This window comes from Nonomuraea sp. NPDC049709 (assembly GCF_040674815.1).
Classification (GTDB): domain Bacteria; phylum Actinomycetota; class Actinomycetes; order Streptosporangiales; family Streptosporangiaceae; genus Nonomuraea.
The window spans coordinates 1-113,161 of sequence record NZ_JBFANM010000022.1; the positions used below are offsets into that span (position 1 = coordinate 1).

Below are 113,161 nucleotides of genomic sequence, written 5' to 3' on the forward strand. Positions count from 1 at the left end.
GGGCCAACTTCGACCTGCTCCGCAAACGCGTCCTCCTCGCACCATAACCGCTGATCACTCACAGCAACCGGACCACAGAAAGTGCGCCAGAACCCAGTAGGGAGCTCCATCTTTACCCCCAAGCCCCGGCCTGCTTCCCAGCGGGTGGGCGACGACAGACGGGAAGGCTACAAAGGGGGAGGCATGTGGCCGGGGAAACCCCCAGCTCACCACCCCGAAACCTTGGCCCGTGTATGGCCCGCGAACAGTCAGCGACAGTGAGCACCGGTGAGACTCTACGAGACACCCGGATTCCCCCTCTCGCGCCTTTCCGCAGGTCAGACCCCACGACAACCCCCTGACCAGGGCCCCAACGATCTCTTTCCTCTATCCACAGCCGCCCTTTGTTCTTCTGTGGACGACGCTCCCGGTGGAAGACGCGCCTGTGGAAAACCTGGCGATGCATGCGGCAATCAATGGGCCGCCCGGTCCGGGGCGCGGGATACGGCGGCGGCCCGGGGGTCATTTCCCGAAGTCGTGCGCACGGCTGTCCTGGGGGTTCGGAATCTGCGCATGGGTCGGTGAACATCCGGGTGCGTACCGTGCGTTTTGTTCCGTACGCGTGTGCGCGAGGGTGAGGTCCCGGTCCGGACAGCGGGCGAGCGCGGATCATCGAGCGGGTGTGCTGACCGCCCGGATGAGACGTGGAATGTGGCGGTACAGCGGGCCGAGGCGATCGGCCGACCGGGCTGCCCAGCCACGGGCGGGATTGGCCGCCGCGGATGCGGCGGCGGCCGAGCCGGGGATCTCGTGGCGCCAGGTATACGTGCCGCTGGGCCGGTGGCGCGCGGGCGAGGGTGTCGTGTCTGGCCTGCTTCCCCGGCACTCCAGCGGCGGCCGGAGCGAGCCCGGTTGCCGACGGCGGTCGAGGCGGTACTGCGCGAAGTCATCGGCTCGCATTATCTGAACCAGGGCCGGCGTCGGTGGGCGCCGGGAGAGACGGTGGACGCCGGAAGACCGTGGACGCCCGGAAACGGTGGACGCCTGGAGACGGTGGGCGTCGGTGGTGGGTGGTTTGGGGGTCGTTGTGGGGAGGGGTGGTCAGTGGGGTGTGGGGCGGGTGATCACCATGGACTGGGCGGGCAGGTGCAAGCCCTCCTCATCCGCCGCCACCGGCTCGTCCGAAGCCAGCAGCACCGTCCCCGGCGGCAGCGGCAGCGTCACCGACTCCAGTGAGAAGTTCACCGCGACCGCCAACTCCCCTCGCCACACCAGCAGCCACTTCCCCAGCGGATCCACCTCCGCCCGCACCCGGTCCAGGCGCGGGTCCGACAGCTCGGGCAGGGCCTTGCGCAGGGCGATCAGGTCGCGGTACCAGCACAGCAGCGACCAGTGCGCCTCCTCCTTCACCTCGCTCCAGTCCAGCTTCGAACGCAGGAACGTCTCCTCGTCCGAAGGGTTCGGCGCCTCCCACACGTACCCGAACCCGTCGAACTCCCGCTCCCTCCGCGTCCCCTCGCTCTCCCGCAGCGCCGGCTCCACGTGGTCGGAGAAGAACAGGAACGGCGAGCGCGCCCCCCATTCCTCCCCCATGAACAACATCGGCGTGAACGGCGAGGTCAGGAGCAGGCCGGCGCCGAGCTTGAGCGCGGGGATCGGCAGCCGGTCGCCGGCGGGACGGTTGCCGATCTGGTCGTGGTTCTGCAGGCAGGCCACCAGCCGGTGTCCCGGCACCCCCGCGAAGGGACGGCCGTGCGCGCGGGCCCGGAAGGTCGAGTACGTCCCGTCGTGCAGCACCCCGCTCGTCAGCACCTTGGCCAGGGCCGGGAGCTGGGCGAAGTCCTGGTAGTAGCCGTGGCTCTCGCCGCTGACCGCGCAGTGCAGGGCATGGTGTACGTCGTCGTCCCACTGCGCGGTCATGCCCAGGCCACCGGCGTCGAGCGGGCGCACCATGCTCGGGTCGTTGAGGTCGGACTCGGCGATCAGGGACAGCGGCCGGCCGACGGAGCAGGCCAGCGCGTCCACCTCCTCCGAGAGCTCGGCCAGCAGGTGCTTTGCCCGCTTGTCGTGCAGCGCGTGCACGGCGTCCAGCCGCAGCCCGTCGATGTGGAAGTCGCGCAACCACTGCAGCGCGTTGCCGATGAAGTAGCGCCGCACCTCGTCGGACTCCGGCCCATCCAGGTTGACCGCTTCGCCCCAATAACTGCCGTCAAAACCAGAGAAATACGGGCCGAACGGCCGCAGGAAGTTCCCCGACGGCCCCAGATGGTTGTAGACCACGTCCAGGATGACCCCGATCCCGGCCCGATGGCAGGCGTCCACGAACGACTTGAGCCCGTCCGGCCCCCCGTACGTCTCGTTCACGGCATAGAGGTCGACCCCGTCATACCCCCAGTTACGCCCGCCCGGCACCGGCGCCACCGGCATGACCTCCACGAAGTCCACGCAGAGCTCCACCAGGTGCGGCAGCCGCTCGATGGCCGCCGCGAACGTCCCCTCCCCCGTGAACGTGCCGACGTGCAGCTCGTAGATCACCGCCCCGCGCAGGTCGCGGCCCTTCCAGTCGTGGTCGGACCAGGTGAAGCGGGCGTGGTCGTACACGGCGCTCGGCCCGAAGATCCCCTCCGGCTGCCGCCGCGTGCGCGGATCGGGGTACGGCCCGTCGCCGTCCACCATGAAGGAGTAGCGGGTGCCGTGCCCCGCCTCCGCCACCTCGGCCGACCACCAGCCCCCCGCCCCGGGCGACATCGCCCGCCGCCCGCCCAGGACGACTACCTCGACCGACGTGGCCTTCGGTGCCCAGACCTCAAAGATCATGTCTCTCCAGGAGTGAGACCGGATACTGACCGAGCAGGTGCGCCAGCGGGATCCGCCCGGTGAACAGCGCGCCGGTGAGCAGGTCCCGCCAGGTGCCCGTGGGGAGCGTCAGCGCCGTGGCGCCCCATCCCGTCGCGGCCAGGCGCACGGGGAGCCGGGTGGCGACGGCGACCGCCTGCGGCCGCTCGCCGCGGGCGAAGGCGATCACGTGCTCCGCCCGCTCGCCCTCCGCCTCCATCGGCAGGTACGGGGCCGCGCCCCCGAGCCTGCGCCGCAGCCGCAACGCCTGGGTCGTGACCAGCAGCTTGGCGGAGTCCCAGGACGTCTCGGGCTTGCGCGGGTACGTCACGGGCCGCCGGTTGTCCGGATCGACCAGCGAGAAGTCGGTCGTCTCGTTGCCCTGGTACACGTCCGGCACCCCGGGCATCATGAGCTGCACGAGCTTGGCCCCCAGCGAGTTGGACATCGCGAAGGGGTCGATGCGCTCGATGAACCCGCCGATCGGCAGGCGTACCGCGGCCTCGGCGAAGGAGCGCAGCCGCCGCTCATAGGAGGGATCCGGATTTATCCAGGAAATGGCGGTCTTGGCCTCCCGCGCGGCCTTGAGCAGGTAGTCCGTGAACCGCTCGGCCGAGATCGGCCAGGCGGCCATCAGGTTCTGCCAGGCCAGGTAGTCGAGGTGGGGGTCGAAGCTCACCTGCGCCGACCACTCCGCCACCGCCGCCGCCCACTCCCCGGGCATCTCCGACAACACCGACAGCCGCGCCCGCACGTCCTCCGACCGCTTGGTGTCGTGCGTGGACAGGGTGGTCATCGTGTACGGGGACATCTCCGCGCAGAAGTCATGGAAGTCCTCAACCGACTCCCCGAACGCGTCCGGCTCCCCGCCGACCTCGTTCAGGCAGGCCAGCGGGAACCACCGGTAGAGCGCCGTGTCCTCCACACCCTTGGCCATGACCGGCCCGCACGACTGCTGGAACCGCACGATCGACTCGGCGGAGCCGTACAGGACCTCGCGGACCAGCGGTTGCACGGCGGGCGAGCAGGACTCGGCGGCCAGCTCGACGATCTCGGCCGACTCGGGCGGCGGCGGCTCCCCCGGCACCACGTACGCCCGGTAGACCGGCATCGCGGCGAGCAGCTCGCGCACGGCGGCCGGGTCGCACGAGGCCACCCTGGCCAGCCGGTCCACCTCGGCCCCGAAGAACAGGTCGAGCACCTCCCGCTTGGCCTGCGCCATCACGGGCCGGTACTCGGCGGGCTGCCCCGTCATGTCCGCGAAAATCTTGATCAGCGGCGCCTTGCCGGCCGGATCGACGAAGAGGCCGTTGACCCGGTTGAGCACCTCGTAACCGGTGGTGCCGTCGCACGCCCAGTCGTCCGGCAGCCGCTCGGGACCGATCAGGATCTTCTCCACCACCGTCCACGCGCCGCCCACCCGGTCGCGCAGCCGATCGAGGTAGCCGCGCGGATCGGCCAGCCCGTCGGGGTGATCGACGCGCAGCCCGTCCACCAGCCCCTCGTCGAGCAGCCAGAAGATCACCTCGTGCGTGGCGAACAGCACGGACGGGTCCTCCACCCGCAGCCCGATCAGCGACGACACGTCGAAGAAGCGCCGGTAGCCGGGCCCCTCGCGCCAGTCGACCAGCCGGTAGTGCCCGGGGTGGGGATAGGCGTGCTCGTGGTAGCGCAGCACGTCGCCGTCCACGACCGGCTCGGTGTCGTCGCCCAGCACGGGCAGCGCGACCTTCCCGTCCACCCAGTCGATGTCGAACCAGTGCGCGTACGGCGAATCGGGCCCGTCCTTCAGCACCGACCAGAACTGGGCGTTCACCGTGTTCATGTGGTTCGGCACGATGTCCACCACGATGCCCAGGTCGTGGGCGGCGAGCTGCTGCGCCATCTCCCTGAAGCCGGTGGCGCCGCCGAACTCCTCGCGGATCCTGGAGTGGTCGGTGACGTCGTAGCCGTGCCGCGACTCGGGCGTGGACTGCAGGATCGGCGACAGGTAGACGTGGCTCACGCCGAGGTCGCGCAGGTAGCCGGCGATCTCCGCCACCTGGGCGAAGCCGAAGTCGGGGGTCAGCTGCACCCGGTAGGTGGAGATGGGCCTAGACACGACGCAGCACCCGTACGCTGCGGCCCGGGACCGCGATCCCCTCTCCCGCCTTGACCATCCGGGCGTCGAGCCTGATCGGCATGGCCGTGTCGATCTCCGTGTGCCACATCTCGCCGTAGTCCTTGGGGATCGTGAACTTGATCGTGTCGTAGTGGGCGTTGAAGAGCAGCAGGAACGAGTCGTCCCGGATCGGCCGGCCGCGCCGGTCGGGCTCGGTGATGGCGTCGCCGTTGAGGAAGACGGCCAGCGACTTCGCGTATCCCACGTGCCAGTCGCCGTCGGTCATCTCCTCCCCTGAGGGGGTGAGCCACGCGATGTCGCTCAACCCACGCACCGGCTTGCCATAGAAGAACCTCCTTCGCCGGAAGACGGGATGCTTCTTCCTGAGCTCGGCCAGGCTCTGCGTGAACTCCAGCAGCAGCCAGTTCTCCCTGACGTCCGACCAGTCCACCCAGGTCAGGTCGTTGTCCTGGCAGTAGCCGTTGTTGTTGCCCCGCTGCGTACGGCCCAGCTCGTCGCCGTGCGAGAGCATCGGCACGCCCTGCGACAGGAAGAGCGTGGTGAGGAAGTTGCGCTTCTGCTGCTCGCGCAGCGACTCGATGGCGATGCCCGCCGGGCCCTCCTCGCCGCAGTTCCAGGACCGGTTGTCGTCGGTGCCGTCGCGGTTGCCCTCCTTGTTGGCCTCGTTGTGCTTGTTGTTGTACGAGACCAGGTCCTGCAGGGTGAACCCGTCGTGGCAGGTCACGAAGTTGATCGAGGCGGCGGGGCGGCGGCTGTCGTCCTGGTAGAGGTCGCTCGACCCGGTGAACCGGGAGCCGAACTCGGGCAGCGTGGCCGCCTGCCCCCGCCACAGGTCGCGGATCGTGTCGCGGTAGCGGCCGTTCCACTCGGTCCACCGGGACGGGAAGTTCCCGACCTGGTAGCCGCCTGGGCCCACGTCCCACGGCTCGGCGATCAGCTTGACCTGCGACAGCACCGGGTCCTGCTGCACCAGGTCGAAGAACGAGCTCAGCCGGTCGACCTCGTGCAGCTCCCGCGCCAGCGTCGAGGCCAGGTCGAACCGGAACCCGTCCACGTGCATTTCGATGACCCAGTAACGCAGCGAGTCCATGATCATCTGCAGGACGTGCGGCGAGCGCATGAGCAGGCTGTTGCCGGTGCCGGTGGTGTCGACGTAGTAGCGCTTGTCGTTCTGGACCAGCCGGTAGTAGTCGGGATTGTCGATCCCCCTGAACCCCAGCGTCGGCCCGAGATGGTTGCCCTCGGCGGTGTGGTTGTAGACGACGTCGAGGATGACCTCGATGCCCGCCTCGTGCAGCCCCCTGACCATGGCCTTGAACTCCAGCACCTGGCCCCCGCGCTGCCCCTGGCTGGAGTAACGGTTGTGCGGCGCGAAGAACCCGATCGAGTTGTAGCCCCAGTAGTTGGACAGCCCGCGCTGCTCCAGGATGTGGTCGGTGACGAACTGGTGCACCGGCATCAGCTCCAGCGCCGTCACGCCGAGCTTGGTGAGGTGGTCGAGGATCTCGGGGTGGTGCAGGGCCGCGTACGTGCCGCGCAGGTGCCGGGGGATCTTGGGATGGCTGATCGTCAGCCCCCGCACGTGGGCCTCGTAGATCACGGTGTCGTGGTACGGCGTCGCGGGCGGCCGGTCGTGGCCCCACCCGAAGAACGGGTTGATCACGATCGAGCGCGGCACATAGGGGGCGGAGTCGAGGTCGTTCCTGGTGTCCGGCTGGCCGAAGCGGTAGCCGTACACCGCCTCGTGCCACCGCACGCCGCCCTCGATGGCCATGGCGTACGGGTCGAGCAGCAGCTTGGCCGGGTTGCAGCGCAGCCCGCGCGACGGGTCGTAGGGCCCGTGGACGCGATAGCCGTACCGCTGGCCGGGGCCGATGCCCGGCAGGTAGCCGTGCCAGATGAACCCGTCCACCTCGGTGAGCGGCACCCGCGACTCGACGTTGTCCTCGTCGAACAGGCACAGCTCCACCTTGTCCGCGACCTCGGTGTAGAGCGAGAAGTTCGTCCCCGCACCGTCGTAGGTAGCCCCGAGTGGATAGGGGTCTCCCGGCCAGATCTCGATCATCGAGGCTCCCTTGCGGTCTCTCCCCATGTTCCGTTCCCCCGCTCCACCCGACAACCCCGGGCCCCACTGATCACCATGTTCCTTCCCACGCTGCACCGATGATCACTCAGATCGAGATCAAAGCCCGAGGTCAAAAGGGGTGGACCGCCCCCGACGGCGCGGTATCGGAGGCGGCCCACCCGTCCAGCATCGTTTGCGAGCGCCGCTCTGGGCTACATGCGAATGTCATGGGCGGTTTCAAACAGTTCTTACTTCGCGGCAACATCGTCGAGCTCGCCGTGGCGGTGATCGTCGGCGCCACGTTCAGCGGCCTCGTGCAGGCGCTGGTCAGCGACCTGATCACCCCCTTGATCGGCGCGATCACCGGGGGCCGACAGCCGAACTTCGCCGACTACTCCTTCACGGTCAACGGCAGTGTGTTCAGGTACGGCGACTTCCTCAACCACCTGATCACCTTCCTGATCATCGCGGCCGTCGTCTACTGGCTGGTCGTGGCCCCGATGACCCGGCTCATCAGCCTGTTCAACCGGGACCAGGCGGCCACGACCAAGCAGTGCCCCGAATGCCTGTCCGACATTCCCGCCGAGGCCCGCCGGTGCGCGAGCTGCACGGTGGAGCTGGTGCCGGATTCGGAAAAACCCAGGCAGTGACACGCGACCGGCGGCACCGGTTCGGCAAGATGGACCGATGAGCGTTGAGTTGATGGTCTGGGACGAGCCGGTGCCGATCAGCAGGGACCAGGCGCGTGCGACGTACCTGGCGGTCAAGCGGACCGAGCCGGGGGGCGGTGACGTGCCCGACGTCGCCAAGGAGCTGCCCGGGGAGATCACGCTCTATCCGGGACACGCGCTGGTGACCATGGACCTGGACACGATGGACGAGATGTCCGCCCAGGTCTTCACGATCGCCCGCGCCCACGGCCTGGTCTGCTACGACCCCCAGCGCGACCTGGTGCACAACGTGGCGCCGCTGGGGGTCTACGAGGGCATGCAGCTGCACACGGGCGACGGCATGATCGTCAACGACCCGGACCTCGGGCTCGTCCACGACGTGCTGGGCACCCTGTCGCCGCAGAACCCGTTCGTGGCGCTGGTGAACTTCGGGCAGCACTTCCTGCAGGTCTCGCCGGGATACGAGCTGGAGTACAAAGAGGGCACGCTCGTCCGCGCGATGGTGCCGGAGCTGGCGGAGGTGCGGCAGGCGTTCCACGAGTACGCGACGGGCGACCGCTCGTTCCTCGCTCGCTACGAATTCGGAAAGTAAGGCAGGATCAGGGCCTATGAGAACCCTGTACCCGCCCATCGACCCGTACGACTCCGGCCTGCTCGACGTCGGCGACGGCAACCAGATCTACTACGAGGTCTGCGGCAACCCCCACGGCAAACCGGCCGTCATGCTGCACGGCGGCCCCGGAGGCGGGTGCAGCGCCAAGCACCGCCGCCAGTGGAACCCCGAGCTCTACCGGATCGTCCTGTTCGACCAGCGCAACTGCGGCCGGAGCCTGCCGCACGCCTCCGACCCGGCCACCGACCTGAGCGCCAACACGACCTGGAACCTGGTGGCCGACATGGAGCGGCTGCGCGAGCACCTCGGCATCGACAGGTGGCAGGTGTTCGGGGGGTCGTGGGGCAGCGCGCTCGCGCTGGCGTACGCGCAGACGCACCCCGAGCGGACGACCGAGCTGGTGCTGCGCGGGATCTTCACCCTGCGGCCCCAGGAGCTGCGCTGGTTCTACCAGGAGGGCACCTCCGAGCTGTTCCCCGACCTGTGGGAGCGCTTCGTCGCCCCCATCCCGGAGGAGGAGCGGGGCGACCTGATCGCGGCCTTCAGGAAGAGGCTGGAGGGGCCGGACGCGGACGCCAGGCTGGCGGCGGCCAAGGCCTGGGCCCAGTGGGAGGGCGGCACGGTCACGCTGCTGCCCGACCCCGCGCTGGTCGAGGAGTTCGGCGAGGACAAGATGGCCGTCGCCTTCGCCAGGATCGAGAACCACTACTTCACCCACAGCGGCTGGTTCGAGCCCGGCCAGCTCATCAGGGACGTCGGCAAGATCCGGCACATCCCGGCGGTGATCGTGCAGGGCCGCTACGACGTGTGCACGCCCATGGCCACGGCCTGGGACCTGCACAGGGCGTGGCCCGAGGCCGAGCTGCACGTGGTCGACGCCGCCGGGCACGCCTACTCCGAGCCCGGCGTCCTCGACCGGCTCATCGCGGCGACAGACGGGTTCGCATGAGGCGTACCGCGGGGGTGACGGCCCCGACCAGCAGCAGCGCGAACAGCGGTGCGAGCGCCAGCCCCAGCAGGAACCCCGCGGCCACGTCGTGCGGATAGTGCACGCCGACGAACACCCGCGAGAACGCCATGACCGCGGCCAGCGGGAACACCGCCCACGCCAGGGCCCGCCAGGCCAGCACGAGCGTGGCCGCCGCGCCCGCCGCGATCACGGAGTGGTTGCTGGGGAAGGACCAGTCGTCCGAGGGCGGGCACACGGCGATCGTCGTGATCCCGCCCCGGCACGGCCGGTCCTCCCGGACGAGGAGCTTGACGACCTCGCTCACCACGTACGCGGCCACGATCCCGGCCGGTCCCGCGACCACGAGCGCCAGGTCACGCGCCGGCCCCCGCCACGCCCGCAGCGCCGCCACCACGAAGAGGGCCGCGAACACGAATAACCCCGCGTCCGTGCCGACCTCGGCGAGCGTGTGGAGCCATGCGGGCGTGGTGAGAGAGAAGTCGACGATGTCCTGGTACAACACGTGTCCAATCCGTGAATAGGCAATGGACACGACCTTACGAACTCAACCCGTCAAACGCCTCCACCAAAAGGTGGAAAGATCCTCAGGACAGGAGCCGGCGGGCCAGGGCGGCGTGCTTCGTCTCCAGCTCGCCGCGGGTGATCAGCCCCCGGTCGAACGCCTCGGTGGTGGCGTCGCGCTCGGCGACGTAGTAAGCCGCCATGATCTCGCTGCGGAGCGGCGTGAACCCGCGCTCCACGCAGTCGGAGAAGACGGTGGCCTTCTTCTCCACGGTGTCGAGGGCCACCGTGCAGGCCAGGTCACGCTCTTTGAGCTGCTGAACCGCTTCACGGAGCGTGACGGGGCCGAGGGACCCGTTGAACCGGGTGTCAAGGGTGATCTTCACGTTCTTTGCGCCTCCGTATGTTGACAACGCTCCCCATAAAGCCGCGTATTCCCTGTTCAGAGCGGGTAAGAGGGGTGTCGTGATCGGAGCGCACGTGATCGTCGGCTACACGAATGACGCGGGCGGGAGCGACGCTCTCGCCCTCGGCTCCGCGATCACGCGCGTGACCGGCGGCGAGCTCACCGTCGCCACGATCTACCCGCCGGGCAGCCCCGGCCTGGCGGTCGAGGCGCAGGCCAACCTGGCGCACGCGGCCGAGGAGCTCGGGCCGGTCACCGCCGAATACATCACGTACGAGAGCAGGGGCTCCGGGCGCGGGCTGTCGGTGGTGGCCAGCCGGATCAGGGCGGACCTGATCGTGGTCGGCTCCGCCTCCGGCGGGGCACCCGGCCGCATCGCGATCGGCGCCACCTCCGACCACCTGCTGCACCTGTCGTCGGAGGCGGTCATGCTGGCGCCCGCCGGTTACCTCCCGCCCACCGAGCCCGCCCGTCTCACGCTGGCCTACGTGCACCGGCCGCAGTGCGACGCGGCCGTCGGGCAGGTGGCCCAGGCGGCGCTGCGGCTCGGCGTGCCGCTCCGGCTGATCACGCTCGACCTGCGCACGGAGGACCAGGGCAAGCTCCGCGACGACCTCGCGCTGGCCGTGCGGCTGGCGTGGGAGAAGACCGGGATCGAGGCGGAGTCGGAGGTGGCCGAGGGGCACGACGTGGCGGCCGCGCTGCGGGACGTCGAGTGGCTGGAGGGCGAGCTGCTGGTCTGCGCGGCCAGCGAGGACGCGCAGCCGCACCGGGTGTTCCTCGGCGAGCTGGCCATGAAGGTGCTGCGCGCGTCCGCCTGCCCCGTCACCGTCCTGCCCCGGGGGTTCTCCTAGGCTTGCGGGTGTGTTACTGGCCCGTGTGATCGTCGTGGCGGTGCTGGCCGCCCTGTCCAGCGTTTACGTCCTGGCTGGCGCCGCCGGGGCGGTCCTCGTCTTCGCGGTGCAGTGCCTCTACACGCTCTGGGCCAGGAAGTGGTGGTTGCTGGCCGCGCAGGCCGCGCTCGTCTCCTGGGTGACGCTGGGGACCGGGGCGTCCGTGGTGGTGCTGGGCTACCTGGCCGGCTCGCTGCTGGTGACCCGGTTGTGGGCGCTGGCGCCCGGGGTGGTGTTCGGCGCGGTCGTCATCGCGTACGCGCGGGGCGGCGACGTGATCACGACCCTCGACCTGGCGATCACCACGATCCTCATGACGCTGATCGTCCCCGGCCTCATCCGGCTGGTGGAGCGGGTGGACGAGCTGCACGCCACCCGCCTGGCGCTGGCCGCCGCGGCGGTGGGCGAGGAGCGGCTGCGCATCGCGGCCGAGCTCAGCGACGGGCTGGGGCGCGGCCTGGACACCATCATCGGCGGGGTGCGCCGGGCCCTGGCCGGAGCGGGGACCGCCGAGCTGGGCGAGGTGGTGGCCACGGCACGGCAGTCGCTGGCCGACGCCCGCGCGGCGGCGGCCGGCTTCCGCGCGATGTCGCTGGCCCCCGAGCTGACCACGGCCAAGGCCATGCTGGCGGCGGCGGGGGTGGCCGTGGAGGTGCGCTCCGGGCACACCGAGCCGCTGGGACCGGCGGGGGCGCTGCTCGCGGCCGTGCTCCGGGAGGCCGTCACCGACGTCGTACGCCACGGCGCCGCCCGTACCTGCGTGATCGAGACCTCCGAGGAGGCCGGCACGGTGGGCCTGCGCGTCACCGACGACGGCCGCCGCACCGCCGAGGACGACGCCCTGGCCGACCTCGCCCGCCAGGTACGGGCCGCGGGCGGCCGGCTCGCGAGCGGCCTGTCCGACCAGGGCCGCCACACCGTCGAGGCCACCGTGCCCGCGCCCCAGCGCCGCCCGGAGAAGCGCGAGCCCGCCGACATGTCCGTGCTGCTGCTGGCCGCCGTGCTGGTCGGGTTCGGCGTCAAGGCGCTGCTCCGGATGCCGCCGCCCCTGCTGGTGCCCGGCGCCGCGATGCTGGCCGTGATCGTGGTCATGCAGCTCAGGTCCGTCACCGGCCGCCACATGACGGCGCTGGCCGTCATGGCCGTGCTCACCTACGCGCCGGTCCCGGTGTTCGGGCCGATCTGGCTGGGCGCGAGCGGCTTCCTGGCCGGGCCGGTGCTGCTGGCCTTCCGCCCCCGGATCGCCTGGCCGCTCGTGGCCGCCGTCGTGGCCTCGACCGCCGCCATCGCCGCCCTGTTCGGCCTGCCCCTCCCCCAAGGCGCGAACGTCACCCTGAGCACCCTGGTCACCGGCCTGGTCGTCTACAGCCTGCTGCGCCTGGCCCGGATCGCCAAGGAGCTCCAGGCGGCCAGGGAGGACCTGGCCCGCTCGGCCGTGGTCGAGGAGCGCCTGCGGGCCGCCCGCGACCTGCACGACCTGCTCGGACACAGCCTGGCCGCCATCCTGCTCAAGTGCGAGCTGGCCCGCCGCCTCCCGCCGGAGCGGGCTCGGGCGGAACTGGCGGAGGTGCTGGAGATGGCCGAGCGCGCCGGACACGACCTGCGCTCGGTCTCCGGCGAGCAGCGCGACCTGTCGCTGGCCGCCGAGGCGGAGTCGGCCGCGTCCATCCTGCGCGCGGCCCGCGTGGAGGTCACCGCCGACCTGGCCCACCCGCCCCTGCCTGCCGAGGTCGAGACCGTGCTCAGCGCCGTGCTGCGGGAGGCGGTGACGAACGTCCTGCGCCACAGCACCGCCCGCCGCTGCTCGATCTCGACGGCGGCCGACGGCGGCCTGGTGCGGCTGACCGTGCGCAACGACGGCGCCCGCCCGGGCGAGGCCCGCCGCGGCTCGTCGGGCCTGGGCAACCTGACCACCCGCCTGGCCGCCCTGGACGGCCGGCTCACCACGGGCGTCGAGGACGGCTGGTTCCGGCTCGACGCCCGGGCGCCCTACCTAGATCCAGCCGGACTCGGTGGCGATGCGGACGGCGTCGGTACGGTTGCGTGCGTTTAGCTTGGCCACGACGGCCGTCAGGTAGTTGCGCACGGTCCCCGGCGTCAGGTGCAGCTGCGCGGCGATGTCCGGGGCGTCGGCGCCCCCCGCCACCAGCCGCAGCACGTCGGCCTCGCGCGGCGTGAGCGGGTTGTCGGCCAGGTCCCAGGCCGTGACGGCCAGCGCCCGGTCGAGCACTCGCTTGCCGCCGGCCACCTCCCGGATCGCGCCGATCAGCTCCTCCGGCGGCGCGGTCTTCAGCATGAACCCGCCCACCTGCGCCGCCAGCGCCCGCTTGAGGTGCGCCGGCTTGCCGTGCCCGGTGAGCATGAGCGTGCGGCAGGCGGGCACGCGGGCGTGGATGCGGGCGGCGGCCTCCAGGCCGTCGAACTCGCCCGGCATGTCGATGTCCAGGACGGCGACGTCGGGCAGTTCCACCGCGGCCGAGGCGACGGCGGCCGCGCCCGACTCGACGGTGGCGACGACCTCCAGGTCCGGTTCCAGGTCGAGCAGGGCCGCCAGCGCGCCCCTGATGACGGCCTGGTCCTCGGCTACGAGTACGCGAATCACGCACACATTGTCCACCAGTGTCCAGATCATGATGACGTCATGGGTCACCGGTGACGGCGTCTCTGGGGCGCGTACCCGCTGGTCGGCACGCTTGGAGACATGACAGACGCAGTCCGGTTGGACGCCGTGAGCAAGGTGTACGGGAAGGGTCAGGGCGCGGTGGCGGCCCTGCGCGAGGTGTCGGTGGGCATCCCCCGCGGCTCCTTCACCGCCGTGATGGGCCCGTCGGGCTCGGGCAAGAGCACGTTCCTGCACTGCGCGGCGGGGCTGGACGTGCCGTCGTCCGGCTCGGTGCGCCTCGGCGGGACCGAGCTGTCCGGGATGGGCGAGACCGAGCTCACCGAGCTGCGCAGGCAGCGCGTCGGCTTCGTCTTCCAGGCGTTCAACCTGATCTCCGCGCTCGACGTGGTCGAGAACGTCACCCTGCCCCTCCGCCTGTCCGGCGTCCGCGTGGAGCCGGGCCGGCTGGCGGAGATCCTGCGCCGGGTGGGCCTGGACGGCCGCGCCGGGCACCGGCCCGCGCAGCTGTCCGGCGGCCAGCAGCAGCGGGTGGCCATCGCCAGGGCGCTGATCACCGCCCCCGAGGTGGTCTTCGGCGACGAGCCGACCGGCGCGCTGGACACCATGACCGCCAGGGACGTGCTGCGGCTGCTGCGCGAGGTGGTGGACGGGCTCGGCCAGACCGTGGTGATGGTGACACACGACCCGGTGGCGGCCTCGTACGCCGACACCGTGCTGTTCCTGGCCGACGGCCGGATCGTGGACGCCATGACCGGCCCGACCGCGGAGAAGGTGGCCGGGCGGATGACCGGGCTGGGAGCGTGGAAGTGATGATGGCGTTCGCGTTGAAGACGCTGAGGAACCGCAAGGGCGCGTTCGCCGGGGCCTTCGTGGCGCTGCTGTGCGCCGCCGCGCTCATGTGCGCGTGCCTGATGCTGCTGGAGACGGGGCTGCGCGGCACGGTCGCCCCCGAGCGGTACGCGGGCGCCCCCGCGATCGTGGCCGCCGACCAGTACGTCCGCGAGACCGTCGACAAGGGCGACGGCGAGACCAAGACCAAGGCCAAGCCGCTGTCGGAGCGCGCCTGGCTGCCCGGGACCGTCGTCGAGACCCTCCGGCGCACGCCCGGCGTGTCGAAGGTGGTCACCGAGGTGACCTTCCCGTTCGGGGAGTACACCGGGCACGGCTGGGAGTCGGCCGCGCTCACCCCGTTCACGATCGAGCGGGGACGCGAGCCGCGGGTCGCCGGCGAGGTGGTGGTGGACGCCCGCGCCGGGCTGGAGGTCGGGTCTCGGCTGCGCGGCTACCGGGTCGTGGGCGTCACCGCGCAGGCCCTGCCCAGCCAGGACACCGTGTTCTTCAGCACCGCCCAGGCCCGCCGCCTGGCCGGGCACCCCGGCCGGGTCAGCGCCGCCGGAGTCTTCCCCGGCCTGTCCCGCGCGCCCCAAGGAGCCGTGCTGTACACCGGCGAGGCGCGCGGCACGCTGGAGTTCCTGGACGCGGAGCAGGCGCGGGTCCAGCTGATCAGCATGGGAGGCGCGCTGGCCGGCACCTCGCTGCTGGTGGCGATCCTCGTCGTGGTGGGCACGTTCGCCCTGTCGATCCAGCAGCGCCACCGCGAGCTGGCGATGCTGCGCGCCGTGGCCGCCACGCCGGGGCAGGTGCGCAAGCTGGTCGGCGGCGAGGCGCTGCTGGTCGGCGTGCTGGCCGGGGTGCCCGGCGCGGCGGCCGGCCTCGGGCTCGGCCTGTGGCTGCACGCCACGTTCGTGGCGCTGGGCGCGACCCCGGCGAACCTGGGCCTGGTCGTGAGCCCGTTCCCGCCGCTGCTGGCGCTGGTCGCCGCGGTGGGCGCGGCCTGGATCGCGGCCCGCGTCTCGGCCCGCCGCCTGACCCGGATCCGGCCGGTCGAGGCGCTCGGCGAGGCCGCGCTCGACGGCGGGCGGCTGCCGTGGTGGCGGCTGGTGGCCGGGCCGGTGCTGGTCGCCGGCGGCGTGGTGCTCACGCTGGTCCTGTCCGGGCTGGACACCGAGGCCGCGGCCACGCCGGTGACCATGCTGACCGCGCTGGTCTGGACGGTCGCCATGACCGTGCTCGGCCCGCTGGTCGCCAGGGCGGCGCGGCTGATCCCGCTGCGGGCCGCCGGCGCCAGCGGCTTCCTGGCCGCCCGGAACCTGCGCGCCACGCCCAAGTCGCTGGCCTCCCTGCTGTCGCCGCTCACCCTGATGGTCGCGATGACGTGCACGATCCTGTTCACCCAGACCACGATGGGCCACGCCGCGCAGGAGCAGGCCGACGCCGGCACCCGCGCCGGCTACGTGCTGCCGGGTGCCTCCGCCGAGCAGGTCCGCCGCATCCCCGGCGTCGAGGCCGTCACGCAGGTGCTGCGCACGTCGATCCGGGTCGGCCTGGACAAGTACGGCGCGCAGGCCGTCACCTACGACCCCCGCACGATGGACCTGGGGATCGTCGGCGGCTCGATGGACGGGTTCGGCGCGGGCTCGGTCGCGCTCAGCGGCACCGCCGCCGGCCACCTCGGCCTCGCACCCGGTGACCGGGTGAGCCTCACGCTGGGCGACGGGACCCCCGCCACGCTGAAGGTGGCCGCCGTCTACTCCCGCGGCCTGGGCTTCGGCGACGTGACGCTGCCGTACGAGCTCGTCGCCGACCACGTGGACGACCCCGCGGGCACCCTGCTGGTGTCGGCGCCCACGCTCACGAAGGCCGACCTGGGCGCGGTCGCGCCGGTCCTGGACCGCGCCGAGGCCGCCGAGGTGGCCGCCGCCAACCCGCAGGTCACGTTCGTGGCGCTCGGCCTGATCATCGCCTTCACCGCGATCGCCGTGGTCAACACGCTGGCCATGGCCACGTCGGGCCGGACCAGGGAGCTGGCCGTGCTCCGGCTGGCGGGCACCACCCGGCGGCAGGTCCTGCGCATGCTGCGCCTGGAGACGCTCTGCGCGGTCCTGACCGCCGCGGTGGCGGGCACGGCGATCGCCCTGGTGACGCTGGCGGCGTTCGGGGCGGGGATGACGGGCTCGGCCACGCCGTACGTGCCGCCGGTGGCGTACGGTCTGGTGATCGCGGCGGCGGCGGGACTGGCCCTGCTGTCCACGTCCCTGCCCGCCCGCCTGGCCCTCAGGGCCCGCCCAGCGGACGCCGTCTCAGCCGCCTGACCCCCGGATGACCTGCTCGTACAGATCCAGGTACCGGTCGGCCATCACCGACGGCGAGAAGCGGCGGCGGGCCTCACGGCGGCACTCCTCCGGGTCCAGCTCGTGCACCCGCAGCACCCACTCGGCCAGCTCCTCCTCGGTGTCGGCGAGGAAGCCCGTGCGGCCGTGGTCGATGATCTCCGGGAGGCAGCCGCGGCGCAGGCCCACCGGGGGCACCCCGAGCGCCAGCGCCTCCACGACGGCCGTGCCGCCCGGCTCGTCCCACTGGATGGGGAAGAGCGCCGCGCGGGCCGAGGCGTACAGGTGGTCCCTGGCGTCGCCGCCCACCGCCCCCACCCACCGGACCAGCTCCCCGTCGAGATAGCGGGCCACCTGGTCGAGGTGGTAGCGCACGTCGGGGTGGCTGTGCAGCGGGTGGTACGGGTCCTGGGCGACGACGTCCAGCTCGGCGGGGGTGTTGCGGCCGCTCACCGGGCCGGCCAGGACCAGCGGCAGGCCGAGCTTCTGGCAGATCCGGGCCGCCACGTGCTGGCCCTTGAGCCCGCAGATGCGGCCCATGACCACCAGATGGTCGCCCTGGTCCGTGCGCAGGTCGCGGTCCGCCAGCGGGCTGGCCAGGTGGACGGCCCCGAGCGCGGCCGCCCGCAGGGCCTCGGGGGCGCGGACGAGCTGCGACTCCGAGACGCCGTTGACCGCGATGGAGGACGGGAACGCGCCGTAGAAGGCCGGGTGCTTGTGCAGGTCCCAGTGCAGGGTGTGCAGGACGGGCGGCCCGCCGTACGCCGACAGCACCGCCGGGCCGACCACTTCCACGTGGTCGTGGACCAGGTCGATGTCGTCGCGCCGGCGCAGCTCGGCCACCACCCGGGCCAGGTGCGCGTGCGCGATGCCCATCACCTGGTTGTACGGCTTCTGCAGCTCCGCGAACTGCTCGGCGGCGTACGCGCTGATCAGCTCGTCCACCTCGAGCGTGCTGGAGCCGACGGTGGCCAGCACCACGCTCACGCCGCGCTCGCGCAGCGCGGGCACCAGCGTGGCCACCACGTTCTCGATCCCGCCGTAGCCGGAGGGCGGGACCGCGAGCCAGGGCCCCGCGTTCACCAGGACTTTCATGCCACGTCCTCCTCAAGTACGAGGGACGCGAGCGGAGGTCGCTCCGCCACGGCCACGTCCACCAGGTCGGCCTGCCCTTCGAGCCCGTACTGCAGCAGCGTGTGGGACGGGGGTTCCGACGCCAGCACGCGGCCCTGGCGCTCCAGGCGGGACCAGGCGGTGAGCATGATCTGCCCGGCCATCCGGCCGAGCGCGGCCATCGACTGATGAGTGTGCGTGCGGTGTCCCAGGTCCACCTGGGCCATCGCGTCCAGCCCGATGAGCTGGAGGAGGTCGACGAGGAGCCCGAACTCCACGCCGTACTCGGTGACGAAGGGCACCTGTTCGAGCACCTCGCGCCGGGCGGCGTACTCGCCGCCGAGCGGTTGGGCGAAGCCGGCGAGTTCCGGCCAGAACATATTGAGCAACGGCCTGGCCACCAGCTCGGTCACGCGCCCGCCGCCACCGCGCTGGATGACGCCGTCCGCCCCGGTGTAGGGCCGTTCGTAGGTTGCCTTGACGAAATGTGTGTCGCCGTTCACCAGCAGTGGTCCCACCAGGCCCGACACGTAGTGCGCGCCGAAGCTGCGCAGGTCCGCGTCGACGAAGGCGACGATGTCACCCTTGGAAGCGGCCAGCCCCTTCCACAACGCCTCGCCCTTGCCCGTGAGTGGCGGCAGGCCCGAGAGCACCTCGTCCTGCGCCACCACGCGCGCGCCCGCCTCCCGGGCCCGATCCGCGGTGGCGTCGGTGGAGTTGGAGTCGACCACGAGGATCTCGTCGACGAGTCTGCTGCGCTCGACGAGGTCCCGGCGGATCACGGTGACGATGTCGCCTACGGTGCGCTCTTCGTCACGAGCGGGCAGGACAACGCTTACCGTGGTGTTTCCCTTGGCCATCATTAAGGCGTCCACCGGCCACTCGGCTGCCGTGCTCGAGTGCGGGCCGTACCACTCCTGGACCCTGGCCAAGGCTCGCAAATCTGTCTCCATGCATCAGCCCCGATCTCATGAGGTCCCAGCTTCTGCCCGATCTATAGGCTCCTGAACATGTTTGTTTGATTCAGCCCAGAAGTGGCATATGCCGGGTTGTGTCCCCAATGACCCGTGTCGGCATCGTGGGTGCCGGAAATGTCGCCGCTCGCCATGCCGACGTCCTGTCCAGTTTCCCCGATGTCACGATCGCTGGAATCGCCGACACCGATCCCCACAGGGCCGAGGCGCTGGCCTCGAAGCATGGCACCCCCGCCTACGGCGGCCATGCCGACCTGCTCAGTGCCGGCGGTCTCGATGCTGTCTACGTCTGTGTGCCTCCTTTCGCGCACGGTAACGCGGAACATGATGTTCTGTCGTGCAATCTCCCGATTTTCGTGGAAAAACCCCTTTCTCTTGACCTCCAAACCGCAGAAAGGATCGCGTCCGAAATCGAGCGGAGATCCCTGCCCTCCGCCGTCGGACACCATTGGCGTTATCTCGACATCGCCAAACATGCCCGCGACCTGCTGGCCGGCCGCCCGGTACGCCTCGCACTCGGCCACTGGCTGGACAAGGTGCCCCCGGTCGGCTGGTGGCTGGACGCGAGCCGGTCCGGCGGCCAGATCGTGGAGCAGGCGGTCCACGTGCTGGACCTGGCGCGGCTCCTGGTGGGCGAGGTGTCCATGGTGCACGCGGTACCCGCCGACAACAGCGTGGACGGTGAGGTGGACCGGGCCACGGCCGCGGTGCTGCGCTTCGCCGGCGGCGCGGCCGGGCTGCTGGCCACCTCCTGCCTGCTCGCCCACAAGCACCGGGTGGGGCTGGAGGTGTGCGCCGACGGGATCGCGCTGGAGCTCAGCGAGACGCGGCTGGTCGTGGACGGCGAGCGGGTGGTCGAGGACGACGGTCAGGCGAAGACGCGGGTGGACCGGGAGTTCATCAACGCGGTGCAGGGCAAGCCGGCCGACGTCCGCGTACCGTACAGGGAGGCGCTGCGCACCCACCGCCTGGCGCTGGCGCTCGCACGCTCTGCCGCCGAACGGAGGCCGGTGACGCTGGATGACTGAGATCCTGAGCATCGAGGGGCCGGGTGAAGTGTGCCTGGTCGAGGAGAAGCTGCCCGACGTGCCCGACGGCGGGTTCATGGTGGCGACCACGCACAGCGGCGTCTCGGCCGGCACCGAGCTGACCTACGTCAAGGGCACCAACCCCTACCTCGGCGCGACCTGGGACCCGGCGCTCGGCCTGTTCATGGAGGGCGAGCCGTCGGTGTCCTATCCGGTGCGCGGCATCGGCTACATGCAGGTCGGCCTGGTGGTCGAGACGCGGACCCGGGCCGTACGGGAGGGCGCGCTGGTCGCGATGTGCTACGGCCACCGCACGGCGTACGTGGCCGACCCGATGGCGGACAGGTTCGTGGAGCTGCCGGACGACCTCGACCCCATGCTCGGCATCTACGTCGCCCACATGGGCCCGATCTGCGCCAACGGCCTCCTGCACGCGGCCCACGACCTGCACGGCCCGGCCGTGGGGCAGCTGGGCGACGGCGTGCGCGGGCGACGGGTGGCGGTCGTGGGCGCGGGCGTGGTCGGGCTGCTGACGGCCTGCTTCGCCCTGTCCAGCGGCGCCGCCGAGGTCGTCGTCGTGGACGAGACCCCGGCCAGGCTCGCGATCGCCGAGGCGCTCGGCGCGAACGTGCTGGCCGCCGACGACGACCCGGCCGTCACCCTCAAGCGCCGCTGGCGCCACGGTCCCGGCGACCGCGGCGCCGACGTGGTCTTCCAGTGCCGCGGCCAGGCCCGGGCGCTGGCGCTCGGGCTGCGGCTGCTGCGCCCCCAGGGCACGCTGGTGGACCTGGCCTTCTACACGCAGGGCGCCCAGGAGGTGCGGCTCGGCGAGGAGTTCCACCACAACGGCCTGACGGTGCGGTGTGCCCAGATCGGCCGGGTGCCGCGCGGCCTGGCGCACGCCTGGGACAGGGAGCGGCTCTCGCACGAGACGATCAACCTGCTCAGGGAGCGCGGCGGGCCGCTACGCGAGCACGTGATCACCGACGTCATCGGTTTTGCAGAGGCTCCACGTTTCCTGACCGGCCTCGCGACCGGACGGCTTCAGACCGTTCAGGCTGTGCTCTGCGACCAGGTCGAGGATGAGGGCGGCTGACCAGCTGAAGTCCCGGCAGCCGTGACCGCGCAGCGTGAGCGGGTTGAAGTATTCCCGGAAGCCCGACAGGCACACCGCGCGCATCATCGCGTCGGCGAGCGGTCTGGCCAGGTCGGGGCGGCGGTCCTGGAGCCCGTGCCAGACCAGCCAGCTCAGGTTGATCCAGCTCGGGCCCCGCCAGTAGCGGGCCGGGTCGAACTCGGCCGCGTCCGGGGCGTAGCTGGGCAGCACCATGTCCTTGAGCCCGAACCGGTCGAGCGCGGTCGTGATCAGCGCGTCGGCCACCTCGGCCGGCAGGCCGGGCAGCACGAGCGGCGTCAGCCCGGCCGCGCTGCTGGAGCGGATCAGCGCACCCGTGTGCACGTCGCGGGCCTGGAAGAGGCGGCCGTCGAAGAGGTGCTCGACCATGGCGAGGGTGATCGCGGCGGCCTCGCGCTCGTGCGGCTCGGGGTCCAGCCCGCACACCTCGGCGATCTTGGCCAGCGTCACTTCCGCGAGCCCGTACGCGGCGTTGAACAGCGGGTCCTCGACCTGGAACGCGCCAGGCTCCTGGTAGCCGGAGTCGCGATATGCCTGGGCGAGCTCGATGTAGAGCTCGTAGTCGCGATCGGTGGGCCGCTCGTCGGCGCTGACCGTCTCGAGGTCCCTGCGGACGAAACCGGCCGCCCCCGTCTTCACCTCCCGCAGCGGCGCGTCCCAGGCCGGGCTGTTGTCCATGCCCGACTCCCAGGGGTGCACGATCGAGATCAGCCCCTCGGGGGAGCGCCGGGCCGCGCGCAGGAACTCCTGCTGCGCCACCAGCCGGGGGTAGATCCGGCGCAGGAAAGCGGGATCGGGCTCGGCCAGGTGCGTCCGCCACGCGGCCAGCGCGTGCACCGGGGGCTGGACGATGCCGGAGGTCTGGACCCCGGACGGCGCCCGCGTCCGCCAGAACTCGGGCCCGGGGAAGTAGGCGCCCTCCGGCACCGCCGGGTTGAACACGATGTGCGGCACCCTGCCGTCACCCCACTGGGCACCGAACAGTGTGAGCAGCTCCGACCTGGCCCTACGCGGCGACCAGCGGGCGTTGCCGATCGCGATGAAGGCGGAGTCCCAGCTCCACTGGTGGGGGTACAGGCGACGGGAGGGAACCGTGTAAGCGCCATCCCAGTTGCTCACTAGGACGCGCACGGCGTCGCGAAGGATCATAGATATTTCCTGATGAAGGCCGCTGTTTGGGGAAGGACGATCTCGGGCTCGCCACGCAGGCGGCATTCGAGGGCGAGGTAGCCCTCGTACCCGACGGCGTCCAGGGTGGCCAGCTGCGCGCCCCAGTCGAGGTGACCGGTGCCCGGCTGGTTCCTGTTGGACTCGCTGATCTGCATGTGCGCGATGTAGGGGGCCGCGTCCACCAGGGAGCGGCAGGGGTCGTCCTCCTCGATGTTCATGTGGTAGGTGTCGCCGACGACCCTGATCGAGTCCATGGCGCAGTAGGAGACCGCCTCGGCGAGCGAGTTGACCATGTGGTTCTCGTAGCGGTTGAGCGGCTCCAGCATGATCAGCACGCCGTTGCGGTGCGCGTGCTCGCCGAGGATGCCCAGCGCCTCGGTCAGCACCTCGCGGTCCTCCTCGGGGCTGCGCGGGGGCTCGAACGGCGGGAGCCGGCGCGAGAACTGGCCCCAGGAGGCCGGGGTCATGACGCCGATGCCGCCGAGCTCGGCGATCACCGTGAGCTGCGACCTGAGCTGCTGGATGGCGTCCTTGCGCTTGGCCGGGTCGAAGTCGCCGATGAAGTGGGGCATGTCCACGCACACCGTCGGCATCACCACGCCGTCGGCCAGCGCGCGCTTGAGCTCGGTCAGCCGGCCGGCGAAGTGGAAATCACCCTTCCCGCGCAGCTCGATGGCGTCGAACCCGGCGTCGAGCGCGAACGAGAACTTTTCCTGCAGGCTGCGGCCAGGCAGAAGCTGCTCCTGTACGGCGAGCTTCACAGTCACTCCTCAAATTCGAAGACGAGCTGGAGCACCTCGGACTGGTGCTTGTCGAGCAGGTCGAAGGCGTCGGCGGCCCGGTCCACGGGCATGACGTGGGTGATGAGCTCACCCGCGTCGATCTCTCCGCGGTGCACGAGCTCCATGAAGGTGCGCTGCAGGCGCTCGACGTCCCACCGGTGCGCCAGCCAGGAGGCGACGCCGCCGATCTGGGAGGAGACGAGCTGGACCTGGTTGTGGTGGAACTCCTCACCGAGCCGCAGCCCGATGCCGTCGCCCTGGTAGAACCCGGCCGCCACGACCCGGCCGCCCTTGCGGACGGTCCTGATCGCCTCGTGCAGGCCGAGGTGGCTGCCGCTGAGCTCGATGGCGGTGTCGGCGCCCTCGACGCGCTTGCGCATGAACTCGGCCACCGAGCCGGAGGCCACGTCGAACGTCTCGGCCGCGCCGAACCTCCTGGCCAGCTCCAGCCGGTCGGGGATGGAGTCGGCGGCGACCACCCGGGCGCCGCTGAGCACGGCCAGGCGGGTGGCGAGCAGCCCGATGACGCCCTGGCCGAAGATCGCGACCTGGTCGCCCAGGTGCACGTCCGCGGCGTGGACCGCGTTGAGCGCGATGGCGCCCACGCGGGCGAAGACCCCGGTCAGGGGGTCGGCGCCGGGGGGCAGGACGTGGCCGACGAGCTTGTCCGCCGGGACGACGGCCTCGGCGCGGTGGCCCCAGATGCCCCACACCAGGCTGCCGACCGGCGGATCGGCCACATCGGGCGCGGCCTCCACCACCTCGCCGACCTCTTGGTAGCCCCAGCCCGCGAGCGGGTACGCATGGGTCTGGCCCTCGACGAAGAGCCGACGCTCGGTGTCCCATTTGCGATTGAGGTATGGATTGGTCCCGCGATAGGCGGTGAGTTCGGTGCCCGCTGAGACTCCTGAATAGAGAGTGCGAACCCGCACTGTGCCCGGGCCGAGATCGGCGGGCGACTCCAGGCTGACGCGGACATGGCCTGGCTCTTCGAAGGTGATGACGCGCATTCCCCACACTTACGCTTTTTGATCAAACAAAAGTCAAAGATTTAGTACTTGTTTGCACACGATAGTTGCGCTGGTAACACTCGTAAGTCTACGACTTCCGTCGGAGGTGACTGATGAAATTGGGGTTTCTGACAGCGTGTCTTCCGGAAAGCGACCTTACCGACATAGCGCATTGGGCGGCGAACCAGGGCTTCGAGGCCCTGGAAGTCGCGGGTTGGCCGTCTTCGGATGACCGAAATCACATCAGAGTAGATCGTTTCGACGACGCCGAATGTGATCGAGTCGGGCGAATCTTCGCGGAGACCGGACTGACGCTTTCCTCGATCGCGTACTACGAGAACAATCTTCACCCTCACGAAGGGCCGCAGGTGAACGCGCACGTGAGGGCCTGTGTGGACGCGGCTGCCGCGCTCGGCTGCCCCACGGTCGGCACGTTCGTGGGCCGCGACCCGGGCCTGCCGGTGCGCGAGAACCTGAAGCGGGCCACGGATGTCCTCGGTCCGCTCGTCGAGTACGCCACGGAACGGGGGGTCAAGATCGTCATTGAGAACTGCGTGATGAAAAGCTGGCATCCCGATGGCTATCCGGGCAACCTGGCCTACTCCCCCGAGCTGTGGGAGTGGATGTTCACGCTGGGGCTCAAGCTCAACTACGACCCCTCACACCTGGTGGCGCTCGGGATCGATCCGGTCGCGGCGCTGACCCCGTACATCCCGAACATCGCGCACGTCCAGGCCAAGGACACCCAGTTCCTGCCGGGCAAGATCGACCGGTACGGCTTCTACGGCCCCGTCAGCGGCGAGAAGGGCTGGTACCGCTTCCGCGTGCCCGGCCTCGGCCAGGTGGACTGGACCGCGGTGATCGACGCGCTCTACGAGGGCGGATACGACGGAGTGGTCTCGGTGGAGCATGAGGATCCCGTGTGGAGCGGCAGCACGGAGAGAGTACAGACCGGTCTCGGTATCGCCTACCGCACGTTGCGCCATCTGATCCAGGGGTAAGGGCGGCATATCCCCAATCAGAGGAGCGTGCCATGCCGACGAAGGTAACCGCCGTCCTCTCCGTCGCACTGCTGGCCGCCGCCTCCCTGGCGGCCTGCGGTGACGGCGGTGGCGAACAGTCGTCCACGAGCAACGAGATCACGGTCTGGACCGAAGAGAACCTCGAGGACCGGATGGCCGTGCAGAACACGATCGTCGCCGAGTTCACCCAGAAGACCGGGATCAAGGTGAAGCTGGTCGGCGTGGCCGAGGACCAGTTCAGCCAGACCATCACGGCTGCCGCCGCGGCGGACGACCTGCCCGACGTGATCGGCGCGCTGCCGCTGGCGTCCATCCGGGAGCTGGAGGCCAACGACCTGCTCGACACCGAGACGCCGGGCAAGATCGTGGATCAGCTCGGCCGGGACTCGTTCTCGGCGCGGGCGCTGGAGCTCAACACCGCCGACGGGAAGCTGCTGGCCGTGCCCAGCGACGGGTGGGCGCAGCTCCTGCTGTACCGCAAGGACCTGTTCGACAAGGCCGGGCTGCGCCCGCCGGACACGTACGAGGCGCTGGAGGCGGCGGCCGCCAAGCTCAACACGGGCGGGGTGGCCGGCATCACGCTCGCGATCGCGCCGAAGGACTCGTTCACCGCGCAGAGCTTCGAGCACGTGGCGCAGGCGAATGGGTGCCAGCTGGTCGACAATTCCGGAAATGTCGCCCTTGACTCACCACAGTGCGCGAGAGCCTTCGAGTTCTACGCGAAGCTGGCGAAGGACTACTCCGTCAAGGGCAAACAGGACGTCGACTCCACCAGGGCCACCTACTTCTCGGGGAAGGCGGCCATGATGATCTGGTCGTCGTTCATCCTCGACGAGATGGCGGGGCTGCGTAAGGACGCGCTGCCGAGCTGCCAGGAGTGCCGCGCGGACCCCGAGTGGCTGGCCAAGAACACCGGCGTGGTCACGGCGCTGAAGGGCCCCGACGGGAGCGCCCCCGCGCAGTACGGCGAGATCGTCTCCTGGGCGATCACCCGTGACGCCGCCGCCGACCCGGCGACCAAGTTCGTCTCCTACATGATGAACGAGGGCTACGAGCGATGGATCGGGATGGCACCGGAGGGCAAGTTCCCGACCCGCAAGGGCTTCGAGGACAAGTGGAACAAGCTGCCCGCCGGGGTCGACTCCAAGAAGCCGCTGGCCGACGTCTACCCGGCCGACGTGCTCGAGGCCCTGCGCAAGAGCCCCGACACCTTCGCCAGGTGGGGCATCCCGCAGGGGCAGGGCAAGCTGGTCGGCGCCACGATGGGCGAGCTGCCCGTGCCCAAGGCGCTGAGCATGGTCGTCGACGGGTCGCTGACCCCGCAGGCCGCCGCCGCGCAGGCCAAGACGGACGTGGAGTCCATCAAACGCGGGATCCGGCAGTGACCGCCACCCGCACCCGGCCCCCGGCGCCACCGCCGCGGCACCGTGAGAAGAAGCGCGGCCGGACGCTGCGGGAGCAGGAGGGGCGGGCCGGGCTGGCGCTCATCTCGCCGACGCTGATCATCACGCTGGTCGTGGTGGTGCTGCCGCTCCTGTGGGCGATCATGCTGGCGTTCCAGGACGCGCGGCTGATCAACATCCGGCGGGTGGGAGTCTTCGGGCACTACACGCTGGAGAACTTCACGTACGTGATGTCCGAGCCGGGCTTCTGGACGTCGCTGGTCAACACGCTCGTCTACACCGTCGCGGGGACGGCGCTGTCGATCGTGATCGGGCTGGTGACGGCGCTGGCGCTGCGCGACAGGTTCAAGGGGCGGACGCTGGTCAGGGCCTCGATCCTGATCCCGTACGTGGCTCCCGTGGTGGCCGTGGCGTTCCTGTGGGAGACGATGCTCAACCCGCAGTACGGCATCGTCAACACCTGGCTGCGCGAGCCGGTCGCGTTCCTCACCCAGGCCAGGGGCGAGTTCCTGGGCATGCAGGTGCCGGTTGCACTGCTCACGGTGATCGCGTTCGAGGCGTGGCGGTATTTCCCGTTCGCGTTCCTGTTCATCCTGGCCCGGCTGCAGGCGCTGCCCGCGGAGCTGGACGAGGCCGCGGTGGTGGACGGCGCCACGCCCACCCAGCGGTTCAGGTACGTGATCATGCCGCAGCTCTGGCGGATCATCGCCCTGCTGTCGGTGCTGCGCTTCGTGTTCACCTTCACCAAGTTCGACGACGTCTACCTGCTGACCGGCGGCGGGGCCGGCACCGAGGTGGTCAGCGTGCGCGTCTACAACTTCCTGACCTCGCGCGACGACATCGGCGCGGCGGCGGCGCAGGCGATCGTCCTGGCGATCTTCCTGGTCGTCTTCCTGGCCGTCTACCTCAGGTTCTTCGCCGGAGGTGAGCATGAGCAGAGATAGGTTCGAGCGCGGACTGCTCAAGGTGCTCAAGCCGCTGGTGATCGCGTTCCTCTTCCTGATCACCGCGTTCCCGTTCTTCTACATGGTGATGTTGTCGGTACGCGACATCCAGGAGCTCATCCTCGAACCCGGCTCGCTCTGGCCGCGCAGCTTCACCCTGGACACCTACGTGAACGTGCTGACCAGGCAGGGCTTCCTGACCTTCCTCAAGAACAGCGCGATCATCGCGGTCGCCTCGGTGGCGTTCACGCTGCTGATCTCGATCCCGGGCGCGTACGCGGTCGCGCGGCTGCGCTTCTTCGGCCGGCGTCAGGTGCATTTCCTGTTCCTGGCGGTCTACCTGTTCCCGGCGATCGTGCTGGCCATCCCGCTCTTCGTGCTCTTCACGATGATCGGGCTGCGGGGGTCCCTAATCGGATTGATCCTCGTGTATATCGCGCAAACGGTGCCTGTCACGGTATACATGCTCCGCAACTACTTCGAGACCGTGCCGCAAAGCGTGGAGGAAGCGGCCGCGATCGACGGGTGCACGAGGTTGTCGACCATCTGGCGCGTGGTGCTGCCGCTGTCCAAGCCGGCGCTGATGGCCACCGGCCTCTACGCGTTCATGATCGCGTGGAACGAGTTCCTGTTCGCCCTGCTCTTCCTGGTGGAGAGGCGGGAGAACTGGACGGTGTCCCTGGGGCTCTCTCAGCTGGCGGGGAGCATCGAGATCCCGACGACGGTCCTGATGGCAGGTTCGGTGGTGCTCACGCTGCCCATCGTGATCGTGTTCTTCGCCAGCGAGCGCCTGCTGACGGAGGGCCTCACCGCGGGAGCGGAGAAGGGATAGACCATGCTGACGGCGGGGCAGATCCTCCAGCTCATCCGCAATGGCTCCTGCCGTACGCGCAAAGAACTGATCGAGTACACCGGCCTGTCCCGGTCCACCATCACCGACCGGGTCGACCGGCTCATCGACGCCGGTTACATCCACGAGTCCGGCGTGGGCGCGTCCGGGGGCGGGCGACCGCCCTCGGTGCTCGACGTGGACGCCGGCAGGCGCCTGATGCTGGTGGCCGACCTGGGCGCCACCCACGCGCGGGTGGCGCTCACCGACCTGGCCGCACGGCCGATGGCCGAGGAGAGCACCGAGATGCGGATCGAGCTCGGGCCCGAGGCGGTGCTGTCGTGGGTGCGGCAGGCGTTCCAGCGGATGCTGGACCGGGCGGGGCGGCCGGCCGACGAGGTGTGCGGGATCGGCCTGGACCTGCCCGGCTCGGTGGACCACACCACCGGGCGGGTGATCAGGTCGTTCCTGATGCCGGGGTGGGACGACCATCCGGTGGGCGAGGCGATCGCGGAGACGTACGACGTGCCCATCCTGGTGGAGAACGACGCCAACGCGATGGCGCTGGGCGAGTGGTGGTCGTTCTGGCGGGACACCGACTCGCTGGTCCTCATCAAGGTGTCCACCGGGATCGGGACCGGCATCGTCCTCGATGGGCAGATTTATCGTGGCGTCGAGGAGGCCGCCGGAAATATCGGGCATGTGCGGCTGCGGGAGACCGACGACCGGGTCTGCACGTGCGGCTCGCGCGGCTGCGTGGCCTCGCTGGCCAGCGGCCACGCCCTGGCCGGCGACCTGGGCCAGGCGTCCAGCCGCGACGTGGTCCGCCTGGTGCAGGCGGGCGACCCGGAGGCCATCGCCCGCGTCCAGGAGGCCGGGCGCACGCTGGGCGTCGTGCTGGCCACGGCGGTCAGCCTGCTCAACCCCGGCGTGCTGGTGCTGGCCGGGGACATGGCGGCGACCAGGGAGCACTACCTGACGGGCATCAGGGAGATCGTCTACCGGCGCAGCCTGCCGTACACGACCCGGAACCTGGAGATCGTCACCAGCTCGCTGGGCGACCGGGCGGGGATCGTCGGGATGGCGGTGATCGTGATGGAGCACGTGCTCTCCCCCACCGCCGTGGACGCCGCCCTGGCGGCCAAGACCGACGCGGTGAGCTGACGCCGGTCAGCCCAGGGCCCGGCGCAGGAGGGCGGGCGCGTCCACGAGCGAGGGGCCGTACCACGTGAGCAGGCGACCGCTGACCAGGGCGCAGGTGAGGCCGGGGAACGACTCCGGGCCGTCCGTCGCGCTGAAGGCATAGGGCTCGTCGGGCAAAACCACGAGGTCGGGCTCCCGCCCGGCCAGCTCGGCGAGCGGGATCTTGGGGTAGCGCTCCGCGTGGCCGGCGTACAGGTTGTCCACGCCGAGGCGCCTGAGCACGTCGCCGGTGAACGTGTCGCGGCCCACCACCATCCACGGGCGGCGCCAGATCGGGATGATCGCCGTCCTGCGCGGGCCCTCGTAGGGCGCGCGCCACGCCTGCCGCGCCTCGGCCAGCCAGGCGGGCGGATCGGTGCGGCAGGCCAGGGCGAACATGCGCTCCAGCGACGTGAACGACTCCGCCACCGTCTCGATCTTCGTGACCCACACCGGCACGCCCGACCTGCGCAGCTCCTCGATGTCGGGCGCGCGGTTCTCCTCGGCGTTGGCCAGCACGACGTCGGGCCTCAGCCGCCTGATCGCGTCGAGGTCGGGGTTCTTGGTGCCCCTGACCCTGACGACGTCGAGGTCCGCCGGATGCGAGCACCAGACGGTCGCCCCGACCAGCGCCTCCGGCACGGTCGCCGCCACCGACTCCGTCAGCGACGGCACCAGGGACACGATCCGCCGCACGGTCCCGGGAATCTTCACGGCCACGCCGGTGTCATCCACAACAGCAGCCTAGATCCACGGGCCCGGTGGCCGAATGTCGGTGCGGGTCCGTAGACTCCAGGCAAAGATCGTTTGACTCGTGATCGGGGGATGACGGTTGAAGCGTGAGTCACCAGGCTTCGATCCGCGGGTGCCGAGCGTCGCCAGGCTCTACGACTACTACCTCGGCGGCAAGGACAACTTCCCGGCCGATCGCGAGGCCGCCGAGAAGATCCTGAAGGTGGCCCCCGAGTTACGCGCGGCGGCCCGGGCGAACCGGGCGTTCCTCGGCCGGGCGGTGCGCCACCTGGCGGAGGCCGGCATCACGCAGTTCCTCGACATCGGCACCGGCCTGCCCACCCAGGGCAACGTGCACGAGGTGGCCGGGAAGGTCGTTCCCGACGCCAGGGTGGTCTATGTCGACCGCGACCCCGTGGTGCTGGTGCACGCCAGGGCGCTGCTGGCGGGCCAGGGCGGCACGACCGTGGTCGAGGGCGACCTCCGCAGGCCCGGCGAGATCCTCAAGCACCCCGACGTGCAGGAGTCCCTCGACTTCAGCCGGCCGGTCGGCGTGCTGCTGGTGGCGATCATGCACTTCATCGCCGAGTCCGACGCGCCCGGCGAGATCATCGCAACCCTGCGCGACGCCCTGGCCCCCGGCAGCTACCTGGTCATGTCCCACGGCACGAGCGACGCCCGCGCCGCCGCCGTGAACCGGGGCACCGAGGTCTACCGGAGTGCCAGTGCTCCCCTCACGCTGCGCGGGCGTGACAGGATCATGGAGTTGTTCGAGGGGTTCGAGCTGGTGGACCCCGGCCTGGTGTGGCTGCCCGAGTGGCGGCCCGAGCAGGCCGACGTGATCGACTTCGTCGACGCCCCTGAGTCGTCGCTGATCCTGTGCGGCGTGGGCAGGAAGGGCTGAGCATGGAGATCGGGCTGGCCGTGCCGCAATACGGCAGGTTCGCCGCGCTGGCCAGCGTGTTGCGGGTGGCGCGCGAGGCCGAGGCGATGGGCTTCCACAGCCTGTGGGCGGGCGACCGGCTGCTGACCCCGCTGCGGCCCAGCGACCCCTATCCGGGCGGTGACGGCCGCATCCCCGAGGCGCACCGGGTGTTCCTCGACCCGTTCGCGGTGCTGTCGGTGGCCGCCTCGGTGACCTCCTCCGTACGCCTGGGCACCAGCGCGCTCAACGCCTGCTGGTATCCCCCGGCGGTCCTGGCCCGCTCGCTCACCACGATCGACCACCTCAGCGGCGGGCGGCTCGACGCCGGCCTCGGGCTCGGCTGGTCCTCCGACGAATACGCCGCCGCCGGCGTGCCGTGGAAGGACCGGGCGCGGCGCTACGACGCCACGCTCGACGCGCTGGAGGCCATCTGGACGACCGATCCGGTCGCGTTCGAGCACGAGCTGTGGACGATCGCCCCCAGCCACATCGAGCCCAAGCCGGCCCGTCGGCCGCCGCTCTATCTGGCCGGGTTCTCGCCGGCCGCGCTGCGCCGCGTCGGCCGCCGGGCCGACGGCTGGCTGACGGCGACGCTGCCGGTCCCCGCACTCACCTCGATGTGGCAGACCGTGTGCCGCACGGCGGAGGAGGCCGGCCGCGACCCGGCCGCCCTGCGCATGATCCTGCGCTCCAACCCGATCGTCACCGACCGCGGCACCCCGCCGAGGAGCGGCACGGTCGCCGAGATCGCCGCCTACCTGGCCGGCGCGGCGGAGGCCGGGGTCCACGAGATCATCCTGGACCTCCAGCACACCGCCACGAGCGATCAGCACCTGCTGGAGCTGGCGGGAGAGTTCGCCGGCTACTTGAGCGCGGCCAGCGCGCCCTCGTAGTCGGGCTCCTGCGTGATCTCCGGCACCAGCTCGGAGTAGACCACGTTGTTGTCGCCGTCGATCACGACGACCGCGCGCGCGGCCAGCCCCGCCAGCGGCCCCGACTCCTGCGCCACGCCGTAGTCGGCGAGGAACTCGCGGCCCCGCATGAGCGAGAGCATGGTCACGTTGTCGAGCCCCTCGGCGCCGCAGAACCGCTTCTGGGCGAAGGGCAGGTCGGCCGACACGCAGAGCACGGCCACGTCGGGGTGCTCACCGGCCACCTGGTTGAAGCGGCGCACCGAGGCCGCGCAGACGCCGGTGTCGACGCTCGGGAAGATGTTGAGCACCTTGGTCTTCTGGCCGAAGTCGTCGAGCGAGCGCTCGGCGAGGTCGCCGCCCACCAGCCGGAACGCGGGCGCGGCGTCGCCCGGCTTCGGGAAGGTGCCGGCCACGGTGATCGGATTACCCTTGAAGGTGACGTCGGACATGAAAGCCTCCTGATAACGATCTCGTCCCCAGAACCGTGATCCTATCGGCGCCACCCTCCGGCGCCGATCACGGCACAGGCGCCGGGCTGGGCGCCGGCATCGCGCGAGCCCGCGTCGCGAGCGTCACGTGGGCCCCGGTGTCAGACGTTGCGGCGGTACTGGCCGCCCGCCTCGAACAGCGCGTCGGTGATCTGGCCGAGCGAGCAGACGCGGGCCGCCTCCATCAGCACCGCGAACGCGTTCCCCTCCGACATCGCCACGTCACGCAGCCGGGCGAGCTGGGCGGGAGCCTCGGAGCGGTTGCGCTCGTGGAAGGCGCGCAGGCGGTCGAGCTGCGAGCGCTTCTCCTCCTCCGTGCCCCTGGCCAGCTCCAGCTTGTGCGGGTCGGCCTCGTTTTCGCCGCGCGGGTTGCGGAACGTGTTCACGCCGACGATGGGCAGCGAGCCGTCGTGCTTGCGCATCTCGTACAGCATGGACTCGTCCTGGATCTTGCCGCGCTGGTAGCCGGTCTCCATCGCGCCCAGGACGCCGCCCCGGTCCGACAGCCGCTCGAACTCGCTCAGCACCGCCTCCTCCACCAGGTCCGTGAGCTCCTCCACGATGAACGAGCCCTGCAGCGGGTTCTCGTTCCTGGCCAGGCCCCATTCGCGGTTGATGATCAGCTGGATGGCCATGGCCCGGCGCACCGAGTCGGCCGAGGGCGTCGTCACGGCCTCGTCGAAGGCGTTGGTGTGCAGGCTGTTGCAGTTGTCGTAGATCGCGATCAGGGCCTGCAGGGTGGTGCGGATGTCGTTGAAGTTCATCTCCTGGGCGTGCAGGGACCGGCCCGAGGTCTGGATGTGGTATTTCAGCTTCTGCGAGCGCTCGCCGGCGCCGTAGCGCTCGCGCATCGCCACCGCCCAGATGCGCCGGGCCACCCGGCCGAGCACGCTGTACTCGGGGTCCATGCCGTTGGAGAAGAAGAACGACAGGTTCGGCGCGAAGTCGTCGATCTTCATGCCCCTGGCCAGGTACGCCTCCACGTACGTGAAGCCGTTGGCCAGCGTGAAGGCGAGCTGGCTGATCGGGTTGGCCCCGGCCTCGGCGATGTGATAGCCGGAGATCGACACCGAGTAGAAGTTCCTGACCCCGTTCTGGATGAACCACTCCTGGATGTCGGCCATCATCCTCAAGGAGAACTCGGTGGAGAAGATGCACGTGTTCTGGCCCTGGTCCTCCTTGAGGATGTCGGCCTGCACCGTGCCCCTCACCGTGGCGAGCGTGCGGGCCCGCAGCTCGCGGTCCTCGCCCTCGTCGGGGTCGCGGCCGTGCTCGCCGCGGAAACGATCCCTGGCCTGGTCGATGGCGGCGTTGAGGTAGAAGGCGAGGATCGTGGGGGCCGGGCCGTTGATCGTCATCGACACCGACGTGTTGGGCGCCGCCAGGTCGAACCCGTCGTAGAGCACCTTCATGTCGTCGAGCGTGGCGATCGAGACCCCCGAGGTGCCGACCTTCCCGTAGATGTCGGGCCGCAGGTCGGGGTCGTTGCCGTACAGCGTCACCGAGTCGAACGCGGTCGACAGCCTGGTCGCGGGCTGACCCTCGGACAGCAGCTTGAAGCGCCTGTTGGTGCGGAACGGGTCGCCCTCGCCGGCGAACATCCGGGTCGGGTCCTCGTCGTCGCGCTTGAAGGGGAACACGCCGGCGGTGAACGGGAACATGCCGGGCAGGTTCTCGCCGCGCAGGAAGCGCAGCAGGTCGCCGTGGTCGGTGTAGCGGGGCAGCGCCACCCTGGGGATGCGGTTGCCGGAGAGCGTCTCGCGCCAGAGCGGGGTGTGGATCTCGCGGTCGCGTACCTTCACGACCAGCTCGTCGGCGGTGTAGCGCTCCTTGACGGCGGGCCAGCCGTCCAGCAGCGCGCGGCTCTCGTCGGACAGCTCGCCCTCGACCCGCTCGGTCTCCCGCGCGCCCTCCTCGCTCAGCAGGTCGCGTACGGCGGCGAGCTGCTGGCGGCGGCGGGCCACCTCGGCCTGGGCGAGCGTCTCGGCGTGGTACGCCCGCACGGTCTCGGCGATGTCGGCCAGGTAGCGCACCCGCGCGGGCGGGACGATGGCCTCCGACGCCTTCGAGGTGCGGCCCTCGACCCGGGGCAGCAGCCCGGGACCGTCGCCGATCCGGAGCAGGGGCTTGAGGTGCTGGTAGAGGGCGGTGACGCCGGCGTCGTTGTAGCGGGCGGCGATGGTGCCGAAGACCGGCATGTCGTCGGGTGCGGCGCCGAAGGCCTCGCGGTTGCGTACGAGCTGGCGGCGCACGTCGCGCAGGGCGTCCTCCGCGCCGCGACGCTCGTACTTGTTGATCACCACGGCCTCGGCGAAGTCCAGCATGTCGATCTTCTCGAGCTGGGAGGCCGCCCCGAACTCGGGCGTCATCACGTAGATGGGCACGTCCACGTGGGGCACGATGCCCGCGTCGCCCTGGCCGATGCCGGGCGTCTCCACGATCACCAGGTCGTATCCGGCGGCCCGGCAGACGGTGATCACGTCGTCGAGGCAGGCGGGCACCTCGTTGGCCGCGCCCCTGGTGGCCAGGGAGCGGAAGTAGGTCTGGGGGCCCAGGCTGTTCATCCTGATGCGGTCGCCGAGCAGCGCGCCGCCACCGCGCCTGCGGGTGGGGTCGATGGCGATGATCGCGATGCGCAGCTTGTCGTCGTTGTCCACGCGGAACCTGCGGACCAGCTCGTCGGTGAGCGAGGACTTGCCGGAGCCGCCCGTACCGGTGATGCCGAGCACCGGAGCACGCCGCTCCGTAGCCCCCGTCAGCCCCGCCACCAGCTCCTCGGGGGCGCGGCCCGACTCGATGAGCGTGATCGCGCGGGCCAGCGCGGTCTGGTCGCCGGACACCACGGCCTCCACCGACGGAGGGTCGCCCAGCTCGACGTCACACTCCTCGATGAGCTTGTTGATCATGCCGGGCAGGCCGAACCGCTGGCCGTCCTCGGGCGAGAAGATGCGCGTGACGCCACGCGAGTGCAGCAGCTCGATCTCCTCGGGGACGATCACGCCCCCGCCGCCGCCGTACACCTTGACGTGGCCCGCGCCGCGCTCCCGCAGCAGGTCGACCAGGTAGGAGAAGAACTCGACATGCCCGCCCTGGTAGGAGCTGATCGCCACCCCCTGGACGTCCTCCTGGATGGCGGCGGTGACGATCTCGTCCACCGAACGGTTGTGCCCGAGGTGGATGACCTCGGCCCCCTGGGACTGGAGGATTCGCCGCATGATGTTGATCGCCGCGTCATGCCCGTCGAACAGGGCCGCGGCGGTCACGAAGCGGACTGGGTGAACCGGGACGTGCACGCCTGATCACTCCTTCGTGGAGGCTACATCTATGAAGATACTAGGACGTCCTACTATTTCCCAACGACGTCCGGGGTAGAGGCACTCCCAGGGGGTGACGCCGATGCGCGCGCTGACGTTCGTGCCGGGCAGGAAGGGCTCGCTCGACGTGGAGGAAGTGCCCGACCCGCGACCGGGCCAGGGCGAGCTGCTCGTCCAGGGGCTGGCCGTGGGCATCTGCGGGACCGACCGCGAGCTGGACCGGGCCGAGTACGGCTGGCCGCCGCCCGGCAGGGAACGCATGGTCATCGGGCACGAGTCGCTCGGCCGGGTGCTGGAGGCGCCGGAGGGCTCCGCGTTCTCGCCCGGGAACCTGGTCGTCGGCGTCGTACGCCGGCCGGACCCCGAGCCGTGCGGGGCGTGCGCGCGGGGCGAGTTCGACATGTGCCGCAACGGCCGCTACACCGAGCGCGGCATCAAGGAGATCGACGGGTACGCCAGCGAGCGCTGGACCGTCGAAGCCGGCTACGCCGTACGGCTGGACCCCTCGCTGGAGAGTGTCGGCATGCTGGTCGAGCCCACGTCGGTGGTGGCCAAGGCGTGGGAGCAGATCGAGCGGATCGGCTCGCGGGCCTGGTTCGAGCCGCGCAGGCTGCTGATCACCGGCGCCGGGCCGATCGGGCTGCTGGCGGCGCTGCTCGGGCGGCAGCGCGGGCTGGAGGTGCACGTCCTCGACCGGTCCCCGGCTCCGGGGCTCAAGTCGCGGCTGGTGGAGGAGCTGGGCGGGACCTACCACTCGTCCTCGACGCTGGAGGCGTTCCACGACGCCAAGCCGGACATCATCATCGAGTGCACGGGGGCGGGGCAACTCGTCATCGACGCCATGACCACCACGTCCCCCGCGGGGATCCTCTGCCTGTGCGGGCTCTCGCCCGGCGGGCGGACGCACCGGGTGGACGCCGGGGTGATCAACCGGGACATCGTGCTGGAGAACGACGTGGTCTTCGGGACGGTCAACGGCAACCTGCGCCACTTCCGCGCCGCCGCGGCGGCGTTGGCCGAGGCGGACCCGGGGTGGCTGGAGCGGCTGATCACGCGGCGGGTGCCGCTGTCGCGCGCCCCGGAGGTCTTCGAACCCGCCGACGACGACGTCAAGGCGGTCATCGACCTCACGGCGTAGCCTTTCGGCGGGGCCCGTGCAGCTCAGCTCGGGTCGTAGGGCTTGCGCCTGGCGGGGGTGGAGTGCTTGGTGGCGGAGCGGCCCGACCCGGCCGGGACCCGGTCCTTGGCGGGGCGGGCGGACTGGACGGGAGCGGCGGCGGGGTGCGGCTCCACCTGCGCCTGCTCGGCCGTACGGCCGCGCGCCTGCGCCTCCTCCGGGTCCGTGACCGCGGTCGTGCCCCGCGACCGCTTCGCGACCGGCGCCTTGTCCCGGGCGCGCGCCTTGCCACCGGCGGACGTGTTGTCGCGGGCCGGCGCCTTGCCACCGGCGGGGGCGCTGTCGCGGGCGGCCGTCTTGCCACCGGAAGGAACCTTCTCGCGGGCCGGTGCCCTGTCCCGGGCGGGCGGCTTGGCGTCGGCGGGTGGCTGGTCGCGGGTCGCCAGCGGGTTCCTGGGGGACGGGACTCTCGTGCCGGCCGGGGGCGGGGCGGCGGAAGGTGCGGCCCAGGGCCAGGGGAGGCGGCGGTGGGTGCCGCGGCGGCGGCCCGACACGCGGAGCGAGAGGACGATGGTCATGAGCACCATCGCGGCCAGCAGCGCGGGCGGCGTGCCTAAGACGTCCAGCGGCGACCCGTGCCCGGTCTCCGCGCGGGGCGGCGACACGAACGGCCGCTCGGTGGTCCGGATCTCCTCCAGCCGGTCGGACCCGGCCTTGACCATGCGCGGGATGCCGTACCCGACGACCTTGTCCGTCTCCCTGGTCTTGCGCTTGAGCCAGACGCGATCGACGTTCGCCTCGATGGTGTGGATCTTCGTGCCGCTGACGCGCTCCACGACGCCGACGTGGTCGATGCCCTTGTAACTCTTGCCGCCGCGCCAGTCGAAGAAGACCAGCGCGCCCGGCTCGGGCTTCTGCGTCCAGGCGCCCTGCTTGATGAACCAGGCCGCGTGGGAGGGCGTCCAGGCGAACTCACCGACGTAGTCGGAGATGCCGGCCTTGTTCGCGGCATAGGCGAGGAACATGTCGCACCATGGCGCGTTGCGGTACTGGGTGTCTTGGACGCGATCCGCGTACCACTGGCCGAACTTGGTGAACTGGCCGCTCTTCTCCTTATAGCCGAGTTCCTGCCGCACCGTCTTCAGCAGCTCGTCCGCGATCGGGTCCAGGGTGACTCCTCCCAGAAAACCGACAAATCACGATGGACTGTAGTAGCGCCATCGCAGAATTGCGCGCGTCACCCGGAAAGTGTCTTGCTATGAGCCGAAATTTCGGCTATGTGGCTGCTGAGGCTGGTGGGACTTACTACTATCCTCGTTAGCAGCCGGCACCGACGCGATAGACGCCCGCGTCTCCCGCGCCCGGCGCGACCACGTCGGCCACGATCACGGTCACGTTGTCCGGCGAGCCGCCCTCGTTGGCCAGATCGATCAGCCTCTGGACGGCCACCGCGGGGTCTGCCACCGTGGTCAGCACCTCGTGCAGGACTTCGGGCCCCAGAACGGTCGTGAGCCCGTCGGAGCAGAGGAGGTAGCGATCATCAGGCTCCGCTTCGCGCAGCGCCATGTCGGGCTCCGCCCTGCCCTCGCTGCCCAGCACGCGCAGCACCATCGACCGGCGGGGGTGCACGGCGGCTTGATCCTCCGTTATCCGTCCTTCGTCCACCATCGACTGCACAAGTGTGTGATCCTTGGTCATCTGGTAGAGCGCACCATCGCGAAGCAAATATCCGCGGGAGTCACCGAGATGAGCCAGGGCGAACCGGTAGCCGTCCCACAGCATGGCGGTCACCGTGGTCCCCATCCCCCTGCGCGCGGGGTCGATGTCGGCCAGCTCGACCAGCCTGCGCGCCGCCTCGTGCACGGCGGCCTCCAGCGCGGCCTCCAGGTCCGAGCCCGTCTCGGGAAGCGTGGCATCCAGCTCGCGCATGACGGCGATCGCCGCCGAGCTCGCCAGCTCGCCGGCCGCGTGTCCACCCATCCCGTCAGCCACCACGAGCAACCGGCCACTCGCGTAGCCAGAATCCTCGTTCTGCTCCCTGCGGCGGCCCACATCTGATCCGGCGGCATAGCGGATGTTGTGCTTCATACCCAGCAGTAAATCATTGGTTGAAAGACTTCACAAGCAGATGCGCTGAAGACTCTTGTGAACTACTGTGGGCTTCATGAGCCACGACCCGACCGTCAACGCCGGGGACATCGCCCGGCTCGCCGGTGTCGGGCGGGCCGCGGTGAGCAACTGGCGCCGCCGCCACGACGACTTCCCCCAGCCCATCGGCGGCACCGCCAACCAGCCGCTGTTCTCGCTGCCCCAGGTGGAGTCGTGGCTGCGTCGCTACGGGAAGTCCTACCAGGTCTCCCTGGGAGATCGGGTGTGGCAACGCCTGAAAGCGGCGGGTGATTTGCGGCTGGGCGAGCTGGTGGCCCAGGCAGGAACCCTACTGACCCGGGCCGCCCCCCGCACTGTCGGAGGCGCCGGGAACGGCGGCTCGCACGGCGACGGCCCGCACAGTGACGGTGTCGGCGGTGGTGCCGGGACGGAGCAGGCGCATGGCGGGGCGTACCGGATGCCCGGCGCGCTGGATCAGGCCCACGCCGCGCCCGGGCAGGCGGGCGCCGACCCTGATCAGAAGGCCACCGGTTCGGAGCGGGCGGGTCGCGCGCCCGAAGCGGCGGGTGGCGGGGCCGAAGCGGCAGATCGCGCGTCCGAAGCGGCGGGTGGCGGGGCCGGTGGCTCGGGTGGCGGGCTGGACTCCGAGCTGGCCGGGCTCATTCTGGAGCTGGGCGAGCAGCTGGGCCCGCTGGCCGCGTACGAGTTCCTCTGCGAGCGCTACCTGGAGGCCCACTCGCGCCAGCTCTCCGTCACCCGCGACGACGTCGCGGAGCTGATGGTCCGGCTCGTGGGCGCGGACGCCGGCACCGTGCTCGACCCGGCGTGCGGCGTCGGCACGCTGCTCCTGGCCCCCACCCTCCTGAACCCCGCGGGTACGACGCGGATGCTCGGCCAGGAGCTCAGCGAGACCTCGGCCGCCATCACCGCCGCCCGGCTGCGGCTGCGCGGCATCGAGGCCGGTGTCGTGGCCGGCGACTCCATGCGCCACGACGGCTTCCCGGACGAGCGGGCCGACGCGGTGGTGTGCGACCCGCCGTTCAACGAGCGGGCCTGGGGCTACGAGGAGCTGACCGGCGACCCGCGCTGGGAGTACGGACTGCCGCCGCGCGGCGAGCCCGAGCTGGCCTGGGTGCAGCACTGCCTCACCCACGTCAAGCCGCGCGGCCTGGTCGCCATCCTCATGCCGCCGGCCGCCGCCAGCCGCAAGGCGGGCCGCCGCATCCGCGCCAACCTCCTGCGCGCTGGAGCGCTGCGGGCGGTCGTGGCGCTGCCCGGCTCCGACCTGTGGCTGCTGCGCCGCCCGGCGGCGGGTGAGCGCCCGCCGTCCGAGGTGCTGATCCTGGACGCCACGGCCGACCTCCCGGCGGTCGAGCCGGCCTGGCAGGCGTACCTGGAGGACCGTTCCGACCAGACCGTACGCATCATCGACCTGCTGGCCGACGAGGTCGACATGACCCCGGCCCGCCACCAGCGGCGCGACGACGTGGGCCGGGCGTTCGCCGAGGCGCGCGACCGCTTCCTGGCCGCCGCCGCCGTGCCGCCCGACCTGAAGGTGCTGGAGCAGCCGCTCGACCAGCCCGCCACCACGCTGGGCGACCTGATCAAGGAGGGTCTGGTGACCACGTCGCAGGCCCCGCCCAAGATGGCCGCGGACGAGGGCGACGTGCCCGTCCTGACCTCCGACGACGTGTTCAGCGGCGGCTCGCCGTCCGGCTTCACCACCATGCAGCAGGGGCTCATCGCGATCCACCCGGGCGACGTGGTGGCCTCCTACTCCGCCGTACGCGTGATGGCCGACGGCGGCGGGGCCGTGCTCGGGCCGCACCTGACCCTCTACCGGGTCGACTCCCGCAGGCTGGACCCCGACTTCCTGGCCGGCTTCCTGCGGGCCGCGGGCGGGCGGGTGACGACCGGCTCCAGCAGGTTCGACGTGCGGCGCACCCGCCTGCCGCGGCTGTCGCTGAAGGAGCAGAAGGCGTACGGCGAGGCGTTCCGGCAACTGGCCGTGCTCGAGGACGCCATTCGCGAGACCTCGACGCTGGGGCAGACGCTGATCCGGCTGGGCCTCGACGGCCTCGCGGACGGCCACCTGCACCCGCAGTCCTGACGGTGTAGCTTTTTCCCGAAAGGCTGCTGGGAGGGGCGAATGGTCATCGGCGACCGCTATGAGCTCGACGACCTCCCACTCGGGCAGGGTGGCATGGGAGCGGTCTACGCGGGGCACGACCGCCACCTCGATCGCCGGGTCGCGGTGAAGCTGCTGCGGCTGCCCAGCGGGCCCGACCACGAGCTGGAGACCAGGTTCATCCGCGAGGCGCGCATCCTGGCCAGGCTGGAGCATCCCGGCGCTCCCGTGCTCTACGACTTCGGCACCCACGAGCAGCGGCTCTACCAGGTGATGCAGTTCATCGAGGGCGTCACGGTGGCCGACGTGGTGCACGAGCACGGGCCGCTGCCGGTGCCGTGGGCGGCGGCCATCGCGGCCCAGGCGTGTGCCGTGCTGTCGGCGGCCCACGCGCTGTCGATCTGCCATCGGGATCTCAAGCCGACCAACCTCATGCTCTGTCCGGACGGCAGCGTGAAGGTGCTCGACTTCGGGCTGGCCATGCTCCGGGAGTCGGACGTGACCACGTTCACGAGGATCGGGCAGATCCTGGGGACGCCGGCGTACATGGCTCCCGAGCAGATCCAGCACGGGGTGGCCGAGCCGCGCAGCGATCTCTACTCGCTGGGATGCGTGCTGCACGAGATGCTCAGCGGGCGGCAGCTCTTCACCGGGCCCACCGACTACGTGGTGTTCGAGAAGCAGGTCAAGGAGCGGCCGCCGGCGATTCCCGGATTGCCGGAGGAGCTGGGGGCGTTGCTGGCGCAACTGCTGGAGAAGAAGCCGGATGATCGGCCGGCGGATGCGAACGAGCTGTACGAGCGCCTTGATCCGTTCGCCGTGGGGTTGCCCATGTTGCCGGGGTTCCTGGCCAAGGCGCCGAGCCCGGGCCGGATGTACGCCCGGATGGCCGGTCGCGCCCTGACCGGTTGACCCAGGTCCTCGCGAGATCGAGGAGTGGGCGGCTGAGGACACCGCCGCGCCCGCTGCCTGAAGAAGCCGTTGGCGTCGGCGATGGGGCCGGGCGGTTCGCCTGCGAGGACACCACGGGGGCGCGTTCCCGGCAGGTTGCCAATCTGGGAACGCGCTCTCTCGGGTAACACGGATCGTTATTTAACTTCCGTTGACAGAGGCATGTGAGCTCCAACAATCTCGTGAGAGAGCGCTCTCTCATCATCCCCCTAAGTGCGACCCAGGAGGGTTTCCATGACCCCTCGTATCCGGCGGCTCGGCCTGCCTTTGCTCACCGCGTCCGTCCTCGCCCTGGCGACGGCGTGCGGTGGCGGCGGTGGCGGGAACACCGCGACCGAGGCGAGTGCCAAGCCCGGAGAGAAGATCAAGCTGACCGTCGGCCTGTTCGGCGACTTCGGCTTCAAACCGCTCTACGAGGAATACAAGAAGACCCACCCCAACATCGAGATCGTCGAGAACGTCACGCAGTTCAACGACCACCACAGCAACCTGGTCAAACGGCTGGCCACGAACGCGGGCGCGGGGGACATCGAGGCGGTCGAGGTCGGCTACATCAGCACGTTCACCGCCCAGCCGGGCAGGTTCGTCGACCTCAAGCACTACGGGCTCGACAAGCGGCAGGCCGACTACCTCGACTGGAAGTGGCAGCAGGGCCTGAGCAAGGACGGCGCGCAGGTCCTCGGCCTGGGCACCGACGTGGGCGGGCTGGCCATGTGCTACCGCAAGGACCTGTTCAAGAAGGCCGGGCTGCCGGAGGAGCGCGACAAGGTGGCGGCGCTCTGGCCGACCTGGGAGGAGTACATCGCGACCGGCAAGAAGTTCGCCGGAGCGAACGTGGCCGGCGCCAAGTTCGTGGACTCTCCCGGTGAGATCTTCCGCGCGATGGTCAACCAGGCGCCCGTCGGCCTGTACGACGCCCAGGACAACATCATCGTGGAGTCCAACCCCGACGTGAAGAAGGCCTGGGACCTGTCGAACCAGCTCACCCAGGAGGGCCTGACCGCCAAGCTGGCCGCCTTCTCGCCGCCGTGGAACACCGGCTTCGCCAAGGGCTCGTTCGCCACGATCATCTGCCCGGCCTGGATGACCGGCTTCATCCAGGAGCAGGCCAAGGACGCCTCCGGCAAGTGGGACATCGCGACCGTGCCCGGCGGCTCGGGCAACAGCGGCGGCTCGCACCTGATGGTGCCCAAGCAGAGCAAGCACCCGAAGGAGGCGGCCGAGCTCATCGACTTCCTCACCTCGAAGGACAACCAGGCCAAGGTGTTCAAGGAGGAGGGCACGTTCCCGTCGATCCCGGCGCTGTACGACGACCCGTCCATCCAGAACTTCACCAAGCCGTTCTTCGGTGACGCCCCCATCGGCAAGATCTACTCCGAGGCCGCCAAGGCGCTCAAGCCGCAGCACCTCGGCCCGAAGGAGGCCGACGTCCGGGTCGCCATCGGCAACGGGCTCGGCCGGGTCGAGCAGGGCAAGCAGACGCCGGACGAGGCGTGGGCGCAGGTACTCGAGGACGTCAAGAAGATCAAATGAGCACCCTTCCCCTCGCGGTCACGCGACGGCGTAGGCGCAGCGTGCGGCACACCCTCGACGTGAGGGTGTCGCCGTACGCCTACGTGGCCCCGTTCTTCCTGCTGTTCTGCGCCTTCGGGCTGTTCCCGCTGGTCTACACGGCCTGGGTGAGCCTGCACGAGTGGACGCTGCTGTCCGAGACGCAAGAGTTCGTCGGGGCGGCGAACTACTCGACGCTGCTCGCCGACGACTACTTCTGGAACGCCACCTTCAACACCCTGTCCATCGGCGTGCTGTCGACCGTTCCGCAGCTCGCGCTGGCCATCTGGCTGGCGCACCTGCTCAACCGGCGGCTGCGGTTCCAGACGCTGTTCCGGGTCGCGCTGCTGCTGCCCAACGTCACGAGCGTGGTGGCGGTGGTGGTGATCTTCAGCCAGCTCTTCGGCCGGGACTTCGGCATGATCAACTGGATCCTGTCCTGGTTCGGGGCGGGCACCATCGACTGGGCGGCGGGCACGGCCAGCTCGCACATCGCCCTGTCGGTGATGATCATGTGGCGCTGGACCGGGTACAACGCGCTGATCTTCCTGGCCGCCATGCAGGCCGTGCCGCGCGAGCTGTACGAGGCCGCCACGCTCGACGGCGCGGGCAACTTCACCCAGCTCCGCAAGATCACGATGCCGATGATCCGGCCGACGATCATCTTCGTGGTGATCGTCTCGACGATCGGCGCGATGCAGATCATCGCCGAACCCATGCTGTTCGGGCAGAGCAGCGGCGGCGGTGGCGGCATCGCGACGGGCGGTCCCGACCGGCAGTTCCAGACCCTGGCGCTGTTCGTCTACGAGCAGGGCTTCGCGAACTCGACGTTCGACTTCGGCTACGCCTCGGCGGCGTCGTGGCTCATGTTCGTGGCCGTGGTGGTCGTCGCCGGGATCAACTTCCTGATCACCCGCAAGGTGAAGGGCGGGCTGGTATGAGGCTGCGTTACCTGACCCTCATCGCGGTGGCCTTCTTCTCGGCCTTCCCGCTCTACTACAGCGTCGTGGTCGCCTCCCGGCACAACTCGGCGCTGGCCGAGGTGCCGCCGCCGCTGCTGCCCGGCGGGAACTTCTTCGCCAACGTCGCCAGGGTCTTCGACACTGTGCCCTTCGGGCTCGCGCTGGTCAACTCGGTCATCGTGGCCGGGTCGATCTCGATCGCGGTGATGTTCTTCTCGACGCTGGCCGGGTTCGCCTTCGCCAAGCTGAAGTTCCGGGGCCGGAACATCATGCTGGTGATCACCGTCGCGACCATGATGGTCCCGGCGCAGCTCGGCATCATCCCGCTCTACATGCTCATGGTGAAGCTGGAATGGACCGGCACCAACTACGCGCTGATCGTGCCCGCGCTGGTCAACGCGTTCGGCGTGTTCTTCATGACGCAGTACCTGTCGCGCGCCCTGCCCACCGAGCTGCTGGAGGCCGGGCGGGTGGACGGGTGCTCGACGTGGGGGCTGTTCTGGCACGTCGTGCTGCCCACCGCGCGGCCCGCGGCGGCGGTGCTGGGCATGCTGACGTTCATGTCGGCCTGGAACGACTACTTCTGGCCGCTGGTCGTGCTGAACCCGGACAACCCGACCGTCCAGGTGGCGCTCTCGACCCTGGCCAGCGGGTACGTCAACGACTACGTGCTCGGCCTCGCGGGCACCGCGATCGGGACCCTGCCGCTCGTGGCCGTGTTCGCCCTGTTCGGCAAGCAAATCATCGGTGGAATCATGCAAGGAGCTGTTAAGGGATGATCTTTCCCGAGGACTTCGTCTGGGGCGCCGCCACGGCCTCCTACCAGATCGAGGGGGCGGTCAAGGAGGACGGGCGGGGCCAGTCGATCTGGGACACCTTCTCCCACACCCCCGGGAAGGTGTCCGACGGCGACACCGGAGACGTGGCCTGCGACCACTACCACCGCTACCGGGAGGACATCGGGCTGATGCGCGAGCTGCGGCTGGGGGCCTACCGGTTCTCGGTGGCGTGGCCGCGCGTCCAGCCCGACGGCGATGGCTCGATCAACCCCCGCGGCCTGGCCTTTTACGACAAGCTCGTCGATGAGCTACTGCAGGCCGAAATTTCGCCTTATGTAACGCTTTATCACTGGGACCTGCCGCAGGCGCTGGAGGACCGCGGCGGCTGGACCAACCGCGACACCGCCTACCGCTTCGCCGACTACGCCCAGGCCGTCTACGACAAGCTCGGCGACCGCGTCGCGGACTGGGCGACGCTGAACGAGCCGTGGGTGGCGGCGTTCCTCGGCTACGGCAACGGCGTGCACGCGCCGGGCCGCCGCGACCCCGCGGACGCGATGCGCTCGGCGCACCACCTGCTGCTCGGCCACGGGCTGGCCGCGCGGCGGCTGCGCGCGGCCGGGGCGCGGCGCATCATGCTGGTGGTCAACTCCTCCCCCGTGCTCACCCCCGCCCAGGTCAACGACCCCTCGGCGGTGCCCAGCGAGGCGGACGCGGCCGTGGCCCACCGCATCCACACGTTGCTGACCAGGCAGTTCCTGGACCCGGCCGTGTACGGCACGTACCCCGAGGAGGTGCTGGAGGCCGCGGCGCGCAACGGCGGGACGGAGCACATCCAGGAGGGCGACCTCGCGCTGATCAACGCGCCGATCGACCTGATCGGCGTCAACTACTACAACCCGTGCGTGGTCGAGTCGGGCCCCGGGCTGCCGGCCGACGCCGCGTGGCCGGGCTCGGAGGACGTCAGGTTCGCCACGGCTGACGCGCCGACGACCGCGATGGGCTGGCCGATCGTGCCCGACGGCCTGTCCCGGCTGCTCGTACGGCTCTCGCAGGACTACCCGCAGGTCGGGCTCATGGTCACGGAGAACGGTGCGGCCTTCGACGACCTCGTGGAGGACGGGCGGGTGCACGACGACGAGCGGGTGGCGTACCTGGACGGGCATCTGCGCGAGGTGCACCGGGCCATCGAGGCGGGCGCGGACCTGCGGGGATACCTGGTGTGGTCGCTGCTGGACAACTTCGAGTGGGCCGAGGGTTACCGGCGGCGCTTCGGCATCGTGCACGTGGACTACGCGACGCTGACCAGGGTGCCCAAGGACAGCGCGCTGTGGTACCGGGACGTGATCAGCAGGAACGGCCTGTAGATTTTTTCCGTGCTCTCCCTTCTGGTTCAGTCATGAGACGCCCGACGCTCGAGGCGGTCGCCGCCCGCGCGGGCGTCTCGCGTGCCACCGCCTCCCGTGTGGTCAACGGGCAGACGACCGTGGCGCCCCACATCCGCGACGCCGTGCTGCGCGCGATCGACGAGCTGGGCTACGTGCCCAACTCGGCCGCGCGCAGCCTGGTCACCCAGCGCACCGACTCCGTCGCCCTGGTCGTCAGCGAGCCGGGGACGCGGGTCTTCTCCGAGGACCCGCTGTTCTCCACCGCGATCAGGTCGGCGTCGGTGGAGCTGGAGGCGATCAACAAGCAGGTCGTGCTGATGCTGGCCTCCTCACCCAAGAGCCATGCCCGGGTGGAGCGTTACATCGCGGGCGGCCACGTGGACGGCGTCATGCTGCTGTCCATGCACGGCGCCGACCCGCTGCCGGCCGCGCTGGCGCGGCTGCGCGTGCCCGTGGTCTCCTACGGGCGGCCCGCCGTGCCGGTGGACATCCCGTTCGTGGACAACGACAACGTGGGCGGGGCCGAGTCCGGGGTGCGGCACCTGGTGGAGTCGGGGCGGCGCCGGATCGCCACGATCGCCGGGCCGCAGGACATGATCGCCGGGCAGGACCGGCTGGCCGGCTATCGCAACGTGCTGCGCGACTCCGACTGCCGCTCGATCGTGGCGGTCGGCGACTTCACGCGCGAGTCCGGGGCGGTGGCGATGCGGCAGTTGCTCGGCGACGATCCGTCGCTGGACGCCGTCTTCGTGGCCAACGACCTGATGGCGGTGGGGGCGTTGCAGTCGCTGCGCCAGGCCGGGCGGCGGGTGCCCGACGACGTGGCGGTGGTGGGCTTCGACGACATCGAGGCGGCGAAATACACCGAGCCGCCGCTGACGACCCTCAGGCATCCGGTGACCGAGCAGGCGGCGGCCATGGTGGGGCTGCTGCTCAACCTGTTCGAGGGCGGCCCGACCGATCCGGTCATCCTGCCCACGGAGCTGGTGGTCCGGGAGTCGGCATAGAGGTCCATTGACAAATAATCATATTTAAGTAGAAGGTCGCATGTGCTACCCACCAGAAGGGAATCGCACATGACCACGACCCGTCGCATCCTCCTGGCGTTATGCCTGGTCACCGGCTTCCTCGCGAGCGCCGGCCCGGCCGGGGCGGACGTCACGGGCCCGCCCGTGTTGAACGCGCCGGTGTTCAACGACCCGACCGCCGACTCGGGGGTGGCCCGCAGCCCGAGCGCCAAGCAGTCGGCCGTCATGGACCAGCTCATCCGCCTGATCCGGGCCGTCCCCACGGGCGGGGAGATCCGGTTCGTGACGCATGAATGGGCGCCCGGCGACCGGTCGAGCGAGATCGCCGACCAGCTCATCGCCGCGCACGACCGCGGCGTACGCGTGCGGGTGATCCTCGACAGCATGGAGAACGGCGCCAACGACGCCATCACCGCCACGCTCAGGGCGGCGCTCGGCACCTCGGAGTCGGCCGGCTCCTGGGTGATCCGCTGCGAATATCCGAACGAGTCGACGGTCGATCGCGGCTGCATCGCCCGGAACTACCTGCACAGCAAGTTCGCGCTGTTCTCCAACGTGGTGATCGACGGCACCTCGCACGCGAACGTGGTGTTCCAGACCTCGTCGAACCTGTCGAACTGGTACCTGTACAACTCCTACAACGACGCGTACACCTTCACCGACCAGGCCGTCTACAACGCCTACCGGACCTACTTCGCCGACCTGCAGGCGGGACGGCGCAAGGCGGTCGATCCCGGCTACTACTGGACCTCGCCGACCGGGACCACGCACCGGGCCACCTTCTACCCCCGCCTGGTCAGCGACCCCGACCCGATCGTCTCCATCCTGCGGCTCGTCGAGTGCAGCTACCAGGACGCGGACGGGGTCACGCGGCAGACCGACATCCGCATGGCGCTGACCGCGTTCAACAAGAACCGGGTGGCGATCGCGAACGAGCTGGTCCGGCTGCGCGGTGAGAACTGCTGGGTGGACATCGTGTACTACGAGAACGCCGCCGGGGCGACCAGCAAGAACGTGGACGACACGATCCGGCAGACCCTGGCCAGGACGGTCAACGGGCGGGCCATCCAGGTCACGCCGTGCCGGTTCAGGGTGGGGACGCGGGACGTGGTGACGCACAACAAGGTCATGATGATCGACGGGTTCTACGACGACGACATCACGCCGCGCGTCTACACGGGGAGCGCGAACTTCACGTACATGGAGAACGCGGACGACGCCTTCGTCCGGATCTCCGGACGGGACATCCACAGCCAGTACCTGTCCTGGTTCTACGGGCTGCGCACCGCCTGCAGACAATAGGGTCATGATCTCCCGCACCGCCGCCGTGTCCGCCGCCGTCGCCGTGGCCGCGGAGCACGGTGTGCGGGTGCGGGCGCCGGTGGTGCTGGCGGCTCGCGGGCTGCAGGGCACGCTGTGGGTGCTGGCCAGGGCGACGCGCTTCCCCTCGGAGGCCGGGAGGGCGCGCGCGGCCCTGGAGGCGTGGTTGCGCGACCCCAGCGGCGCCACCCGGTGACCTACACGCGGAAGACGCGGAGCTGGAGTGCGAGGGTGGAGTAGTAGCCCACCAGCGTGGTCAGCTCGAACAGGGCCCGCTCGCCCAGCGCCGCGTACTCCTCGTCGTCCAGGTCACCCTTCGCCACCAGGGCGCGGGCCACGCCGAGCACCGCCGCCTCGGCCGGGTCGTCGAGGGTCAGGGGCGAGCCGTCGCGCAGCGCCTGGAGCTGCTCCTCGGTGAAGCCCAGGCCGCGGGCGATCGGCTCGTGGGCCGCCCGCTCGAACGCGCTGTCCTGGTGCCCGGCCACGACCAGGATCGCCAGCTCCCGTGCCCGGTCGGTGAGCGAGGAACGGTAGCGGACGGCCGCCCCTAGCTCCTGGAGCGGGTCGCCGACGGGCGGGCTGAGCAGCATCGCGTTGAACGGGCCGGTGAGGCCGCCCTCCTCGTCGACCATGAAACCGCCGCGCGGCCCGGAGGCGATCTTGTCGTAGAGCGTCCTGGCCTCGGGGTCCAGGTCGTGCGGAGGCGTTCTGCGCAGCCGTGCCATGGCGTGATCGTAACGCCGTCCGGTATGGCGTGATCGTAACGCCGTCCGGTCAGGGCCTTCGCCCGATGCGATCGAGCAGGGCCGCCAGCTCGGCGCGCTCGCTCCCGGTGAGCGTCGCGTACGGCGCGGCGGCGAGCTCGTCGGTGAGGCGGTCCGCCGCGGCGAGCACCGTCCGGTCTGCCGGGCCGGGTGCCGGCCAGGGCGGGCGCCAGCCGTTGGCCTCGGCCTTCCTGGCACCCGGGCCGGCCAGGATCGCCCTGAGCGGCGTGAGGCCGTGGGCCAGGACGGCGATCAGGTGGCAGGCGCCCCGGTGCTCGCGCAGCCGCAGCAGCGCCAGTGCCGTACGGGAGGCCGGATCGCCCGGGTGCGCGGCCGGCAACGCCCGCCAGGCCGCGAACAGGGGACGTGCGGACGGGTCCGCCGCGGCGACGACGCGTTCGAGCAGGCCGGCCAGCCGGTCCAGGCCGTCGAGGGTGCCGTAGGCGGTGCGGGCCCAGGTCGTGCACGCTTCGACGTCCTCCGCGACGATGTCGCGCAGGGGTGCGGCGGCGCGGGCCGCCGCCCAGGACTCGCCCACCAGGTCAGGGGCGAAGAACCCGCAGGCCGCCGCCACGACCTCGGCGTCCACCTCGCCCAGCACACCGGCACGGCCGCCGAAGTAGAAGGCCCGGCGGGACAGCCCCATCCGCGCCCCGCGCGCCCGGTAGGCCGGGTCGTCGCCGAAGGCGGCGCCGGTCGCCGTCACCACCTGCTTGGTCTGCCGTACCACGTCCTCAGGGGTCACCTTTGTTCCCTTTTCCTCGGGGAGCCGGGCGGTGTTGTCTGGAGGATATGACGGCGATATCCACGAAACGGCTGGAGCTGCGTCCCGCCGGGGTACGTGATCTCGGCGTGCTCGTCCGGCACTGGAACGACCCGCAGGTCAGGCGTTACCTGTTCGACGATCGCGAAGTGGCTCCCCGGCTGGCGGGGACGCTGCTGCGCGACAGCGAGGCCGACTTCGCGCGGCACGGCTACGGGCTGTGGCAGGTGTTCAGGGACGGCGTGCTGATCGGGGTGTGCGGGCTGCGGCGGCACGGCGAGGACCAGGTGGAGCTCCTCTACAGCCTGGATCCGGCTCACTGGGGGGCCGGGCTGGCGGCCGAGGCGGCCGAGGCCGTGCTCGCGGCGGGGCGGCGGGCGGGGCTGGCCGAGATCGTGATCGAGACCGACGCCGGCAACACAGCCTCGCAGCGGCTCGCGGAGCGGCTGGGCGCGGTGCTCGGGGAGGAGGCGGACGGGCTGCGGCGCTACACGCTCGAGCTCACGCCATGAACGATCGGGGTGCGGCGCCCCGAGCGGTACGCGGTCCGCTCGGGGCGCCGGACGTCAGGTCAGCCAGACCGTGGTGTCGGAAGGCAGGAGGCCGTCCTCGATCACGCCGCTGGCCAGCACGACCGTGCCCGCGGGCAGCGGGATCGGCTCCTTGCCCAGGTTCGTGATGCTGGTCAGGCCCGAGTCGCGGGTGAAGGCCAGCACCTCCTCCCCCAGGGACAGCCAGGTCAGCGTCCCGTCCCCGAGCAGGTCCCGGCGGACGCCCAGGCCCGTGCGGTACAGGTTGAGCATCGAGTCCAGGTCCGTACGCTGCGCCTCGGCCGTGAGCTTGCGCCAGCTCTCCGGCTGCGGGAGCCACGGCGTGCCGGTCCCGAAGCCGAACGGAGGCTCCTCGCCCGACCACGGCAGCGGGATGCGGCAGCCGTCGCGGCCCGGGTTCGTGCCGCCCGAGCGGGCGTACATCGGGTCCTGGCGGACCTCGTCCGGCAGGTCCTCCACCTCCGGCAGGCCCAGCTCCTCGCCCTGGTAGACGTAGACCGAGCCGGGCAGGGCCATGGCCAGCAACGCCGCCGCCCGGGCCCGGCGGTAGCCGAGCTCGGGGTCCGACGGCGTGCCGTGGAGGGCGCCCCCGTGCGCGAACGAGGTGTCGGCGCGGCCGTACCTGGTGACCGGCCTGGTGACGTCGTGGTTGGACAGCACCCACGTCGGCGGGGCGCCGATGGGGGTGTGGGTGGCCAGGGTGAGGTCGATGGACCTGCGCAGGTCGGCCGGGTCCCAGGCGCAGGACAGGAAGTCGAAGTTGAAGGCCGTGTGCAGCTCGTCGGGCCGCAGGTAGCGCGCGAAACGCTCCTGGTCGGGGAGCCAGACCTCCCCGATCAGGATGCGCTCGCCGTACTCGTCGGCCACCTCGCGCCACCGACGGTAGACGTCGTGGACCTCGTCGAGGTCTTCGTAGGCGGTGTCGGACTTGATCAGCAGGGCCGCCGAGTCGATGCGGACGCCGTCCACGCCGCGATCGAACCAGAAGCGCAGCACGTCCTCGAACTCCCGGTGCACCTCCGGGTTGGTCCAGTTGAAGTCCGGCTGCTCCGGGGCGAACAGGTGCAGGTACCACTGCCCGTCGGGCACCTGCGTCCAGGCCGAGCCGCCGAAGATCGACTGCCAGTCGTTGAGCGGCTCGTCGGCGAACCAGAACCGGTCGCGAGCGGCCGGGTTCTCCAGGGCCTCCTTGAACCAGGCGCTCTCGGTGGAGCTGTGGTTCGGGACCACGTCGATGATGACCTTGATGTCGAGTTCGTGCGCCTCCTCGATGAACCGCTCGGCCTCCGCCAGCGTGCCGAAGACCGGCTCGATGTCGCGGTAGTCGGCCACGTCGTAGCCACCGTCGGCCATCGGCGACGGATACCACGGGTTGAGCCAGATGGCGTCGATCCCGAGTTCTTTCAGGTACGGCAGGCGGGAGCGCAGGCCGGCGAGGTCGCCCACGCCGTCGCCGTTCCCGTCGGCGAAGCTACGCAGGTAGACCTGGTAGATCGCGGCCCCCCGCCACCACGTTTGCGACATGCGCTTATCCCTTGATGCTTCCGGCGGTGAGTCCCGCCATGATGTGCCGTTGGAAGATGAAGAAAACGATGATCATGGGGATGCTGGTGATCAGCAGGCCGCCCATGACCTGGTTCTGGGTGACGGCCCCGGCCGTCTGCGACAGGCCCACGCTGATGGTCATCCTGTCGCTGTCGGTCATGACCAGCAGCGGCCAGACGAAGTCCTTGAACGAGGTGACGATCGTGAAGATGGACACCACGCCCAGGATGGGCCTGGAGATCGGCAGGACCACCGAGCGGAGGATCCGCACGGCCCCGGCCCCGTCGATCTGCGCCGCCTCGATCAGCTCCCTGGGGATCGAGTCGAAGAAGCGCTTGAGCAGGAAGATGTTGAACCCGTTGGCCGCCGCGGGCAACCACAGCGCCCACGGGTTGTTGAGCAGGCCCAGGTCCACGACCGTGACGTACAGCGGGATCAGGATGACCATCGCCGGGATCATCAGCGTCGCCAGCATCATGCCCAGGATGACGTTGCCGAACATCGGCCGCAGCTTCGACAGCGCGTACGCCGCCGAGACGTCCACGGCCATGCAGACGATCCAGCCGCCCAGCGAGTAGTAGGCGGTGTTCGCCAGCAGCGTGCCGATGTCGAACAGGTCCCACGCCTCGAAGAACGCGTCGGGCGTGGGATCGGCCGGCACGAGCGTCGGCGGCATCTGCGCCAGCTCCTCCGGCGTCTTGAGCGCGCCGGTGACCATCCAGTAGAGCGGGAAGACGAAGGCCGCCGTGAAGACGACGAGGACCGTGGCCAGCACGAGCCAGTAGATCCGCCGGCCCCACCTGCTGTTGAGCTGGTGCGGGGAGACGATCGTACGGAACTGCACCTCGATCGGCTTCGGTGACCGCTTCCTGCCCCGCTTCCCCCCGGTCGTCGCCCGGGCTCCGACGGAGATCACGCCTTGTCCTCCCTGGTCAGCCGGAGCTGGAAGGCCGCGAAGACGAGCAGCACGATCATGAGCATCATGCCGAGCGCCCCGGCCGAGCCGTAGTCCTGCAGCGTGAACGCGTTCTGGAACATCAGGTACGCCACCGTGACCGTCGAGTTCTCCGGCCCGCCGCCGGTCAGCATGTACGGCTCGATGAACACCTGCATGGTCGCCACGATCTGCAGCATCAGCATGAGCAGCAGGATCAGCCGCGTCTGCGGGATCGTGACGTGCCTGATCCGCTTGAAGATCCCGGCACCGTCCAGCTCCGCCGCCTCGTACAGCTCCGGCGGGATGTTCTGCAGCGCGGCCAGGTAGATCAGCGTCGCGCTGCCCATGTTCATCCAGGTCGAGACGATGACCAGGGAGATCAGGGCGGTGGACGAGCTGTCCAGCCAGGCCAGCGGCGGCAGCCCGAAGAAGTCGAGCGCCTGGTTGAACAGCCCGGGCCCCGGGTCGTAGAACCACCTGAACAGCAGCACCGCCACGATCGGCGGCAGCATGACCGGCAGGTAGACCACGAACCGCAGGTAGGCCCGGGCGTGGCGCAGCTCGTTGAGCACGAGCGCGACGACGAACGGCACGGCATAGCCGCACAGCAGGGCGAGGAGCGTGAACTCCAGGGTGTTCAGCCAGGCTTCGCCGAAGGCCGGGTCCAGGAACGCCGTCTTGAAATTGTCCAGGCCCACCCAGATCGGCTCGTTGATCAGGTCGGTCTTCTGGAAGCTCAGGATGAACTCCCTGACCATCGGATACCAGGCGAACACCGTGAAGCAGGCCAGCGCCGCGCACAAGAACCCGTAGGCCGTCAGATTGCGCCTCAAGATCTGCATTGAGGTCAGCCCTTGGCCGCCAGCATCGAGTTGGCCTTCGTCTCGGCGTCCGCGAGCAGCTGATCGACGCTGGCGTCCTTGCGGCTCAGCACGCCGGACATGGCCACGTCGAGGATGGCGTACAGCTCCTGTGCGTGCAGCGGCTCCGCCTTCGGCGGGATCGTGCCGGCGGCCTGTACGTACGACTCGTAGTTCGTCACCGGGAGCGAGGCGTTCTTCACCCGGTCGGCCTGGATGGCCTGGCCGGTGGGCGAGTCACCGAAGACGGCGTTGTCCGGCACGCCCACGGGGTTGCCGATGCTCTTGCCGCGGGCGAAGTCGAAGCGGCCCTTGCCGACGGTGTTGAAGCGGAAGTCGATCCACTCCAGCGCGGCCTTGGCCTCCTCCGGGGTCGCCTTCGGGTTGATCATGAACGCTTCGCCGCCGCTCAGCGACGCCTTGGCCTCGGGGAAGCCGGTGATGCCGTAGTCGGCGACGTTGCCCTTGAACTTGTTCACCACGTCGGTGACCACGTCGGGGGCGCCCAGCATCATGCCGACCTTGCCGCTGCCCATGGCGACCATGAGCGACTCCCAGCCGACCAGCAGCTTGGAGCCCATGCTGTTGTCCACCCAGCGCATGTCGTGCAGGTTCTGCAGCACGGCCTTGCCCTCGGGCGAGTTGAACGCGGCCTTCTTGTTGTCGGGGGTCAGGATGTCGCCGCCGCGACCGTAGATGGCCTGGGTGAAGTGCCAGCCGCCGGTGTTGCCGCCGGAGTACTCGCCGTAGCCGACGTAGCCCTGGCCGAGCGCGGCGATCTTCTTGGCCGCCTCGCGGACCTCGGCCCAGGTCGTGGGCGGGGTGTTGGGGTCGAGCCCGGCCTTGGTGAACAGGGCCCGGTTGTAGACCAGGCCCACGCTGTAGTGGACGTTCGGGACGCCGAAGACCTTGCCGTCCTTGGTGACCAGCTCCTTGTGGTCGGCGCGCAGGTCATTCCAGTTCTTGATGCTGCCGGTGTACTGCGTGATGTCCAGCGCCTGGCCCTTGGAGATCACGTCGTTGTAGTTGGTCACGGGCACCACGAAGGCGGTCTCCATCTGGCCGCCCGCCAGCTTGGGACCGAACGTCTTGGGGTCGAAGCACGGCTGCTGATCAGTGCTCTTGACCGTCACGCCGGGGTGTTCCTTCATGAACGTGGCCACGTCGTCGTCCCAGGCCTGCCGCTCCTTCGGGGCGGACTTCGCCGGCTGGCAGGCCACCGTGATCGTCACGGCCTTGGCGCCGCCGCTGGCGTTGGGGGTGGCCGGCTCGCCGCCCGATCCGCAAGCCGAGGCCGCGAGTCCTAGCACGGTTACGAGCAAGAGTCCGGTGGATCTCTGCATGATCTGACCCTTCTGATGCGAGGTGCCCACACCATAGGATCCGTGACGTATGTGCGCAATATTTCGACTTCATATTGCAAGATAACGACTGCATTACGCCGCCAGTCCGGCGAACCTCCTCCACGGCACGGGGCCGGGCCCGTCCCCGCCGCACGGGCCGAGGCTTTGGGGACGGCGGGAGGAGGATCAGCGGCGCTCGACCGCGTCGTGCCGCCGGACCGGCCCGCGGAAGCGTCGCCCGCGGCGCCCACGGGTCCGGCGCGGAAGCCCGCCCGCCTGCACCGTCGTCAGGCGGTCCGGGGCGTGATGGGCCGCGCACGCCGTTCGCCGGGAGCGTGCTCCGGAAGGGGGCGGGGTCTCAGGAGGGGACGACCAGAAGGCCGGCTCGCCGGTGCCGGCAGATCGCGTGGGGTCAGGGGTGGGCGCGGGCGGTGGAGGCGCGGACTACCAGTTCGGGTTCGAAGAGGAGCTCGTCGGCGGGCACCACGGCCTTGTCGATCTGGGCGACCAGGAGGTCGACGGCGGCGCGGCCCATGGCGTCGATCGGCTGGCGGACCGTGGTCAACGGCGGCTCCGTGCAGTTCATCAGGGCCGAGTCGTCGAAGCCGATGACCGAGATGTCCGCGGGGACGGCGAGGCCGGCGCGGCGGGCGGCGCGGACCGTGCCCAGCGCCAGCAGGTCGCTGGCGCAGATCACGCCGGTCACCCCGCGCTTGACCAGCCGGGCGGCGGCCGCGTGCCCGCCCTCCAGCGAGAACATCGTGTGCTCCACCAGCTCGGCGTCCCCGCCCCCGGCCTGGAACGTCTCCAGCTTGCGCCGCGACGGCATGTGGTCCTTGGGCCCGAGCACCATGCCGATCCGTTCGTGGCCGAGGGCGCGCAGGTGGGCGATGGCCATCTCGGCGGCCACCACGTCGTCGCACGACACCTGGGGGAAGTCGAGGTGCTCGACGGCGGCGTTGACCAGGACCGTGGGGAGCTTGCGCTCGTGCAGCAACTCGTAGTGGCCGTGCGAGGCGTCGGCCTGGGCGTACAGGCCGCCGGCGAAGACCACGCCGCTGACCTGCTGCTGGAGCAGGAGATCCACGTAGTCGGCCTCGGAGACGCCGCCGACCGTGCGGGTGCACAGCACCGAGGTGAAGCCCTGCTGCGCCAGGGCGCCGCCGACCACTTCCGCGAAGGCGGGGAAGATCGGGTTCTGCAGCTCTGGGAGCACCAGGCCGACCAGCCGGGCGCGGTCGCCGCGCAGCTGGGTGGGGCGTTCGTAGCCCAGCACGTCGAGCGCGGTCAGCACGGCCTCGCGAGTCGCGTCGGACACCCCGGGCTTGCCGTTGAGCACGCGACTCACGGTCGCCTCGCTCACCCCGACCTTCTTGGCCACCTCTGCGAGTCGTCGAGTCATGCGCAAACTATACGACCTTCCGCGCAAGCGCTTGCAACGGCTTACGTAGATCGGACGTCGTGGCTTGCGCCGCGCCCACGGCGGGGTTCGTGCCTGCCCCCGCTCGCTGACCAGCACTTCGAGACGGCACCGTACAACTTTTGTCAGTCAAATGTTTGCGAAATCTCGTCGAAATATTGCGGCCTTCTGCTCGACATCTTATGGTTCGGCCATCCGCCTTACCCGAAGGGCCACCCCCATGAGAGCACTGCTTGCCGCCCTTACGTTACTGATCGCAATCCTGGTCGCCCCGCCCGCTCCGGCCGCGGCCGACACCAACCTCGCCGCCGGCAAGACCGCCACCGCCAGCAGCACCAACGACGTCTACGCCGCCGCCAACGTGACCGACGGCAACCAGGCCACCTACTGGGAATCGGCCAACAACGCCTTCCCGCAGTGGATCCAGGTCGACCTGGGCACCACCGCCAGCGTGACCAAGCTGGTGCTCAAACTGCCCACCGGCTGGCCCAGCCGCACCCAGACACTGACCGTGCAGGGCAGCACCACCGGCACCGGCTTCAGCACCATCGCCCCCGCAGCCACCCACACCTTCAACCCCACCGCCACCATCACCTTCGCCGCCACCACCACCCGCTACCTACGCCTGCAGATCACCGCCAACAACGGCTGGCCGGCCGGACAACTGTCGGAACTCGAAGCCTGGGGCAGCACCCCCGACACCCCCGACCCCGGCACCAACCTAGCCCTCGGCAAACCGATCACCGGCTCCGCCCACACCCACACCTACGTGGCCGCCAACGCCAACGACAACAACCTGCAAACCTACTGGGAAGGCGCCACCTACCCCAACACGCTCACCGTGCACCTCGGCGCCAACGCCGACCTCAGCTCGATCACCCTCAAACTCAACCCGGACCCAGCCTGGGCCCGGCGCACCCAGACCATCCAGGTGCTCGGCCGCGAACAGAACGCCACCTCCTTCACCAACCTGGTCTCCCCGGCCGCCCACACCTTCGACCCGGCCACCGGCAACACGGTGACCATCCCGGTGACCGCCAAGGTCGCCGACGTCCGGCTGCAGATCACCGCCAACACCGGCGCCCCCGGCGGCCAGATCGCCGAGTTCCAGATCTTCGGCACCCCGGCCGCCAACCCTGACCTCACCGTCACGAACCTGACCTCCGCCCCGGCCAGTCCGGTGGAGACCGACGCGGTCACGCTGTCGGCCACGGTCAGGAACGCCGGGACGGCGGGCTCGGCCGCGACCTCGGTCAACTTCTACGCCGGCACCACCAAGGTCGGCACCGCCGCCGTGGGCGCCCTGGCCGCCGGCGCCTCCACCACCGTCTCGGCGAACATCGGCGCCAGGGACGCGGGGACGTACCAGCTCCAGGCCAAGGTGGACGAGGACGGCAAGGTCGTCGAGCAGAACGAGGCCAACAACACCGCCACCGGCACGCTGACCGTGCGGCCGGTCGACACGGCCGACCTGATCGCCTCCCCCGTCGCCTGGACGCCGGGCAACCCGGCCGCGGGCAGCACGGTGACGTTCTCGGTCGCGATCAAGAACCAGGGCACCGTGGCGTCCGGCGGCGGCGCGCACGGCATCACGCTCACCGTCCTCAACGACGCCGGCGCCGTCGTCAGGACGCTCACCGGCTCCACCAGCGGCGCCATCGCCCCCGGCGCCACGACCGGCCCGGTGAGCCTGGGCACGTGGACGGCGGCCAACGGCAGGTACACGGTTCGGACCGTGCTCGCCGACGACGCCAACGAGCTGCCGGTCAAGCGCGCCAACAACACCAGCACGCTGCCGCTGTTCGTCGGGCGCGGCGCGAACATGCCGTACGACACGTACGAGGCCGAGGACGCCGCGGTCGGCGGCGGCGCCACCCGTGTCGGCCCCAGCAGGGAGATCGGCACGGTCGCCGGCGAGGCGTCCGGGCGCCGCGCGGTGACGCTGAACCAGACCGGCGCCTACGTCGAGTTCACCACCAGGGCGCCGACGAACACCCTGGTCACCCGCTTCTCGATGCCGGACGCGCCGGGCGGCGGCGGGATCGACTCCACCCTGAACGTCTACGTCGACGGCACCTTCCTCAAGACCATCAACCTGACCTCCCGCTACGCCTGGCTGTACGGCCCCGAGGCGAGCCCGAACAACAACCCCGGCTCGGGCCCGCCCAGGCACATCTACGACGAGGCGAACCTGCTGCTCGGCAGGACCGTCCCGGAGGGCAGCAGGATCAGGCTGCAGAAGGACGCGGCCAACGCCCACAACTACGCCATCGACTTCGTCGACTTCGAGCAGGTCGCGCAGCTGGGGAACCCGGACCCGGCGAAGTACGCCGTACCGGCCGGATTCTCGCACCAGGACGTGCAGAACGCGCTGGACAAGGCCCGCATGGACGCCAACCTGACCGGCGTCTACCTGCCGCCGGGCGACTACCAGACCTCCAGCAAGTTCCAGGTGTACGGCAAGGCGATCAGGGTCGTCGGCGCCGGCCCCTGGTTCACCCGGTTCCACGCGCCCGCCGGCCAGCAGAACACCGACATCGGCTTCCGGGCGGACGCGACGGCCAACGGCTCGACGTTCGCGAACTTCGCCTACTTCGGCAACTACGTCGAGCGCATCGACGGGCCGGGCAAGGTGTTCGACTTCACGAACGTGGCGAACATGACGATCGACAACATCTGGGTCGAGCATCAGATATGCATGCTGTGGGGCACGAACACGGACAACCTGACGATCAAGAACTCGCGGATCAGGAACGTGTTCGCCGACGGCCTGAACATGACCAACGGCAGCACCGGCAACCACGTCACCAACATCGAGACCAGGTCCACGGGTGACGACAGCTTCGCGCTGTTCTCGGCCATCGACAACAACTCGGGCGAGCAGTTCGGCAACGTCTACGAGAACCTGACCTCGCTGCTGACGTGGCGGGCGGCGGGCCTGGCGGTGTACGGCGGCTACGACAACACCTTCCGGAACATCTACGTGGCCGACACGCTGGTGTACTCGGGCGTCACGATCAGCTCGCTGGACTTCGGGATCCCGATGCACGGCTTCGGCGCCAGCCCGCCCACCACCTTCGACAACATCTCGCTGGTCAGGGCCGGCGGTCACTTCTGGGGGCAGCAGACGTTCCCGGCGATGTGGCTGTTCTCCTCCTCCAAGGTGTTCCAGGGCATCCGCGTCAGCAACCTGGACATCGTGGACCCGACGTACAGCGGGATCATGTTCCAGACCGGCTACTCCAGCCCGACGACCCCGCTGAACCCGGTCAAGGACACGATCCTCACGAACGTGTCGATCAGCGGGGCGCAGAAGAGCGGTGACGCCTTCGACGCCAAGTCCGGGTTCGGCATCTGGGTGAACGAGATGCCCGAGCCCGGTCAGGGCCCGGCGGTCGGGTCGGCCACGATCAACAACGTCAGGTTCAGCAACAACCATCAGAACATCAAGAACACGACCTCGACCTTCACCCTGACGGTGAACTAGAGCTCGTCCCTGGTGGGCAACCCCTGCCAGTCGCTCACGCTGGTCACCGCGGCGGCGCTCAACAGCGCCCCGCGGTGCAGGCGTTCCTGGGGGATGAGGCCGTCGAGCGCGGCGCTGATGTAACCGGCCGCGAACGCCTCCCCCGACCCCGCCGGGTCCACGACGGGGACCTGCCAGCCCTGCACGTCGTACCGCATCCGGTCGGCCCGCACGCTGGCGCCCTTCGCGCCGCGGTCCACCACGACCTCCCGCTCCGGCGTGAGAGCCGGTTTGACCAGGTCGAGCTCGTCCTGGCGGAGGAAGAGCAGGTGCGAGTCGCAGGCCAGCTCGCTGAGCACCTCCTCGGCCTCGCGCACGGACGGCCACAGCTCGGGGACGTACTCGACGGAGAAGGAGATCATCACCTCGGCGTTCTTGGCCGCGCTCACGGCCGCGAGCACGGCGTCCAGCGCGTCCCTGCCCAGGCCCGCCGTGACACCGCTCACGTGCAGCATCTTCGCGGCGGCGATCCGGTCGATCGGTACGTTGCCCGGCGCGAGCAGCGAGCCCGCCGAGCCGGTGCGGTAGTGCGTCACCCTGGGCTCGCGGGCGACGCGGGACTCCCGCAGGACCATCCCCGTACGCACGCCGCCGGCCACGCGCACGTCCTCGACGTCCACGCCCTCGCCCCTGAGCACGGTCAACGCCCGGGCACCCAGCTCGTCGTCGCCCACCTTGCCCAGGTACGCACACCGGTGCCCGAGCCGGGCCAGGCCGATGGCGAGCGTGAACTCCGGCCCGCAGACGTCCAGCCTGGCCTCGGTCTCATGGCGAACACGGCCGCTGGAGACCACCCCCAGCGGCTCGCCCAGCGTGTACACGTCCGTCATGAGGCAGACTGTAGTAGGTCAAGTCACCGCAAAAGTGATTTTTTCGCATACGCCCTGGTTAAAGCCGTGATCAAATATTTTCTGTAACTTTAGCGAACCTTTTCCCCATCCGGTGGCTCAAAGTAGTAGAGGGAGCCGGCACCCCGGGCCGGCTCTGAGTCAATACGGGGAGAGGAATCAGCACCCTCATGAAAAAGATCGCAGTAGGTATCCTTTCCGCCCTTGTGGGCGGTGCCATGCTGGTGTCTGGCGCGGGAGCCGCCACGGCCGCCACCAAGACGGACACCCAGCTCAAGATCCGTGACATCAGCCCGAACCCCGTGGTGGTCAAGGCCGACGCCGAGACGACCGCGTACTTCGATGTCGGGGCCAGCTCCGACGTCGCGAAGGTCGAGCTCAGCGTCGCGCCCGCGGACGCGAACTTCCGCACGATGCGCGGCAAGGACGTCAAGGACCTCGAGGGCTGGCGCTGGGCCATCGGGTTCAACGAGAACGACCCCGCCGGCAAGTGGCGGGCCACCGCCGTCGCCTTCGACAAGGGCGGCAAGGAGATCGCCAAGGACGAGGCGTTCTTCTCGGTCGAGATCGTCAAGGGCAAGGCCGACACGCGGATCTCCCGCTTCAGCGCCGACCCCTACAAGGTCCGCAAGGGCAAGTCGATCTACTTCTCCGGCCGTCTCCTGGTCGATGACCACGGTTGGGAGGGTGTCCGCGGCGAGCGCGTGAGCATCTACTACCGTGCGAACGGCTCGAGCGCCTGGAAGTGGGTCGCCTCCGACTGGACCGACCGCGGCGGCAAGTTCTACGCCAAGACCCGCGCCTACAAGAGCGGCACCTTCAGGGCCGTGTACGCCGGTGACGACGAGCTCGAGGGCGCCAAGAGCCGCACGGACTACGTGCGGGTCTACGGCTCCTGGTGGCGTCGTTGATCCATTCGCCTGAGGCCCGGTCTCCCTTTGGGGGCCGGGCTTCCGGTTTTCCGGAATCTTTTACCTTCCGGAGGTTTATCGATCACGCGATCGCCGCATGGACAGTCCCATTGCGCTGATCGACCCCCGAACGATCGACCCCCGAAGGAGCCCCCGGTATGCCGCACCCCGTGATCGCCCTCGTCCTGAGCATGACGAGCACACTGGGGGCGGCGCCCGCGCCGGAACTGTCCGTACGTTACGAACGCCCCGACTCATCGCGCGCCGAGCAGGCCAGGCAGGTGCTGAAGGACAGCGGCGCGCTGCGAACCGGCATCCGGCTGCCCGAGCCGGTCAAGGTCGTCGCCCGCGACTGCGACTCCCCCACGGCCACCTGGGACCACGAGCGACGCGAGATCACGCTCTGCTACTCGCTGGTCGACAAGGTACGCGGCACGATCAAGGGCATCTCCCAGACCGAGGAGACCAGCCCGGGCGCGGCGCAGGCCCGCCTGGACGGCGCGCTGTCCGTGCTCTTCCACCACCAGCTCGGCCACGCCCTGACCACGCTCAACGGCATGCAGGACAGCGACGCGCAGGCCGACCAGTTCGCGGCGCTGACGCTCGCGGCCGACCGGCCCAGGCGCGCGGCGGCCGCCGCCGAGGCCCGCCACCTGCTCGCCGGCCACGCCGGCATCGACCACCTGTCCGGCCTGGAGGAGTCCGCCACGTTCGCCTGCCTGCTCTACGGCTCCGACCCGGCCGGGCACGCCCGCATCGCCAAGGGCGGCTGGGTTCCGGCCGAGCGCGCACCTTCCTGCGCCGCCGAGTACAGCAGGGTCAAGTCCACCATCGGGGACAAGGTCGTGAAAGTCGGCACGTGAGGGGTAGCGTCCGAAGTATGGCCGAGGACCTGCTCAAAGACTTCAACCCGTTCGACATCTTCGACACCGAGGCCGCCCGGCTCGACCGGTACTTCTCGGGTCTCGACGAGGCCGGTTGGCGGCGGCCGTCCCGGTGCGAGGGCTGGTCGGTGCGCGACGTGCTGGCGCACCTGGCGGGCGAGGAGCTGTACAACCACGCCTGCCTCGACGGGACCGTCCATGACCTGATGGCCCAGGTCGCCGACGTGGGCGTGACCGGGTTCAACGACTTCAACGAGTGGTGCGTACGCGAGCGCGGCGACCTGCCCGTCGAGGACGTCCTGGCGGAGTGGCGGACCAAGAACGGCGAGACGCGCGAGCGCATGCGGGCACTCGGCCGCGACGCCCTGCTGGACACGATGGCCGGCCCCTACCCGGTGGGCCTGCAGACCTTCCACTACGACTCCGAGTACGCCACCCACGCCGACGACGTCGGCGCGCCCGTCTCCGACCACGAGATCGACGACAGGACGTTGTGGCGGGTGGCGGTGGGCCGGTTCGTGCTGGCCGAGCAGGACGCCAAGGTGCAGGTGGAGCAGACGGCCGACGAGATGTGGACGGCCGTGGACGGGGTCACCGCCGCGCTGTCGTACCCGGAGTTCGTCGAGGCCACGGTGGGCCGCCTGCCCGCCTCCCACGAGGTCGACCCGCGCGTGGTCTCGGCCCTGAGGTGCCTCGCCTGAGAGGGGAACCGTCATGTGGCTGCGTAACCGCGAGGGCACCGAGCCGCTGACCGCGCGCAGCCCGTTGCGCGCCCGCCGCGTCCTGTCCCTCGTCGCCCTGGTGCTCGGTGTCATCGCGGCGGTCCTCTTCGCCGTGCAGGCCATGAGCACGGGCGAGGAGGTGTGGCGCTGGGAGGCCGCCATCGCCGCCGCCGTGGCCGTCATCGCCGCCATCGACCTGCTGATGCTGCGGCACCGGCGCTCACGTGGTGAGGACCGCCACCAGCAGTAGCAGGATCACCACCGCGCCCAGCCAGAAGATCGCCCACACGTGGGCCAGGGCCCACATGCGCAGCCGGTCGCCGTGGCCCTGGGGGAAGGCGTTTCCGCCCGACTCGATCCGGTTGATCGCCGCGACCCGCCTGGCCAGCTCGGGGTCCTCCCGCTCGAGGGCGCGCTCGATCTCGGCGAGAATGCGGCGCTCCCTTCCGGAGAGACCCATCGCACCACCATCGCTCCCACGCCGGTGCCCACCTTTTACCCACCGGTAGCCGGGGCATGCCCGGCCGTTGACGAAGGCGACCGTCACGTGATGACACCGTGTGCCGGGATCGGAACTCAGGATAATGAAGGGATGTCCACACCGCGACAGCGCTACCGCGAGCAGGTCCGCAGCGAGATCAAGCAGGCCGCGCTCGCTCAGATCGGCGCCGGCGGGGCCGCGGCCCTCAGCCTGAACGCGGTGGCCAGGCACCTGGGGATGACCGGACCGGCCATCTACAAGTATTTCGAGAGCCGCGACAGCCTGCTCACCGAGCTGATCCTCGACGGGTTCGGGGAGGTGGCGGCGGCCGTACGCGCGGAGGTCCCGGCGGAGGGCTCAGGGGACGAGCCGCGCGAGCGCCTGCACGCGCTGGCGCGGGCGTTCTTCTCCTGGGTCGTGGCCCACCCGCACCTGTTCCACCTGCTGGCCGGGACACCGTCGCCCGGATACCGGGCGCCGCCGGAGAGCGTCCGGCAGGCCCGGGAGGTGCTGGGGCCGTTCCTGCCGGTGTTCGGGCGGGGGCGGTGCGGACCGGCCGCCGCGCCGCTGCGGGAGGAGTTGCTCCGCTGGGTGGAGGAGACGCCCGACGTGGCCGAATGGGTGCGCGCGTACGCGCCGGACGGCGATCCCGCCACGGCGCTGACCGGGACCGTCATGGTGTGGACCCGCCTCCAGGGGATCCTGAGCCTGGAGGTCCAGGGGCAGTTCACCGGGATGGGGCACCGCGCCGCCACGCTGCTGAGGGCCGAGATGGACTCGCTGGCCGACACCATGGGCCTCTAGCGCGGGTCTCTAGTGCGGAAACGCCTTGGGCGGGCGTGGCGTGATCTCGTCACGGAACCCCTCGATGACGGAGACGACCTGCCGCATCAGCACGGTGTCCGACAGGCGGTCGAGATAGAGCGAGCGCCGGGCCAGCGCGTCGAGGTCCACGGCGAAATAGAGGGCCATGAGCGGGTTGACGAACAGCTCGCTGCCGCGCGTCCTGTCGGTGAAGCGCACGTCCCCGAACTCGCCGCGCACGGCCGCGGCGATCGAGCCGTTGACGATGCTCGGGTACGCGGGCAGCTCCGCCTGCGCGTGCGCGACCGCGTCGAGATAGAGCGCGCCCGCCTTCGTGGCCCTGGAGACCGAGAACGCGCCCAGGTAGGCGCCGTCGCGCTCCAGGGCGGCCAGGTTCTCCAGCACCTGTACGTGGTTGACGCCGTGATAGGCGTCCACCCCGAAGCCCAGGCAGGCCACGATCTTCTCGGGGACGTCGAGGGCGTGCACGGCGGCCAGGCTCGTCATGTCGTCGGCCGGGGTGCCGAGCCCGGCCTCGTCGCCGCGCATCAGGATGTCGGTGCCGCCGTCCACCAGGACGATCGCGTCGAGGCCGAGGTGCTCGGCGAGCTTGGCGTACGCGGCGCGCAGCGGTCGCACGCCGACCTTGGGGAAGGCGTACACGGTGGACGGCTGGCCATGCGCCGCCAGCCAGCGCGACAGGCAGCCCTCGGGGAAGTACCAGTCGCGGAAGGGCGTGTCGGGGTGGATCTCGGCGACGTCCTCGTGCAGCCAGACGTCGAGGTCGAGGGCGTCGAGGTGGCTGAACGACAGGTTCGCCAGGTGCACCTCCTTGCCCGCTTCCCGGAGGGTCAGGGCAAGGGGTAACCCGGCGTACACGTCCGATCCCCCGCCCGCGCCGGCGACGAGAATGCGGCTCGAACGATCAAGCCGGGCGGACAGGGGCGAATCGAACATGGGTCAGATCTTGCCACCGTATCGCTGCTTGAAGCGCTCAACACGGCCGGCGGTGTCGAGGACGCGGCCACGGCCCGTGTAGAAGGGGTGGCTGGCGGACGACACGTCCACGTCGACGACCGGGTAGGTCCTGCCGTCCTCCCACTCGACGGTCCTGTTGCTGGTCAGGGTCGAGCGGGTGAGGAAGGCGAAGCCGACGCTCGGGTCGCGGAAGACGACCGGACGGTAGTCGGGGTGCAGGTTCTTTCTCATGGCCCTTGCAACCAGGAGACAACGGTTTTCATTCCCTGGATTCGGGATCCAGACCGAGCACCGTACGGCCGCCGTCCACCGGGATCGTGGCGCCGTTGACGAAGGCCGCGTCCGGGGAGAGAAGGTGCGCCACGACGGAGGCCACCTCGGACGGGGCGGCGACGCGGCCCAGGGGGTGCAGTCTGGCCAGCTCCGCCACCACCGCCGCCGCGTCCTCCGGGGCCTGCCCGGCCAGGAACTCCTCGTACCGTTCCGTTGCCACCGAGCCGGGGGCCACGGCGTTGACCCGGATGCCGTACCTGCCGTACTCCACGGCCAGCGCCCTCGTCAGCCCCTCCGTGGCGGCCTTCGCCGTCGAGTAGGGCAGGCTGCCGGGCACCGCCCTGGTGGCCTGGTGGGAGGTGACGTTCACGATGGCGCCGGGCGTGCCGGACGCCAGGAAGTGGCGTACGGCCGTGGCGCAGCCCACCACGGCGAGGTCCAGGTTGGCCGCGATCAGCGCCCTGACCTCGGCTATCGGCGACGAATGCACGGAGGCGTCCCGGAACACGGCGGCATTGTTCACCCAGCCCGCCAGCGTGCCCGCCTCCTGGGCCAGGTCGGCGGCCCACGCGGCGACCTCCTCGTCGGCCGCGTCGCCGATCAGGGGGATGACCCGGGAGCCGGCCCAGTCCAGGGCGCCGGGCTCGCGCTCGACGGCCACCACGGTGTCCTTCTCACCGAGGAGGAGCCGCTCCACCACGGCTCTTCCGATGCCACGCCCGCCGCCGGTCACTACATAGGAAAGAGTCATGTCACGACGCTATGTCCCCAGTGACCTATATCACCGTATTTCCGGGAGGTGAACGGGAAAGAAACAGGCGTGATCGCCGGCGCCGAACTGAAGTCCCCCGCGCGCATGATCGGCGCACTCGCGATCACCCAGACCGCCGGATACGGCATCCTCTACTACGCGTTCTCCGTGTTCATCCCGCCGATGTCGCGCGACCTGGACGCCGGGGTCGCCCAGCTCACCGGGGCGATCACGCTGGCCGTGCTGGTGTCGGGCCTGGTGGCGCCGCTCATCGGGCGCTGGCTGGACCGGCACGGCGGGCGCGGGCTGATGACCGTGGGCTCCGCGCTGGGCGCGCTGGCGGTGCTGGCCTGGTCGCAGGTGCGGTCGGTGGTGCAGCTCTACCTCGTGTGCGGGGTGCTGGGCGTGGCGTCGGCCATGGTGCTGTACGAGGCGGCGTTCGCGGTGATCGTGGCCTGGTTCGACGCACGCCGGCGGGCGCGGGCGCTGCTGGCGGTGACGGTGGTGGCGGGGTTCGCCTCCAGCATCTTCCTGCCGCTGACCGGGTTACTCGTGGAGCTGTACGGGTGGCGGCAGGCGCTGGTCGTCCTGGCCGTCGGCTACGCGCTGACCGCCGTGCCGCTGCACGGGCTGGCCGTGCGGAGCCGGCGGGCGCCGCCCCAAGCCGGCCGGCGGGAGATCGTCCGGGCGGCGGTGCGGGGGCGGCCGTTCTGGCTGCTGGCCGCGGCCTTCCTGACCCAGACCGGCGCGGTGGCGGTCATGGGGGTGCTGCTGGTGACGTACCTGATCACGCTCGGGCATTCGCCGGTGTTCGCGGCCGGCGTGGCGGGGCTGCTCGGCGTACTGTCCGTGACCGGGCGGCTGGTCACCACCGGGTTGCAGGCGCGGTGGCCGGTGGCGCTGATCACGGCGGTCATGTTCGGGCTGCAGGGCCTGGCGGCCGTGCTCCTGCCGCTGGTCGGGCGGGGCGGGGTGGGGGCGGTCGTGGCGGTGGTGCTGTTCGGGCTGGGCTTCGGGGTGGCCACGATCGCGCGGCCCGCGCTGCTGGCCGACCGGTACGGCACGGCCGCGTACGCGTCGCTGAGCGGGGCGCTCGCGCTGCCGATCACCGTGGCCAAGGCCGTGGCGCCGCTGCTGGCCGCCGGGATCGCGCAGGTCGCCGGGTATCCGGCGGTGATGGGGGCGGTGGCGGGAGCGTGCGTGCTCGGCGCGCTGTCACTGGTGGCCTACGAACGCGGCGCCCGCGGCACGTCGGAGGCCGCTGCTTAGCCGTACGGGGAGTCGCCGGGCCTTGGCCGTACGAACAGTCGCCCGGCCTTAGTACCGTAGGCGTACCGGCCTTTCGGGGCGGCCCTCGGGACGAGCACGGCGCTGCCCGCCGCTGCCCGCCCCGGCCCGATCCGCCATCGGCGGAACTGACGATCCGTTCACTCGCGAACACGTAAGGTAGCCGCATGGATACCCCCACCGACGTCCTGCACCGCGTGTTCGGCTACGACTCGTTCCGGGAGGGCCAGCAGGAGATCATCGATCACGTCGTGGCCGGTGGTGACGCGCTCGTCCTGATGCCCACCGGCGGCGGCAAGTCGCTGTGCTACCAGATCCCCGCCCTGGTGCGCCGCGGCGTGGGGGTGGTCATCTCGCCCCTGATCGCGCTGATGCAGGACCAGGTCGACGCGCTGCGGGCGCTCGGCGTGCGGGCGGGGTTCCTCAACTCGACGCAGGACTTCGACGAGCGGCAGCTCGTGGAGTCGGAGTTCCTGGCCGGCGAGCTCGACCTGCTCTACCTCGCCCCCGAGCGGCTGCGCGTCGACGCCACGCTGCGGCTGCTGGCCAAGGGCGAGATCTCGGTGTTCGCGATCGACGAGGCCCACTGCGTGGCGCAGTGGGGTCACGACTTCCGCCCCGACTACCTGGAGCTGTCCCGGCTGCGCGAGCTGTGGCCCGAGGTGCCGCGCATCGCGCTCACCGCCACCGCCACGCCCGCCACGCACACCGAGATCTCCTCCAGGCTCGGCCTCGAGCAGGCCCGCCACTTCGTGGCCAGCTTCGACCGGCCCAACATCCACTACCGCATCGCACCGAAGAGCGAGCCCAAGCGGCAACTCCTGGAGTTCCTGCGCACCGAGCACCCCGGCGACTCCGGCATCGTCTACTGCCTGTCGCGCTCCTCGGTCGAGAAGATCGCGGAGTTCCTGGTGGACAACGGGATCGCGGCGGTGCCCTACCACGCGGGGCTCGACGCCCGCACCCGCGCCCTGCACCAGTCCCGCTTCCTGCGGGAGGACGGGCTGATCGTGGTGGCCACGATCGCGTTCGGCATGGGCATCGACAAGCCTGACGTGCGCTTCGTGGCCCATCTCGACCTGCCCAAGTCGCTGGAGGGCTACTACCAGGAGACCGGGCGGGCGGGGCGCGACGGGCTGCCCGCCACCGCGTGGATGGCCTACGGGCTCAACGACGTGGTGCAGCACCGGCGCATGGCCATGGAGGGCGACGACGCGCACCGCCGGCGGCAGGTGCTGCACCTGGACGCGATGCTGGCGCTGTGCGAGGCCGTGGGCTGCCGCCGGATGATGCTGCTCGACTACTTCGGGCAGAAGGGCTCGCAGCCGTGCGGCAACTGCGACACCTGCCATACGGCTCCGGAGTCGTGGGACGGCACGGTCCCCGCCCAGAAGGTGCTCTCCACGGTGCTGCGGCTGGCGCGGGAGCGGCGGCAGAAGTTCGGGGTGGGGCAGGTGGTCGACATCCTGCTCGGCAAGAAGACCGCGAAGGTCCTTCAGCACGGGCACGAGACGTTGAAGGTGTTCGGGGTGGGCGACGACCTGGGCAACGCGGAGTGGCACGGGGTCGTGCGGCAACTGCTGGCCCAGGGGCTGCTGGCGGTGGAGTCCGACTACGGGGCACTGGTGCTGACGGACGAGAGCGCGGCGGTGCTGCGCGGAGAGCGGGAGGTGCTGCTGCGCCGCGACACGCTGCGCCCGGCCCGCGCCAAGGTCGCCGCCACCTCCGCTGCCAAGGCTGTGGTCGAGCTGCCCGCGGAGGCCGCCGAGGTCTTCGAGCGCCTGCGCGCGTGGCGCGCGGCCACCGCCAAGGAGCAGGGCGTGCCCGCCTACGTCATCTTCCACGACGCGACCCTGCGCGAGATCGCCACCCGGGCGCCGTCGACTCTGGCCGAGTTGGGCACGGTCAACGGGGTGGGGGAGAACAAGCTGGCGAAATACGGGGAGCAGGTGCTGGAGACCCTCCGCCAGGACAGCCCAATCCCCTGAACCGCGGGCAAGCGTCCCATGCGGCGCTTGCCGGGGCAGCGGGAGCCGGTTCGAGCGCCACTAGAGGCGTGGTGGTGGCGACGGCCGCACGAAGAACGGTCGTCGCCACCACGTTGGTCGGCCTCTCCGCGGTGGGCGGGCGCGCCGCCTCGCGGATCCGGCCGGACGGGTTCCGTCCCCCTGGAACGGTGTCGTCTGCGTGGTCGTCCCGGCTGTGGTCGGGTTCCCGTTACCGATCTTCTCACCGTATCGGCTGGGGCGTCGTGGGTTCGCTGGGGAGGCGTGCCGGGATCGGTGGTCTGACTTTGGTCGTACAGAGTGATCGTACGACGTGTGGGCGCTGGATGACGGGTGGGTGGACCCTCAGTTGTCGAGATACCAGTTCGGGTGGCGGCCGAGGTAGGCGAGGAGGTGGTCCTGGGCGGGAGCAAAGGGGGCGACTGGCACCGGTGGGGCGAACCTGGTGGGGCGGTCGTGTGGGGTGACGAACAGGTGGGCCAGGTCGAGCAGTTCCTCCGCCAGGAGCGGTGGGATCGGGCGGTGCTCGCCGCACGCCCTGGCCACGTCCCAGCCGTGTACGGCGATCTCGATGGCGCCCACCGCCGCGACCATGGGGCTGGTCAGGTGGCGGTCGTCTATGAAGACGAGGTTGTCGGTGATCATGGCGGTCCACCGGCCGAGCACCTCCGTGGCGCCGTCCCTGACCAGGAGGGCCGGGTTGCAGCCCCGTGCGGTGGAGGGCTGTCCCCAGGCGGGTGGATGCGGCGGCCGTCCCGCGGCACGCCCCGACCCCGCACCTGTACCCGCACCCGAGGCCGCAGCCGCAGCACCACCGAGGCGGCCGACGGAGCCCTGCCACGGTCGGACGGAGCCCTGCCGTGGTCCCGCAGTGCCCGGCTCTCCGCCCGCGGCGCCCTGCCGTCCTCCCGCAGTGCCGTGCTGTCCTGCGGTGCCCTGCCATGGGCCCGCGGCGTCTTGCCATGGGGCCATCGGCGGGCTGCCCGGCGGGTCGGGGGTGGTGCGCCGCGCACACGCGGGGGGACCGCCGGCCTCGCCAGGTGTGGCCTGCCACGGACCCGCTGATGGGTCGCCGGTCTGGGCACGAAGGGGGTGGGTGGGGGTGGGTGGGATGTGGCCGGTGGCGGCTTCGTGCAGGGTGCGCAGGGAGTCGTCCATGTGCCCCAGCAGCCGCTGGAGGTTCCAGCCGGTGCAGGGCGTCGCGCGGCAGAGGGCGGCCGGGGTCACGACGCGCAGGCTGCCGAGCGTGTAGTCGATGGCCCGCTCCAGCAGCGCCACGCCCGCCGCCAGCGCCCGTTCATGCTCGCTCATATCGCCTCCTCATGGATGGAGACCCACCGGCAGGTGGAAAATCATCGCCTCGTATAGGGCTTTTCTCCGAAGGGTTCGGATCCGTCCCCGTTCGTGCTGGGGGTGCGCCGTACGCTGAGGGCGGAGCGAAAGGATCTGCCATGGGCATGCTCAGCAGACTGTTCGACCGATTCCTCGGCCTGCCCGAAGCCACCACCCCCGACATCGACGTGGCCCGTGACCTGCGGGTTCCGATGCCCGACGGGGTCGTGCTGATCGCCGACCGCTACCGGCCGCGCGGGTCGGGGGCGATGCCGGTGGTGTTGATGCGCACCCCGTACGGCAAGCACAAGTTCGACGCCAAGGGCACCGCCCGCGTGCTGGCCAGGCGCGGCATGCAGGTCGTCGTCCAGAACGTCAGGGGTACGTTCGGCTCGGGCGGGGAGTTCGCGGCCTTCCACCAGGAGAAGGCGGACGGCCTGGCCACGGCCGCCTGGCTGCGGGAGCAGCCGTGGTGCGACGGCCGGCTGGCGATGGCCGGGGCGAGCTACCTGGGATACACGCAGTGGGCGGTCGGCCCCTACCTCGACCCGCCGCTGGAGGCCATGTGCCTGGGGGTGACGGCCAGCGAGTTCCGGAGCACGTTCTATCCCGGCGGGGTGTTCGCCCTGCACAACCTGCTGACCTGGGCCTCGCTCATCGGTACGCAGGAGACGGCGCCGCTGGGCGGCCTGCTGCCGAATCCGCGGTTCGACAGCCGGGTACGCCGGGCCATGGCCCACGTCCCGATCGGCACGTCCGACGTGGCCGCCATCCGTACGCGGGTGCCGTTCCTGCGGGAGGCGGCGGCGCACTCCGAGGCGGGTGACGCCTTCTGGGTGGAGACCGACAACAGCGCCGCCGCGGTCAAGATGACGACGCCCACCAGCATGGTCACCGGCTGGTGGGACCTGCTGCTGCCGGCCCAGCTCCGTGACTTCACCGCGCTGCGGGAGGCCGGGCGGCGCAGCCGGATCGTGATCGGCCCATGGGGGCACGACCTGGGCGCGATGCGGGCGCTGCTGCCGGACGAGGTGTCGTGGCTGTCGGCGCACCTGCTCGGCGACACCGCCCAGCTCCAGCGCGCACCGGTGCGGCTGTACCTGCAGCGGGCCGACCGCTGGCTGGACTTCGACGAGTGGCCGCCGCCGCAGTCCGTGCCCACGCCGCTGTACCTGCTGGCGCATCGCGGGCTCGGCTGGGACCCGCCGGACGAGGGCGGGACGGACACGTTCACGTACGATCCCGCCCGTCCCACGCGGTCGTGCGGCGGGGCGCTCCTCGACATGCGCGAGTCGAAGCAGCGCGACAACCGGGACGTCGAGGCCCGCGCCGACGTGCTCGTCCACACCGGGACGCCGCTCCCCCGCCCCCTCGACCTGATCGGGCCCGTCTCGGCCACCGTGCACGTGCGGACCGACACCGGGCACGGCGACGTGTTCGTACGGCTGTGCGACGTCGACACCGCCGGGATCTCGCGCAACGTCACGGACGGCATCCTGCGGTTGCCCGCCGGGAGCGAGGGCGTGGTCAGAGCCGAGGTCGAGCTGCACCCGACCGGATACCGGTTCCGGCGCGGGCACCGGCTGCGGGTGCAGGTGGCGGGCGGGGCGTTCCCCCGGTACGCGCGCAACCACGGGACGGGCGAGCCGGTGGGGCAGGCCGTGCGGACGCGGCCCACCCGGTTCGAGGTCTTCCACGACACGGAGCACCCCACGTCGCTGACTCTGCCCGTGTTCGGGGGGCGGCGGCCGCCGGTGTAGGCGCCTGACGTCTGGAACCTCCTGCCCGGGATGCGGGTAATGGGGGCAAGGAGGTTCTCGACGATGTTGCTTTCGAACGGCCTGAGGATTCTTGGGCCGGTGATGGTCATGGCGCTCGCCGCTGGGTGCGGGGCCGCGGTTCCGGCGGGTGGCTCCGTGCCGACGGGTGGGTCCGTGCCTACTGGTACATCCGTGCCGACGGGTGGGTCCGTTCCGGCGCCAGCGACGCCGACGGCGGCGCCCGTGGTCACCGCTGCGGGCTGTAACGGCACGCAGGTTCTCCTGGGGAGCGGGTTCCCGGAGGTGAAGGGGGAGGCTCGGGACGCGGAGCTGTGGGGGTTGCTGTTCCTGCGGGCGCCGCCGCCGCTCCCCCGGGGAGAGGAGGTCAAGATCGTGTGGCGGATGACCGGTGAAGGGCCGCTGCGCGTCCGGGCCACGCTCGCGGACGGGACCGCCGCCAAGCCGGCCTGGGGACCCGAGGAGCACGGCGGGTCGAGCTGGCGGCGGCCCGGGCAGGAGTGGGGCACCGGGTTCGTGTTCCCGAAGCGCGGCTGCTGGAAGGTCGAGCTCACCCGCACCCGGGGGTCAGGGCACGTCTGGTTGTCGGTGAAATGAGGTCATCCCCGGGGCAGGGTGCGGTCGATGAAGGCGGTCACGTCGTCCAGGACCTCGTCCTTGTTCGTCTCGTTGAAGACCTCGTGCCGGGCCCCCGGGTAGATCCGCTCCGTCAGGTCGGTGCCCCTGACGGCCTCCACGCCGATGCGGCTGCCGGGGAGCGGCACCAGCTGGTCGTCCTCCCCGTGCACCCACAGCGTCGGGAGCGCGCCGAAGGTGCCGCCCTTGGCGATCGTGTCCAGCATCGCCGCGAACGCCTCCAGCGTGGCCCGCTTGAACGGCCCGTGCCACACCATCGGGTCGGCGGCGTACGCGGCGCCCACCGACGGGTCGCGGGAGAGCGTCGCAGGGTCGATGGGAACGTCCGGCGGCTCCTCGTACGCCAGCAGCTGGGGCACGACCGCCCACTCGCCGATCACCGGCCCGGACAGGACGAGGGCGGTCAGGCCCGCGCCGTACCGCTGGGCGTAGCGGGCCGCGATCAGGCCGCCCATCGAGTGGCCGATCAGCACCACCGGGACGCCCGGGTGCCCGGCCCTGGCGCGTTCCTCGACCGAGTGCACGTCGGTGACCACGTCCTCGAAGTCCTCGACGAGCACCCGGTCGCCCTCCGACCTGCCGTGGCCCATGTGGTCGAGGCCGAGGACGGCGGCGCCGTGACGTACGAGCCGGTCGGCCACGTACTCGTAGCGGCCGATGTGCTCGCCGTAGCCGTGGACCAGCAGGGCGAGGTATCGGGGCTGGTCATGAGGCCATTCGCGGACCTTGTTGAGGCCCCTGGTGCCGGTGAAGGTGTGCTCACGTGATTGCGCCATGCTCACTCCTGCCTCGAAATTGCGGTGAGCGTACGCCGCCGACAGGGCATCGTCCAACCGGGCGCGGAAAGGGTGGCCGCGATGTCCGAAAACCGCTGACTTCCGAGGGGGCGGCGGTGTTGAAGAAGGTATGGACATCTACACCACGATCGACAGCCCGGTGGGCGAGATCCTGCTCGCCGGGGACGGCACGGCGCTGACCCGCGTCTCGTTCGACCGGTCCGCGGTGCGGGCGGGGTGGCGGCGCGAGCCGCTCGCGTTCGCCGCGGCGGAGCGGCAGCTCGGCGAGTATTTCGCGGGCGAGCGCACCTCCTTCGACCTGCCCCTCAGCCCGCGGGGGACCGCGTTCCAGGAGCGGGTGTGGGCGGAGGTGGCGACGATCCCGTACGGCACCACGACCACCTACGGCGCGCTGGCCGCCCGCGTCGGCGCGCCCGCGGACCGGATCCGGGCGGTCGGCGCGGCCGTCGGCGCGAACCCGCTGCTCGTCGTCCTGCCCTGCCACCGTGTGATCGCCGCGAACGGCGCGCTGACCGGGTACGCGGGCGGCCTCGAACGCAAGCACGCGCTGCTCACGCTCGAAGGCGCCCTGCAACCGCAGCTCTGGAGCGTGCTCTCATGAGGCTCATGGAGGCCGAGCGGGTCGAGGCGGCCGACTGGGGAAAGCTGGCGGGCGAGCTCGACGCGTACGGGTGCGCGCTGACGCCCCAGGTGCTCACCGCCGAGGAGTGCGCGGAGATCGCCGGCCTGTACGGCGAGACCGGGTTCTTCCGGGCCACCATCGACATGGAGCGCTACCGGTTCGGCGCCGGACAGTACCGGTACTTCGGCCACCCGCTCCCGCCGCTGGTCGAGCGGCTACGGGCGGCGTTCTATCCCCGGCTGCTGCCGATCGCCCGCGACTGGGCGGCCCGGCTGGGGCAGCCCGCGCCCTGGCCGGACGACTTCGGCGACTGGCTGGACATGTGCTACCGGGCCGGGCAGACCAGGCCGACGCCCATCCTGCTGCGCTACCGGGAGAACGACTGGAACGCCCTGCACCGCGACCTGTACGGGGACCTGGTGTTCCCGCTGCAGGTCGTGATCGGGCTGGACCGGCCCGGCGAGGACTACACCGGGGGCGAGTTCCTGCTGGTGGAGCAGCGGCCCCGGGCGCAGTCGCGGGGCACGGTGACGCTGTTGCCGCAGGGGCACGGGCTGATCTTCACCAGCCGGGACCGGCCCGTGCGCTCCTCGCGGGGGTGGTCGGCCTCGCCCGTGCGGCACGGGGTGAGCACCGTACGGTCGGGCCTGCGGCATACGCTGGGGCTGGTCTTCCACGACGCCAAGTGACTTCATGGGAAAGATCGTGATTCCACTGCCGATGAGGGAGGTCGCGCCAGGGGCCGTCCACGTCCCCGGGTGGTTGACGCTCGACGAGCAGCGGCACCTCGTCCAGGCGTGCCGCGAGTGGGCGACCGGGCCCGTGCCGATCCGGCACACGGTGCTGCCCAGGGGCGGGGTTATGTCGGTGCAGACCGTCTGCCTGGGGTGGCACTGGCAGCCGTACAGGTACACGCGGCTCGCCCACGACGTGAACGGGCGCCAGGTGGCGGAGTTCCCGGCGTGGCTGGGCGAGCTGGGCCGCCGCGCCCTGGCCGACGCCTACGGCCAGGAGCACCCCGCCGAGGCGTACGAGCCCGACACCGCGCTGATCAACTTCTACGACGGCCAGGCGAAGATGGGCATGCACCAGGACAAGGACGAGAAGTCCGACGCCCCGGTGGTGTCGCTGAGCATCGGTGACGCCTGCCTGTTCCGCTTCGGCAACACCGAGACGCGCGGGCGGCCGTACACCGACGTCCGGCTCGCCTCGGGCGACCTGTTCGTGTTCGGCGGGCCGTCCCGCTTCGCCTACCACGGCGTGCCGAAGGTCTACCCGGGCACCGGCGATCCCGCCACCGGGCTGGCCTCCGGCCGCCTCAACCTCACGATGCGCGTCACTGGCTTACGGTGACGTAGTCGAACTCGTCGTCGGAGAGCGTGCGCCGCAGCGTGCGCAGCACCTTGGCCGGGTCGTCGCCGGGCCCTTCCACGTAGAAGGGCCGGCCGTCGCGGCCGAAAGTGATCGCCGAGCCGCCCTCCCACTTGCCCAGCAGGTCGGCGCCGGGCCCGAAGTCGTCGTGCGGCTCGAACCCGAACGTGCGCGCGTAGTCGATCGAGCCGAACAGCAGGTGCCTGGCCAGCTCGATCGGGGCCTCCTGCCAGCCCGCGTATTCGCCGAAGAAGTATTCGCGGAAGCGCGCCAGGTCGCGGTCGTCGAGCACGTCGGGGCCGATGGCGTTCTTCACGCCCAGGCAGTAGACGTCGGCCAGGTAGCCGCAGACCGACAGCCGGTCCCAGGTGTGCCGCCGGGCGACGAGCACGCTGACCATGCCGCCCACCCCGCCGGCGGGGGCCTCGTCCACCCATCCGCGGGCGGGATCGACGCCGAGCCCCTCGCTCCAGCCGACGTTGATCCAGCAGCCGGCCACCTCGGCCTCTTCGGCGCCCGTGGTCTCGGCGGCCACGGCCCGCACCAGCGGCGCCACGACCGACGGCGAGACCTTGAGCGCGCGGGCGATCTCCTTGGGCGACTTGCCCTGGCGGCGCAGCTCGCGTACCTGGTCCATCAGTTCCATTGGGGCAGCCTAGCCTCACCCGCCACACGCATCGAGCCACCACCAGCCGTCCGCGAGCTCGAAGCTCGGGCAGATGCGCATGCCGAACCCGTCGTAGGCGCCGCGCGGCGCTCCGGTGAAGTGGGCGTACCCGACGGCGTCGTCCGGGATGCCGACCCGGTCGGGCACGAACAGCACCCGTCCCCCGTCCTCGGCCCTCCAGGTCACCACGCCGCAGGTCGCGGAGACGAAGCAGAGCTCGCCGGGCAGCCGCGCCCCGTGGTACGAACCGGAGGCCAGCCGGCCCGCGCGGGCCAGCTCCACCACGCGGCCGAACGCGGGCCGTTCCAGGTAGAACCGCGCCCGGGCGCGCAGGTCCGGCGAGACCGTCAAAACGGCGGGTGTCACCACGCCCGCGACCAGGAGCAGGCAGGTCGCGCTGATCACGCCGGACCGTCCCCGGACGGCCACGAAGGCCACCGCGGGGGCGGTCAGCACCACGAACGCGGACATCGCGGCCATCAGCACGAACGGCGCCAGGATCCACAGCTCGGTGTGCAGCCAGCCGGAGTGCAGGACCAGGCCGACGAGCGCCAGACCCAGCGCACCCATCCCCAGCAGCAGAAACCCGCAGATGATCCGCCATCTCACGGCAACCCAGCCTAGGAACCACATGTGCAGAGGCAGCCCGATAAATGTGGAGGTATTGCCGCAGTATCGCGGGCCGCCCGGCGGGCTACGTGAGGCGGCGGGCGAGCCAGGCCAGGGCCAGCGGGTAGCGGTATTCGATGCCCCCGTGACCGGCGTCGAAGAGCTCGAAGTGGACCCGCTCGCCCGGCACGCCCGCCGCCCGCACCGCCCGGTGGAACGCCACGGCGCCGAAGTCGAGGAAGTACTCGTCCCGGTTGCCGGCGTCCACCCAGATCGCGCGCATCGACCGCAGCGCCTCGGCGTGCTGCGGCTCGCCGGCCATCACCACCGGGTCCCGGGCCAGCCAGCGCCGCCACACCTCCGGCACCACGGCGCCCGTGTCGTCGAACGGCATGCGCACGGTCCCGTCCTCGTCGGCGGAGTAGGCGGCCGCGTAGGCGTACATCTCCAGCAGCTCCAGGTCGCCCTCCTTGGTGCCGGCCAGCCGGCCGCGGAAGTCGGCGAGGAACTTGTCGTACGAGCCGCCGTACATGTCGCGCAGCCTGCGGGCCAGCTCGGGGAACGACCGCCGCGCGCAGACCTCGAACAGCGCGTCCCCGGCGTGCGTGGCCAGCGCGCCGAACACGTCGGGCGCCAGCATCGCGGTCACCATGGCGCCGTAGCCGCCGCTCGACTTGCCGGTGACGGCCCGGTGGTCGCGGTCGGCGATCGTGCGGTAGCGCGCGTCCACGTACGGCACGATCTCGTCGCGCAGGTAGGAGTGGTAGCGGCCGGTGCCGGGCGAGTCGAGATACTGGCTGCCGCCGAGCGAGGTCCACGCGTCCACGTACACGACGATGGCGGGCGGCACGTCGCCGGCGGCGAACATCGCGTCGGCCAGCTCCGGGTACGGCTGCCGGAACGGCGCCCGGTTGAACCACATGGCGACGTGCCCGGTGTAGCCGAGCAGCACGTAGATGGACGGGTAGCGGCGGCCGGGCTCGTCGTCGTAGCCCGGCGGGACGTACACCACCAGCGGCCTCTCGTGCGGGTCGCCCAGCGGGTTGCCGCGCAGCAGGGCGCTGTCGACGACGTGGTGGTCGAGGCGGCCGGCCGGCTCGGCGGACCAGGGCAGCATGGGATCTCCTTCTGGGGACGGGTCAGCCGACCGACGAGGTCACCGTGTCGACGTCCGCCTGGCCGACGGACCGGCCGGAGACCAGCACGAGTGACAGGTTGTGCAGGTCGGAGATGCGTTCGAGCGGGTCGCCCGCGACCGCGATCAGGTCGGCGCGCTTGCCGGGATCGAGGCTGCCGGCCACCTCCCCCACCCCGCAGGCGTCGGCGGCCAGCACGGTGGCCAGCTCGATGATCTCCGCGTTGCCGTAGCCGGCCATCGCGAAGACCTCCAGACCCCCGACGTACCCATCGGTCCGGTTCTCGATGCCGCCCACCGCGAATCCGGAGTCGGTGCCCGCGATCTGCCGCACGCCCGCCTCCCGCATCGCGGAGATCCCAGCCAGCCAGGTGTCCAGCATCTCCTCCCCGTGCACTTCGCGGATCCGCCAGAACACGCCGTGCACCGTGGGGCAGACGTACGTGCCGCTGGCCGCGACCAGGTCGGCGAGCTTGGCGTCGTAGCGGTGGCCCGACGGGGTGAAGAACGTGCAGTGCTCGATGGTGGTGACACCGGCCTCGACGGAGCTGCGGATCGCCGCGTGGGCGTGGGCGTGGGCCGCGACGCCCTTGCCGCGCGTGGCGGCCTCCTCGACGACGACGCGGAGCTGCTCGGTGCCGTACTGCGGCACCCAGCTCGGCGGCGCGCCCGGCGTCATCTGGCCGCCGGAGGCCATCACCTTCAGGCAGTCGGCTCCCGCGCGCAGGTTCTCCCTGGCCACGCGGCGGATGGCGGGCTCGTCGTCGGCCTCGCCGCCCATGTACCAGCAGTGGCCGCCGGTGATGGTGATCGGCCTGGTGGCGGCCACCAGGTGCGGGCCGACGGTCAGGCCCTCCTCGATGGCGTCGCGTAACGCCAGGTCGAGGAAGCCGCGCGCGCCGAGGTCGCGGGCGGTGGTGACGCCGGCGGAGACGAGCTTGCGGGCGTTCTCGGCCATGCGCAGGAGCAGGTGGTGGTCGCTCTCGGGGCTGCGCCGGGTCACCGGGTCGACCTTGTCGTCGAACCCCAGGTGCACGTGCGCGTCGACCAGCCCGGGCAGCACCGTGTGCCCGGGCAGGTCGAGGACCTCGTCCGCCTCGCCGGCGCTGCCGCGCGGCCCCACGGAGACGACCCGCGGCCCGTCGACGAGCACCTCGCCGTCCGCGATCACTTCTCCGGGACGCCCGGTGAGCACCTTGGCCGCGCGAATGATCCTCATGCGCTCCACCCTGCCACGCGCCTAAAGGCCGCGAGAAGGGGATCGTAAGCCGGGCGCGGCACCTTTGAGGACATCGCAGAGCCCAACAGGAAGGACCGGGACGATGATCCAGACCGCCGAGTACGACCTCACCCGCCTCTTCGACGCCCCCCGCGAGCTGGTGTGGGCCGCCTGGACCGAGCCCGAGCGGTTCTCCCGCTGGTTCGGGCCCGCGTCGCTGGCCACGCCGGTGGGCCGGATCACCCTGGACGCGCGCCCGGGCGGGATCTGGCGGACGACGCTGGTGGGCGACGAGGGGTTCGAGGTGACGATGGACGGGACGTACCGGGAGGTGGTGGCGCCGGAGCGGCTGGTGTTCACGACGGGCGACCCCGACGCCCCCGGGGACGGGCCGGCGTCCGTCGTGACGATCCGCCTGACGGAGGTGGACGGCAGGACCGAGATGCGCTTCCACCAGTACGGCGTCAACACCGACCAGGAGCATGCCGAGCAGGCCAAGGCGGGCTGGCTCGAGTTCTTCGACCGCCTGGCCGAGCACGTGGCGCCCGCCCGCCTGGCGTGACGCGGCACGGATCCGAAGCAGGGGTCAGAATAGCTGCTCGGCGTCGTCGAGCTTGTACGTCGCCCCCTCCGCGTACGCGGCCGCGAACGCCTCCTCCCCGAGCCCGTCGCGCGTCCGCGCGGTGACCCGCTCGACGTGGTCGGCCTCGGACGGCCCGGCCGGCAGCTGGTGCTGCTGCCTGGCCGCGGCCGCCAGGCCCAGCAGCCTGGCCGACCGGTCGGTGGGACCGGCCGCGGCGGCGGCGCCCTCCACCGCGGCCACCGCCGACCGGGGATCGCCGATCTTCCGGATGGCGGCCAGGGCCTCGGTGTGCAGCTCCATGGCCGTGGCCAGGTCGCCCCGCGCCTCCATGAGGTGGCCGAGCTCGATGAGCGTGTCCGGCAGGTGCATGGCCGGCTCGGCGTCGGGGTCGCGGGACAGCCCTTCGAGCAGGTGGTTCAGGTGCTTCTCGGCCAGCTCCAGGTCCCCCGACCGGCGCGCGGCGTAGGCCAGGCCCATCTCGGCCATGGTCGAGGCCAGCATGTAGCCCTGGGCGACCGCCATCTTCAGCGACCGCCCGGACAGCTCGACGGCGCGGTCGTAGTCGCCGCTCTGCATCGCGACCCAGCCCAGCCAGGCGATGTGCGTGGCGACCTCGGACCACAACCCCAGGTCCTCGGCCATCCGCAGGCCCTCGCCGAACAGCCGGTTGGCCCGGTCGAAGTCGTGCGCCATCTCGGCCACCGACGCCAGCCACTCGGTCGCCCGCAGCAGCCCCCACCGGTCCCCCAGCTCGGTGAACAGCCGGGCGCTCTCCCCGCCGATCCGCTCCAGCGCCTCGATGTCGCGCAGGGTGAAGGCGTCCATGGCCTGCCTGCTGAGCGCGGTGGCGATGCCCCACCGGTCGCCGAGCTCCCTGAACGTGACCAGCGCCCGCTCGTTCAGCTCCTGCCCGGTCTGCATGTCCTCGACGTGCAGCGCGATGAACAGCGCGGCCCTGGCGCGCTCCCCCGGGTCCTCGACCGCCTCCAGGACGGGTCTCCAGTCGGTCTGCTCGCCCAGGGTGAGGGCGAACCCGGCCGCCCAGGCCGCCGCCCTGGCGCGTACGCCGTCCCGCGGCCCCGGGATCGCCAGCGCCGCCGCCAGGGCCCGCCGGCCCTCGGCCAGCCGGCCGCGCAGGAACCAGTGCCAGGCCAGCGCGTTCACCAGCCGGGCCGCGCTGTCGGCGTCCTCGTGCGCCGCCGCCGTGTCGAGCGCCGCCCGCATGTTGGCGGCCTCCGTGTCCAGGCGCAGCAGCCAGTCGCGCTGCTGGTGCCCGTACAGCTCCGGCTCCGCGCGTACGGCCAGCGCCAGGTAGTGGCGAAGGTGCGCGAGGCGTACGCGGTCGAGCTCGCCGGCGTCGGCCATCCTGGCCGTGCAGTATTCGGACACCGACTCCAGCAGCCGGTAGCGGACCCCGGCGGGAGTGTCCACGACCACCACCAGCGAGCGGTCGACCAGGCGGGCCAGCAGGTCGAGCACGTCGAGCGCGAGGTCGTCGTCCGCCGCGCAGACGGACTCGGCGGCCTCCAGCGTGCACCCGTCGGCGTGCACGGCCAGGCGGCGCAGCACCACGCGCTCGTCCTCGGACAGCAGGTCCCAGCTCCAGTCGATCACGGCGGTGAGCGTCTGCTGGCGGGCGGGCGCGCCACGCTGGCCGGAGGCCAGCAGCCGGAACCTGTCGTCCAGCCGGGCCACCACGCCCTGCACGCCGAGCGCCCGCACCCGCGTCGCGGCCAGCTCCAGTGCCAGCGGGATGCCGTCGAGCCGGCGGCAGAGCTGGGCGACGGCCTGCGCGTTGCCCGCCTCCAGCGCGAACCCGCGGGCGGAGGCGGCGGCCCTGGTCACGAACAGCCGTACGGCGTCGGAGCGCGCCATGGCGGCCAGGTCGGCGCTCGCGGGCACGTCGAGCGGCGGGACGCTCCACAACACCTCGCCGGCCACGGCCAGCGGCTCCCGGCTCGTGGCCAGGACGCGCAGGCCGGGACAGGCCCGCAGGAGCACCTCGGCCAGCTCGGCGACCTGCTCGACCACGTGCTCGCAGTTGTCCAGCACGAGCAGCATCCGCCTGGGCTTGAGCACGGCCGCCAGCTGCGCGGCCGGAGCGCCGTCGGCGTGCCCCTTCGGGGCGGCGTCCTCCCTGATGTCCAGGGCCGCCAGGATCGCCTCGGCGGGCGAGCGGGACGCCTGGTCCAGCGCGACCAGCCAGGCCCCGTCCGCGAACCCGTCCACCAGCCGGTTCGCGACCTCCACCGCCAGCCTGGTCTTGCCGACGCCGCCGCTGCCGGTGAGCGTCACCAGCCGCTCCTCCTCGACCAGCCCGCAGATCTCGGCCAGGGCCTCGTCCCGGCCGATCAGCTTGCTGACGGAGGCGGGCAGGTTCGTCACGGGCCGCTCGGCGGGCACGCTCAGCGCCGGGTCCTGGCCGAGGATCGCCTGGTGGAGCGCGACCAGCTCCGGCCCGGGGTCGAGACCGAGCTCGTCGGCCAGCCGCTCGCGCAGCTCGCCGTAGCTGGCCAGCGCCTCGCTCTGCCGCCCCGCCCGGTACAGGACCCGCATGTGGACGGCGCGCAGCCGCTCCCTGAGCGGGTAACGGCCCACCAGGTCGCCCAGCTCGCCCACCAGCAGCCCGTGCTCACCGAGCTCCAGCCGGGTCTCGGCGTGCTGCTCCAGCGCCGACAGCCGCTGCTCCTCCAGGCGGTGGACGGCCGACCTGGTGTACTCCTCGTCGGCGAAGTCCGCGTACGCGGGGCCGCGCCACAGCGCCAGAGCATCCGACAGCAGCCCCGCCCTGGTCCTGGGGCTGTCGGCGGCCTCGGCCCGGGCCAGCAGCTCCGCGAAGCGCATGGCGTCCACGGCGCCGTCGTCGGTACGCAGCAGGTAGCCGGGGGCCCGGGAGACGACCAGGTTCTTCCCGCCGGACTCGGCGTCCTCGAACGCCTTGCGCAGCTGCGAGACGCGCACCTGCAGCGCGCCCGCCGGGTTGGCCGGCGGGTCCTCCCGCCACAGGTCGTCGACCAGCCGGTCCACGGACACCGGATGGCCCTCGTGGACGAGCAGGTCCACGAGCAGCGCCCGGACCTTGAGACCCGGAATCGTGACGGCCTCCCCGGCGTCCGTCCAGACCGCCAGCGGCCCAAGCACCCCAAATCGCATGCTCGTCACCTTATGCGCGGTCGTAAGCCCGCGAGAAGCGCTCCTGAAGCCCCTTCCCACACCGTGGAGTCACCGGAACCGAAAGGGGCACGACATGAACACCGCAACCACCGCTGGGCCGGCTGCCGAACCGGCTGCCGGGCGGCGCGAATGGACCGGGCTGGCGGTCCTGGCCGCCGTGGCCCTGCTGCTCTCCATCGACGGCAGCGTCCTCTACCTGGCGCTCCCGCACCTCAGTGCCGAGCTCGGGGCGAGCGGGCCGCAGCAGCTCTGGATCGTGGACATCTACTCGTTCATGCTGGCCGGGTTCCTGGTGACCATGGGCACGCTGGGCGACCGGATCGGCCGGCGCCGGCTCCTGATGATCGGCGCCGTGGCGTTCGGGGTGGCGTCCGTGCTGGCCGCGTACTCGGTGAGCGCCGAGATGCTGATCGTCACGCGGGCTCTGCTGGGGATCGCCGGGGCCACGCTGCTGCCGTCGTCGCTGGCGCTGATCAGGAACATGTTCCGGGACGCCGGGCAGGCGGGCACGGCGATCGGGCTCTGGTACGGCTGCTTCATGCTCGGCATGACGGTCGGCCCGCTGGTGGGCGGGGTGCTGCTGGAGCACTTCTGGTGGGGGTCGGTGTTCCTGCTGAGCGTGCCGGTCATGGTGGTGGTGCTGGTCGCGGCGCGTACGCTGCTGCCGGAGCACCGCGAGCCCGCCACCGGCCGGCTCGACCCGGCCAGCGTCGCGCTGTCCCTCGCCACCATCCTGCCGGTCATCTACGGCCTCAAGGAGGTCGCCAGGGGAGGCTGGGACCCGGTGCCGGTCGCGGCGATCGTGGCCGGGCTGGCGTTCGGCGCGCTGTTCGTCCGGCGCCAGCGCCGCCTTGCCGACCCGCTGCTGGACCTGAGCCTGTTCGCCCACCTGGCCTTCTCCGCCACGCTGGGGATCATGCTGCTGGGCGGGGTCGTCATGTCCGGCACGACGTTGATGACCACCCAGTACCTGCAGACCGTCGAGGCGCTGTCACCGCTGGCGACCGGGCTGTGGCTGGTCCCGCAGAACCTGGCCATGATCGCCGCCCTGGCCCTGGCCCCGGCGATCGCCCGCCGCGTCGGCGCCGCGTACGTGATGACCGCCGGCCTGACGCTGGGCGCGGCGGGGCTGTTCCTGCACACCCAGGTCCCGAGCGTCGGCGGCACCGGCCTGGTGGTGGCGGGGCTGGTCCTGGCCTCGGCGGGCATCGCGCTGCCGATGGGCGTGGGCAACGGCATCATCATGATGGCCGCGCCGCCGGAGAAGGCCGGGTCGGCGGCGTCGGTGACGGAGACGAGCGGCGAGTTCGGCGTGGCGGTGGGCGTGGCCGCGATGGGCAGCCTGGGCACCGCCGTCTACCGGGGCGAGCTGCCCGAGCACCTGCCGGTGGAGGCGGTCCGCGAGAGCATCACGGCCGCGGTGAGCGCCGCCGAGGACCTGCCCGGCCTGCTCGAACTGGCCCGTGCCGCCTTCACGACCGGCCTGAACACGGTGGCCGCGATCAGCGCGCTCACCTTCCTCGCCCTCGCCGCCGCCGCCTTCGTGATCCTCCGGCGGCACGACACCGCCGCCTGAGTCACCGGACGGCCAGGGAAACGGCGGCGCCTACCTGTACCCGGGGTCACGGGGGACGGCGACGCCTACCTGTACCCGGGTCAGGGGGACGGCGGCGCCTTCCTGGCCGACCCGCGGTAGCGCTCGGCGTCGTAGCGGCGGTCGTTGTCGTCGAGCTTGGCCCGCGCCGCCGCCACCAGATCCACCCCCAGGACGTCGGCCAGCCGCACCAGGTAGAGGGTCACGTCGCCCAGCTCCGTACGCATCCTGGCCAGCGTCTCCGGATCGGGGTCCGCGGACTCCTCGGCCGTGAGCCACTGGAACTCCGCCACCAGCTCCCCGACCTCGCCCGCCAGGGCCATCGCCAGGTTCTTCGGCGTGTGGAACCGCTCCCACTCCCTGACCCGCGCGAACTCGCGCAGCCGCTCGGCAAGGCACTCCAACTCCGTCGTCACGCCACAGGACCCTACCGACCCGCGCCTGTATGTTGCTGCTCGTGAATGGGGTCGAACTGTTCCTGCTGGGCCGGACGCTGATGAAGATCGGCGAGGAGGCGATGCCGACCGAGGGCATCGGCGAGCACTCGGCGAGCGTGCGTACGGTCCTGATCGTGGTGAGCGACCTGCGCGTGCACCCCGACACCACGGTGGGCGAGATCGCCGCCCGTACGGGCCTGCCGCAGAGCGCCGTGTCCGCCGCCATCGCGCGGCTGCGCACGGCGGGCGCGGTGACGGCCGAGACCGACCCCAGGGACCGCCGGCGCACGATCATCCGCGAGGCGCCCGCCGTGGCGGAGCGGGTGACCCGGGTCCGCGACACCCCGATCGACGCCGCGCTGGCCGCCGCGCTGGGCACGGACGACCCGGAGCGGGTGGGCCGGACCGTGGCGGCACTGGAGGAGCTGGCGGATCAGCTCATCCCGAAGCTACGCGACTAATCCATCAAGCTTGATACATCAAAATGATGTACTGGGGTGTCCGCATGAACGCCGACATCTTGCGCGTGCCCGGAGGCAGCCTCTACTACGAGACGCGCGGCACCGGGCCGTACCTGCTGATCTCGCAGAGCGGCGAGGGCGACGCCGACCGGAGCGTGGATCTGGTGGACCGGCTCGCGGACGACCACACCGTCATCACCTACGACCGGCGCGGGCTGAGCCGCAGCACGATCGACGCCCCCCACTCGGGCGTGAGCGTGCGGCAGCACGCCGACGACGTGCACCGGCTGCTGGCCCACCTCACCGACCGGCCCGTCATCATGCTCGGCCAGAGCATGGGCGCCTCGATCGGCCTCCACCTGGCCGCCCGCCACCCCGAGCAGCTCAGCCTGCTCGTCGCCCACGAGCCCGTCTCGCCCTGGCTGCTCCCGGCCGCCGAGCGGGCGAGGCACATGGCGGAGCTGGCCGAGCTCCGCGACCTCTACCTCGAAGCCGGTCTCCCGGCCGCGCTCGCGGAGATCGCGCGAGTCCTCGGCATCACCGGCGACGACGCCGAGCCCGGCCTGACCCCGCAGCCCATGACGCCCCAGCGGCGGGCCGGCTTCGACTTCTTCATCCGCCACGACTTCCGCGCGGTCATGGAGGACGACCTCGACCCGCCGGGCCGCCGGGTCCGCATCGTGCCCGCGGCCGGCCGGGCCACGCCGCGCACCGTCTTCGACCACCGGTGCGCGATCGAGCTGGCGCGGCTGCTGGGCACCGAGGTCGCCGAGTTCCCCGGCGGGCACAACGGCAACCTCAGCCATCCGCGCGCGTACGCCACCCGCCTGCGCGAGGTCCTCCAGTCCGCCGCCTAGGCGCACCCACCGTGTACGCTTCCGACGCGTGTCCGACTTATCCGTGCCCGGTTACGAGATCAAGGGCGTGCTCGGCCAGGGCGGCTTCGGCGTGGTCTACCTCGCCCTGCAGTCGGCCGTCGGCCGCGAGGTCGCGCTCAAGGTCGACAACCGGGTGCTGCTGTCCGACCGCGACCGGCGCCGGTTCATGCGCGAGGTCACGGCGGCGGGTGCGCTGTCCGGCCATCCGCACGTGGTGCCCGTCTACGACGCCGGGCTGCTGCCGGACGGGCGGCCGTACATGGTGCTGGAGCTGTGCCCCGGGGGCTCGCTGGCCGGGCGGCGCCTCTCCCCGGCCGAGGCGCGCGACGTGGGCGTGCGCATCGCCGACGCGCTCGCGGCCGCGCACGCGCAGGGGGTGCTGCACCGCGACGTGAAGCCGGGCAACATCCTGCTCAACCGGTACGGCCAGGTGGCGCTGTCCGACTTCGGGCTGGCCACCATGCCGGCGTCCGGCCCCGACGCCTCGGTGACCCGCGAGTCGCTCACCCCCTCCTACGCCCCGCCCGAGGCGTTCGAACTGGCCGAGCCGTCGCCGGCCGCGGACGTGTACGCGCTGGCGGCCACCGTCTACGCGCTGCTGTCCGGCCGCCCGCCCCGCTTCCCGGAGAGCGGCGTGCCCAACGTGGCGATGATCCTCGCCCTGCACCGCCTCCCCGTCCCGGACATCCCCGGCGTGCCACCGGACCTGACCGCCGTGCTCCGGCAGGCCCTGGCCACCGACCTCCGGGAGCGCACCCCGAGCGCGGCCGCCCTCCGCGACGCCCTGGCCGCCGTCCCCCTGCCACCCTTCTCCGAACAGCCCTCCGGACGCCACGTGGCCGCGCCCGCCCCTTCCCACGTGAGCCCTCAGCGGCCCGCCTTCCCCCAGCAGGCCACGGACCCGCCGCCCGGCACCCCGACGGACACCAGGCCGCCCGCTCCGCGCGGGGTCGACAAGGCCCTGCTCGCGATCATCGCCGCCCTGATCCTGGTGATCGCGACCGGCGCCGGGGTGTTCATCCACAGCCAGGTCACCCAGACCCCGGAGACCAAGCGGGCCGCGCCGGACACCGGCACCACGAAGCCCAAGGAGGCCGGCGCCTTCGAAGGGCTCGACACCTACACCGAGAACTGCCCGGCGGCCAAGGTACGCGGCGGCGGGGCGGCCTGTGTGCGGGAGTCGGAGTGCTGGAGCGGCCTGGTCATCATCACGGGCGACACGAAGGCCCGGCGGCTCGGGTGCGAGGAGACGCATTCGTGGGAGACGTTCGCGGTCGCCCCGATCCCGGAGGACGCCGAGACGTACGTCCAGCAGGACCTCGCCAAGCACCCGACGGTGAAGCGCGTCTGCAGCCGCACGGTGCTGCTGGCCACCCGGACCGGCACGGCCAGGACCATCGGCGCGACCCGGTGGCGGGCCGACGTCATGCCGCCGTCCCAGGCCCAGTTCGAGGACGGGGTGCGCTTCTACCGCTGCATCGCCGGCCTGAACGGCCAGGAACCCCGCAGGTCCTTCTTCCACTGACCGGCTGGGCGGCCTACTCGTGGCGGGCGGTGCTCTCCCGGACGATCAGCTCCGTTGACAGTTCCACGCGCTTGGTCTCCGGGACGTCGCCGTGGCCCATCGCCAGCACCGTACGGGTGGCCAGCGCCGCCATCTCCTGGAGCGGCTGGCGTACCGTCGTCAGCGGGGGCCAGGCCGACTTCGCCAGCGGCAGGTCGTCGAAGCCCACCACGCTCAGGTCCTCCGGGACCCGGAGCCCGCGCTGCCGGGCCGCCTCGAACACGCCGAACGCCATCAGGTCGCTCCCGGCGAAGATGGCCGTGGGCGGGTCGGCGAGGGAGAGCAGGGCGTGGCCCTGGTCGTGGCCCGAGTCGACGAGGAACGTGCCGCGCCTGATCAGGTCGGGCACCACGGGCACCCCGGCCGTCTCCAGCGCCGCCCGGTAACCGTCTATCCGGGCCTGGCTGCACAGCATGTCCGCCGGGCCGCTGATCATGCCGATCCGCCGGTGCCCGAGCTCCAGGAGGTGCCGGGTCGCCGCCAGGCCGCCGTTCCAGTTGGTCGCCCCGACGGAGACGACCCCGGGCGCGGGCTCGCCCTCCGGGTCCACCACCGCGAACGGCAGGGAGCGGGCGCTGAGCTGGGCCTGGATGCCGGTCGAGAGCCGCGAGGCCACTATCACGACGCCGTCCGTCCGCCTGGCCGCCAGGCGCTCCAGCCAGTCACGGCCGGGGCCCGCGTGCGTGTGCAGGACCGAGATGACGACGCTGGCCCCGGCATCGTGGGCGGCGCTCTCCGCGCCGCGGACGATCTCCATGGCCCAGGGCGACTCGATCTCCGCGAAGACGAGGTCCACCAGGCCGGCCGGCGTGTCGTCCTGGCTGATGCGCCGCTGGTAGCCGTGCTCCTGCAGGAGCCGTTCCACCCTGTGGCGGGTCGCCGGCGCGACCTCCGGACGCCCGTTGATGACCTTCGAGACCGTCGGGATGGAGACCCCGGCCTCCTCCGCGATCAGTGCGATCGTGACCCGCCTCTTCGCTGACACAAATCGGGAGTGTATCCGAAAGTTTCGGTTTGGGATCGCTCGCTCTGGAGGTGTTGACGCTTTACATGGCGTTTACTTACGATCACGGCAAAGAAATTATCGGGGGGTTCACGAAACTTTCGTCAATCGCTGAGGAAGGGACCCCTATGAAACGCAGTCTGGTGTTAGTCGCCATCGCCGTGCTCGTGGCCGGTTGCGGAGGTGGCGGCGGCGGGGAGACGGCTCCCCAGCAGAGCGGCGGCGGCTCCCCCGCCAAGGTCACGCTGGAGTGGTGGCACCTGTCGACCGCCGAGCCGCTCAAGTCCCTCTGGGCACAGCGCGCCAAGGAGTTCGAGGCGAAGAACCCGCACGTCACGATCAAGGCGACCGTTCTGGAGAACGACGCGTACAAGGCCAAGCTCACCACGATCACGCAGTCGGGCAACGCGCCGGACGTGTTCGCCTCGTGGGGCGGCGGCGTGCTCAAGCAGCAGATCGACGCGGGACTGGTCAAGGACATCTCCGGCGACGTCGCGGACGTGCTGCCCACCTTCACGCCGGCGGCGCTCAGCGCGTACCAGATCGACGGCAAGACGTACGGTCTGCCGACCGACATCGGCTTGGTAGGTTTCTGGTACAACAAGAAACTTTTCGAAAAGGCAGGCATCACCGAGCCGCCGGCCACCTGGTCGGCGTTCCTCGAGGACGTCAAGAAGCTCAAGGCCGCGGGCGTCACCCCGATCGCCCTGGCCGGCAAGGAGAAGTGGCCCGGCCACTACTACTGGGCCTACCTCGCCCTGCGCATCGCCGGCCTGGACGCGCTCAAGCAGGCGGCCACCGACCACGACTTCACCAAGCCCGACTTCGTGGCCGCCGGCCAGCAGGTGAAGGCGCTGGCGGACCTCCAGCCGTTCCAGAAGGGCTTCCTCGGCGCGGCGTACTCCACCCCTGACGGCCAGTCCGCCACCGTGAGCAACGGCAAGGCGGCCATGGAGCTGATGGGCCAGTGGGCGCCGAGCGTGCAGGCCGACTCGGGCAAGGGTCTCGGCGACGACCTCGGGTTCTTCCCCTTCCCGGCCGTCGAGGGCGGCAAGGGCTCGGCCGGTGACGCGTTCGGCGGCGGCGGCGGGCTGGCCGTGGGCGCGGACGCGCCGAAGGAGGCCCTGGACTTCGTCAAGTTCATGACCGAGATGGGCAACCACTCCAAGGCCGTCGAGTCCGGTGGCGTGCTGCCGGTGCTCAAGGGCGAGGAGAGCGCGGTCAAGGACCCCAACCTCAAGCAGGTGGCGACGCTGCTGGCCGGCGCCAGCGGCTACCAGCTCTACCTGGACCAGGCCTACCCGCCGGCCGTCGGCCAGCAGGTCAACGACAGCGTGGCCGAGCTGATCGCCGGTACGAAGACACCGGAAGAGGTCGGCGCGGACATCACAGAAGTGGCCAAGAGCGAGGGATGACGACACTCACGAGAGGGCCGGAGGCGGTCCAGCTTCCGGCCCCCACCCCTGTCGGCAGGCGTCGCAGTCGCTGGGTGACCATCGCCCTGTTCCTGCTGCCCGCCATGGTGCTCTTCCTGATGCTGGTCGTGGCCCCCATGCTGGTGGCCCTGTATTCGAGCGTGTTCAGGTGGAACGGCTTCGGCGGCCTGCCGAGCAACTTCATCGGGATGGACAACTTCACCCGGCTGTTCAGCAGCGAGATCTTCGCGCAGGACCTGTGGCACCTGCTGGTCCTCGTCCTGCTGTCGATCTTCGTGCAGCTGCCGTTCTCGCTGGCCATCGCCATGCTGCTGAACCAGCGCATGCGCGGGCGGGCGTTGTACCGGGTGCTGTTCTTCGCCCCGTACGTGCTGTCCGAGGTCATCACGGGCGTGCTGTTCTCGCTGATCCTCGCCCCTGACGCGGGCATGGCGAACCAGCTCCTGTCGATCGTCGGGTTCGAGTCGGAGTGGCTGGCCAACCCCGACACCGTGATGCCGTCGCTCTTCCTGGTCATGACCTGGAAGTACTTCGGCTTCCACATGATGATCTATCTCGCCGGGCGGCAGAACATCCCGAACGAGCTCGTCGAGGCCGCCCAGATCGACGGGGCCACGGGCTGGAAGACGTTCAGGTACGTCACGCTGCCGCTGCTCGGCCCGACGATCCGGATCAGCATCTTCCTGTCCGTGATCTACACGATCCAGCTCTTCGACCTGGTCTGGATCCTCACCGGCGGCGGGCCCTCGCACTCCTCGGAGACGATGGCGGTCACCATGATGGACTGGGGGTTCAAGCGCTCCCAGGTCGGCTACGCCAGCGCGATCAGCGTCGTGATGTTCGCGCTCAGCCTCGTCTTCGCCCTCATCTACCAGCGTTTCGTCATGCGCCGTGACCTGGAGGGCGCGACGACCTCCCTGGGAGGCCGCAGATGAACCACGGGAAGATCAAGCCGGCCAGGCGGCGGCGCAAGACGCTGCCCCTGCACGTGATCGCGTTGATCGTGGGCGCGTTCATGGTCATCCCGGTGGTCTACGCGCTGATCGGCGGTTTCAAGGAGAACAGCGAGCTGTCCGCCAACCCCTTCGGCCTGCCCGAGACGTGGGTGACGGCCAACTACACCGACGTGCTGGGCTCCGGCTCGTTCTGGCGGCAGATGTGGAACAGCATGTTCATCGCCGTGGCCACGACCGTGCTGACCGTCGCGCTGTCGGCGCTGGCGGGGTTCGTCTTCGCCAGGTTCGCCTTCCGCGGCAGGGAGCTGTTCTTCACGATGTTCACCGCCGGGCTGATGTTCCCGTTCGCGGTGGCCATCCTGCCCATCTTCGTGCTGCTGCGCACGTTCGGGCTGCTGGACAACCCGCTCGGCGTGATCCTGACGCAGGCCGCCTTCGGGCTGCCGCTGACGATCATCATCCTGCGCGGCTTCTTCCGCAGCATCCCGGGCGAGATCGAGGAGGCGGCCACCATCGACGGGTGCACGCCGTTCGGGTTCTTCTGGCGGATCCTGCTGCCGATGGCCCGGCCCGCGATCGCCACCGTCTCGGTCCTGGCCATCGTCGGGAGCTGGAACAACTTCATGCTGCCGCTGGTGGTGTTCAGCGAGGAGGTGAGCTGGACGCTGCCGCTCGGCATCCAGCAGTTCCAGGGCCAGTACGCCTCCGACACCGCCCGCATCCTGGCCTATCTGATCCTGGCCATGGTGCCCGCGCTCGGGTTCTACGCCATAGCGGAACGACACCTGGTCGGTGGCCTCACCGCGGGTGCCACGAAGGGGTGACTTCATGCTGCACGTGTCCGGAACCCATCTCCTCACGGACGACGACACGCCGGTACGCCTGCGGGGGGTGGGTCTCGGGGGCTGGATGAACATGGAGAACTTCATCACCGGCTACCCGGCGAACGAGTCCTCCATGCGGCACGCCGTACGCACCGTGCTGGGCGACGACCGGGCGGAGCTGTTCTTCGACCGGCTGCTGACCTCGTTCTTCACCGAACAGGACGCGGCCCTGCTGGCCGGGCTGGGCATGAACTGCGTACGCATCCCGGTCAACTACCGCCACTGGGAGTCCGACGAGCGCCCCCTGGAGATCGACCAGCGCGGCTTCCGCCACCTGGACCGGGTGATCGGCCTGCTGGGCGCGCACGGCATCCACAGCGTGATCGACCTGCACGCGCTGCCCGGCTCGCAGAACCAGCACTGGCACTCCGACAACCCCACCCACGTGGCCGCGTTCTGGCAGCACCGGCACTTCCAGGACCGGGCGGTGCACCTGTGGGAGGTCATCGCGGACCACTACCGCGACAATCCCTGGGTGGCCGGATACAACCCGGTCAACGAGCCGGGTGACGTGTCGGGCAAGGTGATCGGCCCGTTCTACGACCGCCTGGTGAAGGCGATCAGGGCCGCCGACCCGCGCCACGTCCTGTTCCTCGACGGCAACACCTACTCCACCGATTTCTCGATATTTCGGGAGGTGTATGAGAACACGGTCTTCGTCCTCCACGACTACGCGCTGGCCGGTTTCGCCCACGGCGGCCCGTACCCCGGGTACACCCGCGGCGAGTGGTGCGACCGCGACGAGCTGGAGCGGACGTTCGACAAGCGCTCCCGCTTCCAGCGCGAGACGGGCACGCCGCTGTGGGTGGGCGAGTTCGGGCCCGTCTACACCGGGGACCCCGTCGTGGACGGGCAGCGCTACCAGATCCTGCGCGACCAGCTCGCGATCTACGACGAGCACGGCGCGGGCTGGTCGCTGTGGACGTACAAGGACGTGGGGTTGCAGGGGCTGGTGCACGCCTCGGGGGCGTACCTCGACCGGTTCGGTGACTTCATGGCCAAGAAGCGGCGGCTCGGCGCCGATCGCTGGGGCTCGACGATGGAGGAGTCGACGGACGTGCTGGCCCCGCTGCACGCGCTGGTCGAGACCGAGTTCCCCGGCTGGGACCCGTACCCGTGGGGCGCCCGCTATCAGGCCGACGACCTGATCAGGCACATCCTGCTGGCCCAGGCGTTGCTCCCCGAGTACGCGGAGCTGTTCCGCGGGCTCGGCGACGACGACCTGGTCGCACTGGCGGACTCGTTCCGCCTGGATCGGTGCGTACGCCGCGAGCCCCTGCTCGATCTGCTGGCCGACAACCTCAAGAGGTGAGTGGGGGGTCCCTGTCGTTCCGGATGCTTGCGTAGGTATGCTTCGCCTGCCCTAATTTAGGCAAGGCTTCCCTCAGCGAGTGGCGGTAGGCAATCGTGTTCGCCAGTTACCTCATCGGATTGCGCGAAGGACTCGAGGCGGCGCTCGTCGTCTCGGTCCTCATCGCCTTCCTGGTCAAGAGTGACCGCAAGGACAAGCTCCCCCAGGTCTGGAGCGGGGTCGGCGCGGCCGTCGTGCTGTCGGTGGCGTTCGGGGCGCTGCTGACCTTCACCGCCGCCCGCCTCAGCTACACCGGGCAGGAGCTGTTCGAGGCGATCACCTCGCTGCTCGCCGTCGTGTTCGTGACCTGGATGATCTTCTGGATGCGCCGGGCGGCCCGCGCGCTCTCCAAGGAGTTGCGCGGCAAGCTCTCCGAGGCGCTGGAGCTGGGGTCGATCGCGGTGGTCGTGATGGCGTTCCTGGCCGTCGCGCGTGAGGGGCTGGAGACAGCGCTGCTGTTCTTCGCCTCCGTGCAGGGCGCCACCGCTTCGGCACAACCGTTGATCGGCATCTGCCTGGGGCTGCTCACGGCCGTGCTGATCGGCTGGGGCATCTACCGCAGCGCCCTGACGATCAACCTGACGAAGTTCTTCGCCTGGACCGGCGGGCTGCTGATCCTGGTGGCCGCCGGCATCCTCAAGTACGCCGTGCACGACTTCCAGGAGGCCGACGTGCTTCCCGGCCTGAACACCCAGGCCTTCGACATCAGCGCCGTCCTGCCCGCCGACTCCCCGCACGGGGCCGTGCTGGCGGGGATGCTGAACATCACCCCGCAGCCCAGCGTTCTGGAGGTCGTGGCCTGGGCCGCGTACCTCGTTCCCACCCTCTTCCTCTTCCTGCGCCCGCAGCAGGCCAAGTCCACCGCGCCCTCGGCCGCGTGAACAGGAGCATCATGCGTACCGTCATCAGCCTGTCCGCCGGCGCGCTCGCCCTTGCGGCGCTGGCCGCCTGCGGCTCGGGGGGCACCCCCGCCCCCTCCGGCTCCGCCGCCCCCGGCAAGGTCGCCGTGGCCGCGAACGACACCGAGTGCAAGGTCGCCGCCACCGAGGTCGCGGCGGGCACCACCACGTTCGCGATCACGAACGGCGGCACCAAGGTCACCGAGTTCTACGTGTACGCGCCGGGCGACCGGGTCATGGCCGAGGTGGAGAACATCGTGCCCGGCCTGACCAGGGAGCTCATCGCCGAGCTGCCGGCCGGCGCGTACGAGACCGCCTGCAAGCCCGGCATGGTCGGCAAGGGCATCCGCAACGCGCTCAAGGTGACCGGCGAGCACAAGCCGCTCAACGCCGACGCCAAGCTGGCCGAGGCCACCAGGAGCTACCAGCGCTACGTCAAGTCGCAGACCGACACGCTGCTGGTCAAGACCCAGGAGTTCGTGGACGCGGTCAAGGCGGGCGACATCGAGAAGGGCAAGGAGCTGTTCCCGGTGGCGCGTACGTACTGGGAGCGCATCGAGCCGGTCGCGGAGATCTTCGGTGACCTCGACCCCGCGATCGACGGCCGCGAGGCCGACCTGGCCGAGGGCGAGGAGTGGACCGGCTTCCACAAGATCGAGAAGGATCTGTGGATCCACAAGGACATCGGCAAGAGCGGCCCCATGGCCGACAAGCTGATCGCCGACATCAAGACCATCGTGGCCAAGGCCAACGCCACCGAGCTGACCCCGCTGAACCTGGCCAACGGTGCCAAGGAACTGCTCGACGAGGTGGCCACCGGGAAGATCACCGGCGAGGAGGACATCTGGTCGCACACCGACCTCTGGGACTTCGACGCCAACCTCGAAGGCTCCAAGGCGGCCGTGCAGGCGCTCAGGCCGGTGCTGGAGGAGCGGGCTCCCGACCTGGTCAAGACGCTGGACGAGAAGTTCGCGGCGGCCGAGGCGGCGCTCGCCGTGCACCAGAAGGGCGACGGCTGGCAGCTGCACAACGAGCTGTCCAAGGCCGAGCTGAAGGCGCTGTCCGACTCGATCAACGCGCTGGGCGAGCCGATCAGCAAGATCGCCCCGATCGTGGCGAAGTAGCGGGAGGGGGCACGATGGCGACCAACGGACAGGGCGCCGCGGACGACCGGGAGCGTACGCCCGTCCCGGCCGGCGGGCAGGGCGCCGCGGACGAGCCGGCCGCCGGGTCCGCCACCACGGGGTCGCCCGCGAAGGGGCGGGAGGCTCGGGTGAGCAGGAGGAAGCTGTTCGGTCTCGGTGCGGCGGGGGCCGCCGCGCTGGGCACCGGGGCGGTGGCGGCGCGGTCGCTGCTGGACGAGCCGCCCCGGGCGCACGCCTCCTCCACCTCCGACCCGTTCCCCTTCTACGGCGAGCACCAGGCCGGGATCGTCACGCCCGCGCAGGACCGGCTGCACTTCGTGTCCTTCGACGTCACGACGGACAAGCGGGCCGAGCTGATGGAGCTGCTGCAGGAGTGGACGGCCGCGGCGGCGCGGCTGACGCAGGGCAAGGAGGCGGGCTCGTTCGGCGCGGTGGGCGGCGCGCCCGAGGCCGCGCCCGACGACACGGGTGAGGCGCTCGGGCTGCCGGCGTCGGGGCTGACGCTGACGGTGGGGTTCGGGGCGTCGTTGTTCGACGAGCGGTTCGGGCTGGCGGGGAAGCGTCCGGCCGCTCTCGCCGACTTGCCGAAATTTCCGGGAGAGCAGCTCATTCCGGAAATTTCCGGAGGTGACCTCTGCGTGCAGGCGTGCGCCCACGACCCCCAGGTCGCCGTGCACGCCATCCGCAACCTGGCCAGGATCGGCTTCGGCAAGGTCTCCGTACGCTGGTCGCAGCTCGGCTTCGGCCGTACGTCGTCCACCTCCCGCTCCCAGACCACCCCGCGCAACCTCATGGGCTTCAAGGACGGCACGAACAACCTCAAGCTGGAGGACTCCGACCTGCTGCGCGACCAGCTCTGGGCCTCCGCCCAGGACGGCAGCGCCTGGATGGCGGGCGGCAGCTACCTGGTCACCCGCAAGATCCGCATGACCATCGAGACCTGGGACCGCACGTCGCTGGCCGAACAGGAGCAGATCTTCGGCCGGGACAAGGGCGAGGGTGCGCCGCTGGGCAAGAAGGCCGAGTTCGACCCGCTGGACTTCGCGGCCAAGGGGCCGGACGGGCAGCCGTACATCAAGGCGGACGCCCACGTAAGGCTGGCGCACCCGAGCTCGCACGGCAACGCGCACCTGCTGCGGCGGGGCTACAACTTCGTGGACGGCTCGGACGGGCTCGGCCGCCTGGACGCGGGGCTGTTCTTCATCGCCTACCAGCGGGATCCCCGCAAGCAGTTCGTACCGGTGCAGATGAGCCTGGCACGCACCGATCCGCTCAACGAGTACATCAAACACGTCTCCAGCGCCCTCTTCGCCTGCCCACCGGGCGTCCGGGACGCCGGGGACTACTGGGGCCGCACCCTCTTCGAAACCTGAGTCCCCGGGCTACCGGGAGTCGCAGCCGCGGGAGCTGTGCTTCCAGGGCACCAAAGGTTGGCGGAAATGTCAGGTCGGTCTGGTAGGACAGGACAGCCGTATCCCCCCATTACCTAGGACCAGCCCGTGACCGATGACCAGCCGACCCACTACGAGCGCTACCTCGACGCCTACGCCGGGTTCCCCCTGGCCTACGCGGCCGCCCCGGAGGACGGGGAGCCGGGGCCGGACCTGTCCGCCGTCGCCTGGCGGATCGAGGCGAGCGAGTGGGACGACGACGCCCCCGACCATATCTCCGAAAGTTTCGACTGGTTTCTCGAAAACGCGGACACCGCGAAGGTCCAGGCCATCGTGATCGGGGAGTGGGAGGAGTGCTACGACACCGACAACGCGCCCGTCATCGCCCGCCTCGCCGAAAACGCCGGCCGCCTGCCCGAGCTGCGTTCCCTGTTCCTCGGCGCCATCTCGCCGGAGCAGGCCGAGATCTCCTGGATCCAGCAGTCGGACATCACGCCGCTGCTGGAGGCGTACCCGAAGCTGGAGCGGCTGGAGGTGCGGGGCGGCACGGGGCTCGGGCTGGCGCCGGTGCGGCACGAGGCGCTGCGGGTGCTCAGGTTCGAGACCGGTGGCCTGCCCGCGCAGGTCGTGCGCGGGGTCGGCGGCAGCGACCTGCCGGCGCTGGAGCACCTGGAGTTGTGGTTCGGCGTAGATGAGTACGGCGGCGACGCGACGGCGGCCGACGTGGCGGGGATCCTGAGCGGCGAGCGGCTGCCCGCGCTGCGCCACCTGGGCCTGCAGAACTGCCCGTTCGCGGACGAGCTGGCCTCGGGGCTGGCGGCCGCGCCCGTCGTGGCCCGGCTGGAGTCGTTGAGCCTGTCGATGGGCTCGCTCGGCGACGAGGGCGTGGCGGCGCTGCTCAGCGGCCAGCCGCTCACCCACCTGCGCCGCTTCGACCTCGAACACCACTACATGAGCAGGGCGATGATGGCCCGCCTCATCGAGGCGCTGCCCGGGGTCGAGGTACGGCTGTCCGAGCCGCTCAGCCGCGACGAGGACTGGCGCTACGTCCAGGTGAGCGAGTGACATGGACCGGTACGAGGTGACGTTCGCCGATCCCGGCGACACGTTCCTGCCCGACGACCCGGCCCAGCACGACCACTCCTTCGGCCTGAACCGCGAGCACTTCGCCGGTTTGCCCGTCAGGGCTCCGGGCCAGGGCGCGGACCCGTCCGAGCAGGTCGCCTGGCTCGTGTACGACGAGAGCCACCACGACGCGGACAGCAACGAGTCAGACCTGGCCGACGACCTCGACGGCCTGCTGGCGAACGTGGACCCCGGCCGCGTGGAGGCCCTCGCGGTCACCGGCTACGGCTCGACCAACGCGCCGAGGGTGCTCGCGGCGTACGCCGACCGGCTGCCCGCGCTGCGCTCGGTGTTCCTCGGGTTCATCGGGACCGAGACGTGGGAGATCTCCTGGATCCGGCAGGGGGACATCACGCCGCTGCTGGCGGCGTACCCGAAGTTGGAGCGGCTGGAGGTGCGCGGGTCGGAGGGGCTCGTGCTGCGGCCGGTCGCCCACGAGCACCTCAGGGTGCTGCGGTTCGAGTGCGGCGGGCTGCCGGGCGAGGTGGTCAGGGCGGTCAGTGCGAGCACGTTCCCGGCGCTGGAGCACCTGGAGCTGTGGCTCGGCGTCGAGGACTACGGCGGTGACGCGACGATCGCCGACCTGGAGGGCATCCTGTCGGGCGTGCGGCTGCCCGTGCTCAGGCGGCTCGGGCTGCGCGACAGCGAGCGGCAGGACGAGGTGGCCGCCGCCGTGGCCGCCGCGCCCGTGGTGGCCCGGCTGGAGGAGCTCAGCCTGGGCATGGGGCTGCTCACGGACCGGGGCGCGGAGGCGCTGCTCAGCGGGCAGCCCCTGACCCACCTGCGCGTCCTGGACCTGCGGCACCACTTCCTCCGCGACGCCATGATCTCCCGGATGCAGGAGGCGCTGCCCGGCATCGTCGACCTCCAGGAGAGACAGGTTCCCGAGGCCGACGACTGGATGTACGTGGCGGTGGCCGAGTGACGGCCCCGAAGGTGACGGTGGGCGGGTGACGACGCCGGTGCGGTTCGGCGTGGTCGGGACGCCCGGGGATCGGCGGGTCACCATGTTCCGGGACGCCGTGGTCGGGCGAGGGCTCGCGGAGCCGTACGTGATCTCGTGGCTGGACGTGTTGGCCGGGCGCGCGGCCGGCGGGCCCGAGGGGTCGCTGCTGCGCGTCGACTCCCCCGGGGAGGACGCGCGGGCCGACGAGCTGCTGCGCGGGCCGGGCGATCCGGCGCGGGTGGGCGGGGGCGCCGCCTGGCACAAGGCGTTCACCGCCGGGCTGGAGCGGGTCGCGGCGATCCCCGGCGTGCGGCTGCTGGGGGACGTGGGCGAGATCGGGGTGATGTTCGACAAGCGGCGCTGCCACGCGGTGCTGGCGGGGGCCGGGGTGCCGGTGCCGGGCGCGTTCGAGGCCGGGTCGTACGAGGAGTTGCGCGAGGAGATGGCGCGGCGCGGCTGGGCCAGGGTGTTCGTGAAACCCGCCCACGGCTCCTCGGCCTCCGGGGTGGTCGCCTTCCAGGCCCATGCCGGCCGCGTGCGGGCGGTCACCTCGGCCACCTGGATCGGCGGGGTGCTGTGCAACTCGCTGCGGGTCAGGACCATGACGGAGGAGGCGGAGGCGCGGCGGCTGGTGGACTTCCTGGCGGCCGACGGGTTGCACGTGGAGCGGTGGTTCCCGAAGGCGTCGAGCGGCGGACGGGTGTTCGACCTGCGGGTGGTGACCGTGGCCGGGGCTCCGACGCACGCCGTCGTACGTACGAGCCGCAGCCCCATGACGAACCTGCACCTCGGCGGCTCGCGCGGCGACCTGGAGACGGTGCGCAGCCGGCCCGGGCTGTGGGAGCGGGTGCTGGAGGTATGCGCCCGGGCGGCCGCGTGTTTCCCGGGCAGCCTGAGCACGGGCGTGGACGTGATGGTCGGGGCTGACTGGCGGTCGGTGGCGGTGGCGGAGGTCAACGCGTTCGGGGACCTGCTGCCGGGGCTGGGGGATTTTTCGGGACATGGGCGGGACACCTATGCCGAGCAGGTCGAGGCGGTCATCGATGGCCGCTGGTGACGGGCGGCTGCTGGCGACCACCGGAGGTGACGGGCGGATCGACGCGATGACAGCCGCTGGTGACGGGCTCGACATGGACGCGATCATCGGCAGCCACGACGTCCTCCTGGTCACGCTCGACACGCTGCGCTACGACGTGGCCGCCGCCCAGGCCGAGGCCGGGCTGCTGCCGAACCTGCTGCCGCCCGGCGCGCGCTGGGAGCGGCGGCACAGCCCGGGCAGCTTCACGTACGCTGCCCACGCCGCCATGTTCGCCGGCTTCCTGCCCACGCCGGTCACCCCCGGCCCGCATCCCCGGCTGTTCGCGGCCACGTTCCCCGGGAGCGAGAGCACGGCGGCGGGGACGTGGGTGTTCGACGCTCCCGACCTGCCCACGGGTCTCGCGCGGGCCGGCTACCACACGGTGTGCGTCGGCGGCGTCGGGTTCTTCAACAAGCTCACCCCGCTCGGGTCGGCGCTGCCGGGCCTGTTCGCCGAGAGCCACTGGGAGCCGGAGTTCGGCGTGACGAACCCCGCCTCGCTGGAGCGGCAGATCGACCGCGCCGCCGAGGTGCTGCGGGACGCGCGCGGCCCGGTCTTCCTCTTCCTCAACGTCTCGGCCCTGCACCAGCCGAACCACTTCTACCTGCCCGGCGCCACCGGCGACTCCCTGGACAGCCACGCCGCCGCCCTGCGCTACGTCGACCAGCACATCGGCCGGCTCTACGCGCTCATGAGCCGCCGCCGGCCCTGCCTGGCGATCGTGTGCTCCGACCACGGCACGGCGTACGGCGAGGACGGGCACGTCGGCCACCGCATCGGCCACGAGGTGGTCTGGACGGTCCCCTACACCCATTTCGTCCTGGAGAACCATGCGGCCGTATGAGAGTTACGTCTACGCCTACCCGCACAAGACCGCGTACCGGCCGCTCGACCCGCGCCCGCACCTCAAGGAGGTCTGGGCCGGGGAACGGCCGGGAGCACTGTACGTGCACATCCCGTTCTGCGAGATGCGCTGCGGCTTCTGCAACCTGTTCACCCGCACCGGCGCGCCGGAGGAGCTGGTCACGGCCTACCTGGACGCCCTCGAACGCCAGGCCGGGCAGGTACGCGACGCGCTGGAGGAGACCTCCTTCGGCACGGCGGCGCTCGGCGGGGGCACGCCGACGTACCTCAGCGCCCGCGAGCTGGACCGGCTGTTCGACCTGACGGAGCGGACGATGGGCGTGGACCTGGCGCGGGTCCCGCTGTCGGTGGAGACCTCCCCGGCCACCGCCACGCCCGACCGCCTGTCCGTGCTCGCCGAGCGCGGCACGTCGCGGATCTCCATCGGCGTGCAGAGCTTCGTGCCGGAGGAGGCCCGCTCGGCGGTGCGCCCGCAGAAGCGCGCCGAGGTGGACGCGGCGCTGGACGCGATCAGGGCGTCGGGCGTGCCGGTGCTGAACATCGACCTGATCTACGGCATCGACGGGCAGACCTCCCGGTCGTGGCAGTACTCGCTGGACACCGCACTCGGGTGGCGGCCGGAGGAGCTGTACCTCTACCCGCTCTACGTCCGGCCGCTGACCGGGCTGGGCAAGCAGGGGCGGGCATGGGACGACCAGCGCCTGGAGCTCTACCGGGCCGGGCGCGACCATTTGCTGGCGGCCGGGTACGAGCAGGTGTCCATGCGCATGTTCCGGCTCCCCGGCTCCGGTGCGGAGGCGGACTACTGCTGCCAGACCGACGGCATGGTGGGCCTGGGCTGCGGGGCACGGTCGTACACGAGCGGCCTGCACTACTCCTTCGAGTACGCCGTCGGCGCGCGGCACGTGCGCTCGATCATCGACGACTACGTGGCCAGGGCCGACTTCGACGTGGCGAACGTGGGCTTCGCGCTCTCGCCGGACGAGCGCAGGCGGCGGCACCTCATCCAGTCGCTGCTGCGGGCGGAGGGCATGTCCCGGCGGCTCTACACGGACCGGTTCGGCAGCGACGTCCTGGACGACTTCCCCATGGACTGGCTAGGTCACTGGCTCACGATCACGGACGAGACGATCGCGCTCACCCCGGAGGGCCTGGCCCACTCCGACGCGATCGGCCCCGCCCTGTTCTCGCCCGAGGTGCGGCGGCTCATGGACGGGTACGAGGCATGCTGACCATCCTCTACCGGGGCCCCCTCGCCAGCTGCGACTACGACTGCGCCTACTGCCCGTTCGCCAAGCGCCGCGACACGCCCGAGCAGTTGCGCGCCGACAGGGCCGCGCTGGAGCGGTTCGCCGGGTGGGTCGCGGAGCAGGCGTTCGAGGTCTCGGTGCTGTTCACGCCGTGGGGTGAGGGCCTGGTCAGGTCCTGGTACCGGCGGGCCCTCGTGGAGCTGTCCTGGCTGCCGAACGTCGCGAAGGTCGCCGTCCAGACGAATCTGAGCTGCCGTACGGGGTGGTTGTCGGAGGCGTCGGAGCGGGCCGCGCTGTGGGTGACCTACCACCCGACGCAGGTGCCGTACGAGCGGTTCCTGGCCAAGATCCGCTCGCTGCCGGTGCGCCACAGCGTCGGCATCGTCGGCGACCCGGCGCACCTGCCGTACGCGAGGAGGCTCCGGGCCGACCTGCCGCCCGAGACGTACGTGTGGGTCAACGCCGAGGAGGGCCGCCTCTACACCGACGCCGAGGCCGCCGAGTGGTCGGCCGTCGACCCGCTCTTCCATCACAGCCGCTTCCCGCACGCCAGCGCGGGCCTGCCCTGCCGCACGGGAGACAGCGTGATCTCGGTGAACGGCGACGGCACCGTGCGCCGCTGCCACTTCGTGCCGGAGGTGCTGGGCAACCTGTACGACGGCTCGTACCGGGGCGCGCTGCGGCCCCGGGGGTGCCCCGCCACGGCCTGCGACTGCCATATCGGGTATGTCCACCTGGAGCCGCTCGGTCTCTACGACGTCTTCACCGGCGGGGTGCTCGAACGCATCCCCACCACCTTCTGACCTCGGCGAACGAACCGCCGTACCGGACCATGACCGCCCGGCCCTCCCGGGGCGCTGTGACCTCAGGTCTCACGCTGCGGGAGGTAGGCGTCCTCGGCGACCCCGAACGTCCACGCGACCCCCTGGCGGGCGCGCTCGGTCCACGGCGGCACCCGCAGGAAGTAGGTGCGGCGGGTGCCGTCGGGCTCGGGCGTGGAGTTGACCACCTCCACCATGACCAGCGGCTCGTCACCGGCCAGCTCGACCCGCCACAGGACGCCGGTCTCGTCGGAGTGCACCGGCTCCGCGCCCGACTCGGCCAGGTAGCGGTCGAACCCGAAGTGCTCCAGCATGACGCGGCGCAACTCGGCGTTCTCCTCGGAGCGGATGCGCTCGGGGGTGAGCCCGGTCATCGCGGCGCCGAAGCCGGCCGGGACGGGCATGCCGTGCCAGGCGTGCAGGGCGAACCCGTCGGCGTAGACCATGGCCGGCCCGTCCGCGCGGTGCAGCCGCCCCTGGTCGTCGAGGTGCAGCTCGACGGGCCGTTCCGTGACGATGGCGACCCGTTCGTACGGCCACCACCACCCCGCGCGCTCGGCCACCCGCTTGAGCCCGTCGAGCCCGCCCAGCGCCGCCGGCCAGGGCGCGTCGAGCGCGTCGAACGCCGAGAGCCAGGGCGCGTCGTGCTGCCCGAGCACGGCGTCGAGGGTCACCTGACGCAAGCTCTCGCCGCCCCGGTCGGCGATGGCCCGCCGCAGGTCGCCGACGAGCCGATCGACCTGCGGCCAGAGCCGCCCACCCGTCTCGGCCCACAGCTCCGCCCACCCGACATGCCCCAGCTCGCCGTACGCCGCCGCCCTGGCCCGCTCCCAAGGCTTGGTACGCAGCTCATCCCGCACACACCGCCCGGCCCCACCGCTCCCCAGCCTGAGACCACCACTTCCCACCCCGGAACCGGCACTGCCCAGCGCGCCGGAACCATCGCTCCCCTGCCCGTCGGGACCATCGCTCCCCTGCCCGGAACCGGCCTCCTCACCTCCGGCCAGGCGAGCCGCCAGTTCGGCTCCGGCGGCGGGCGACGGCAGCACCACGACCAGCTCGGGCTCGGCCAGCCCCGCCTCCCGGTACGCCTGCCGCACAGCCTCCTCGGCATCCTCCCCCGGCCCGGTCGCGAGGGCGACCCGCTCCCACGTCAAGGTCGCCATCAGTCGGCCACCACCCGGTAGGAGCCGGGCACGTATTCACGCTGCCGGACCACGCGATACCAGCCCTTCGGCAACGAGATCGCCTCATGCTCCTCGTGCACGAGCCGCCCGCCCTCGGGCAGGTGCAGAAAACCCCGGGCCAACGTGCCGGGACCGGGGATGGCGTGGCAGTGCCCGGTGGCCTCACCGTGCGCCAGCACGAGCCGCCCACGGGCATCCCTCGGCTCGGAACGCGCCACGCTGGGCGCGGACTCCTCGGGAACGGGCACGAGCAGGATGTCGCCCTGTCGGTACATCGACCAACCTCCATCGATCGGGGGGATGATCGAAAGCTAACCGGGCCCACCGACAATTCCCGGTCTCACCCGCGCCGCCCTACCGGCCACGCCGCTGGTCGGTCTGCTTCGGATGGCCGGCGCCGGCACGCGTGATCCACAAGGTGCGCTCCTCGTCGTCGATCGCGCACCACAACCGACCGCCGGACGTGGCTTCGTACTGCCACTGTTCCAGCGATTGGCCGCCTACCTTGACCACACCGAGCGCGCCCTTGAGCGGGTGCCGGCGGCAGTCCACCCGTCGCGGGTCCGCGGTGATGGACACCCATGCCCGGTCGAGGTTCTCCGGTGCTTGAGCGAGAAGGTGCCGCCAGCCCTCAGCCGCGCGCCTGTCGGCGAAGCGGACGCGCCATGGATGAGGCCGCGGCACGTCGTCGCCACGCCCTGACATCAGACGTCGCCGTTCGGGCGCGTTACCTCTCCACCATCGCCAGGGAAGGGCCCCTGCAGTTCGCGGGCGAGCCGCGGGTCGCTCCAGACCACCGCGGTCGATCGCCACGACGTCAGCGCCCGCGCGAACGGGAGCAGCTCTCCCGTGTCCGCACCGGCGATCAGGTGGTTGAGGAGCTCACGCACACACTCATGCCGCTCCGCATCGGGCAGCCAAGTGAGCCAGGGAAGCTCCTCTGCCAGCACTTCCTCCGCGAGATCGCCGTTGCGGCGAGCCACGACGGCGAGCGCTCGGGCGGCGATGCGCAGGCTGGCCGCCCCCGCTTCGAACCGTTCCGCGCGCATCAGGATGAGCTTCTCGTCGTCGCGGCGTTCGAGGATGACGTCGGCATTGTCCAGGGTGGGCAGCACCTCTGAGGGTCCTCGGAGGAACGCGCTGTACGGAAAGCTCTTCGTCACCATGGCCACCTGCTTATCTGAAGTAGTTCAGATAAGCGGCTCAGCGGTGTCGGGCGCGGGAGGCGGCGGCGTGGGCGCGGTTGGCGCAGCGGGTCGAGCAGAACTGGCGCCGGCCCGGGCGGCTCCTGTCGACGAAGGCGTCCTGGCACGGGTGGGCCGCGCACAGGCGCAGCCGTTCCCAGTCGCCGGCCGCCGCGAGGTCCAGCAGTTCCGTCACCGCCCGCACCGCGAGCCGCTCGCCCAGCGGGGCGCCCTCGGGGGCGGCGAGCCGCAGGACCGGGGTGCCCTCCGAATCCGCCACGGTCGCGCGCAGCGGCAGCTCGGCCGCCCAGCGTGCCAGGGCCCGCGTCCGTGCCTGCGCGTCCGCGCCGCTCAGGACCTCCCGGAGCCGCCCCCGCACCACCCGGACGGCCTCGAGCTCCCCCGCCTCACCCACCTCCCGCCGACCGCCACCAGGCCCCTCAGCCGAGCCCGCAACCCCCGCTTCGTGCCGGCCACCACCGGACCCACCCGCCAAGCCTCCATCACCCCGGCCGCCACCGGACCCACCCGCCGAGCCCGCATCGCCTGCATCATCCCGGCCATCACCGGACGCACCCGCCGAGCCCGCATCACCCCGACCGCCACCGGACGCAACCGCTGAGCCCGTCTCTCGCTCATCGCCGCCGGGCGGGCACGGCACGTCCAGTTCCGCGCAGAAGCGTCGCAACGCCGCCACGTCCGGCAGCCGCTCAGGGTCGTCCAGGTATTCGTCCCACGTGTTGGCCAGGTCGATCGCCACGACCCCCGTCTCACCGAACTGGCGCATCCGCACCCCTCCTGTTACCGTCAGGACTATGAGCATAATAACCCCTGACAGAGTCTTGACGGTCCTCGACGCCCCCTCCAACCTCGGCCTGCGCCCACCGGCCCCCGGCACGATCCCCGGCTGCTACAAGGCCCCCTGGGCGCTGCGGAACGCCGGCCTTGTCGGGCGTCTCGGCGCGACCGACGCGGGCGCGCTCGTCCCGCCCCGCTACGTGACCACCTGGAAGCCGGGCGACGGCGTGCGCAACGGGCCCGCCATCGCCGCCTACGCCCGCGCCCTGGCCGACCGGGTGAGCGTGATCAGGCGGGACGGCGGGTTCCCGATCCTGCTGGGCGGTGACTGCTCGATCGTGCTCGGGCCCGCCTTGGCCCTGCGCGAGCAAGGGCGGTACGGGCTGGCGTACCTGGACGCGCATGCCGACTTCCGGCACCTGGGCAACTCGCCGCACGTCGGCGCGGCGGCCGGTGAGGATCTGGCGCTGGTCACCGGGCGGGGTGACGACTACCTGACGGACATCGGCGGGCTGCGGCCGTACGTCAGGGACGAGGACGTGATCGTGCTCGGGGTGCGGGACGAGGAGGACCTGCGGGACATCGCCGACAGCGGGCTGGCGTACGTGCCCGGGAACGACATCCCCCTCGACCGGGCCAGGGAGGTGCTGGTGCGGGGCGAGCTCGACGGGTTCTGGATCCACGTGGACGCCGACGTGCTCGACCCGTCCGTGCTGCCCGCCGTGGACTCCCCGACTCCTGGCGGGCTGGACGCCGCCCAGCTCACCGGGCTGTTGCGCGGGCTGGCGGGCCTGCCTGGAGCCGCCGGGCTGGAGGTGACGATCCTCGATCCCGACCTCGACCCGGACGGCACCCAGGCGGCCCTGCTGGCCGACATCCTGGTGGCCGCCCTCACCTGACCCCCGGCCCCTGACCCCATCCTCCGCACGTCACCGCTCCTGGCCTCCCACTTTCGGCATCGGTCGTGACAAGCGCGGGTGGCACTGGGTGGTCGGGTGACAGCCCGCGGAGGCAGGGCTAGCGGATGACGTAGGCGCTGGTGCTGGAGTGGCCGGCCGCGTTGGTGGCCGTGATGGCGGTCCAGGTGCCCGAGGGCACGTACGGGGCCCAGGCCGACTCGAGCCGCTCCCGCCCGTACCATTCCTGCTTCACCACCACGTCGCCGAAGCGCAGCGTGCCGCCGTGCAGGTTGTGGCCTTCGACGAGGATCCCGGGCCGCCCGTTCAGCTCCTTCCGGTACGCGGCGACGATGATCGGCTGCTGCCACCCGGCCGCGATGTCGTCGGCGAGCGACGGCGTGTCGTAGCGGGCCTGGCAGGTGAAGAAGGGGTCCCACCCGTAAGAGATGACCTTGACGGCATGCCGCCCCGCCGCCATGACCTGCTGGTCGAGCCGGCTCTTCGTGGTCCGCCCGCGCAGCGGGAGCGGGTCCACCCGCCCGCACTCGCCCGCCGCCGGGGCGGGTTCGAAGCCCTCCACGTTGACCCACAGCTCCACGTCCTGCGGGACGCGCCGGGCCGCCGCCTCGACGTAGTCGCTGGTGGAGCCGTAGTACGCCTGCGCGTTGCGCACGTCCCCCACGACCGGCACCAGCCGGGGCGCCACCTTCGCGGCGGCCTCGTGCGCGCCGTACACCGGGACCTTGCCCGTCCCCCGCCCGTCCTGCACGGCGATCGCCATCGGCAGCCCCGCCCGGGTGCCGGCGAGATCCGCGAGGCCCTCCTCCACCTGCGACGGCGGGAACCCGCGGCCCCTGCGCGCGTCGATGTACGGGCTGACCACGATCTTCTTCCCGGGCAGCGCGGCGGCGACGACCGCGTGCTGGGCCGCGTACAGCGAGACGATCGGGTCCTTGTCCGCCCGCGCCCGCACGGCCAGCTCGAACGACTGGTACACCCCGCCGAACGCCGACAGCCCCGTGAACCGCTCCCGGTAGTCGGCCAGCACCCGCGCCGTGAAGGCGTTGAGCGCCGCGGTGTGGGCGTGGTCGGGCTCCCACGGCTTGCCCTCCCGCTGGGGCGCCGCGGGCAGCCCGGGGAAGACCGTCATGCCGTACGCGGTCGCCTCCCGCATCAGGTTCCCCAGCCCGTCGCCGTCGGTGGTGACGAGCACGAGGTCGTGCACGGCGTCGGCGCAGGAGGCGGCCAGCGACAGCCGGTAGAAGATCCGCCCCCGGCTCTCGATCCGCCGGTCGAGCCCGGGGCAGCGCAGCATGCCCTGCCCGAACTCCTCGCTGGTCGCGTACGTGTAGACCTGGCGGACCCGCTTGCCCGGCACCTCGGCGCACGGCCTGCCGTCCACGAGGCAGGCGTCGAAGTCGGGATCGGGCCGGGTGTCGAACCGGGGCCCGAACGTGATCAGCGTGTCGCCGCCGATGGTGTGGATCGCCTCGACCATGCGCTGCGTGACGCACCTGTCGGCCCGCGGCATGACCCAGTAGCCGGTGACCGCGTAGGGGGCCACCACCCGGGTGTCGCGGGGCGGGCACTCCTCCGTCTCCGGATCGTCCGGTATGACCATGCCCACCACAAAGGCGACCGCCACGACCAGCCACAGGATCCGGTGCACCCACGCCCCTTCCACGCGCCCCCAGCCTACGCATCACACCCCCGGTGCGAGCCGCCGTCGAGTGATCGCGGAGAATGGCGGCAGGAGGTGGGACATCGTGCGGATCGATCTCAGTGGCAGGACCGCGCTGGTCACCGGCTCGACCCAGGGGATCGGGGCGGCCATCGCCACCGGGCTGGCCCAGGCCGGGGCCCGGGTGGGCATCAACGGCCGCGGCGAGGGCTCGGTCGCGGCGGCCATCGAGCGGATGGACGACGAGCGCATCGAGGCCGAGCGGACCGCCGGCGAGCTGCCGCGCTACGACCTGGTCGCGGCGCCGGGCGACGTCTCGACGGACGAGGGCTGCGAGCGGGTGGTGAGCATGCTCCCCCACGTGGACATCCTGGTCAACAACCTGGGCATCTTCGGGACCAAGCCGGCGCTGGAGATCGGCGACGACGAGTGGCGGCGCTACTTCGAGGTCAACGTGCTGGCCGCGGTCCGCCTCACCCGGGCCTACCTGCCCGCCATGACCGAGCGCGGCTGGGGCCGGATCCAGTACATCGCGAGCGACTCCGCCGTCGTCATCCCCCAGGAGATGATCCACTACGGCATGACGAAGACCGCGCTGCTGGCGGTCTCCCGGGGGTTCGCCAAGGAGGCGGCGGGCAGCGGGGTGACGGTCAACTCCGTGATCGCGGGGCCGACGCACACCGGGGGCGTGGAGGAGTTCGTCTACCAGCTGGTGGACCGGGACCTGCCCTGGGATCGGGCGCAGCGGGAGTTCATGCGGCTGCACCGCCCGCAGTCGCTGCTCCAGCGGCTGATCGAGCCCGAGGAGATCGCGAACATGGTGGTCTACCTGAGCTCGCCCTTCGCCTCCGCGACGACGGGCGCGGCGGTGCGGGTGGACGGCGGCTACGTGGACTCGATCCTCCCCTGAACGCGATCCTCCCCTGAAGGAGAGCCGCGGGCTCCCACTGCCGGGGGATGTGACCGGCCCGGCCCGCGGCCAGCCTGAGGGCATGATCCTTCACACTCTCATCGCGGGCGCCGTGGCGCTCGGCGCCCTGGCCGTCCCCGAGCCACCGGCGATCGCGTGGCGGGACTGCCCGGCCTACTCCGACGACGTGCTGCGCTGGAGCGGGCTCGCCGAGAAGGACTTCCCCGAGTTCCGGCGCCTGTTCGGCCGTACGGAATGCGGCACGCTCAAGGTCCCCCAGAACTACGCGGACCCGGGCGGCAAGCAGATCACCATCGCCCTGACCAGGCTCAAGGCCACCGACCGGAAGCGGCGCGTGGGCAGCCTGGCGGTCAACCCCGGCGGGCCGGGCGGCAGCGGCTACCTGATGCCCATCGAGCTCGTCATGGGCGGCGCGAAGCTGAACGACCGCCACGACCTGATCGGGTTCGACCCGCGCGGCGTCGGCTACAGCACCAAGGTCAAGTGCGCGGCGGGCCGGCCGAAGCCACCGGGTCCGGGCCCCGTCACCGAGGAGGAGGCCAGGAGGATCTACGCCGAGACCGTCAAGGGCAACCAGGAGTGCGGCAAGTCGGACCCCGGCTTCGTCGGGCAGCTCACGACCGCGAACGTGGCCCGCGACCTCGACCGGATCCGCGCCGCGCTGGGCGAGCCGCGGATCAGCTTCCTGGGCGTCTCGTGGGGCACCTGGCTGGGGACGGTCTACCGCAGCCTGTTCCCCGGGAAGGTGCGGCGCATGTGGCTGGACAGCCAGGCGCTGCCCGTGCCCAGGATGGACGTCTTCACCGAGGTGCGCGCCATGGCCACCGACCGCGACTTCCGGCGGATGGCCGGGTGGATCGCCGGGCGCGACGACACGTACGGATTCGGCTCGACCGAGGAGGAGGTGGTCTCGGCGCTGACGCGGCTGCGCGAGAAGTACGACGCCGACCCGTTGACCTTTACCGACATCGACGTCACCATCGACGGCCGGATGATCGCGGGAGCCGCCGGGCAGCCGAGCGTGGCCTGGCCGGACGTGGCCGAGGTGCTGAAGGAGCTGGTGGACGCCACCGGGCCGGAGGCGCCGCCCGCGCTCAAGCGGGCCTTCGGCGATGAGCGGCCGCCGATGCCCGCGGATGCGCCCGAGCGCCAGAACCGGGTGGCCAACGTGTCCATCTTCTGCAACGAGGATCTGGGCCCGCGTACGTTCGAGTCGGCCTGGAACGCCTACCAGCAGCGGCTGAAGCGCTATCCGGTGACCGGCGAGGCCAGCACGTTCTTCCCGCTGTGCGCGGGGTGGCCGCTGCCCGCCCAGGCCCCGAAGCTGCGGCACAGCGGGGGGTCGCTGGTGCTGTCGGGGCATCTGCACGAGAGCCCGTCGCCGTACGAGTGGACGCTGGAGACGCAGAAGGTCGTCGGCGGGCACGTGGTGACGATCAATGACGACGTCCACGGCTCCGCCCTGAGGACTCCGGCCTGTCTCACCAAGGTCGTCGCCTACTTCGAGACCGGTCACCGCCCGGGCTCCTGCCCCGGGGTCCCGCTGCCGAGTTAACGGCGGTCGAGGCCGGAGAGCTGCCAGGCCAGGCGGCGGCGTACGGCGGGGACCCGGCCCGCGAGCCCCAGCACCAGGTTGCGCACCGGCCGCAGGGCCGCGCTCGCCGTGGCCAGCGCC

General features: G+C 71.1%; 104 protein-coding genes and 1 pseudogene (1 of these 105 cut by a window edge). 62 read left to right on the top strand and 43 right to left on the bottom strand.

Going from position 1 to position 113,161, the window contains the following annotated elements; translation table 11 throughout:
* Positions 1-1,080 precede the first annotated feature (1,080 nt).
* From treZ to glgX, 3 genes are read right to left on the bottom strand one after another with little or no spacing between them, the layout of a single operon-like run.
* Positions 1,081-2,796 carry a malto-oligosyltrehalose trehalohydrolase gene (gene treZ / locus AB0J69_RS22870; RefSeq protein WP_364120447.1) on the bottom strand — a complete coding sequence of 572 codons (1,716 nt, stop codon included), beginning with the start codon at positions 2,794-2,796 and terminating at the stop codon, positions 1,081-1,083.
* The gene (gene treY / locus AB0J69_RS22875; RefSeq protein ID WP_364120450.1) at positions 2,786-4,915 is read right to left on the bottom strand and encodes a malto-oligosyltrehalose synthase; all 2,130 of its coding nucleotides are present in this window, start codon (positions 4,913-4,915) and stop codon (positions 2,786-2,788) included. The genes treZ and treY overlap by 11 nt, the downstream gene beginning before the upstream one ends.
* On the bottom strand, positions 4,908-7,001 hold the full coding sequence (gene glgX / locus AB0J69_RS22880; protein WP_364120453.1) for a glycogen debranching protein GlgX: 2,094 nt from the start codon (positions 6,999-7,001) through the stop codon (positions 4,908-4,910). Before glgX ends, treY begins: the two co-directional genes overlap by 8 nt.
* Positions 7,002-7,228: 227 nt before the next feature.
* Between glgX and mscL the strand changes: the two genes are divergently transcribed.
* The 3 genes from mscL to pip are packed head-to-tail and all read left to right on the top strand — an operon-like array spanning position 7,229 to position 9,234.
* The gene (mscL, locus tag AB0J69_RS22885) at positions 7,229-7,651 is read left to right on the top strand and encodes a large conductance mechanosensitive channel protein MscL (RefSeq protein WP_364120456.1); all 423 of its coding nucleotides are present in this window, start codon (positions 7,229-7,231) and stop codon (positions 7,649-7,651) included.
* Positions 7,652-7,688: 37 nt separating this feature from the next.
* Positions 7,689-8,264 carry a hypothetical protein gene (locus tag AB0J69_RS22890; RefSeq protein ID WP_364120459.1) on the top strand — a complete coding sequence of 192 codons (576 nt, stop codon included), beginning with the start codon at positions 7,689-7,691 and terminating at the stop codon, positions 8,262-8,264.
* A 16-nt stretch (positions 8,265-8,280) separates the two neighbouring features.
* Complete coding sequence (gene pip, locus AB0J69_RS22895; protein ID WP_364120461.1) at positions 8,281-9,234, top strand: prolyl aminopeptidase; 954 nt, start codon at positions 8,281-8,283, stop codon at positions 9,232-9,234.
* On the opposite strand, the gene AB0J69_RS22900 is transcribed toward pip, so the two are convergent.
* Together AB0J69_RS22900 and AB0J69_RS22905 are read right to left on the bottom strand one after the other, a co-directional pair.
* Positions 9,206-9,757: a phosphatase PAP2 family protein gene (locus AB0J69_RS22900; protein ID WP_364120464.1), complete on the bottom strand. Its 552-nt coding sequence runs from the start codon at positions 9,755-9,757 to the stop codon at positions 9,206-9,208. The two genes, pip and AB0J69_RS22900, sit on opposite strands and share 29 nt — an antisense overlap.
* A gap of 82 nt (positions 9,758-9,839) precedes the next feature.
* On the bottom strand, positions 9,840-10,142 hold the full coding sequence (locus AB0J69_RS22905; RefSeq protein WP_364120466.1) for a hypothetical protein: 303 nt from the start codon (positions 10,140-10,142) through the stop codon (positions 9,840-9,842).
* Between the two features lie 79 nt (positions 10,143-10,221).
* On the opposite strand from AB0J69_RS22905, the gene AB0J69_RS22910 reads away from it, so the two are divergent.
* Together AB0J69_RS22910 and AB0J69_RS22915 are read left to right on the top strand one after the other, a co-directional pair.
* Positions 10,222-11,016, top strand: coding sequence for a universal stress protein (locus AB0J69_RS22910; protein WP_364120469.1), 795 nt, complete (start codon positions 10,222-10,224; stop codon positions 11,014-11,016).
* 10 nt (positions 11,017-11,026) lie between these two features.
* Complete coding sequence (locus tag AB0J69_RS22915) at positions 11,027-13,108, top strand: histidine kinase (protein WP_364120472.1); 2,082 nt, start codon at positions 11,027-11,029, stop codon at positions 13,106-13,108.
* On the opposite strand, the gene AB0J69_RS22920 is transcribed toward AB0J69_RS22915, so the two are convergent.
* On the bottom strand, positions 13,049-13,657 hold the full coding sequence (locus AB0J69_RS22920) for a response regulator transcription factor (RefSeq protein ID WP_364120851.1): 609 nt from the start codon (positions 13,655-13,657) through the stop codon (positions 13,049-13,051). The genes AB0J69_RS22915 and AB0J69_RS22920 overlap by 60 nt on opposite strands.
* 99 nt (positions 13,658-13,756) lie before the next feature.
* On the opposite strand from AB0J69_RS22920, the gene AB0J69_RS22925 reads away from it, so the two are divergent.
* Complete coding sequence (locus tag AB0J69_RS22925; protein WP_364120475.1) at positions 13,757-14,488, top strand: ABC transporter ATP-binding protein; 732 nt, start codon at positions 13,757-13,759, stop codon at positions 14,486-14,488.
* On the top strand, positions 14,488-16,830 hold the full coding sequence (locus AB0J69_RS22930; protein WP_364120854.1) for an FtsX-like permease family protein: 2,343 nt from the start codon (positions 14,488-14,490) through the stop codon (positions 16,828-16,830). The genes AB0J69_RS22925 and AB0J69_RS22930 overlap by 1 nt, the downstream gene beginning before the upstream one ends.
* On the opposite strand, the gene AB0J69_RS22935 is transcribed toward AB0J69_RS22930, so the two are convergent.
* Together AB0J69_RS22935 and AB0J69_RS22940 are read right to left on the bottom strand one after the other, a co-directional pair.
* Positions 16,819-17,943 carry a glycosyltransferase gene (locus AB0J69_RS22935; RefSeq protein WP_364120478.1) on the bottom strand — a complete coding sequence of 375 codons (1,125 nt, stop codon included), beginning with the start codon at positions 17,941-17,943 and terminating at the stop codon, positions 16,819-16,821. The genes AB0J69_RS22930 and AB0J69_RS22935 overlap by 12 nt on opposite strands.
* The gene (locus AB0J69_RS22940) at positions 17,940-18,893 is read right to left on the bottom strand and encodes a glucosyl-3-phosphoglycerate synthase (protein WP_364120857.1); all 954 of its coding nucleotides are present in this window, start codon (positions 18,891-18,893) and stop codon (positions 17,940-17,942) included. Before AB0J69_RS22940 ends, AB0J69_RS22935 begins: the two co-directional genes overlap by 4 nt.
* 128 nt (positions 18,894-19,021) lie before the next feature.
* On the opposite strand from AB0J69_RS22940, the pseudogene AB0J69_RS22945 reads away from it, so the two are divergent.
* The 3 genes and pseudogenes from AB0J69_RS22945 to AB0J69_RS22955 form a co-directional block, all read left to right on the top strand.
* Positions 19,022-19,321 (top strand): annotated as a pseudogene (locus AB0J69_RS22945) (Gfo/Idh/MocA family oxidoreductase); the annotation flags it as partial.
* 150 nt (positions 19,322-19,471) lie between these two features.
* Entirely contained in the window at positions 19,472-19,963 is a 492-nt protein-coding gene (locus AB0J69_RS22950; RefSeq protein WP_364120860.1) for a Gfo/Idh/MocA family oxidoreductase, read from the top strand.
* Positions 19,956-21,059: a zinc-binding alcohol dehydrogenase gene (locus AB0J69_RS22955; RefSeq protein WP_364120481.1), complete on the top strand. Its 1,104-nt coding sequence runs from the start codon at positions 19,956-19,958 to the stop codon at positions 21,057-21,059. The genes AB0J69_RS22950 and AB0J69_RS22955 overlap by 8 nt, the downstream gene beginning before the upstream one ends.
* Positions 21,060-22,243: 1,184 nt before the next feature.
* Here AB0J69_RS22955 and AB0J69_RS22960 read toward each other — a convergent pair.
* Complete coding sequence (locus AB0J69_RS22960) at positions 22,244-23,029, bottom strand: sugar phosphate isomerase/epimerase family protein (protein WP_364120484.1); 786 nt, start codon at positions 23,027-23,029, stop codon at positions 22,244-22,246.
* A 2-nt stretch (positions 23,030-23,031) separates the two neighbouring features.
* Positions 23,032-24,060 (bottom strand): zinc-binding dehydrogenase, encoded by a 1,029-nt coding sequence (locus AB0J69_RS22965; RefSeq protein ID WP_364120487.1) that lies wholly within the window; start codon positions 24,058-24,060, stop codon positions 23,032-23,034.
* 113 nt (positions 24,061-24,173) lie between these two features.
* Between AB0J69_RS22965 and AB0J69_RS22970 the strand changes: the two genes are divergently transcribed.
* Genes AB0J69_RS22970 through AB0J69_RS22990 form a run of 5 tightly spaced genes read left to right on the top strand, consistent with a single transcriptional unit; the run spans position 24,174 to position 29,422 of the window.
* Positions 24,174-25,061, top strand: coding sequence for a sugar phosphate isomerase/epimerase family protein (locus AB0J69_RS22970; RefSeq protein ID WP_364120490.1), 888 nt, complete (start codon positions 24,174-24,176; stop codon positions 25,059-25,061).
* 32 nt (positions 25,062-25,093) lie between these two features.
* Positions 25,094-26,467: an extracellular solute-binding protein gene (locus tag AB0J69_RS22975; RefSeq protein ID WP_364120493.1), complete on the top strand. Its 1,374-nt coding sequence runs from the start codon at positions 25,094-25,096 to the stop codon at positions 26,465-26,467.
* The gene (locus AB0J69_RS22980; RefSeq protein WP_364120496.1) at positions 26,464-27,429 is read left to right on the top strand and encodes a sugar ABC transporter permease; all 966 of its coding nucleotides are present in this window, start codon (positions 26,464-26,466) and stop codon (positions 27,427-27,429) included. Before AB0J69_RS22975 ends, AB0J69_RS22980 begins: the two co-directional genes overlap by 4 nt.
* The gene (locus AB0J69_RS22985) at positions 27,416-28,261 is read left to right on the top strand and encodes a carbohydrate ABC transporter permease (protein ID WP_364120499.1); all 846 of its coding nucleotides are present in this window, start codon (positions 27,416-27,418) and stop codon (positions 28,259-28,261) included. The genes AB0J69_RS22980 and AB0J69_RS22985 overlap by 14 nt, the downstream gene beginning before the upstream one ends.
* A 3-nt stretch (positions 28,262-28,264) precedes the next feature.
* Complete coding sequence (locus AB0J69_RS22990) at positions 28,265-29,422, top strand: ROK family transcriptional regulator (protein ID WP_364120502.1); 1,158 nt, start codon at positions 28,265-28,267, stop codon at positions 29,420-29,422.
* 6 nt (positions 29,423-29,428) lie between these two features.
* Here AB0J69_RS22990 and AB0J69_RS22995 read toward each other — a convergent pair whose 3' ends face one another.
* Positions 29,429-30,175 carry a helical backbone metal receptor gene (locus tag AB0J69_RS22995; RefSeq protein WP_364120505.1) on the bottom strand — a complete coding sequence of 249 codons (747 nt, stop codon included), beginning with the start codon at positions 30,173-30,175 and terminating at the stop codon, positions 29,429-29,431.
* 97 nt (positions 30,176-30,272) lie between these two features.
* Between AB0J69_RS22995 and AB0J69_RS23000 the strand changes: the two genes are divergently transcribed.
* Positions 30,273-31,076 carry an SAM-dependent methyltransferase gene (locus AB0J69_RS23000; RefSeq protein WP_364120508.1) on the top strand — a complete coding sequence of 268 codons (804 nt, stop codon included), beginning with the start codon at positions 30,273-30,275 and terminating at the stop codon, positions 31,074-31,076.
* A 2-nt stretch (positions 31,077-31,078) separates the two neighbouring features.
* The gene (locus AB0J69_RS23005) at positions 31,079-31,990 is read left to right on the top strand and encodes a TIGR03619 family F420-dependent LLM class oxidoreductase (RefSeq protein WP_364120511.1); all 912 of its coding nucleotides are present in this window, start codon (positions 31,079-31,081) and stop codon (positions 31,988-31,990) included.
* Here AB0J69_RS23005 and tpx read toward each other — a convergent pair.
* Together tpx and icmF are read right to left on the bottom strand one after the other, a co-directional pair.
* Positions 31,960-32,460, bottom strand: a complete 501-nt coding sequence (gene tpx / locus AB0J69_RS23010; RefSeq protein WP_364120514.1) for a thiol peroxidase — start codon at positions 32,458-32,460, stop codon at positions 31,960-31,962. The genes AB0J69_RS23005 and tpx overlap by 31 nt on opposite strands.
* Positions 32,461-32,600: 140 nt before the next feature.
* Positions 32,601-35,792, bottom strand: coding sequence for a fused isobutyryl-CoA mutase/GTPase IcmF (gene icmF / locus AB0J69_RS23015; RefSeq protein ID WP_364120517.1), 3,192 nt, complete (start codon positions 35,790-35,792; stop codon positions 32,601-32,603).
* Between the two features lie 103 nt (positions 35,793-35,895).
* Here icmF and AB0J69_RS23020 point away from each other — a divergent pair, with 103 nt between their 5' ends.
* Positions 35,896-36,951 carry a glucose 1-dehydrogenase gene (locus AB0J69_RS23020; protein ID WP_364120520.1) on the top strand — a complete coding sequence of 352 codons (1,056 nt, stop codon included), beginning with the start codon at positions 35,896-35,898 and terminating at the stop codon, positions 36,949-36,951.
* Positions 36,952-36,974: 23 nt separating this feature from the next.
* On the opposite strand, the gene AB0J69_RS23025 is transcribed toward AB0J69_RS23020, so the two are convergent.
* A complete protein-coding gene (locus AB0J69_RS23025; RefSeq protein WP_364120523.1) occupies positions 36,975-38,066 on the bottom strand; it encodes a CHAP domain-containing protein in 1,092 nt (363 codons plus the stop codon).
* Between the two features lie 181 nt (positions 38,067-38,247).
* Positions 38,248-39,018 (bottom strand): protein phosphatase 2C domain-containing protein, encoded by a 771-nt coding sequence (locus AB0J69_RS23030; protein ID WP_364120526.1) that lies wholly within the window; start codon positions 39,016-39,018, stop codon positions 38,248-38,250.
* A gap of 76 nt (positions 39,019-39,094) precedes the next feature.
* Between AB0J69_RS23030 and AB0J69_RS23035 the strand changes: the two genes are divergently transcribed.
* The 9 genes from AB0J69_RS23035 to AB0J69_RS23075 all read left to right on the top strand — a co-directional run bounded on the left by AB0J69_RS23035 (position 39,095) and on the right by AB0J69_RS23075 (position 49,342).
* The gene (locus AB0J69_RS23035; RefSeq protein ID WP_364120529.1) at positions 39,095-41,149 is read left to right on the top strand and encodes an N-6 DNA methylase; all 2,055 of its coding nucleotides are present in this window, start codon (positions 39,095-39,097) and stop codon (positions 41,147-41,149) included.
* A gap of 39 nt (positions 41,150-41,188) precedes the next feature.
* Positions 41,189-42,079, top strand: a complete 891-nt coding sequence (locus AB0J69_RS23040) for a serine/threonine-protein kinase (protein WP_364120532.1) — start codon at positions 41,189-41,191, stop codon at positions 42,077-42,079.
* A 273-nt stretch (positions 42,080-42,352) separates the two neighbouring features.
* A complete protein-coding gene (locus AB0J69_RS23045; RefSeq protein ID WP_364120535.1) occupies positions 42,353-43,651 on the top strand; it encodes an ABC transporter substrate-binding protein in 1,299 nt (432 codons plus the stop codon).
* Entirely contained in the window at positions 43,648-44,610 is a 963-nt protein-coding gene (locus tag AB0J69_RS23050) for a sugar ABC transporter permease (protein ID WP_364120538.1), read from the top strand. The genes AB0J69_RS23045 and AB0J69_RS23050 overlap by 4 nt, the downstream gene beginning before the upstream one ends.
* Entirely contained in the window at positions 44,607-45,410 is an 804-nt protein-coding gene (locus tag AB0J69_RS23055) for a carbohydrate ABC transporter permease (protein WP_364120541.1), read from the top strand. Before AB0J69_RS23050 ends, AB0J69_RS23055 begins: the two co-directional genes overlap by 4 nt.
* Positions 45,407-46,777: a GH1 family beta-glucosidase gene (locus AB0J69_RS23060; protein WP_364120544.1), complete on the top strand. Its 1,371-nt coding sequence runs from the start codon at positions 45,407-45,409 to the stop codon at positions 46,775-46,777. Before AB0J69_RS23055 ends, AB0J69_RS23060 begins: the two co-directional genes overlap by 4 nt.
* 32 nt (positions 46,778-46,809) lie before the next feature.
* Positions 46,810-47,805 (top strand): LacI family DNA-binding transcriptional regulator, encoded by a 996-nt coding sequence (locus tag AB0J69_RS23065; RefSeq protein ID WP_364120547.1) that lies wholly within the window; start codon positions 46,810-46,812, stop codon positions 47,803-47,805.
* A gap of 69 nt (positions 47,806-47,874) precedes the next feature.
* Positions 47,875-49,128, top strand: a complete 1,254-nt coding sequence (locus AB0J69_RS23070) for a phospholipase D-like domain-containing protein (protein WP_364120550.1) — start codon at positions 47,875-47,877, stop codon at positions 49,126-49,128.
* Positions 49,129-49,132: 4 nt separating this feature from the next.
* The gene (locus AB0J69_RS23075) at positions 49,133-49,342 is read left to right on the top strand and encodes a hypothetical protein (protein WP_364120553.1); all 210 of its coding nucleotides are present in this window, start codon (positions 49,133-49,135) and stop codon (positions 49,340-49,342) included.
* Position 49,343: 1 nt separating this feature from the next.
* On the opposite strand, the gene AB0J69_RS23080 is transcribed toward AB0J69_RS23075, so the two are convergent.
* Complete coding sequence (locus AB0J69_RS23080; RefSeq protein ID WP_364120556.1) at positions 49,344-49,871, bottom strand: carboxymuconolactone decarboxylase family protein; 528 nt, start codon at positions 49,869-49,871, stop codon at positions 49,344-49,346.
* Positions 49,872-49,920: 49 nt separating this feature from the next.
* A complete protein-coding gene (locus AB0J69_RS23085) occupies positions 49,921-50,655 on the bottom strand; it encodes a hypothetical protein (RefSeq protein ID WP_364120559.1) in 735 nt (244 codons plus the stop codon).
* 47 nt (positions 50,656-50,702) lie between these two features.
* On the opposite strand from AB0J69_RS23085, the gene AB0J69_RS23090 reads away from it, so the two are divergent.
* Positions 50,703-51,185, top strand: coding sequence for a GNAT family N-acetyltransferase (locus tag AB0J69_RS23090; protein WP_364120562.1), 483 nt, complete (start codon positions 50,703-50,705; stop codon positions 51,183-51,185).
* A gap of 54 nt (positions 51,186-51,239) precedes the next feature.
* Here the strand turns inward: AB0J69_RS23090 and AB0J69_RS23095 are convergent, their stop codons facing one another.
* The 5 genes from AB0J69_RS23095 to AB0J69_RS23115 form a co-directional block, all read right to left on the bottom strand.
* Entirely contained in the window at positions 51,240-52,748 is a 1,509-nt protein-coding gene (locus AB0J69_RS23095) for a glycoside hydrolase family 13 protein (RefSeq protein ID WP_364120565.1), read from the bottom strand.
* Positions 52,749-52,752: 4 nt separating this feature from the next.
* On the bottom strand, positions 52,753-53,685 hold the full coding sequence (locus AB0J69_RS23100; RefSeq protein WP_364120568.1) for a carbohydrate ABC transporter permease: 933 nt from the start codon (positions 53,683-53,685) through the stop codon (positions 52,753-52,755).
* A complete protein-coding gene (locus tag AB0J69_RS23105) occupies positions 53,682-54,548 on the bottom strand; it encodes a sugar ABC transporter permease (protein ID WP_364120571.1) in 867 nt (288 codons plus the stop codon). The genes AB0J69_RS23100 and AB0J69_RS23105 overlap by 4 nt, the downstream gene beginning before the upstream one ends.
* A 5-nt stretch (positions 54,549-54,553) precedes the next feature.
* Positions 54,554-55,876, bottom strand: coding sequence for an extracellular solute-binding protein (locus AB0J69_RS23110; RefSeq protein WP_364120574.1), 1,323 nt, complete (start codon positions 55,874-55,876; stop codon positions 54,554-54,556).
* Between the two features lie 445 nt (positions 55,877-56,321).
* Positions 56,322-57,311, bottom strand: a complete 990-nt coding sequence (locus tag AB0J69_RS23115) for a LacI family DNA-binding transcriptional regulator (protein WP_364120577.1) — start codon at positions 57,309-57,311, stop codon at positions 56,322-56,324.
* Between the two features lie 238 nt (positions 57,312-57,549).
* On the opposite strand from AB0J69_RS23115, the gene AB0J69_RS23120 reads away from it, so the two are divergent.
* Complete coding sequence (locus AB0J69_RS23120; RefSeq protein ID WP_364120580.1) at positions 57,550-60,816, top strand: discoidin domain-containing protein; 3,267 nt, start codon at positions 57,550-57,552, stop codon at positions 60,814-60,816.
* Here AB0J69_RS23120 and AB0J69_RS23125 read toward each other — a convergent pair.
* On the bottom strand, positions 60,813-61,685 hold the full coding sequence (locus AB0J69_RS23125) for a sugar kinase (protein ID WP_364120583.1): 873 nt from the start codon (positions 61,683-61,685) through the stop codon (positions 60,813-60,815). The two genes, AB0J69_RS23120 and AB0J69_RS23125, sit on opposite strands and share 4 nt — an antisense overlap.
* Before the next feature lie 236 nt (positions 61,686-61,921).
* Between AB0J69_RS23125 and AB0J69_RS23130 the strand changes: the two genes are divergently transcribed.
* The 4 genes from AB0J69_RS23130 (at position 61,922) to AB0J69_RS23145 (ending at position 64,470) form a co-directional block, all read left to right on the top strand.
* A complete protein-coding gene (locus AB0J69_RS23130; protein WP_364120585.1) occupies positions 61,922-62,614 on the top strand; it encodes a hypothetical protein in 693 nt (230 codons plus the stop codon).
* Between the two features lie 158 nt (positions 62,615-62,772).
* A complete protein-coding gene (locus AB0J69_RS23135) occupies positions 62,773-63,477 on the top strand; it encodes a DUF4344 domain-containing metallopeptidase (RefSeq protein ID WP_364120588.1) in 705 nt (234 codons plus the stop codon).
* A 17-nt stretch (positions 63,478-63,494) separates the two neighbouring features.
* Complete coding sequence (locus AB0J69_RS23140) at positions 63,495-64,199, top strand: maleylpyruvate isomerase family mycothiol-dependent enzyme (RefSeq protein WP_364120591.1); 705 nt, start codon at positions 63,495-63,497, stop codon at positions 64,197-64,199.
* 13 nt (positions 64,200-64,212) lie between these two features.
* Positions 64,213-64,470, top strand: a complete 258-nt coding sequence (locus tag AB0J69_RS23145) for a DUF6343 family protein (RefSeq protein WP_364120594.1) — start codon at positions 64,213-64,215, stop codon at positions 64,468-64,470.
* Here the strand turns inward: AB0J69_RS23145 and AB0J69_RS23150 are convergent.
* The gene (locus tag AB0J69_RS23150) at positions 64,441-64,680 is read right to left on the bottom strand and encodes a DUF3040 domain-containing protein (RefSeq protein ID WP_364120597.1); all 240 of its coding nucleotides are present in this window, start codon (positions 64,678-64,680) and stop codon (positions 64,441-64,443) included. The two genes, AB0J69_RS23145 and AB0J69_RS23150, sit on opposite strands and share 30 nt — an antisense overlap.
* 132 nt (positions 64,681-64,812) lie before the next feature.
* On the opposite strand from AB0J69_RS23150, the gene AB0J69_RS23155 reads away from it, so the two are divergent.
* Positions 64,813-65,505, top strand: a complete 693-nt coding sequence (locus AB0J69_RS23155; RefSeq protein ID WP_364120600.1) for a TetR-like C-terminal domain-containing protein — start codon at positions 64,813-64,815, stop codon at positions 65,503-65,505.
* A gap of 9 nt (positions 65,506-65,514) precedes the next feature.
* On the opposite strand, the gene AB0J69_RS23160 is transcribed toward AB0J69_RS23155, so the two are convergent.
* From AB0J69_RS23160 to AB0J69_RS23170, 3 genes are read right to left on the bottom strand one after another with little or no spacing between them, the layout of a single operon-like run.
* A complete protein-coding gene (locus AB0J69_RS23160) occupies positions 65,515-66,462 on the bottom strand; it encodes a DUF1152 domain-containing protein (RefSeq protein ID WP_364120603.1) in 948 nt (315 codons plus the stop codon).
* Positions 66,463-66,465: 3 nt separating this feature from the next.
* Complete coding sequence (locus tag AB0J69_RS23165) at positions 66,466-66,714, bottom strand: type B 50S ribosomal protein L31 (protein WP_364120606.1); 249 nt, start codon at positions 66,712-66,714, stop codon at positions 66,466-66,468.
* A gap of 28 nt (positions 66,715-66,742) precedes the next feature.
* Positions 66,743-67,507 carry an SDR family oxidoreductase gene (locus AB0J69_RS23170; RefSeq protein ID WP_364120609.1) on the bottom strand — a complete coding sequence of 255 codons (765 nt, stop codon included), beginning with the start codon at positions 67,505-67,507 and terminating at the stop codon, positions 66,743-66,745.
* Positions 67,508-67,576: 69 nt separating this feature from the next.
* Between AB0J69_RS23170 and AB0J69_RS23175 the strand changes: the two genes are divergently transcribed.
* Both AB0J69_RS23175 and recQ read left to right on the top strand, forming a co-directional pair.
* A complete protein-coding gene (locus tag AB0J69_RS23175) occupies positions 67,577-68,776 on the top strand; it encodes an MFS transporter (RefSeq protein ID WP_364120612.1) in 1,200 nt (399 codons plus the stop codon).
* Between the two features lie 185 nt (positions 68,777-68,961).
* The gene (recQ, locus tag AB0J69_RS23180; RefSeq protein ID WP_364120615.1) at positions 68,962-70,782 is read left to right on the top strand and encodes a DNA helicase RecQ; all 1,821 of its coding nucleotides are present in this window, start codon (positions 68,962-68,964) and stop codon (positions 70,780-70,782) included.
* A 363-nt stretch (positions 70,783-71,145) separates the two neighbouring features.
* On the opposite strand, the gene AB0J69_RS23185 is transcribed toward recQ, so the two are convergent.
* Positions 71,146-72,111, bottom strand: coding sequence for a hypothetical protein (locus AB0J69_RS23185; protein WP_364120618.1), 966 nt, complete (start codon positions 72,109-72,111; stop codon positions 71,146-71,148).
* A 146-nt stretch (positions 72,112-72,257) separates the two neighbouring features.
* Between AB0J69_RS23185 and AB0J69_RS23190 the strand changes: the two genes are divergently transcribed.
* Both AB0J69_RS23190 and AB0J69_RS23195 read left to right on the top strand, forming a co-directional pair.
* Positions 72,258-73,892 (top strand): CocE/NonD family hydrolase, encoded by a 1,635-nt coding sequence (locus tag AB0J69_RS23190; protein ID WP_364120621.1) that lies wholly within the window; start codon positions 72,258-72,260, stop codon positions 73,890-73,892.
* A 303-nt stretch (positions 73,893-74,195) separates the two neighbouring features.
* Positions 74,196-74,507, top strand: a complete 312-nt coding sequence (locus AB0J69_RS23195) for a hypothetical protein (protein ID WP_364120624.1) — start codon at positions 74,196-74,198, stop codon at positions 74,505-74,507.
* A gap of 2 nt (positions 74,508-74,509) precedes the next feature.
* Here the strand turns inward: AB0J69_RS23195 and AB0J69_RS23200 are convergent, their stop codons facing one another.
* Positions 74,510-75,322: a lysophospholipase gene (locus AB0J69_RS23200; RefSeq protein WP_364120627.1), complete on the bottom strand. Its 813-nt coding sequence runs from the start codon at positions 75,320-75,322 to the stop codon at positions 74,510-74,512.
* Between the two features lie 130 nt (positions 75,323-75,452).
* Here AB0J69_RS23200 and AB0J69_RS23205 point away from each other — a divergent pair, with 130 nt between their 5' ends.
* Genes AB0J69_RS23205 through AB0J69_RS23215 form a run of 3 tightly spaced genes read left to right on the top strand, consistent with a single transcriptional unit; the run spans position 75,453 to position 77,318 of the window.
* Positions 75,453-75,944: a methylated-DNA--[protein]-cysteine S-methyltransferase gene (locus AB0J69_RS23205; protein ID WP_364120630.1), complete on the top strand. Its 492-nt coding sequence runs from the start codon at positions 75,453-75,455 to the stop codon at positions 75,942-75,944.
* Positions 75,941-76,654, top strand: a complete 714-nt coding sequence (locus AB0J69_RS23210) for a 2OG-Fe(II) oxygenase (RefSeq protein ID WP_364120633.1) — start codon at positions 75,941-75,943, stop codon at positions 76,652-76,654. The genes AB0J69_RS23205 and AB0J69_RS23210 overlap by 4 nt, the downstream gene beginning before the upstream one ends.
* Positions 76,655-76,658: 4 nt before the next feature.
* Positions 76,659-77,318 (top strand): alpha-ketoglutarate-dependent dioxygenase AlkB, encoded by a 660-nt coding sequence (locus tag AB0J69_RS23215; RefSeq protein WP_364120636.1) that lies wholly within the window; start codon positions 76,659-76,661, stop codon positions 77,316-77,318.
* Here the strand turns inward: AB0J69_RS23215 and AB0J69_RS23220 are convergent.
* The 4 genes from AB0J69_RS23220 to AB0J69_RS23235 all read right to left on the bottom strand — a co-directional run bounded on the left by AB0J69_RS23220 (position 77,302) and on the right by AB0J69_RS23235 (position 80,966).
* Complete coding sequence (locus tag AB0J69_RS23220; RefSeq protein WP_364120639.1) at positions 77,302-77,982, bottom strand: helix-turn-helix domain-containing protein; 681 nt, start codon at positions 77,980-77,982, stop codon at positions 77,302-77,304. The genes AB0J69_RS23215 and AB0J69_RS23220 overlap by 17 nt on opposite strands.
* A 15-nt stretch (positions 77,983-77,997) precedes the next feature.
* The gene (locus tag AB0J69_RS23225; RefSeq protein WP_364120641.1) at positions 77,998-78,612 is read right to left on the bottom strand and encodes a hypothetical protein; all 615 of its coding nucleotides are present in this window, start codon (positions 78,610-78,612) and stop codon (positions 77,998-78,000) included.
* 85 nt (positions 78,613-78,697) lie between these two features.
* On the bottom strand, positions 78,698-79,729 hold the full coding sequence (locus tag AB0J69_RS23230; RefSeq protein ID WP_364120644.1) for an alpha/beta hydrolase-fold protein: 1,032 nt from the start codon (positions 79,727-79,729) through the stop codon (positions 78,698-78,700).
* A gap of 22 nt (positions 79,730-79,751) precedes the next feature.
* Positions 79,752-80,966 (bottom strand): amidohydrolase family protein, encoded by a 1,215-nt coding sequence (locus AB0J69_RS23235; RefSeq protein ID WP_364120647.1) that lies wholly within the window; start codon positions 80,964-80,966, stop codon positions 79,752-79,754.
* Positions 80,967-81,069: 103 nt separating this feature from the next.
* Here AB0J69_RS23235 and AB0J69_RS23240 point away from each other — a divergent pair, with 103 nt between their 5' ends.
* Positions 81,070-81,528, top strand: coding sequence for an SRPBCC domain-containing protein (locus AB0J69_RS23240; protein ID WP_364120650.1), 459 nt, complete (start codon positions 81,070-81,072; stop codon positions 81,526-81,528).
* Between the two features lie 24 nt (positions 81,529-81,552).
* On the opposite strand, the gene AB0J69_RS23245 is transcribed toward AB0J69_RS23240, so the two are convergent.
* Entirely contained in the window at positions 81,553-84,702 is a 3,150-nt protein-coding gene (locus AB0J69_RS23245; RefSeq protein ID WP_364120652.1) for a BTAD domain-containing putative transcriptional regulator, read from the bottom strand.
* Between the two features lie 94 nt (positions 84,703-84,796).
* On the opposite strand from AB0J69_RS23245, the gene AB0J69_RS23250 reads away from it, so the two are divergent.
* Entirely contained in the window at positions 84,797-86,299 is a 1,503-nt protein-coding gene (locus AB0J69_RS23250; RefSeq protein ID WP_364120655.1) for an MFS transporter, read from the top strand.
* Between the two features lie 80 nt (positions 86,300-86,379).
* Here the strand turns inward: AB0J69_RS23250 and AB0J69_RS23255 are convergent, their stop codons facing one another.
* Complete coding sequence (locus AB0J69_RS23255) at positions 86,380-86,733, bottom strand: nucleotide pyrophosphohydrolase (protein WP_364120658.1); 354 nt, start codon at positions 86,731-86,733, stop codon at positions 86,380-86,382.
* A 41-nt stretch (positions 86,734-86,774) separates the two neighbouring features.
* Here AB0J69_RS23255 and AB0J69_RS23260 point away from each other — a divergent pair, with 41 nt between their 5' ends.
* From AB0J69_RS23260 to AB0J69_RS23270, 3 genes are read left to right on the top strand one after another with little or no spacing between them, the layout of a single operon-like run.
* Positions 86,775-87,215, top strand: coding sequence for a MarR family transcriptional regulator (locus AB0J69_RS23260; protein ID WP_364120660.1), 441 nt, complete (start codon positions 86,775-86,777; stop codon positions 87,213-87,215).
* A gap of 44 nt (positions 87,216-87,259) precedes the next feature.
* On the top strand, positions 87,260-88,072 hold the full coding sequence (locus AB0J69_RS23265; RefSeq protein WP_364120662.1) for an alpha/beta hydrolase: 813 nt from the start codon (positions 87,260-87,262) through the stop codon (positions 88,070-88,072).
* 28 nt (positions 88,073-88,100) lie between these two features.
* The gene (locus tag AB0J69_RS23270; RefSeq protein WP_364120663.1) at positions 88,101-89,618 is read left to right on the top strand and encodes a protein kinase; all 1,518 of its coding nucleotides are present in this window, start codon (positions 88,101-88,103) and stop codon (positions 89,616-89,618) included.
* A 13-nt stretch (positions 89,619-89,631) separates the two neighbouring features.
* On the opposite strand, the gene AB0J69_RS23275 is transcribed toward AB0J69_RS23270, so the two are convergent.
* Positions 89,632-90,642 carry a LacI family DNA-binding transcriptional regulator gene (locus AB0J69_RS23275; protein WP_364120666.1) on the bottom strand — a complete coding sequence of 337 codons (1,011 nt, stop codon included), beginning with the start codon at positions 90,640-90,642 and terminating at the stop codon, positions 89,632-89,634.
* 146 nt (positions 90,643-90,788) lie between these two features.
* Between AB0J69_RS23275 and AB0J69_RS23280 the strand changes: the two genes are divergently transcribed.
* From AB0J69_RS23280 to AB0J69_RS23340, 13 genes are all read left to right on the top strand, one after another.
* On the top strand, positions 90,789-92,075 hold the full coding sequence (locus tag AB0J69_RS23280; protein WP_364120669.1) for an extracellular solute-binding protein: 1,287 nt from the start codon (positions 90,789-90,791) through the stop codon (positions 92,073-92,075).
* Positions 92,076-92,149: 74 nt separating this feature from the next.
* A complete protein-coding gene (locus tag AB0J69_RS23285) occupies positions 92,150-93,031 on the top strand; it encodes a sugar ABC transporter permease (protein ID WP_364120672.1) in 882 nt (293 codons plus the stop codon).
* A complete protein-coding gene (locus AB0J69_RS23290; RefSeq protein ID WP_364120674.1) occupies positions 93,028-93,876 on the top strand; it encodes a carbohydrate ABC transporter permease in 849 nt (282 codons plus the stop codon). Before AB0J69_RS23285 ends, AB0J69_RS23290 begins: the two co-directional genes overlap by 4 nt.
* Before the next feature lie 4 nt (positions 93,877-93,880).
* On the top strand, positions 93,881-95,248 hold the full coding sequence (locus AB0J69_RS23295; protein ID WP_364120677.1) for a cellulase family glycosylhydrolase: 1,368 nt from the start codon (positions 93,881-93,883) through the stop codon (positions 95,246-95,248).
* Positions 95,249-95,343: 95 nt separating this feature from the next.
* Positions 95,344-96,168, top strand: coding sequence for an iron uptake transporter permease EfeU (gene efeU, locus AB0J69_RS23300; protein ID WP_364120680.1), 825 nt, complete (start codon positions 95,344-95,346; stop codon positions 96,166-96,168).
* A gap of 11 nt (positions 96,169-96,179) precedes the next feature.
* Entirely contained in the window at positions 96,180-97,310 is a 1,131-nt protein-coding gene (gene efeO, locus AB0J69_RS23305) for an iron uptake system protein EfeO (RefSeq protein WP_364120683.1), read from the top strand.
* 14 nt (positions 97,311-97,324) lie between these two features.
* Positions 97,325-98,704 (top strand): iron uptake transporter deferrochelatase/peroxidase subunit, encoded by a 1,380-nt coding sequence (efeB, locus tag AB0J69_RS23310; RefSeq protein WP_364120686.1) that lies wholly within the window; start codon positions 97,325-97,327, stop codon positions 98,702-98,704.
* A 126-nt stretch (positions 98,705-98,830) separates the two neighbouring features.
* Positions 98,831-99,787 (top strand): STM4015 family protein, encoded by a 957-nt coding sequence (locus AB0J69_RS23315; RefSeq protein WP_364120689.1) that lies wholly within the window; start codon positions 98,831-98,833, stop codon positions 99,785-99,787.
* A gap of 1 nt (position 99,788) precedes the next feature.
* Positions 99,789-100,772, top strand: a complete 984-nt coding sequence (locus AB0J69_RS23320) for an STM4015 family protein (protein ID WP_364120692.1) — start codon at positions 99,789-99,791, stop codon at positions 100,770-100,772.
* Positions 100,773-100,797: 25 nt separating this feature from the next.
* Positions 100,798-101,850, top strand: coding sequence for an STM4014 family protein (locus AB0J69_RS23325; RefSeq protein ID WP_364120695.1), 1,053 nt, complete (start codon positions 100,798-100,800; stop codon positions 101,848-101,850).
* 73 nt (positions 101,851-101,923) lie between these two features.
* Positions 101,924-102,715, top strand: a complete 792-nt coding sequence (locus AB0J69_RS23330) for an STM4013/SEN3800 family hydrolase (protein WP_364120863.1) — start codon at positions 101,924-101,926, stop codon at positions 102,713-102,715.
* Positions 102,702-103,967 (top strand): STM4012 family radical SAM protein, encoded by a 1,266-nt coding sequence (locus tag AB0J69_RS23335; RefSeq protein ID WP_364120698.1) that lies wholly within the window; start codon positions 102,702-102,704, stop codon positions 103,965-103,967. The genes AB0J69_RS23330 and AB0J69_RS23335 overlap by 14 nt, the downstream gene beginning before the upstream one ends.
* Entirely contained in the window at positions 103,961-104,788 is an 828-nt protein-coding gene (locus AB0J69_RS23340; protein ID WP_364120700.1) for an STM4011 family radical SAM protein, read from the top strand. The genes AB0J69_RS23335 and AB0J69_RS23340 overlap by 7 nt, the downstream gene beginning before the upstream one ends.
* 62 nt (positions 104,789-104,850) lie before the next feature.
* Here AB0J69_RS23340 and AB0J69_RS23345 read toward each other — a convergent pair whose 3' ends face one another.
* The 5 genes from AB0J69_RS23345 to AB0J69_RS23365 all read right to left on the bottom strand — a co-directional run bounded on the left by AB0J69_RS23345 (position 104,851) and on the right by AB0J69_RS23365 (position 107,592).
* On the bottom strand, positions 104,851-105,972 hold the full coding sequence (locus AB0J69_RS23345; protein ID WP_364120703.1) for a DUF6745 domain-containing protein: 1,122 nt from the start codon (positions 105,970-105,972) through the stop codon (positions 104,851-104,853).
* On the bottom strand, positions 105,972-106,268 hold the full coding sequence (locus AB0J69_RS23350; RefSeq protein WP_364120705.1) for a hypothetical protein: 297 nt from the start codon (positions 106,266-106,268) through the stop codon (positions 105,972-105,974). The genes AB0J69_RS23345 and AB0J69_RS23350 overlap by 1 nt, the downstream gene beginning before the upstream one ends.
* 79 nt (positions 106,269-106,347) lie before the next feature.
* Entirely contained in the window at positions 106,348-106,572 is a 225-nt protein-coding gene (locus AB0J69_RS23355) for a hypothetical protein (protein WP_364120708.1), read from the bottom strand.
* Between the two features lie 125 nt (positions 106,573-106,697).
* A complete protein-coding gene (locus AB0J69_RS23360) occupies positions 106,698-107,108 on the bottom strand; it encodes a hypothetical protein (RefSeq protein WP_364120711.1) in 411 nt (136 codons plus the stop codon).
* 88 nt (positions 107,109-107,196) lie between these two features.
* Positions 107,197-107,592, bottom strand: a complete 396-nt coding sequence (locus AB0J69_RS23365; RefSeq protein ID WP_364120714.1) for a CGNR zinc finger domain-containing protein — start codon at positions 107,590-107,592, stop codon at positions 107,197-107,199.
* A gap of 400 nt (positions 107,593-107,992) precedes the next feature.
* Between AB0J69_RS23365 and AB0J69_RS23370 the strand changes: the two genes are divergently transcribed.
* Positions 107,993-108,874 (top strand): arginase family protein, encoded by an 882-nt coding sequence (locus AB0J69_RS23370; protein ID WP_364120717.1) that lies wholly within the window; start codon positions 107,993-107,995, stop codon positions 108,872-108,874.
* 118 nt (positions 108,875-108,992) lie between these two features.
* Here AB0J69_RS23370 and AB0J69_RS23375 read toward each other — a convergent pair whose 3' ends face one another.
* A complete protein-coding gene (locus AB0J69_RS23375; protein WP_364120720.1) occupies positions 108,993-110,558 on the bottom strand; it encodes a hypothetical protein in 1,566 nt (521 codons plus the stop codon).
* A gap of 82 nt (positions 110,559-110,640) precedes the next feature.
* Between AB0J69_RS23375 and AB0J69_RS23380 the strand changes: the two genes are divergently transcribed.
* Positions 110,641-111,465 (top strand): SDR family oxidoreductase, encoded by an 825-nt coding sequence (locus tag AB0J69_RS23380; RefSeq protein WP_364120723.1) that lies wholly within the window; start codon positions 110,641-110,643, stop codon positions 111,463-111,465.
* Between the two features lie 82 nt (positions 111,466-111,547).
* Positions 111,548-113,041, top strand: coding sequence for an alpha/beta fold hydrolase (locus AB0J69_RS23385; protein ID WP_364120726.1), 1,494 nt, complete (start codon positions 111,548-111,550; stop codon positions 113,039-113,041).
* Here the strand turns inward: AB0J69_RS23385 and AB0J69_RS23390 are convergent.
* Positions 113,038-113,161, bottom strand: the end of a protein-coding gene (locus AB0J69_RS23390) for an NAD(P)/FAD-dependent oxidoreductase (RefSeq protein ID WP_364120729.1). The gene runs 1,016 nt beyond the window's last position; 124 of the gene's 1,140 nt are visible here — the last part of the coding sequence; the start codon falls outside the window, past its right edge; it ends in the stop codon at positions 113,038-113,040. The two genes, AB0J69_RS23385 and AB0J69_RS23390, sit on opposite strands and share 4 nt — an antisense overlap.

What these genes read in the sequence shown, in the direction of transcription:
- treZ (WP_364120447.1), bottom strand. Translation starts at nt 2,796, where the DNA reads ATGATCTTTGAGGTCTGGGCACCGAAGGCCACGTCGGTCGAGGTAGTC.
- glgX (WP_364120453.1), bottom strand. Translation starts at nt 7,001, where the DNA reads ATGATCGAGATCTGGCCGGGAGACCCCTATCCACTCGGGGCTACCTAC.
- mscL (WP_364120456.1), top strand. Translation starts at nt 7,229, where the DNA reads ATGGGCGGTTTCAAACAGTTCTTACTTCGCGGCAACATCGTCGAGCTC.
- AB0J69_RS22890 (WP_364120459.1), top strand. Translation starts at nt 7,689, where the DNA reads ATGAGCGTTGAGTTGATGGTCTGGGACGAGCCGGTGCCGATCAGCAGG.
- pip (WP_364120461.1), top strand. Translation starts at nt 8,281, where the DNA reads ATGAGAACCCTGTACCCGCCCATCGACCCGTACGACTCCGGCCTGCTC.
- AB0J69_RS22925 (WP_364120475.1), top strand. Translation starts at nt 13,757, where the DNA reads ATGACAGACGCAGTCCGGTTGGACGCCGTGAGCAAGGTGTACGGGAAG.
- AB0J69_RS22930 (WP_364120854.1), top strand. Translation starts at nt 14,488, where the DNA reads ATGATGGCGTTCGCGTTGAAGACGCTGAGGAACCGCAAGGGCGCGTTC.
- AB0J69_RS22935 (WP_364120478.1), bottom strand. Translation starts at nt 17,943, where the DNA reads ATGAAAGTCCTGGTGAACGCGGGGCCCTGGCTCGCGGTCCCGCCCTCC.
- AB0J69_RS22955 (WP_364120481.1), top strand. Translation starts at nt 19,956, where the DNA reads ATGACTGAGATCCTGAGCATCGAGGGGCCGGGTGAAGTGTGCCTGGTC.
- AB0J69_RS22965 (WP_364120487.1), bottom strand. Translation starts at nt 24,060, where the DNA reads ATGCGCGTCATCACCTTCGAAGAGCCAGGCCATGTCCGCGTCAGCCTG.
- AB0J69_RS22970 (WP_364120490.1), top strand. Translation starts at nt 24,174, where the DNA reads ATGAAATTGGGGTTTCTGACAGCGTGTCTTCCGGAAAGCGACCTTACC.
- AB0J69_RS22975 (WP_364120493.1), top strand. Translation starts at nt 25,094, where the DNA reads ATGCCGACGAAGGTAACCGCCGTCCTCTCCGTCGCACTGCTGGCCGCC.
- AB0J69_RS22985 (WP_364120499.1), top strand. Translation starts at nt 27,416, where the DNA reads ATGAGCAGAGATAGGTTCGAGCGCGGACTGCTCAAGGTGCTCAAGCCG.
- AB0J69_RS22990 (WP_364120502.1), top strand. Translation starts at nt 28,265, where the DNA reads ATGCTGACGGCGGGGCAGATCCTCCAGCTCATCCGCAATGGCTCCTGC.
- AB0J69_RS23005 (WP_364120511.1), top strand. Translation starts at nt 31,079, where the DNA reads ATGGAGATCGGGCTGGCCGTGCCGCAATACGGCAGGTTCGCCGCGCTG.
- tpx (WP_364120514.1), bottom strand. Translation starts at nt 32,460, where the DNA reads ATGTCCGACGTCACCTTCAAGGGTAATCCGATCACCGTGGCCGGCACC.
- AB0J69_RS23020 (WP_364120520.1), top strand. Translation starts at nt 35,896, where the DNA reads ATGCGCGCGCTGACGTTCGTGCCGGGCAGGAAGGGCTCGCTCGACGTG.
- AB0J69_RS23030 (WP_364120526.1), bottom strand. Translation starts at nt 39,018, where the DNA reads ATGAAGCACAACATCCGCTATGCCGCCGGATCAGATGTGGGCCGCCGC.
- AB0J69_RS23035 (WP_364120529.1), top strand. Translation starts at nt 39,095, where the DNA reads ATGAGCCACGACCCGACCGTCAACGCCGGGGACATCGCCCGGCTCGCC.
- AB0J69_RS23040 (WP_364120532.1), top strand. Translation starts at nt 41,189, where the DNA reads ATGGTCATCGGCGACCGCTATGAGCTCGACGACCTCCCACTCGGGCAG.
- AB0J69_RS23045 (WP_364120535.1), top strand. Translation starts at nt 42,353, where the DNA reads ATGACCCCTCGTATCCGGCGGCTCGGCCTGCCTTTGCTCACCGCGTCC.
- AB0J69_RS23050 (WP_364120538.1), top strand. Translation starts at nt 43,648, where the DNA reads ATGAGCACCCTTCCCCTCGCGGTCACGCGACGGCGTAGGCGCAGCGTG.
- AB0J69_RS23055 (WP_364120541.1), top strand. Translation starts at nt 44,607, where the DNA reads ATGAGGCTGCGTTACCTGACCCTCATCGCGGTGGCCTTCTTCTCGGCC.
- AB0J69_RS23060 (WP_364120544.1), top strand. Translation starts at nt 45,407, where the DNA reads ATGATCTTTCCCGAGGACTTCGTCTGGGGCGCCGCCACGGCCTCCTAC.
- AB0J69_RS23065 (WP_364120547.1), top strand. Translation starts at nt 46,810, where the DNA reads ATGAGACGCCCGACGCTCGAGGCGGTCGCCGCCCGCGCGGGCGTCTCG.
- AB0J69_RS23070 (WP_364120550.1), top strand. Translation starts at nt 47,875, where the DNA reads ATGACCACGACCCGTCGCATCCTCCTGGCGTTATGCCTGGTCACCGGC.
- AB0J69_RS23075 (WP_364120553.1), top strand. Translation starts at nt 49,133, where the DNA reads ATGATCTCCCGCACCGCCGCCGTGTCCGCCGCCGTCGCCGTGGCCGCG.
- AB0J69_RS23080 (WP_364120556.1), bottom strand. Translation starts at nt 49,871, where the DNA reads ATGGCACGGCTGCGCAGAACGCCTCCGCACGACCTGGACCCCGAGGCC.
- AB0J69_RS23090 (WP_364120562.1), top strand. Translation starts at nt 50,703, where the DNA reads ATGACGGCGATATCCACGAAACGGCTGGAGCTGCGTCCCGCCGGGGTA.
- AB0J69_RS23095 (WP_364120565.1), bottom strand. Translation starts at nt 52,748, where the DNA reads ATGTCGCAAACGTGGTGGCGGGGGGCCGCGATCTACCAGGTCTACCTG.
- AB0J69_RS23105 (WP_364120571.1), bottom strand. Translation starts at nt 54,548, where the DNA reads ATGCAGATCTTGAGGCGCAATCTGACGGCCTACGGGTTCTTGTGCGCG.
- AB0J69_RS23115 (WP_364120577.1), bottom strand. Translation starts at nt 57,311, where the DNA reads ATGACTCGACGACTCGCAGAGGTGGCCAAGAAGGTCGGGGTGAGCGAG.
- AB0J69_RS23120 (WP_364120580.1), top strand. Translation starts at nt 57,550, where the DNA reads ATGAGAGCACTGCTTGCCGCCCTTACGTTACTGATCGCAATCCTGGTC.
- AB0J69_RS23125 (WP_364120583.1), bottom strand. Translation starts at nt 61,685, where the DNA reads ATGACGGACGTGTACACGCTGGGCGAGCCGCTGGGGGTGGTCTCCAGC.
- AB0J69_RS23130 (WP_364120585.1), top strand. Translation starts at nt 61,922, where the DNA reads ATGCTGGTGTCTGGCGCGGGAGCCGCCACGGCCGCCACCAAGACGGAC.
- AB0J69_RS23135 (WP_364120588.1), top strand. Translation starts at nt 62,773, where the DNA reads ATGCCGCACCCCGTGATCGCCCTCGTCCTGAGCATGACGAGCACACTG.
- AB0J69_RS23140 (WP_364120591.1), top strand. Translation starts at nt 63,495, where the DNA reads ATGGCCGAGGACCTGCTCAAAGACTTCAACCCGTTCGACATCTTCGAC.
- AB0J69_RS23145 (WP_364120594.1), top strand. Translation starts at nt 64,213, where the DNA reads ATGTGGCTGCGTAACCGCGAGGGCACCGAGCCGCTGACCGCGCGCAGC.
- AB0J69_RS23150 (WP_364120597.1), bottom strand. Translation starts at nt 64,680, where the DNA reads ATGGGTCTCTCCGGAAGGGAGCGCCGCATTCTCGCCGAGATCGAGCGC.
- AB0J69_RS23155 (WP_364120600.1), top strand. Translation starts at nt 64,813, where the DNA reads ATGTCCACACCGCGACAGCGCTACCGCGAGCAGGTCCGCAGCGAGATC.
- AB0J69_RS23160 (WP_364120603.1), bottom strand. Translation starts at nt 66,462, where the DNA reads ATGTTCGATTCGCCCCTGTCCGCCCGGCTTGATCGTTCGAGCCGCATT.
- AB0J69_RS23165 (WP_364120606.1), bottom strand. Translation starts at nt 66,714, where the DNA reads ATGAGAAAGAACCTGCACCCCGACTACCGTCCGGTCGTCTTCCGCGAC.
- AB0J69_RS23170 (WP_364120609.1), bottom strand. Translation starts at nt 67,507, where the DNA reads ATGACTCTTTCCTATGTAGTGACCGGCGGCGGGCGTGGCATCGGAAGA.
- recQ (WP_364120615.1), top strand. Translation starts at nt 68,962, where the DNA reads ATGGATACCCCCACCGACGTCCTGCACCGCGTGTTCGGCTACGACTCG.
- AB0J69_RS23185 (WP_364120618.1), bottom strand. Translation starts at nt 72,111, where the DNA reads ATGAGCGAGCATGAACGGGCGCTGGCGGCGGGCGTGGCGCTGCTGGAG.
- AB0J69_RS23190 (WP_364120621.1), top strand. Translation starts at nt 72,258, where the DNA reads ATGCTCAGCAGACTGTTCGACCGATTCCTCGGCCTGCCCGAAGCCACC.
- AB0J69_RS23200 (WP_364120627.1), bottom strand. Translation starts at nt 75,322, where the DNA reads ATGGCGCAATCACGTGAGCACACCTTCACCGGCACCAGGGGCCTCAAC.
- AB0J69_RS23205 (WP_364120630.1), top strand. Translation starts at nt 75,453, where the DNA reads ATGGACATCTACACCACGATCGACAGCCCGGTGGGCGAGATCCTGCTC.
- AB0J69_RS23210 (WP_364120633.1), top strand. Translation starts at nt 75,941, where the DNA reads ATGAGGCTCATGGAGGCCGAGCGGGTCGAGGCGGCCGACTGGGGAAAG.
- AB0J69_RS23215 (WP_364120636.1), top strand. Translation starts at nt 76,659, where the DNA reads ATGGGAAAGATCGTGATTCCACTGCCGATGAGGGAGGTCGCGCCAGGG.
- AB0J69_RS23220 (WP_364120639.1), bottom strand. Translation starts at nt 77,982, where the DNA reads ATGGAACTGATGGACCAGGTACGCGAGCTGCGCCGCCAGGGCAAGTCG.
- AB0J69_RS23230 (WP_364120644.1), bottom strand. Translation starts at nt 79,729, where the DNA reads ATGCTGCCCTGGTCCGCCGAGCCGGCCGGCCGCCTCGACCACCACGTC.
- AB0J69_RS23235 (WP_364120647.1), bottom strand. Translation starts at nt 80,966, where the DNA reads ATGAGGATCATTCGCGCGGCCAAGGTGCTCACCGGGCGTCCCGGAGAA.
- AB0J69_RS23240 (WP_364120650.1), top strand. Translation starts at nt 81,070, where the DNA reads ATGATCCAGACCGCCGAGTACGACCTCACCCGCCTCTTCGACGCCCCC.
- AB0J69_RS23245 (WP_364120652.1), bottom strand. Translation starts at nt 84,702, where the DNA reads ATGCGATTTGGGGTGCTTGGGCCGCTGGCGGTCTGGACGGACGCCGGG.
- AB0J69_RS23250 (WP_364120655.1), top strand. Translation starts at nt 84,797, where the DNA reads ATGAACACCGCAACCACCGCTGGGCCGGCTGCCGAACCGGCTGCCGGG.
- AB0J69_RS23265 (WP_364120662.1), top strand. Translation starts at nt 87,260, where the DNA reads ATGAACGCCGACATCTTGCGCGTGCCCGGAGGCAGCCTCTACTACGAG.
- AB0J69_RS23280 (WP_364120669.1), top strand. Translation starts at nt 90,789, where the DNA reads ATGAAACGCAGTCTGGTGTTAGTCGCCATCGCCGTGCTCGTGGCCGGT.
- AB0J69_RS23290 (WP_364120674.1), top strand. Translation starts at nt 93,028, where the DNA reads ATGAACCACGGGAAGATCAAGCCGGCCAGGCGGCGGCGCAAGACGCTG.
- AB0J69_RS23295 (WP_364120677.1), top strand. Translation starts at nt 93,881, where the DNA reads ATGCTGCACGTGTCCGGAACCCATCTCCTCACGGACGACGACACGCCG.
- efeO (WP_364120683.1), top strand. Translation starts at nt 96,180, where the DNA reads ATGCGTACCGTCATCAGCCTGTCCGCCGGCGCGCTCGCCCTTGCGGCG.
- efeB (WP_364120686.1), top strand. Translation starts at nt 97,325, where the DNA reads ATGGCGACCAACGGACAGGGCGCCGCGGACGACCGGGAGCGTACGCCC.
- AB0J69_RS23320 (WP_364120692.1), top strand. Translation starts at nt 99,789, where the DNA reads ATGGACCGGTACGAGGTGACGTTCGCCGATCCCGGCGACACGTTCCTG.
- AB0J69_RS23330 (WP_364120863.1), top strand. Translation starts at nt 101,924, where the DNA reads ATGGACGCGATCATCGGCAGCCACGACGTCCTCCTGGTCACGCTCGAC.
- AB0J69_RS23335 (WP_364120698.1), top strand. Translation starts at nt 102,702, where the DNA reads ATGCGGCCGTATGAGAGTTACGTCTACGCCTACCCGCACAAGACCGCG.
- AB0J69_RS23340 (WP_364120700.1), top strand. Translation starts at nt 103,961, where the DNA reads ATGCTGACCATCCTCTACCGGGGCCCCCTCGCCAGCTGCGACTACGAC.
- AB0J69_RS23345 (WP_364120703.1), bottom strand. Translation starts at nt 105,972, where the DNA reads ATGGCGACCTTGACGTGGGAGCGGGTCGCCCTCGCGACCGGGCCGGGG.
- AB0J69_RS23350 (WP_364120705.1), bottom strand. Translation starts at nt 106,268, where the DNA reads ATGTACCGACAGGGCGACATCCTGCTCGTGCCCGTTCCCGAGGAGTCC.
- AB0J69_RS23370 (WP_364120717.1), top strand. Translation starts at nt 107,993, where the DNA reads ATGAGCATAATAACCCCTGACAGAGTCTTGACGGTCCTCGACGCCCCC.
- AB0J69_RS23385 (WP_364120726.1), top strand. Translation starts at nt 111,548, where the DNA reads ATGATCCTTCACACTCTCATCGCGGGCGCCGTGGCGCTCGGCGCCCTG.